At 59.5% G+C, this 111,206-nt stretch carries 115 protein-coding genes, 4 tRNA genes, 1 rRNA gene and 1 pseudogene (1 of these 121 running past the window's edge); 90 read left to right on the forward strand and 31 right to left on the reverse strand.

What is annotated here, in order from left to right; all coding sequences use genetic code 11:
* Positions 1-154 precede the first annotated feature (154 nt).
* Positions 155-270: ribosomal RNA gene (gene rrf / locus BUE38_RS16455) — 5S ribosomal RNA — on the forward strand.
* 308 nt (positions 271-578) lie between these two features.
* On the opposite strand, the gene BUE38_RS16460 is transcribed toward rrf, so the two are convergent.
* Positions 579-1,565, reverse strand: a complete 987-nt coding sequence (locus BUE38_RS16460; RefSeq protein ID WP_073436340.1) for a helix-turn-helix domain-containing protein — start codon at positions 1,563-1,565, stop codon at positions 579-581.
* Positions 1,566-1,726: 161 nt separating this feature from the next.
* Here BUE38_RS16460 and BUE38_RS16465 point away from each other — a divergent pair, with 161 nt between their 5' ends.
* The 49 genes from BUE38_RS16465 (at position 1,727) to rplQ (ending at position 40,030) form a co-directional block, all read left to right on the forward strand.
* Positions 1,727-3,877: a TonB-dependent siderophore receptor gene (locus BUE38_RS16465; protein WP_073436341.1), complete on the forward strand. Its 2,151-nt coding sequence runs from the start codon at positions 1,727-1,729 to the stop codon at positions 3,875-3,877.
* A 40-nt stretch (positions 3,878-3,917) separates the two neighbouring features.
* Entirely contained in the window at positions 3,918-4,832 is a 915-nt protein-coding gene (locus BUE38_RS16470) for an alpha/beta hydrolase (protein WP_159438905.1), read from the forward strand.
* Between the two features lie 222 nt (positions 4,833-5,054).
* Positions 5,055-6,527, forward strand: coding sequence for a carbon starvation CstA family protein (locus BUE38_RS16475; RefSeq protein ID WP_073436343.1), 1,473 nt, complete (start codon positions 5,055-5,057; stop codon positions 6,525-6,527).
* Positions 6,528-6,708: 181 nt separating this feature from the next.
* Positions 6,709-7,707 (forward strand): biotin--[acetyl-CoA-carboxylase] ligase, encoded by a 999-nt coding sequence (locus BUE38_RS16480; protein ID WP_073436344.1) that lies wholly within the window; start codon positions 6,709-6,711, stop codon positions 7,705-7,707.
* Entirely contained in the window at positions 7,704-8,543 is an 840-nt protein-coding gene (locus tag BUE38_RS16485) for a type III pantothenate kinase (RefSeq protein WP_073436345.1), read from the forward strand. The genes BUE38_RS16480 and BUE38_RS16485 overlap by 4 nt, the downstream gene beginning before the upstream one ends.
* A 151-nt stretch (positions 8,544-8,694) precedes the next feature.
* Positions 8,695-8,778, forward strand: a tRNA-Tyr gene (locus BUE38_RS16490).
* An 82-nt stretch (positions 8,779-8,860) separates the two neighbouring features.
* Positions 8,861-8,934: transfer RNA gene (locus BUE38_RS16495), tRNA-Gly, on the forward strand.
* A 35-nt stretch (positions 8,935-8,969) separates the two neighbouring features.
* A tRNA-Thr gene (locus tag BUE38_RS16500) sits at positions 8,970-9,044 on the forward strand.
* 171 nt (positions 9,045-9,215) lie between these two features.
* Positions 9,216-9,291, forward strand: a tRNA-Trp gene (locus BUE38_RS16505).
* Between the two features lie 72 nt (positions 9,292-9,363).
* Entirely contained in the window at positions 9,364-9,732 is a 369-nt protein-coding gene (gene secE, locus BUE38_RS16510; protein ID WP_073436346.1) for a preprotein translocase subunit SecE, read from the forward strand.
* 8 nt (positions 9,733-9,740) lie between these two features.
* On the forward strand, positions 9,741-10,274 hold the full coding sequence (gene nusG, locus BUE38_RS16515) for a transcription termination/antitermination protein NusG (RefSeq protein WP_073436347.1): 534 nt from the start codon (positions 9,741-9,743) through the stop codon (positions 10,272-10,274).
* Positions 10,275-10,444: 170 nt separating this feature from the next.
* Complete coding sequence (gene rplK / locus BUE38_RS16520; protein ID WP_073436348.1) at positions 10,445-10,876, forward strand: 50S ribosomal protein L11; 432 nt, start codon at positions 10,445-10,447, stop codon at positions 10,874-10,876.
* A gap of 2 nt (positions 10,877-10,878) precedes the next feature.
* Entirely contained in the window at positions 10,879-11,571 is a 693-nt protein-coding gene (rplA, locus tag BUE38_RS16525) for a 50S ribosomal protein L1 (RefSeq protein WP_073436349.1), read from the forward strand.
* Between the two features lie 331 nt (positions 11,572-11,902).
* Positions 11,903-12,406: a 50S ribosomal protein L10 gene (gene rplJ / locus BUE38_RS16530; RefSeq protein ID WP_073436552.1), complete on the forward strand. Its 504-nt coding sequence runs from the start codon at positions 11,903-11,905 to the stop codon at positions 12,404-12,406.
* Between the two features lie 84 nt (positions 12,407-12,490).
* Positions 12,491-12,862, forward strand: coding sequence for a 50S ribosomal protein L7/L12 (rplL, locus tag BUE38_RS16535; RefSeq protein WP_073436350.1), 372 nt, complete (start codon positions 12,491-12,493; stop codon positions 12,860-12,862).
* Positions 12,863-13,097: 235 nt separating this feature from the next.
* The gene (rpoB, locus tag BUE38_RS16540) at positions 13,098-17,177 is read left to right on the forward strand and encodes a DNA-directed RNA polymerase subunit beta (RefSeq protein ID WP_073436351.1); all 4,080 of its coding nucleotides are present in this window, start codon (positions 13,098-13,100) and stop codon (positions 17,175-17,177) included.
* Positions 17,178-17,263: 86 nt separating this feature from the next.
* Positions 17,264-21,481, forward strand: a complete 4,218-nt coding sequence (gene rpoC / locus BUE38_RS16545; RefSeq protein WP_073436352.1) for a DNA-directed RNA polymerase subunit beta' — start codon at positions 17,264-17,266, stop codon at positions 21,479-21,481.
* A 257-nt stretch (positions 21,482-21,738) separates the two neighbouring features.
* Positions 21,739-22,113, forward strand: a complete 375-nt coding sequence (gene rpsL, locus BUE38_RS16550; protein WP_021819598.1) for a 30S ribosomal protein S12 — start codon at positions 21,739-21,741, stop codon at positions 22,111-22,113.
* A 111-nt stretch (positions 22,114-22,224) separates the two neighbouring features.
* Positions 22,225-22,695 (forward strand): 30S ribosomal protein S7, encoded by a 471-nt coding sequence (rpsG, locus tag BUE38_RS16555; protein WP_073436353.1) that lies wholly within the window; start codon positions 22,225-22,227, stop codon positions 22,693-22,695.
* Positions 22,696-22,740: 45 nt separating this feature from the next.
* The gene (fusA, locus tag BUE38_RS16560) at positions 22,741-24,861 is read left to right on the forward strand and encodes an elongation factor G (protein ID WP_073436354.1); all 2,121 of its coding nucleotides are present in this window, start codon (positions 22,741-22,743) and stop codon (positions 24,859-24,861) included.
* A 29-nt stretch (positions 24,862-24,890) separates the two neighbouring features.
* Positions 24,891-26,084 carry an elongation factor Tu gene (gene tuf / locus BUE38_RS16565; RefSeq protein WP_073436355.1) on the forward strand — a complete coding sequence of 398 codons (1,194 nt, stop codon included), beginning with the start codon at positions 24,891-24,893 and terminating at the stop codon, positions 26,082-26,084.
* Positions 26,085-26,244: 160 nt separating this feature from the next.
* Complete coding sequence (gene rpsJ / locus BUE38_RS16570; RefSeq protein ID WP_010626466.1) at positions 26,245-26,556, forward strand: 30S ribosomal protein S10; 312 nt, start codon at positions 26,245-26,247, stop codon at positions 26,554-26,556.
* A 155-nt stretch (positions 26,557-26,711) separates the two neighbouring features.
* Entirely contained in the window at positions 26,712-27,350 is a 639-nt protein-coding gene (gene rplC / locus BUE38_RS16575) for a 50S ribosomal protein L3 (RefSeq protein WP_073436356.1), read from the forward strand.
* Positions 27,351-27,364: 14 nt separating this feature from the next.
* Complete coding sequence (rplD, locus tag BUE38_RS16580; protein WP_073436357.1) at positions 27,365-27,973, forward strand: 50S ribosomal protein L4; 609 nt, start codon at positions 27,365-27,367, stop codon at positions 27,971-27,973.
* Positions 27,970-28,266 (forward strand): 50S ribosomal protein L23, encoded by a 297-nt coding sequence (rplW, locus tag BUE38_RS16585; RefSeq protein ID WP_073436358.1) that lies wholly within the window; start codon positions 27,970-27,972, stop codon positions 28,264-28,266. Before rplD ends, rplW begins: the two co-directional genes overlap by 4 nt.
* A 17-nt stretch (positions 28,267-28,283) precedes the next feature.
* Complete coding sequence (rplB, locus tag BUE38_RS16590; protein WP_073436359.1) at positions 28,284-29,114, forward strand: 50S ribosomal protein L2; 831 nt, start codon at positions 28,284-28,286, stop codon at positions 29,112-29,114.
* A gap of 33 nt (positions 29,115-29,147) precedes the next feature.
* Positions 29,148-29,423 carry a 30S ribosomal protein S19 gene (gene rpsS, locus BUE38_RS16595; protein WP_073436360.1) on the forward strand — a complete coding sequence of 92 codons (276 nt, stop codon included), beginning with the start codon at positions 29,148-29,150 and terminating at the stop codon, positions 29,421-29,423.
* A gap of 18 nt (positions 29,424-29,441) precedes the next feature.
* Entirely contained in the window at positions 29,442-29,774 is a 333-nt protein-coding gene (rplV, locus tag BUE38_RS16600; RefSeq protein WP_073436361.1) for a 50S ribosomal protein L22, read from the forward strand.
* 11 nt (positions 29,775-29,785) lie between these two features.
* The gene (gene rpsC, locus BUE38_RS16605; protein ID WP_073436362.1) at positions 29,786-30,484 is read left to right on the forward strand and encodes a 30S ribosomal protein S3; all 699 of its coding nucleotides are present in this window, start codon (positions 29,786-29,788) and stop codon (positions 30,482-30,484) included.
* Positions 30,485-30,499: 15 nt separating this feature from the next.
* On the forward strand, positions 30,500-30,913 hold the full coding sequence (gene rplP / locus BUE38_RS16610; RefSeq protein WP_021819610.1) for a 50S ribosomal protein L16: 414 nt from the start codon (positions 30,500-30,502) through the stop codon (positions 30,911-30,913).
* Entirely contained in the window at positions 30,913-31,104 is a 192-nt protein-coding gene (gene rpmC, locus BUE38_RS16615; RefSeq protein WP_021819611.1) for a 50S ribosomal protein L29, read from the forward strand. The genes rplP and rpmC overlap by 1 nt, the downstream gene beginning before the upstream one ends.
* 1 nt (position 31,105) lies before the next feature.
* Positions 31,106-31,366, forward strand: a complete 261-nt coding sequence (rpsQ, locus tag BUE38_RS16620; protein WP_073436363.1) for a 30S ribosomal protein S17 — start codon at positions 31,106-31,108, stop codon at positions 31,364-31,366.
* Between the two features lie 52 nt (positions 31,367-31,418).
* Positions 31,419-31,790, forward strand: a complete 372-nt coding sequence (rplN, locus tag BUE38_RS16625) for a 50S ribosomal protein L14 (protein ID WP_073436364.1) — start codon at positions 31,419-31,421, stop codon at positions 31,788-31,790.
* A 14-nt stretch (positions 31,791-31,804) separates the two neighbouring features.
* Positions 31,805-32,122 (forward strand): 50S ribosomal protein L24, encoded by a 318-nt coding sequence (rplX, locus tag BUE38_RS16630; RefSeq protein ID WP_073436365.1) that lies wholly within the window; start codon positions 31,805-31,807, stop codon positions 32,120-32,122.
* An 18-nt stretch (positions 32,123-32,140) separates the two neighbouring features.
* Positions 32,141-32,680 (forward strand): 50S ribosomal protein L5, encoded by a 540-nt coding sequence (gene rplE, locus BUE38_RS16635; RefSeq protein ID WP_073436366.1) that lies wholly within the window; start codon positions 32,141-32,143, stop codon positions 32,678-32,680.
* Positions 32,681-32,690: 10 nt separating this feature from the next.
* A complete protein-coding gene (gene rpsN / locus BUE38_RS16640) occupies positions 32,691-32,996 on the forward strand; it encodes a 30S ribosomal protein S14 (protein WP_073436367.1) in 306 nt (101 codons plus the stop codon).
* A gap of 32 nt (positions 32,997-33,028) precedes the next feature.
* The gene (rpsH, locus tag BUE38_RS16645; protein ID WP_073436368.1) at positions 33,029-33,421 is read left to right on the forward strand and encodes a 30S ribosomal protein S8; all 393 of its coding nucleotides are present in this window, start codon (positions 33,029-33,031) and stop codon (positions 33,419-33,421) included.
* A gap of 9 nt (positions 33,422-33,430) precedes the next feature.
* Complete coding sequence (rplF, locus tag BUE38_RS16650; protein ID WP_073436369.1) at positions 33,431-33,961, forward strand: 50S ribosomal protein L6; 531 nt, start codon at positions 33,431-33,433, stop codon at positions 33,959-33,961.
* Between the two features lie 9 nt (positions 33,962-33,970).
* The gene (rplR, locus tag BUE38_RS16655; protein WP_073436370.1) at positions 33,971-34,321 is read left to right on the forward strand and encodes a 50S ribosomal protein L18; all 351 of its coding nucleotides are present in this window, start codon (positions 33,971-33,973) and stop codon (positions 34,319-34,321) included.
* Positions 34,322-34,332: 11 nt separating this feature from the next.
* Entirely contained in the window at positions 34,333-34,833 is a 501-nt protein-coding gene (gene rpsE, locus BUE38_RS16660; protein ID WP_073436371.1) for a 30S ribosomal protein S5, read from the forward strand.
* A 6-nt stretch (positions 34,834-34,839) separates the two neighbouring features.
* Positions 34,840-35,022, forward strand: coding sequence for a 50S ribosomal protein L30 (rpmD, locus tag BUE38_RS16665; RefSeq protein WP_073436372.1), 183 nt, complete (start codon positions 34,840-34,842; stop codon positions 35,020-35,022).
* A 3-nt stretch (positions 35,023-35,025) separates the two neighbouring features.
* Positions 35,026-35,460: a 50S ribosomal protein L15 gene (gene rplO, locus BUE38_RS16670; protein ID WP_073436373.1), complete on the forward strand. Its 435-nt coding sequence runs from the start codon at positions 35,026-35,028 to the stop codon at positions 35,458-35,460.
* On the forward strand, positions 35,461-36,792 hold the full coding sequence (gene secY, locus BUE38_RS16675) for a preprotein translocase subunit SecY (protein WP_073436374.1): 1,332 nt from the start codon (positions 35,461-35,463) through the stop codon (positions 36,790-36,792).
* Between the two features lie 80 nt (positions 36,793-36,872).
* Positions 36,873-36,986 carry a 50S ribosomal protein L36 gene (gene rpmJ / locus BUE38_RS16680; protein ID WP_008959154.1) on the forward strand — a complete coding sequence of 38 codons (114 nt, stop codon included), beginning with the start codon at positions 36,873-36,875 and terminating at the stop codon, positions 36,984-36,986.
* 123 nt (positions 36,987-37,109) lie between these two features.
* Positions 37,110-37,466, forward strand: coding sequence for a 30S ribosomal protein S13 (gene rpsM / locus BUE38_RS16685; protein ID WP_073436375.1), 357 nt, complete (start codon positions 37,110-37,112; stop codon positions 37,464-37,466).
* A 39-nt stretch (positions 37,467-37,505) separates the two neighbouring features.
* Positions 37,506-37,892, forward strand: coding sequence for a 30S ribosomal protein S11 (gene rpsK / locus BUE38_RS16690; RefSeq protein WP_013331014.1), 387 nt, complete (start codon positions 37,506-37,508; stop codon positions 37,890-37,892).
* A gap of 12 nt (positions 37,893-37,904) precedes the next feature.
* A complete protein-coding gene (rpsD, locus tag BUE38_RS16695) occupies positions 37,905-38,525 on the forward strand; it encodes a 30S ribosomal protein S4 (RefSeq protein ID WP_073436376.1) in 621 nt (206 codons plus the stop codon).
* A gap of 80 nt (positions 38,526-38,605) precedes the next feature.
* Positions 38,606-39,604: a DNA-directed RNA polymerase subunit alpha gene (locus BUE38_RS16700; protein WP_073436377.1), complete on the forward strand. Its 999-nt coding sequence runs from the start codon at positions 38,606-38,608 to the stop codon at positions 39,602-39,604.
* A 39-nt stretch (positions 39,605-39,643) separates the two neighbouring features.
* Entirely contained in the window at positions 39,644-40,030 is a 387-nt protein-coding gene (gene rplQ / locus BUE38_RS16705) for a 50S ribosomal protein L17 (protein ID WP_073436378.1), read from the forward strand.
* 96 nt (positions 40,031-40,126) lie between these two features.
* Here the strand turns inward: rplQ and BUE38_RS16710 are convergent, their stop codons facing one another.
* Positions 40,127-41,518, reverse strand: coding sequence for an aminotransferase-like domain-containing protein (locus BUE38_RS16710; RefSeq protein ID WP_073436379.1), 1,392 nt, complete (start codon positions 41,516-41,518; stop codon positions 40,127-40,129).
* 66 nt (positions 41,519-41,584) lie between these two features.
* Between BUE38_RS16710 and BUE38_RS16715 the strand changes: the two genes are divergently transcribed.
* On the forward strand, positions 41,585-42,907 hold the full coding sequence (locus BUE38_RS16715; protein ID WP_327077522.1) for an MFS transporter: 1,323 nt from the start codon (positions 41,585-41,587) through the stop codon (positions 42,905-42,907).
* Entirely contained in the window at positions 42,892-43,653 is a 762-nt protein-coding gene (locus tag BUE38_RS16720) for an SDR family oxidoreductase (RefSeq protein ID WP_073436380.1), read from the forward strand. The genes BUE38_RS16715 and BUE38_RS16720 overlap by 16 nt, the downstream gene beginning before the upstream one ends.
* A gap of 33 nt (positions 43,654-43,686) precedes the next feature.
* On the opposite strand, the gene uvrA is transcribed toward BUE38_RS16720, so the two are convergent.
* The 4 genes from uvrA to BUE38_RS16740 all read right to left on the reverse strand — a co-directional run bounded on the left by uvrA (position 43,687) and on the right by BUE38_RS16740 (position 50,710).
* Complete coding sequence (gene uvrA / locus BUE38_RS16725) at positions 43,687-46,587, reverse strand: excinuclease ABC subunit UvrA (RefSeq protein WP_073436381.1); 2,901 nt, start codon at positions 46,585-46,587, stop codon at positions 43,687-43,689.
* Between the two features lie 107 nt (positions 46,588-46,694).
* A complete protein-coding gene (locus tag BUE38_RS16730) occupies positions 46,695-47,954 on the reverse strand; it encodes a beta propeller repeat protein (protein WP_073436382.1) in 1,260 nt (419 codons plus the stop codon).
* Positions 47,955-47,956: 2 nt separating this feature from the next.
* The gene (locus tag BUE38_RS16735; protein WP_073436383.1) at positions 47,957-49,174 is read right to left on the reverse strand and encodes a hypothetical protein; all 1,218 of its coding nucleotides are present in this window, start codon (positions 49,172-49,174) and stop codon (positions 47,957-47,959) included.
* Between the two features lie 66 nt (positions 49,175-49,240).
* Positions 49,241-50,710, reverse strand: a complete 1,470-nt coding sequence (locus BUE38_RS16740) for a hypothetical protein (protein ID WP_073436384.1) — start codon at positions 50,708-50,710, stop codon at positions 49,241-49,243.
* 325 nt (positions 50,711-51,035) lie between these two features.
* Here BUE38_RS16740 and BUE38_RS16750 point away from each other — a divergent pair, with 325 nt between their 5' ends.
* Positions 51,036-52,409, forward strand: a complete 1,374-nt coding sequence (locus BUE38_RS16750; RefSeq protein WP_073436386.1) for an MFS transporter — start codon at positions 51,036-51,038, stop codon at positions 52,407-52,409.
* 300 nt (positions 52,410-52,709) lie between these two features.
* Entirely contained in the window at positions 52,710-53,288 is a 579-nt protein-coding gene (gene ssb / locus BUE38_RS16755; protein ID WP_073436387.1) for a single-stranded DNA-binding protein, read from the forward strand.
* A gap of 216 nt (positions 53,289-53,504) precedes the next feature.
* Here ssb and BUE38_RS16760 read toward each other — a convergent pair whose 3' ends face one another.
* Positions 53,505-54,413, reverse strand: a complete 909-nt coding sequence (locus BUE38_RS16760) for an alpha/beta fold hydrolase (RefSeq protein ID WP_073436388.1) — start codon at positions 54,411-54,413, stop codon at positions 53,505-53,507.
* A gap of 119 nt (positions 54,414-54,532) precedes the next feature.
* On the opposite strand from BUE38_RS16760, the gene BUE38_RS16765 reads away from it, so the two are divergent.
* The gene (locus BUE38_RS16765) at positions 54,533-54,892 is read left to right on the forward strand and encodes a MerR family transcriptional regulator (RefSeq protein ID WP_234987073.1); all 360 of its coding nucleotides are present in this window, start codon (positions 54,533-54,535) and stop codon (positions 54,890-54,892) included.
* A 168-nt stretch (positions 54,893-55,060) separates the two neighbouring features.
* Here the strand turns inward: BUE38_RS16765 and BUE38_RS16770 are convergent, their stop codons facing one another.
* Positions 55,061-56,008, reverse strand: coding sequence for an AraC family transcriptional regulator (locus BUE38_RS16770; protein ID WP_073436553.1), 948 nt, complete (start codon positions 56,006-56,008; stop codon positions 55,061-55,063).
* Between the two features lie 200 nt (positions 56,009-56,208).
* Here BUE38_RS16770 and BUE38_RS16775 point away from each other — a divergent pair, with 200 nt between their 5' ends.
* The 4 genes from BUE38_RS16775 (at position 56,209) to BUE38_RS16790 (ending at position 60,668) form a co-directional block, all read left to right on the forward strand.
* A complete protein-coding gene (locus BUE38_RS16775) occupies positions 56,209-57,006 on the forward strand; it encodes an SDR family oxidoreductase (RefSeq protein WP_073436554.1) in 798 nt (265 codons plus the stop codon).
* Entirely contained in the window at positions 57,003-57,452 is a 450-nt protein-coding gene (locus BUE38_RS16780; RefSeq protein ID WP_073436390.1) for a (2Fe-2S)-binding protein, read from the forward strand. Before BUE38_RS16775 ends, BUE38_RS16780 begins: the two co-directional genes overlap by 4 nt.
* Before the next feature lie 202 nt (positions 57,453-57,654).
* A complete protein-coding gene (locus BUE38_RS16785) occupies positions 57,655-59,697 on the forward strand; it encodes a xanthine dehydrogenase family protein molybdopterin-binding subunit (protein ID WP_159438906.1) in 2,043 nt (680 codons plus the stop codon).
* 32 nt (positions 59,698-59,729) lie between these two features.
* Positions 59,730-60,668, forward strand: a complete 939-nt coding sequence (locus BUE38_RS16790; RefSeq protein ID WP_073436555.1) for an XdhC family protein — start codon at positions 59,730-59,732, stop codon at positions 60,666-60,668.
* A 34-nt stretch (positions 60,669-60,702) separates the two neighbouring features.
* On the opposite strand, the gene BUE38_RS16795 is transcribed toward BUE38_RS16790, so the two are convergent.
* A complete protein-coding gene (locus BUE38_RS16795; RefSeq protein WP_073436392.1) occupies positions 60,703-61,617 on the reverse strand; it encodes a LysR family transcriptional regulator in 915 nt (304 codons plus the stop codon).
* Positions 61,618-61,727: 110 nt separating this feature from the next.
* On the opposite strand from BUE38_RS16795, the gene BUE38_RS16800 reads away from it, so the two are divergent.
* From BUE38_RS16800 to BUE38_RS23285, 3 genes and pseudogenes are all read left to right on the forward strand, one after another.
* Positions 61,728-62,504, forward strand: a complete 777-nt coding sequence (locus BUE38_RS16800; RefSeq protein ID WP_073436393.1) for an SDR family NAD(P)-dependent oxidoreductase — start codon at positions 61,728-61,730, stop codon at positions 62,502-62,504.
* Positions 62,473-62,835: pseudogene (locus tag BUE38_RS23530) on the forward strand (SDR family NAD(P)-dependent oxidoreductase); the annotation flags it as partial. The gene BUE38_RS16800 and the pseudogene BUE38_RS23530, both read left to right, overlap by 32 nt.
* Positions 62,836-62,844: 9 nt before the next feature.
* Positions 62,845-63,075 carry a Rossmann-fold NAD(P)-binding domain-containing protein gene (locus tag BUE38_RS23285; protein ID WP_234987074.1) on the forward strand — a complete coding sequence of 77 codons (231 nt, stop codon included), beginning with the start codon at positions 62,845-62,847 and terminating at the stop codon, positions 63,073-63,075.
* Positions 63,076-63,314: 239 nt separating this feature from the next.
* On the opposite strand, the gene BUE38_RS16810 is transcribed toward BUE38_RS23285, so the two are convergent.
* Positions 63,315-64,172, reverse strand: coding sequence for an alpha/beta hydrolase fold domain-containing protein (locus tag BUE38_RS16810; RefSeq protein ID WP_073436395.1), 858 nt, complete (start codon positions 64,170-64,172; stop codon positions 63,315-63,317).
* A gap of 252 nt (positions 64,173-64,424) precedes the next feature.
* Here BUE38_RS16810 and BUE38_RS16815 point away from each other — a divergent pair, with 252 nt between their 5' ends.
* From BUE38_RS16815 to BUE38_RS16840, 6 genes are all read left to right on the forward strand, one after another.
* On the forward strand, positions 64,425-65,324 hold the full coding sequence (locus BUE38_RS16815) for a glycine betaine ABC transporter substrate-binding protein (protein ID WP_073436396.1): 900 nt from the start codon (positions 64,425-64,427) through the stop codon (positions 65,322-65,324).
* A gap of 258 nt (positions 65,325-65,582) precedes the next feature.
* Positions 65,583-66,128 (forward strand): NADPH-dependent FMN reductase, encoded by a 546-nt coding sequence (locus BUE38_RS16820; protein ID WP_073436397.1) that lies wholly within the window; start codon positions 65,583-65,585, stop codon positions 66,126-66,128.
* Positions 66,125-66,991 carry an arylamine N-acetyltransferase family protein gene (locus tag BUE38_RS16825; protein WP_073436398.1) on the forward strand — a complete coding sequence of 289 codons (867 nt, stop codon included), beginning with the start codon at positions 66,125-66,127 and terminating at the stop codon, positions 66,989-66,991. Before BUE38_RS16820 ends, BUE38_RS16825 begins: the two co-directional genes overlap by 4 nt.
* Before the next feature lie 269 nt (positions 66,992-67,260).
* Complete coding sequence (locus BUE38_RS16830; protein WP_073436399.1) at positions 67,261-68,088, forward strand: sulfite exporter TauE/SafE family protein; 828 nt, start codon at positions 67,261-67,263, stop codon at positions 68,086-68,088.
* A gap of 189 nt (positions 68,089-68,277) precedes the next feature.
* Positions 68,278-69,168, forward strand: coding sequence for a sugar nucleotide-binding protein (locus tag BUE38_RS16835; protein ID WP_073436400.1), 891 nt, complete (start codon positions 68,278-68,280; stop codon positions 69,166-69,168).
* Positions 69,165-69,926, forward strand: coding sequence for a lysophospholipid acyltransferase family protein (locus BUE38_RS16840; protein WP_073436401.1), 762 nt, complete (start codon positions 69,165-69,167; stop codon positions 69,924-69,926). Before BUE38_RS16835 ends, BUE38_RS16840 begins: the two co-directional genes overlap by 4 nt.
* Positions 69,927-70,017: 91 nt before the next feature.
* On the opposite strand, the gene fabB is transcribed toward BUE38_RS16840, so the two are convergent.
* Positions 70,018-71,235, reverse strand: coding sequence for a beta-ketoacyl-ACP synthase I (gene fabB, locus BUE38_RS16845; protein ID WP_073436402.1), 1,218 nt, complete (start codon positions 71,233-71,235; stop codon positions 70,018-70,020).
* Between the two features lie 13 nt (positions 71,236-71,248).
* Entirely contained in the window at positions 71,249-71,764 is a 516-nt protein-coding gene (gene fabA / locus BUE38_RS16850) for a 3-hydroxyacyl-[acyl-carrier-protein] dehydratase FabA (RefSeq protein WP_073436403.1), read from the reverse strand.
* Positions 71,765-72,006: 242 nt separating this feature from the next.
* Between fabA and BUE38_RS16855 the strand changes: the two genes are divergently transcribed.
* Entirely contained in the window at positions 72,007-73,884 is a 1,878-nt protein-coding gene (locus BUE38_RS16855; RefSeq protein WP_073436404.1) for a putative bifunctional diguanylate cyclase/phosphodiesterase, read from the forward strand.
* Positions 73,885-74,345: 461 nt separating this feature from the next.
* The gene (locus tag BUE38_RS16860; RefSeq protein ID WP_084542004.1) at positions 74,346-74,741 is read left to right on the forward strand and encodes a hypothetical protein; all 396 of its coding nucleotides are present in this window, start codon (positions 74,346-74,348) and stop codon (positions 74,739-74,741) included.
* A 143-nt stretch (positions 74,742-74,884) separates the two neighbouring features.
* Here the strand turns inward: BUE38_RS16860 and phrB are convergent, their stop codons facing one another.
* Positions 74,885-76,306 (reverse strand): deoxyribodipyrimidine photo-lyase, encoded by a 1,422-nt coding sequence (gene phrB / locus BUE38_RS16865; RefSeq protein ID WP_073436405.1) that lies wholly within the window; start codon positions 76,304-76,306, stop codon positions 74,885-74,887.
* A gap of 82 nt (positions 76,307-76,388) precedes the next feature.
* Here phrB and BUE38_RS22690 point away from each other — a divergent pair, with 82 nt between their 5' ends.
* Positions 76,389-76,589, forward strand: a complete 201-nt coding sequence (locus BUE38_RS22690) for a hypothetical protein (protein ID WP_143166375.1) — start codon at positions 76,389-76,391, stop codon at positions 76,587-76,589.
* 36 nt (positions 76,590-76,625) lie between these two features.
* On the opposite strand, the gene BUE38_RS16870 is transcribed toward BUE38_RS22690, so the two are convergent.
* Positions 76,626-77,555 (reverse strand): MerR family transcriptional regulator, encoded by a 930-nt coding sequence (locus BUE38_RS16870; RefSeq protein ID WP_073436406.1) that lies wholly within the window; start codon positions 77,553-77,555, stop codon positions 76,626-76,628.
* Between the two features lie 258 nt (positions 77,556-77,813).
* Positions 77,814-78,200, reverse strand: coding sequence for a sirohydrochlorin chelatase (locus tag BUE38_RS16875; protein ID WP_073436407.1), 387 nt, complete (start codon positions 78,198-78,200; stop codon positions 77,814-77,816).
* A gap of 312 nt (positions 78,201-78,512) precedes the next feature.
* Here BUE38_RS16875 and BUE38_RS16880 point away from each other — a divergent pair, with 312 nt between their 5' ends.
* Positions 78,513-79,424: a TIGR01777 family oxidoreductase gene (locus BUE38_RS16880; RefSeq protein ID WP_073436408.1), complete on the forward strand. Its 912-nt coding sequence runs from the start codon at positions 78,513-78,515 to the stop codon at positions 79,422-79,424.
* A 148-nt stretch (positions 79,425-79,572) separates the two neighbouring features.
* Here BUE38_RS16880 and rapA read toward each other — a convergent pair whose 3' ends face one another.
* Complete coding sequence (rapA, locus tag BUE38_RS16885) at positions 79,573-82,506, reverse strand: RNA polymerase-associated protein RapA (RefSeq protein ID WP_073436409.1); 2,934 nt, start codon at positions 82,504-82,506, stop codon at positions 79,573-79,575.
* A gap of 232 nt (positions 82,507-82,738) precedes the next feature.
* Entirely contained in the window at positions 82,739-83,536 is a 798-nt protein-coding gene (locus tag BUE38_RS16890; protein ID WP_073436410.1) for a TlpA disulfide reductase family protein, read from the reverse strand.
* 169 nt (positions 83,537-83,705) lie between these two features.
* Here BUE38_RS16890 and BUE38_RS16895 point away from each other — a divergent pair, with 169 nt between their 5' ends.
* On the forward strand, positions 83,706-83,942 hold the full coding sequence (locus tag BUE38_RS16895) for a hypothetical protein (RefSeq protein ID WP_073436411.1): 237 nt from the start codon (positions 83,706-83,708) through the stop codon (positions 83,940-83,942).
* A 182-nt stretch (positions 83,943-84,124) separates the two neighbouring features.
* On the opposite strand, the gene BUE38_RS16900 is transcribed toward BUE38_RS16895, so the two are convergent.
* Positions 84,125-84,538 (reverse strand): hypothetical protein, encoded by a 414-nt coding sequence (locus tag BUE38_RS16900; protein ID WP_073436412.1) that lies wholly within the window; start codon positions 84,536-84,538, stop codon positions 84,125-84,127.
* A gap of 350 nt (positions 84,539-84,888) precedes the next feature.
* On the opposite strand from BUE38_RS16900, the gene phnC reads away from it, so the two are divergent.
* The 13 genes from phnC to phnP all read left to right on the forward strand — a co-directional run bounded on the left by phnC (position 84,889) and on the right by phnP (position 96,047).
* On the forward strand, positions 84,889-85,743 hold the full coding sequence (gene phnC, locus BUE38_RS16905; protein ID WP_073436413.1) for a phosphonate ABC transporter ATP-binding protein: 855 nt from the start codon (positions 84,889-84,891) through the stop codon (positions 85,741-85,743).
* An 85-nt stretch (positions 85,744-85,828) separates the two neighbouring features.
* A complete protein-coding gene (gene phnD / locus BUE38_RS16910; RefSeq protein ID WP_073436414.1) occupies positions 85,829-86,854 on the forward strand; it encodes a phosphonate ABC transporter substrate-binding protein in 1,026 nt (341 codons plus the stop codon).
* Between the two features lie 91 nt (positions 86,855-86,945).
* Entirely contained in the window at positions 86,946-87,740 is a 795-nt protein-coding gene (gene phnE, locus BUE38_RS16915; protein ID WP_073436415.1) for a phosphonate ABC transporter, permease protein PhnE, read from the forward strand.
* 106 nt (positions 87,741-87,846) lie between these two features.
* The gene (phnF, locus tag BUE38_RS16920) at positions 87,847-88,668 is read left to right on the forward strand and encodes a phosphonate metabolism transcriptional regulator PhnF (RefSeq protein ID WP_084542005.1); all 822 of its coding nucleotides are present in this window, start codon (positions 87,847-87,849) and stop codon (positions 88,666-88,668) included.
* Positions 88,665-89,096 carry a phosphonate C-P lyase system protein PhnG gene (gene phnG, locus BUE38_RS16925; protein WP_073436417.1) on the forward strand — a complete coding sequence of 144 codons (432 nt, stop codon included), beginning with the start codon at positions 88,665-88,667 and terminating at the stop codon, positions 89,094-89,096. Before phnF ends, phnG begins: the two co-directional genes overlap by 4 nt.
* A 2-nt stretch (positions 89,097-89,098) precedes the next feature.
* Positions 89,099-89,755 (forward strand): phosphonate C-P lyase system protein PhnH, encoded by a 657-nt coding sequence (gene phnH, locus BUE38_RS16930; RefSeq protein ID WP_073436418.1) that lies wholly within the window; start codon positions 89,099-89,101, stop codon positions 89,753-89,755.
* A complete protein-coding gene (locus tag BUE38_RS16935; protein ID WP_073436419.1) occupies positions 89,755-90,888 on the forward strand; it encodes a carbon-phosphorus lyase complex subunit in 1,134 nt (377 codons plus the stop codon). The genes phnH and BUE38_RS16935 overlap by 1 nt, the downstream gene beginning before the upstream one ends.
* Positions 90,885-91,808, forward strand: a complete 924-nt coding sequence (locus BUE38_RS16940) for an alpha-D-ribose 1-methylphosphonate 5-phosphate C-P-lyase PhnJ (protein WP_073436420.1) — start codon at positions 90,885-90,887, stop codon at positions 91,806-91,808. Before BUE38_RS16935 ends, BUE38_RS16940 begins: the two co-directional genes overlap by 4 nt.
* A complete protein-coding gene (gene phnK, locus BUE38_RS16945; protein WP_084542006.1) occupies positions 91,805-92,659 on the forward strand; it encodes a phosphonate C-P lyase system protein PhnK in 855 nt (284 codons plus the stop codon). Before BUE38_RS16940 ends, phnK begins: the two co-directional genes overlap by 4 nt.
* 17 nt (positions 92,660-92,676) lie before the next feature.
* Positions 92,677-93,462 (forward strand): phosphonate C-P lyase system protein PhnL, encoded by a 786-nt coding sequence (locus BUE38_RS16950; RefSeq protein WP_073436422.1) that lies wholly within the window; start codon positions 92,677-92,679, stop codon positions 93,460-93,462.
* Positions 93,462-94,625, forward strand: a complete 1,164-nt coding sequence (locus BUE38_RS16955) for an alpha-D-ribose 1-methylphosphonate 5-triphosphate diphosphatase (RefSeq protein ID WP_234987075.1) — start codon at positions 93,462-93,464, stop codon at positions 94,623-94,625. The genes BUE38_RS16950 and BUE38_RS16955 overlap by 1 nt, the downstream gene beginning before the upstream one ends.
* Positions 94,625-95,224 (forward strand): ribose 1,5-bisphosphokinase, encoded by a 600-nt coding sequence (phnN, locus tag BUE38_RS16960; protein WP_073436423.1) that lies wholly within the window; start codon positions 94,625-94,627, stop codon positions 95,222-95,224. Before BUE38_RS16955 ends, phnN begins: the two co-directional genes overlap by 1 nt.
* A 4-nt stretch (positions 95,225-95,228) precedes the next feature.
* Positions 95,229-96,047 carry a phosphonate metabolism protein PhnP gene (phnP, locus tag BUE38_RS16965; RefSeq protein WP_073436424.1) on the forward strand — a complete coding sequence of 273 codons (819 nt, stop codon included), beginning with the start codon at positions 95,229-95,231 and terminating at the stop codon, positions 96,045-96,047.
* Between the two features lie 119 nt (positions 96,048-96,166).
* Here phnP and lspA read toward each other — a convergent pair whose 3' ends face one another.
* Positions 96,167-96,670 (reverse strand): signal peptidase II, encoded by a 504-nt coding sequence (lspA, locus tag BUE38_RS16970; RefSeq protein ID WP_073436425.1) that lies wholly within the window; start codon positions 96,668-96,670, stop codon positions 96,167-96,169.
* Positions 96,671-96,929: 259 nt separating this feature from the next.
* Here lspA and BUE38_RS16975 point away from each other — a divergent pair, with 259 nt between their 5' ends.
* Positions 96,930-97,403, forward strand: coding sequence for a MerR family transcriptional regulator (locus BUE38_RS16975; RefSeq protein ID WP_073436426.1), 474 nt, complete (start codon positions 96,930-96,932; stop codon positions 97,401-97,403).
* 16 nt (positions 97,404-97,419) lie between these two features.
* On the opposite strand, the gene BUE38_RS16980 is transcribed toward BUE38_RS16975, so the two are convergent.
* Genes BUE38_RS16980 through BUE38_RS16990 form a run of 3 tightly spaced genes read right to left on the reverse strand, consistent with a single transcriptional unit; the run spans position 97,420 to position 99,980 of the window.
* Positions 97,420-98,202: a ZIP family metal transporter gene (locus BUE38_RS16980; RefSeq protein ID WP_073436427.1), complete on the reverse strand. Its 783-nt coding sequence runs from the start codon at positions 98,200-98,202 to the stop codon at positions 97,420-97,422.
* Between the two features lie 6 nt (positions 98,203-98,208).
* Positions 98,209-99,204: a M23 family metallopeptidase gene (locus tag BUE38_RS16985; protein ID WP_073436428.1), complete on the reverse strand. Its 996-nt coding sequence runs from the start codon at positions 99,202-99,204 to the stop codon at positions 98,209-98,211.
* Positions 99,201-99,980: a DsbA family protein gene (locus tag BUE38_RS16990; RefSeq protein ID WP_234987076.1), complete on the reverse strand. Its 780-nt coding sequence runs from the start codon at positions 99,978-99,980 to the stop codon at positions 99,201-99,203. The genes BUE38_RS16985 and BUE38_RS16990 overlap by 4 nt, the downstream gene beginning before the upstream one ends.
* A gap of 1,311 nt (positions 99,981-101,291) precedes the next feature.
* On the opposite strand from BUE38_RS16990, the gene BUE38_RS16995 reads away from it, so the two are divergent.
* Positions 101,292-102,812 (forward strand): Na+/H+ antiporter NhaC family protein, encoded by a 1,521-nt coding sequence (locus BUE38_RS16995; RefSeq protein WP_234987077.1) that lies wholly within the window; start codon positions 101,292-101,294, stop codon positions 102,810-102,812.
* A 222-nt stretch (positions 102,813-103,034) separates the two neighbouring features.
* Here BUE38_RS16995 and BUE38_RS17000 read toward each other — a convergent pair whose 3' ends face one another.
* The 4 genes from BUE38_RS17000 to BUE38_RS17015 form a co-directional block, all read right to left on the reverse strand.
* A complete protein-coding gene (locus BUE38_RS17000; protein WP_143166376.1) occupies positions 103,035-103,214 on the reverse strand; it encodes a hypothetical protein in 180 nt (59 codons plus the stop codon).
* Between the two features lie 136 nt (positions 103,215-103,350).
* Entirely contained in the window at positions 103,351-104,364 is a 1,014-nt protein-coding gene (locus tag BUE38_RS17005; RefSeq protein WP_073436430.1) for a lactonase family protein, read from the reverse strand.
* A 389-nt stretch (positions 104,365-104,753) separates the two neighbouring features.
* Complete coding sequence (dkgB, locus tag BUE38_RS17010; protein WP_073436431.1) at positions 104,754-105,566, reverse strand: 2,5-didehydrogluconate reductase DkgB; 813 nt, start codon at positions 105,564-105,566, stop codon at positions 104,754-104,756.
* 151 nt (positions 105,567-105,717) lie between these two features.
* Positions 105,718-106,899 carry an MFS transporter gene (locus tag BUE38_RS17015; RefSeq protein ID WP_073436432.1) on the reverse strand — a complete coding sequence of 394 codons (1,182 nt, stop codon included), beginning with the start codon at positions 106,897-106,899 and terminating at the stop codon, positions 105,718-105,720.
* Positions 106,900-107,035: 136 nt separating this feature from the next.
* On the opposite strand from BUE38_RS17015, the gene BUE38_RS17020 reads away from it, so the two are divergent.
* The gene (locus tag BUE38_RS17020; RefSeq protein WP_073436433.1) at positions 107,036-107,920 is read left to right on the forward strand and encodes a LysR family transcriptional regulator; all 885 of its coding nucleotides are present in this window, start codon (positions 107,036-107,038) and stop codon (positions 107,918-107,920) included.
* A gap of 32 nt (positions 107,921-107,952) precedes the next feature.
* On the opposite strand, the gene BUE38_RS17025 is transcribed toward BUE38_RS17020, so the two are convergent.
* The 3 genes from BUE38_RS17025 to BUE38_RS17035 all read right to left on the reverse strand — a co-directional run bounded on the left by BUE38_RS17025 (position 107,953) and on the right by BUE38_RS17035 (position 110,103).
* Entirely contained in the window at positions 107,953-108,639 is a 687-nt protein-coding gene (locus BUE38_RS17025) for an HAD family hydrolase (protein WP_073436434.1), read from the reverse strand.
* Between the two features lie 112 nt (positions 108,640-108,751).
* Positions 108,752-109,375 carry a 2-hydroxychromene-2-carboxylate isomerase gene (locus BUE38_RS17030; RefSeq protein WP_234987078.1) on the reverse strand — a complete coding sequence of 208 codons (624 nt, stop codon included), beginning with the start codon at positions 109,373-109,375 and terminating at the stop codon, positions 108,752-108,754.
* The gene (locus BUE38_RS17035; RefSeq protein WP_073436435.1) at positions 109,375-110,103 is read right to left on the reverse strand and encodes an SDR family oxidoreductase; all 729 of its coding nucleotides are present in this window, start codon (positions 110,101-110,103) and stop codon (positions 109,375-109,377) included. The genes BUE38_RS17030 and BUE38_RS17035 overlap by 1 nt, the downstream gene beginning before the upstream one ends.
* A 195-nt stretch (positions 110,104-110,298) precedes the next feature.
* On the opposite strand from BUE38_RS17035, the gene BUE38_RS17040 reads away from it, so the two are divergent.
* Complete coding sequence (locus BUE38_RS17040; RefSeq protein ID WP_073436436.1) at positions 110,299-110,778, forward strand: winged helix-turn-helix transcriptional regulator; 480 nt, start codon at positions 110,299-110,301, stop codon at positions 110,776-110,778.
* 120 nt (positions 110,779-110,898) lie between these two features.
* Here the strand turns inward: BUE38_RS17040 and BUE38_RS23010 are convergent, their stop codons facing one another.
* Both BUE38_RS23010 and BUE38_RS17045 read right to left on the reverse strand, forming a co-directional pair.
* Entirely contained in the window at positions 110,899-111,036 is a 138-nt protein-coding gene (locus BUE38_RS23010) for a hypothetical protein (protein ID WP_159438907.1), read from the reverse strand.
* A gap of 1 nt (position 111,037) precedes the next feature.
* Positions 111,038-111,206 carry the end of an NAD(P)-dependent oxidoreductase gene (locus tag BUE38_RS17045; RefSeq protein WP_073436437.1) on the reverse strand. It continues 746 nt past the right edge of the window, so 169 of the gene's 915 nt are visible here — the last part of the coding sequence; its start codon lies off the right edge, out of view — the gene reads right to left on this strand; the stop codon is at positions 111,038-111,040.

Raw genomic sequence — 111,206 nt, forward strand, 5'->3', positions numbered from 1 at the left:
TGTGGAAGCGCTGCAAGGCGTTGAGCTAACCGGTACTAATGGTCCGTGAGGCTTGACCATATAACACCCAAGTGGTTTTGGTCGATGACGCACGAAATTTACGATTGACCGGATACAGAGACGTATCACGTCGGCATGATCTACACCCTTTTCGCCTGACGACCATAGCGAGTGTGAACCACCTGATCCCTTGCCGAACTCAGTAGTGAAACCGCTCAGCGCCGATGGTAGTGTGGGGTCTCCCCATGTGAGAGTAGGTCATCGTCAGGCATTTATTCGAAAAAATCCCCCGGATACGTCCGGGGGATTTTTTTTGCTTCGAGCGCCGAGCACGCTGCGCTCGGGCCGCGAGCGGTTCCGTGCCACCATGCTGTTCACCGCTTGCCATATTCAGAGCAACCCCGGTCATCGAGCGATGGTCGGGGTTTTTCGCGTTATGGGGCAGGCCACGAGCCTCGAGCACGCCACGAGCCTCGAGCACGCTACGCTCGGGCTGCGAGCAGTGCCGTGGCACCATGCTGCTCGAAGCTCGAAGCTCGAAGCTCGAAGCTCGAAGCTCGAAGCTCGAAGCTCGAAGCTCACACCTTCCCCTGTTTTCGACAGGCGCTGGGGGTCATGCCGTAGACCTTGCGAAAGGCGGTGGCAAAGTTGGCGGCGCTGTTGTAGCCGGCAATGGCGGCGGCGCTTTCGATGCTGATGGGTTCGTGGGCGAGGGCATCATGGGCGCGCTGGAGCCTTCTTTGTCTCAGGTGCTCTCCCAGTGGGGCGCCGAATTCTCGATGATATCGGCGCTGTAGCTGACGCAGGCTCATGCCCAGGCGTTGGGCCAACTGCGACTGGCTCAGTTGCCCGGCTTCTCCGCTGTTGATCAAGCCTTCCAGTCTCTGGGTCCAGTCGTGTGGATGTGAACTGCAGTGGATGGCGGGGGAGTCGATGGCGTCCAGGGACTCACTGATCAGGTTGAGCGCTACAGCCTCGAGATCCAGAAGTCGCAGAGAAGTGGTTGTGGACGAGATATCAAGGGATTCGAGCCTGTGGACAAGATTCCGGGACGGTTGCCAGTACTCTATTCTGGGCGGCTGCACAGGAGGCTGCTGGTCTGCTGAAGCATCGAAGAGCCTGAGTGCCGAGCTGTGGCCGAGGCGGCGCAACAGCCAGGCTGGGGTCGCGGTCAGTACCACGCTGTATTCGACTCCGCCCTTGATGCCCTTGCGCTGGAAGACCGCAGGCTGATCCATGGCCGCGATCATAGCTTTGAAGCGGCGACTCTGGCCCAGCACCAGGGACCGGTCCGCCAGGCTGATGCGCGCCTCCCCCTTCCATACCACCGCTACCTTCAGGCCAGGTGACAGCATGGCTTCGCTATGTAGGCCGACACGGTCACGTATACGGTTGATGCGCAGGAAGAGCCCCGGTTGCACCTCGTGCTGGTACATGTGCCCCAGTAGAGGGGCCTGGCCGAGAGGCTTCATTGTGGTGGAGCAGCGATGATCCAGGGTAAGCACGCTGGCCAGTGAACGAATGTCACCGAGGCCCACCAGAGGTGAATTGTTGAAGACTCCCACTTTTGCATGTCCTGATTGAGCAGGATCGGCATTTCTGCCGTATCCGCAAATATGACTGGTTGCCGTGCAAAGGAAATGCCGGTTTCAGGATGTAACAATGCCCATCACACAAAATAAATGCAACTCGTTATCATTAAGCTTATTAACGGGAAAGGGGCATCATGAAGCAGAACAAGGGGTGGGTACTTCAATCGCTGTGCGCTGGAGGCGTACTGACGCTCTCTGCGGGAGTGGCGGCGCAGGACGGCGTGACAGCCGACGTGGATCTTGGCACCGAGCGCGTCATTGGCGTGCGCCTCTATGACATGCTGTCCAGTGAGGCTACGGGAGGCTATTCCGTTGATGCGGTTACGGTAGGCACCAAGGTGCCGGCGGCGCTGCGGGATATTCCCCAGTCGGTCAGTGTGGTGACCCATGAGGCCATCAAGGACCAGAACTTCAGTACTCTTGATCAGCTGGCTCGCCATACGCCGGGAGTGCGCACGCTCAGCAACGACAGTGGGCGTTCATCGATCTTCGCGCGCGGCTACGAATACGATGCCTACAGCATTGATGGCCTGCCGGCACCGATGGCCAGTATCAATGGCACCTTGCCCTCACTGGCGGCCTTTGATCGAGTCGAGATCATGCGTGGCCCCTCGGGGCTGTTCAACAGCACCAGTGAGATGGGCGGTATCGTCAACCTGGTCCGCAAACGCCCCACGGACAGCTTTCAGGGCGAGCTGACCGGTAGTGTTGGTACCGAACATGACTACCGTGCCGGAGTTGATGTTTCCGGCCCCCTCGACAGTCAGGGGCGCATACGCGGTCGACTGGTCGCTGAGCAGACACAGCAGCCGGAGTGGGTCGACAGCAACGAGAATCAGCAGACTGACCTCTATGCGGCGTTGGATATTGTCCTCTCCGATGCCACCGAGCTGTCGCTTGGGTTCATTCACAATGCTCGGGACATCGTCGTCAATAATGGGCAGCCGCTGGGCAGTGACGGCAACCTGCTCTACGGACACCGAGAGGATTTCTACGGTGCAGACTGGAACGACTTCGACAGCGAGTCGTACGACGTCATTGCCGAGCTGACCCATCGCTTCACCAATGGTGGTTATGGACGCCTTGCGGCACGTTACAGTGACCGTGACGCCGACATGAACTACGCCTTCGGTGGCAGTGCCCTGGATGAGGAAGGCCGGCTTGGTGCTGCCGGGTTCGGCAGTGTAGTTGATGAGCAGGCGTTGTCATTGGATGCGAGTTATACCCAGGCTTTCGATGCCTTCGGCAATGCCAACGAGTTTGTCGTGGGGGTCGACTACAAGGACTACGACACCGATAGTCAGCAGGGACGTACACGTGGATTGACCTCCGGCTCGGTGACGAAGGACGAGCTCAACGACCTGAGCTATGTGGACATTCTCTCTTCTGCGGAAGCAGGGACGCCGGGCTTCCGTTTCAGTGATTATCAGTCACAGCTTGAGGAAACCGGCGCCTATGGCAAGGTGGTGGTGCGTCCGCTCGAGTCGCTGGCCTTGATTGCCGGTGCCCGTGTCAGTCATTTCGATGTTCACTACAACGATCGGGCTGGCGACAGTCAGGCGTCCATGGATGATACGGCCATCACTCCCTATGCAGGACTGGTCTATGACCTGGACTGGAATCACTCGCTGTATGGCAGCTACTCCAGAGTGTTCAAGCCTCAGACTCGGATCAATGCCAGCGACGATCTGATCGATCCGCGTGAAGGTGATCAGTATGAGCTGGGCATCAAGGGAAGCTACCTTGACGGAGACCTGAATGCCCGCATCAGTGCCTTCAGTCTGACCGATAGTCATCGCGCCGCAGCGTCCTCGGACCCCGGGGCCGATTACTACATCGATAGCGGTGAGGTTGAGGTCACCGGTGCGGAGTTGGAAGTGGTCGGCAGCATCACGCCACAATGGGACTTGATCTTCGGTTACACCTACATGGATATCGAGGTGAAGGAAGAGACGCCGGATGACTTCACCTTCCCGCTGATGCCGGAGAACCAGGTCAACCTGTGGAGTAAGTACTCCTTCGAAGGAGGTGCTCTGGATGGCCTGAATGTTGGTGGTGGCATGACAGCGGTCAGTGACTTCAGTACCAGCAGCGGTATAGAAGCGCCGGGTTATGCAGTGTTCGATGCCATGCTCGGCTACGACTTCACTCGCCAGTTGAGTGGCCAGCTCAATTTCTACAACATCTTCGATCGTGACTACTATACCCGTGTCGGTGCTGCCAACACCTTCAATTTCCCGGGGGCACCCGCCAGTGCCGTCGCTACATTGCGTTATGATTTCTGATCGAAAATGCCTGGTATGGGCCGCAACAGGGATGTTACTGATGGCAATGATGCCAGCGGCGGGAAGGGGGAATTCATCTCCCTTCCCGGTCGAGGACTTTCTGGTTGAGAACAGTGTTCCCGTAGCAGTGGCGCTGCCCCGTAGCGAAGCCTTTGCAGTGGACACGAGTGATGCTGCCGGGGAGTACTGGATAGAAGTGGCTCTGCCCGCTCAGCCCGCACCTGCCGAGGGCTACCCGGTGCTCTATGTGCTGGATGGCAATGCGCGCCTACCGTTGCTCCGAGAGGCTCGGGAGACCCTGACGCGCCAGGGGCCGGAGGGCGATGGTAGTCCACTGCTGATCGTTGGTATCGGCTATCCGGGAGTGGAGCGTTTCGCCGTGGAGCGCCGCTCTGCTGATTTTACGCCACCCATGACGTTTCGTGATGATGGTGAGGCAGGGCGGGGCGGTGCTGAAGCCTTTCTCGACTTCATCGCGCAGCAATTGAAGCCCTTGATTGCCGAGCGTTACTCCATCAATGAGTCTCGCCAGGCGCTGTTCGGTCATTCCCTCGGAGGGTTGTTCACGCTGTATACCATGCAGCAGTGTCCACTGTGCTTTCGTGACTATATCGCCATCAGTCCCTCGCTATGGTGGCAAGGGGGCGAGTTCAAGCGTCAGCTGGTCGACCTCATGGGCGATACCGAGTGGTGCGAAACCCTGTCGGGACGCAGTCTGCTGCTGGGGGTCGGCGGGGATGAGCAGTCGCCGAGGCCCCGGGATCAGACGCCGGAGAGGGATGCCTTGCGGAGACAGCGGGCGATGGTCGATAACACCATCGAACTGGGGGAGCGGCTACAGGACCATTGTCCTGAGTTGGCTACCGAACTGGCGGTGTTTCCCGGAGAGGATCACGGCACTGTGCTGTGGCCGGCGGCGAGAAGGATCATTCAGCACCTCTCACAGCAGGATTGATGGTCTGTCAGGGCATGCGGTGAACGGTGCCATGTCATGAAGGCCCATCGATTTACCGGCCTGCATTATATGCATACCTAATTGATCTTGAACTAAAGTATAGATGTGCTCTGTTAGGTGCCTAAGTAGATTGCCCCTACTTGCTGACCGGATGCTATCCCGGCAGTCCCGTTCCTGATGGGTGCTTGCAGAGCGCCCGGGCTCTTCCTGGAGGTGTCCTGGATGATTACATTCATAGCGTCGATCCTGCTGTTGATAGTGGGTTACTTCACATATGGCAGATTCGTCGAGCGAGTTTTCGTCACCGACCGCAAGCGGCGTACTCCGGCCTTCACCATGCGCGATGATATCGACTACGTGCCGATGAACACCACGCGCAACTCATTGATCCAGCTGCTCAACATCGCTGGCGTCGGCCCCATTTTCGGTCCGATCCTCGGCGCTCTCTATGGTCCGGTGGCCTTTGTCTGGATCGTGGTCGGCTGCATCTTCGCGGGTGCGGTACATGACTATCTGACCGGGATGATCTCGATTCGCAATCATGGCGCCCACTTGCCGCAACTGGCTGGCAAGTTTCTCGGCAAGGTCATGAAGCATGTGGTCAACGGTTTTGCCATCCTGCTGCTGCTGCTGGTGGGAACGGTCTTCGTCACTTCGCCGGCGACCCTGCTGGCCAATATGACGTCCCTGACCCTGCCGCTGATCATTGGCTTGATCTTTGTCTATTACCTGGTGGCCACTCTGCTGCCGATCGACAAGGTAATTGGCCGCGTCTACCCCTACTTCGGTGCTCTGTTGCTGTTCAGTGCTGCAGGTATCGGCATTGGCCTGATCGTGACCGGAGCACCGATTCCCGAACTGACCTTCGACAACCTGCATCCGGAAGGTGCTCCCATCTTCCCGCTGTTGTTCCTGACCATCTCCTGCGGTGCCCTGTCCGGCTTCCATGCGACCCAGACACCTATCATCTCGCGCACTACCGAAAACGAGTCCAGTGGTCGCAAGATCTTCTACGGCATGATGATTACCGAAGGCGTGATCGCCATGATCTGGGCGGCGGCGGCAATGAGCCTGTTTCACGGCGAACAGAGCCTGGCGTCGGTGCTCGCCGCTGGTGGTCCCGCCGCGGTGGTCAGCGAGGTTTCCGTGTCCATGCTCGGCGCCATTGGTGGCACTCTGGCGGTGCTTGGTGTGATCGTGCTGCCGATCACGTCCGGAGATACAGCCTTCCGCAGTGCGCGCATGATCATTGCCGATTACCTGAAGGTCGATCAGAAGCCGATACTCAAGCGTTTGTTGGTAGCGGCACCCTTGTTCGTGTTGTCGGCGGCCCTGACCCAGATCGATTTCACACTGTTGTGGCGCTATTTTTCCTGGGCCAACCAGACCACCGCCGTAATCGCCCTGTGGGTAGCGACCATGTATCTGGTGCTGTCGCGCAAGCCGCATCTGATAACATCCCTGCCGGCCACCTTCATGACCATGGCGACCTTCACTTATATCGTCTGGGAGCCGAACATGGGCCTCGGTCAGTCAATGCCGATAAGCATGGCGGTGGCTGCTGTTGGTACGCTGTTGTGCATCGCCCTGTTCATGAAGCGGGTAAGACGTCTCAGCGGTGGTATCTTCGCAGTCGATGAGCCTGCCGAGGTGCTGGATTCCAGTGCCGCTGGTGAGCTCGCGGCGGCGAGATAGAGAAGGCGAAGCCTGCCGCCCACACCACTGGACGGGCCTCTGCCGATGGCAGAGGCCCGTCTTGCGTCAAGGATATGGCCAACTCGGTCGATGAAGTTCGACGATAAAATATGTCATGCAATTTCCGGCATCTGACGACTTTCGATAGACTATGCGCTTTTCCCGAATCAGGGCACGCGTAATGACCATTGGTGAGTTGATTCGCCTGTTGAGTGATGGTGAGTTCCATTCCGGCCAGCAATTGGGCGAGAAGCTCGGCGTATCACGCGCGGCGGTATGGAAACAGCTACGCAAGCTGGAGGATCTCGGCATTGCCATGGAGGCGGTCAAGGGACAGGGTTACCGGCTGGCTCAGCCGCTGGAGTTGCTGGACGGTCCCAGCATCGTGTCGGCGCTCGGCCCGGATGCGCGCCACCTTCTGACTCGCCTGTTCGTTGAGGATACCTTGCCATCGAGCAATGAGTTCCTGCGTGAGCGCTTCCGCCAGGGAGCCGGACATGGCGAAGTCTGCCTCGTTGAGCAGCAGAGCGCGGGGAGGGGGCGTCGTGGGCGCGTGTGGACAACGCCCTGGGGCCGTACCCTGATGTGTTCCATCGGCTGGCGCTTCGAATCAGGTGTGGTTGCCCTCGAGGGCCTGAGCCTGGCAATCGGAGTCGTGCTGGCACAGGTGCTGGAACGCCATGGTTTGCGGCCGGCGCTGAAATGGCCCAATGATGTGCTGCTGCCGAAGGATCCCCAGGGGAGTGCCAGCCAGGGGTATGGCAAGCTGGCCGGCATTCTGGTCGAGATCAGCGGGGATGCGGCGGGTCCCTGTGAAGTCGTGCTGGGAATGGGGATCAATGTGGACTTGCCCGAGGAGTTCCGCGCCACCATCGACCAGCCGGTTGCCTGTGTGCATGATCATGCGCAGGGTCTGACGCGCAATCGACTGGCGGCGGAACTGCTGGACGGCCTGCTGGCGATGCTGGCAGGCTTTGAAGAGCAGCGCTTTGCGGCCTGGCAATACGCCTGGAATAGGTTGCATGCCTTTGCCGGGTGTGAAGTGGAGGTCATTCGCGGCGAGCGTCATGACATCATGGTGGCAGGAGAGGTTGATGACAGTGGGAACCTTTGGGTGCGTGGTGACGGTGGCCATGAACGCCTCGTGGGAGGTGAGATCAGTGTACGTGGCCGCCCATGATTCTCGATCTTGATATCGGTAACACTCTATCGAAGTGGCGGCTGAAGGATTCGGTCAGCAGCGAGATTCGCTCACGTGGTGCGGTCTGGACTCGCGAGGAATGGCGGCCGGGGGCTGATATCCCTGACCTCGATATCGTCGATACCGTGCGGATCTCCAGTGTCGCCAGGCGCTCCGTGCTGGCGCAGACCGAACAGCTGCTGAAGGATCGGGTGGGTGCCGTGCATGTGGCACGTTCGACTCGTGAGGCGCTGGGTGTCACCAATGGCTATGTCGAGCCCGGGCGGTTGGGTGTGGACCGTTGGATGGGGGCTCTGGCCGGCTACCAGTTGGCGGGGGCCAGCTGCACTGTCGACTGCGGTAGCGCCATCACTATTGACTTTGTCCTGCCCGGCGGACGCCATCTCGGCGGGTATATCCTGCCTGGGCTGCGCCTGATGAAGGAGAGCCTCAAGCTGGGTACGCGCAACGTTGCCATCGACCCGGACAGCGAGGCCGATGAATTACTGGCGCCTGGCAGGCGTACTGTGGAGGCTGTCAATCACGGTATCTACATGGCGGCAGTCAGTGCCGTCAATCGCATCTACAGCGAAGTCTGTGACCGGGAAGGTGTCGCCTTGCCGATGCTGGTTACCGGTGGCGATGCGAGGGTGGTGTCGAGAGGGATACGGGTTCCACATGCCATCTGGCCGGATATGGTGTATGCCGGGCTGGAGGCCTGTTTTCCGCTGACGGCGGCGGAACGTGCTGGCCGAATGGCGGGGGCGCCGGTGCCTCCGCGTCCGGTTGCACTGGAAAAGATACGTGCAGCTCTTGCGTTCTCCATGTTGCTCTGACAGAATACGCCGCGTTCCGAGATAGACCGGTTGTTTTTGGACGTCGGTCAGCGGAACAGGTCAGTGATGGTTCAGGTTGTTTTCGACAAACAACTTTTTGGAAACAATCACTTGACATTGCGAAGCGACCAGGTAGAATGCTTCGCCAGTTGGAGGGGTTCCCGAGTGGCCAAAGGGAGCAGACTGTAAATCTGCCGCGAAAGCTTCGAAGGTTCGAATCCTTCCCCCTCCACCAGATTAAAGCCGGATGTCCCGGATGGCTTGTGGTCGTCAAGCGGGGCATGCGGGCCTGGCAGGTGGTGAGTCAGGCATGGTTTGCGGGCATGGTTCAATGGTAGAACCTCAGCCTTCCAAGCTGATGATGCGGGTTCGATTCCCGCTGCCCGCTCCAGCATTACATGCAGTTTAGGCTGCAATGCAGAGTGCGCTCATGTAGCTCAGGGGTAGAGCACACCCTTGGTAAGGGTGAGGTCGACGGTTCAAATCCGTCCATGAGCTCCATATCGAGAAAGCGAGCCAAGGCTCGCTTTTTCTTTGCTCCGCTGCAGGGTGTGTGGCGGATGGGGTGCGCAGGGGTTGTCAATCTGGATTGGCTCCGCTATCATTGCGCCCGCTGTTGCAAAGGCTGTCCGCAAAGGACGGTCACTGCAAGAAATAGTCAGCATCGAGTACAGGCCAGTAGCTCAATTGGCAGAGCAGCGGTCTCCAAAACCGCAGGTTGGGGGTTCGATTCCCTCCTGGCCTGCCAGTCTTCCCCAGGCTGGCAGTTTTTTATATACTATCTTGTTTCGATTGCCGCGCCCTGAGGAGTCTCGTTTTCATGAAGCATAACGCCGAGGTGCAGGAGTCGCGCCACGACGGGCTCAAGTGGGCGGTTGTCGTCATTCTGCTGGTGCTGGCCGTGGTCGGCAACACCTATTTTGCCGATCAGCCGCTCCTGTACCGTGTGCTGGGTGTTGTTGCCCTGGCTGTTGTTGCGGCTGCTGTCGCCCTGATGACGACCAAGGGGCGTGAGCTTGTCGAGTTGGCGCGCAGCGCCAGGAAGGAAATTCAGCGTGTCGTATGGCCGACCCGGCCAGAAACCATTCAGACCACGGCTATTGTACTGGCTGCGGTGCTGGTGGTGGGTCTGCTGTTGTGGTTGATCGACACGTTGCTCAGCTGGGCAATGTCCGGCGTTATCGGTTAGGAGTTTCCATGTCCAAGCGTTGGTATGTCGTTCACGCCTACTCCGGCTTCGAGAAGCACGTCATGCGCTCTCTTATCGAGCGGGTGAAGATGCACGGCATGGAAGATCTCTTTGGTGAGATTCTGGTGCCGGTTGAAGAAGTTGTCGAGATGCGTGACGGCAAGCGCCGCAAGAGTGAGCGCAAGTTCTATCCCGGCTATGTGCTGGTCGAGATGGAAATGGAAGACGCGACATGGCACCTCGTCAATGAGACACCGCGTGTGATGGGGTTCATTGGCGGAACCAAGGAGAAGCCTGCGCCGATTACCCAGCGCGAGGCGGATGCCATCCTCAGTCGTGTGCGTGATGGTTCCGAGAAGCCCCGGCCCAAGACCATGTTTGAACCTGGTCAGTCGGTGCGTGTGGTTGACGGACCCTTTGCCGACTTCAATGGCGTGGTCGAAGAAGTCAACTATGACAAGAGCCGTCTGCAGGTCAGTGTTCTGATCTTCGGGCGCGCGACGCCAGTCGAGCTGGAATTCTCCCAGGTAGAGAAGGAATAGCGGAGAAGGACGGCGCTGGGGTTCAGGGCTTGTGGCCGATTGCCGCAAGCCCGCTGTGGTTGTTGAGTGGTATTGAATGTTGGTGACTGCCCTGTGTCCGTTGTTCGGCCTGAGGCAGTCGTTCAGTCCGGGGAGCCGTCAAGGCGTTTGTACCCAAATGGAGTCATATCATGGCCAAGAAAGTTCAGGCTTACATCAAGCTGCAGGTTGCAGCTGGTAAAGCCAACCCGAGCCCCCCCGTGGGCCCCGCTCTGGGTCAGCACGGTGTCAACATCATGGAGTTCTGCAAGGCGTTCAACGCTGAGACCCAGAACATCGAGCCGGGCCTCCCGACTCCCGTGGTTATCACCGTCTACTCTGACCGCAGCTTCACCTTCGTCACCAAGACTCCGCCTGCTGCGGTTCTGCTGAAGAAGGCAGCTGGTATCAAGTCCGGCTCTGGTGAGCCGAACAAGAAGAAGGTCGGTACCGTGACCCGCGAGCAGCTCGAAGAGATCGCCAGGACCAAGGAGCCGGATCTGACGGCTGCTGATCTCGACGCCGCTGTGCGTACCATTGCTGGTAGTGCCCGCAGCATGGGCCTCAACGTGGAGGGTCTCTGATCATGGCCAAGCTTACCAAGCGCGCCAAGCTGATTGGCGAGAAGGTCGACTCGACCAAGGCTTACTCTTTCGAAGAAGCCGTGGCTCTGCTCGCCGAGCTGTCCACCGTCAAGTTCAACGAGTCGCTGGACGTGGCCATCAACCTCGGTGTTGATCCGCGTAAATCCGACCAGGTTGTGCGCGGCGCGACTGTCATGCCGAACGGTACCGGCAAGGACGTCCGCGTTGCTGTCTTCACCCAGGGCGCCAATGCTGATGCAGCGAAGGAAGCCGGTGCTGACATCGTGGGCATGGACGACCTGGCTGAGCAGGTCAAGAAAGGCCAGCTCGATTTCGACGTCGTTATCGCCTCTCCGGACGCGATGCGTGTTGTCGGTCAGCTGGGCCAGATCCTTGGTCCGCGCGGCCTGATGCCGAACCCCAAGGTCGGCACCGTAACGCCTGACGTTGCGACTGCGGTCAAGAATGCCAAGGCGGGTCAGGTGCGTTTCCGTACCGACAAGAACGGCATCATCCACACGACTCTGGGCAAGGCCGATTTCGACGCCGCTGCCATCAAGGGCAACCTGGAGGCGCTGATCGCCGACCTGAAGAAGCTCAAGCCGAGCACTTCCAAGGGCGTGTACTTCAAGAAGATGACCCTGTCCACCACCATGGGCCCGGGTCTGACCGTCGATCACTCCGCACTGGTGTGATTGATGCGCTGGGTCGGCGGGGGAGAGGTTGCGTCCTCGCCGGCCTGGCGGAAGACCAGAATCTGAAAGAGGAGCGTTGCTGTCATGTCTCCGACGAGATTGATGCAAGGTTCCGATACTTTGCGGTACCCGTGCCGGGCACCGTCAAAGACCGCAGGCGCCGCCGGCTGGAGCCGGTAGCTTAATCGTCCCTCGGGACACCTGCGCAGATGGTGTTGCCGCCAGTTCTCTGGTGAGCACCATCATACAAGCCCCTCCTTCCGCGAGGTTGTGGAAGGGGGAGATGGTAACCACCGGAGCCTCCGGGTTCCGGCACGAAGGAGTGATCACAGTGGCACTAGCACTCGAAGGCAAGAAGGCAATTGTTGCCGAGGTCAGTGAAGTCGCCAGGGATGCACTCTCCGTCGTAGTTGCCGACTCTCGTGGTGTAGCGGTCGACAAGATGACCGAGCTGCGCAAGCAGGCCCGCGAGAATGGCGTCCAGGTTCGTGTTGTGCGCAACACTCTGGCTCGCCGCGCCCTGACAGGTACTCCCTGGGAGTGCCTGAACGAGACTTTCGTTGGTCCGTCTCTGTTGGCGTTCTCCCTCGAGCATCCGGGCGCTGCTGCCCGTCTGTTCAAGGAATTCGCCAAGACTGAGCAGAACTTCGAAGTCAAGGCGCTGGCCTACGAAGGCGAGTTGATTCCGGCCAAGGATCTCGACCGTCTGGCAACGCTGCCGACTTACGACGAGGCGATCGCCAAGCTGATGTCCGTCATGAAGGAAGCTTCTGCCGGCAAGCTGGTTCGTACTCTCGCTGCACTGCGCGATCAGAAGCAGGAAGCGGCCGCTTAAGGCGCCCTGCTGGTTCGCACAGGCTGCATGATCAACCCCGCGTACTCGCAAGGCGAGACGCCCGCAAAATCAGGAATCTAGACAATGGCACTGACCAAAGACGATATCATCAACGCCGTCTCCGACATGTCCGTGATGGAAGTTGTTGAACTGATCGAAGCAATGGAAGAGAAGTTCGGCGTTTCTGCCGCTGCCGCTGTTGTGGCTGGCCCGGCTGGCGACGGCGCTGCTGCTGCTGAAGAGCAGACTGAATTTGACCTGGTTCTGACCGCCGCTGGCGACAAGAAGGTCAACGTCATCAAGGCCGTTCGCGAAATCACTGGTCTCGGCCTGAAGGAAGCCAAAGGCGCTGTCGACGGTGCTCCGGCTACCCTGAAGGAAGCGATGAGCAAGGACGACGCCGAAGAGGCCAAGAAGAAGCTGGAAGAAGCTGGCGCTTCCGTGGAGCTCAAGTAATCCTTGTGCCCATGGCTTCACGCGCTGCGTAAGCTTCCACGGCTGGTGGCGGGACGCCCGCTACCGGCCTTTTTCTGTTGTCACTAGTTGCTTGATCATAAACGATTTTGCAACTTGCAGAATTCCGACGGCGAGCCCTCTCAAGGGGCTTGCCGTCAGCGCCTGACGGAGCCTGATCCGTCGGGTGGCGCCGACACGCATCGGTCACCCATGGTGAACAAGCTGGGGAATACAGATGGCTTACTCATACACTGAGAAAAAACGCATCCGCAAGGATTTCGGCAAACTGCCCCAAGTGATGGATGTGCCTTACCTGCTGGCCATCCAGCTTGATTCCTACTACGACTTTCTCCAGCAGGATCGTTCGCCCGAGGAGCGCATAGAAGCTGGCCTGCACGCCGCCTTCAAATCCGTGTTCCCGATCGAGAGCTTCTCTGGCAACGCAGCCCTCGAGTATGTCAGCTACCGTTTCGGTACTCCGGCCTTTGATGTCAAGGAGTGCCAGCTGCGTGGCGTCACCTATTCCGCTCCCTTGCGCGTCAAGGTTCGCCTGATCATCTACGATCGGGACTCCTCGAACAAGGCCATCAAGGACATCAAGGAGCAGGAAGTCTACATGGGGGAAATCCCCCTGATGACCGAGAACGGTACCTTCGTTGTCAATGGTACCGAGCGGGTCATCGTGTCCCAGCTCCACCGCAGCCCGGGTGTGTTCTTCGACCACGACAAGGGCAAGAGTCACTCTTCCGGTAAGCTGCTGTACTCCGCGCGGGTGATTCCCTACCGTGGCTCCTGGCTCGACTTCGAGTTCGATCCCAAGGACAACGTCTTCGTGCGTATCGACCGTCGCCGCAAGCTGCCGGCGAGCGTGTTGTTGCGTGCCCTCGGGATGAGCGCCGAGGAGATTCTCGACGAGTTCTTCGACACCAGTGTGTTCCACATCGAGAAGTCCGGCTTCTCTGTGGAGCTGGTGCCGTCTCGCCTGCGTGGCGAAACCGCGACCTTCGACATCAAGGACGGTGATGGCAATGTCATCGTCGAGGAAGGTCGCCGTATTACCCAGAAGCATATCCGTCAGCTGGAGAAAGCCGGCCTCGAGCGCCTCGAAGTGCCGATGGACTACCTGTTCGGCAAGACCCTGGCGAAGGATCAGATGAACACCGCCACTGGCGAGTTGATCTGTCCGTGCAACACCGAAATCACTCCGGAGTTGCTGGAAACCCTCGGTCAGGCGGGTATTACCACGCTCGAGACGCTGTACACCAACGACCTCGATTGTGGTCCGTTCGTCTCCGATACCCTCAAGCTGGATACCACCGGTTCCCAGCTCGAGGCGCTGGTCGAGATCTATCGCATGATGCGCCCCGGCGAGCCGCCCACCAAGGAAGCTGCCGAGACGCTGTTCAACAACCTGTTCTTCACCGAGGATCGTTACGATCTGTCCGGTGTTGGCCGCATGAAGTTCAACCGCCGTCTGCGTCGAGAGTCCGATACCGGCTCCGGCGTGCTGGACAAGGGGGATATCCTCGACGTACTGCGCGAGTTGATCAACATCCGTAACGGCTTCGGCGACGTCGATGACATCGACCACCTGGGCAACCGTCGTATCCGCTGTGTCGGTGAGATGGCCGAGAACCAGTTCCGTGTTGGCCTGGTGCGTGTCGAGCGCGCGGTCAAGGAACGTCTGTCCATGGCCGAGAGCGAAGGCTTGATGCCGCAGGACCTGATCAACGCCAAGCCGGTGGCTGCTGCGGTCAAGGAGTTCTTCGGTTCATCCCAGCTGTCGCAGTTCATGGACCAGAACAACCCGCTGTCCGAGGTTACCCACAAGCGTCGTGTGTCGGCCCTCGGTCCGGGCGGTCTGACCCGTGAGCGGGCTGGCTTCGAAGTGCGTGACGTTCACGCCACTCACTATGGCCGTCTGTGCCCGATCGAGACACCGGAAGGTCCGAACATCGGTCTGATCAACTCGCTGGCCACTTACAGCCACACCAACAGCTATGGCTTCCTCGAGACGCCGTACCGCAAGGTCGTGGACAGCCAGGTGACCGACGAGGTGGTCCACCTGTCGGCCATCGAGGAAGGTGACTTCGTCATCGCCCAGGCATCGGCCACCGTCAACGAACAGAACCAGCTGATCGACGATCTGGTGCAGGTACGTCACAAGGGTGAAACCACCTTCATGCGTCCCGAGCAGGTCACGCTGATGGACGTGTCACCGCGTCAGGTGGTGTCCGTGGCGGCAGCGTTGATTCCGTTCCTCGAGCACGATGACGCCAACCGCGCCCTGATGGGGGCAAACATGCAGCGCCAGGCGGTGCCGACCCTGCGTGCCGACAAGCCGCTGGTGGGTACCGGCATGGAGCGCTTTGTGGCGCGTGACTCCGGCGTCTGTGCCGTGGCGCGTCGTGGTGGTGTGATCGATTCGGTCGACGCCAAGCGTATCGTGGTACGTGTCAAGGAAGACGAGATCATCGGCGGTGAAGCCGGCGTTGATATCTACAACCTGACCAAGTATCTGCGTTCCAACCAGAACACCTGTCAGAACCAGCGCCCGATCGTGCGCCCGGGCGACAGTGTGGCGCGTGGCGACATCCTCGCTGATGGTCCCTCTGTCGACATGGGTGATCTGGCGCTGGGTCAGAACATGCGCATCGCCTTCATGCCGTGGAACGGCTACAACTTCGAGGATTCCATCCTGCTGTCCGAGCGGGTGGTCCAGGAAGATCGTTTCACCACTATCCACATTCAGGAACTGACCTGTGTGTCCCGTGACACCAAGCTGGGCCCGGAAGAAATTACTTCCGATATTCCCAACGTTGGTGAGTCGGCACTGGGTAAGCTGGATGAGGCTGGTGTGGTCTACATCGGTGCCGAAGTCGGTCCGGGTGACATTCTGGTCGGTAAGGTCACGCCCAAGGGTGAGACCCAGCTGACGCCGGAAGAGAAGCTGCTGCGTGCGATCTTTGGTGAGAAGGCGTCCGACGTCAAGGACACCTCGCTGCGCGCGCCGACCGGCATGAAGGGTACTGTCATCGACGTCCAGGTATTTACCCGTGACGGCGTCGAGAAGGACTCGCGTGCTCTGTCCATTGAGCAGATGCAGCTCGACGAGGTGCGCAAGGACCTGCAGGAAACCTACCGCATCGCGGAAGACGCTACCTTCGAACGTCTCCAGCGCACTCTGTCCGGCCAGCCGGTCAATGGTGGTCCGCAGCTGAAGAAGGGCGACGTGCTGTCCGACGAGTACCTCGAGGAGTTGCCGCGTCAGCAGTGGTTCAAGCTGCGCATGCAGGACGAGGCGTTCAACGAGCTGCTGGCTCAGGCCGACGAGCAGCTGGAAAATCGTCGCAAGGAGATGGACGAGCGTTTCGAGGACAAGAAGCGCAAGCTCACTCAGGGCGACGACCTGGCACCGGGCGTACTCAAGATCGTCAAGGTCTACCTGGCAATCAAGCGTCGTCTGCAGCCGGGTGACAAGATGGCCGGCCGTCACGGTAACAAGGGTGTCATTTCCGCGATCATGCCGATCGAGGACATGCCATTCGATGACCAGGGTGAGTCCATCGATGTGGTACTCAACCCGCTGGGCGTACCGTCGCGCATGAACGTTGGTCAGATCCTCGAGACTCACCTCGGCATGGCCGCGCGTGGCCTCGGTGTGAAGATCGAGCACATGCTGCGTGATGCACGCGAACAGCAGGTGGCCGAGATTCGTGAGTTCCTGACCCAGGTGTACAACTCCACCGATGGAACCCGAGTCGAGGATCTGTCGCTGTTGAGCGATGACGAAGTCATCGCGCTGGCGAAGAACCTCAAGAAAGGCGTACCGATGGCAACGCCGGTGTTCGACGGTGCTCGTGAGCATGAGATCAAGCACCTGCTGAAGCTGGCTGATCTGCCGGATTCCGGCCAGATGACGCTCTATGATGGTCGTACCGGTGAGTCCTTCGACCGCCCGGTGACGGTGGGCTACATGTATATGTTGAAGCTCAACCACCTGGTCGATGACAAGATGCACGCGCGTTCCACCGGCTCCTACTCGCTTGTTACTCAGCAGCCGCTGGGTGGTAAGGCGCAGTTCGGTGGTCAGCGCTTTGGTGAGATGGAGGTCTGGGCCCTGGAGGCCTATGGCGCCGCTTACACTCTGCAGGAAATGCTCACGGTCAAGTCCGATGACGTGGAGGGTCGTACCAAGATGTACAAGAGCATCGTGGATGGCGACCACACCATGCAAGCGGGCATGCCGGAATCCTTCAACGTATTGGTGAAGGAAATCCGCTCGCTGGGCATCGATATCGAACTGGAGGGTTGAGGCGGCCGTTCACGGCGCTTCAAAGAATGACGGTCCGCGGGGGCTTCGGCCCCCGCCCATGACAACTCCGCAACGGAGCCGACCCAATGAAAGATTTGGTGAAAGTCCTCAAATCGCAGTCGCAGTCAGACGAGTTCGATGCGATCAAGATCACGCTCGCCTCGCCCGACATGATCCGTTCCTGGTCCTTCGGTGAGGTCAAGAAGCCGGAGACCATCAACTATCGTACCTTCAAGCCGGAGCGCGATGGCCTGTTCTGCGCCAAGATCTTCGGCCCGGTGAAGGACTACGAGTGCTTGTGCGGCAAGTACAAGCGCATGAAGCATCGCGGCATCATCTGTGAAAAGTGTGGCGTTGAGGTCACCAAGGCCGCCGTGCGCCGCGAGCGCATGGGCCACATCGAGCTGGCCAGCCCGGTCGCTCATATCTGGTTCCTGAAGTCGCTGCCGTCTCGTATCGGCATGCTGATGGACATGACCCTGCGTGACATCGAGCGTGTGCTCTATTTCGAGAGCTTCATGGTCGTCGATCCGGGCATGACCACTCTCGAGCGTGGCCAGCTGCTCAATGATGAGCAGTACTTCGAGGCCCTCGAGGAATTCGGCGACGACTTCGATGCCCGTATGGGTGCCGAGGCCGTTCAGGCGATGCTCAAGGATATCGATCTCGACGAGGAGGTCGATCGTCTGCGTGAGGAAATCCCGCAGACCAATTCCGAAACCAAGATCAAGAAGCTGTCCAAGCGCCTCAAGCTGCTCGAAGCCTTCCAGGGCTCCGGCAACGATCCGGCCTGGATGGTGATGGAAGTGCTGCCCGTGCTGCCGCCGGACCTGCGTCCGCTGGTACCGCTGGATGGCGGCCGCTTCGCGACCTCGGATCTCAACGATCTGTACCGTCGTGTGATCAACCGCAACAACCGCCTCAAGCGCCTGCTTGACCTCAATGCGCCGGATATCATCGTGCGCAACGAGAAGCGGATGCTGCAGGAATCCGTGGATGCGCTGCTCGACAACGGTCGTCGTGGTCGCGCCATCACCGGTTCCAACAAGCGTCCGCTCAAGTCGCTGGCCGACATGATCAAGGGCAAGCAGGGTCGTTTCCGTCAGAACCTGCTGGGTAAGCGTGTTGACTACTCCGGTCGTTCGGTCATCACCGTGGGCCCGACCCTGCGTCTGCACCAGTGCGGCCTGCCCAAGAAGATGGCGCTTGAGCTGTTCAAGCCGTTCATCTATTCCAAGCTGCAGGCCAGTGGCCAGGCGTCGACCATCAAGGCTGCCAAGAAGATGGTCGAGCGTGAGCTGCCCGAGGTGTGGGACATCCTTGCCGATGTCATCCGCGAGCACCCGGTACTGCTCAACCGTGCGCCGACCCTGCACCGTCTGGGTATCCAGGCGTTCGAGCCGCTGCTGATCGAAGGCAAGGCCATCCAGCTGCACCCGCTGGTCTGTGCTGCCTACAACGCCGACTTCGACGGTGACCAGATGGCGGTACACGTACCGCTGACTCTGGAAGCCCAGCTCGAAGCTCGTGCGCTGATGATGGCCACCAACAACGTGCTGTCTCCGGCCAACGGCGAACCGATCATTGTACCGTCTCAGGACGTGGTACTGGGTCTGTACTACATGACCCGTGAGCGGATCAATGCCAAGGGCGAGGGCATGGTGTTCTCCGGCCTCAACGAGGTCGAGCGAGCCTTTGGTACCCAGCATGTCTCGCTGCACGCACGTGTCAAGGTGCGTCTCGACGAGGTTGACGTCGACGAGGAAAGCGGCGAACGCTCCGAGCATCGTCGCCTGCGCGAAACGACTGTCGGTCGTGCGCTGCTGTTCCGCATTCTGCCGGAAGGTGTGCCTTTCGATCTCGTCGATCAGGCGATGAAGAAGAAGGCCATCTCCAAGCTGATCAATGAGGTGTACCGTCGCGCCGGTCTGAAGGCTGCGGTCATCTTTGCTGACCAGCTGATGTACACCGGCTTCCGTCTGGCCACCTGGTCCGGCGCCTCCATCGGCGTCAACGACTTCGTTATCCCGGAGGCCAAGGCCCAGATCGTCGAGGCGGCGGAAGACGAGGTCAAGGAAATCGAGGACCAGTTCTCCTCCGGTCTGGTGACTGCGGGCGAGAAGTACAACAAGGTCATCGATATCTGGGCACGTGCCAACGACCAGGTCGCCAAGGCGATGATGGCCGGTATCTCCAAGGAGAGTGTGATCGATCGTGATGGCAACGAGGTTGAACAGGACTCGTTCAACAGCGTCTTCATCATGGCCGACTCCGGCGCTCGTGGTAGTGCCGCTCAGATTCGTCAGTTGGCCGGTATGCGTGGCCTGATGGCCAAGCCGGATGGCTCGATCATCGAGACGCCGATCGTTGCCAACTTCCGTGAAGGTCTGAACGTACTGCAGTACTTCATCTCGACCCACGGTGCTCGTAAGGGTTTGGCGGATACGGCACTCAAGACAGCCAACTCCGGTTACCTGACCCGTCGTCTGGTCGACGTGGCCCAGGACATGGTCATCACGGAAGTCGATTGCGGCACCGAAAGGGGCATGACGCTGCACCCGGTCATCGAGGGTGGCGATATCATCGTATCGCTGGCGCAGCGTGTGCTGGGTCGCGTGGTGGCACAGGATGTCATCGATCCGGCTACCGATGAAGTGCTGATTCCGCGTGGCACCCTGCTTGACGAAGCCTGGTGTGAGCAGCTCGACACCATGGGCGTCGACGAGATCATCGTACGCAGCACCATTACCTGTGAAACCAGTCACGGCGTGTGTGCTTCCTGCTACGGTCGTGATCTGGCGCGTGGCCACCAGGTCAACATCGGTGAGGCGGTCGGTGTTATCGCTGCCCAGTCCATCGGTGAGCCGGGTACCCAGCTGACCATGCGTACCTTCCACATCGGTGGTGCGGCATCGCGGTCTTCCGCGGTGGACAGCGTTCAGGTCAAGCACGGCGGCAAGGTGCGTCTGCACAACATCAAGTTCGTGGAGCGCTCCGATGGCAAGCTGGTGGTGGTATCCCGCTCCAGTGCGTTGGCGGTGGCCGACGAGCATGGCCGTGAGCGCGAGTACTACAAGCTGCCCTACGGTGCCGAGCTGTCGGTTCGTGACGGTGACGCGGTGGATGCTGGCCAGTCCGTGGCCAAGTGGGATCCGCACACCCACCCGATCGTTGCTGAGGCCGAGGGTCAGGTGCACTATGTCGATATGGACGAGGGCCTGACCATGCACCGTAGCGTCGATGAGATGACGGGGCTGTCGTCCATCGAGATCATCGAAGCCGCTGCGCGTCCGATGGCCGGTCGTGACAAGCGTCCGATGATCATGCTCAACAATGCCGCCGGCAAGCCGGTAACGGTGTCCGGTTCCGATACGCCAGTGCAGTACCTGCTGCCGGGCAACGCGATCGTCACCGTGGACAACGGTTCAAGCATCGGTGTGGGTGAAATCGTTGCACGTATCCCGGTTGAAGCGTCCGGTAACAAGGACATCACCGGTGGTCTGCCGCGGGTTGCCGACCTGTTCGAGGCGCGTAAGCCGAAAGAGCCGGCGATCCTCGCCGAAATCAGCGGTGTGATCAGCTTCGGCAAGGAAACCAAGGGCAAGCGTCGTCTGACCATCACGCCGAGCGAAGGTGATGTCTTCGAGATGCTGATTCCGAAGTGGCGTCAGATCGCGGTATTTGAAGGTGAGTCGGTGGAGAAGGGCGAGGTCATCTCGGACGGTCCGAGCAACCCGCACGACATCCTGCGCCTGCTGGGTATCTCCGAGCTGGCCAAGTACATCGTCGCCGAAGTCCAGGACGTTTACCGCCTGCAGGGCGTGGGCATCAATGACAAGCACATCGAAGTCATCGTGCGTCAGATGCTGCGCAAGGTCGAAATCGCCGACGCTGGTGATTCCGACTTCATCCCGGGTGATCAGGTCGAGCTGGTGCGTGTGCTGGAGCAGAATGTTGCGCTCCAGGCGCAGGAAAAGTTCCCGGCCAAGTACCAGCGTCTGCTGCTGGGTATCACCAAGGCCAGCCTGGCAACCGAGTCGTTCATCTCCGCGGCCTCCTTCCAGGAGACCACTCGCGTGTTGACCGAAGCGGCTGTCACCGGCAAGCGCGATTACCTGCGTGGCTTGAAGGAAAACGTAGTGGTGGGACGTCTGATCCCGGCTGGTACCGGCTTGACCCATCACGCGGAACGTCGCCGTCGGCGCGAGGACGTCGATCGTCAACTCCAGCCGTCGGCCTACGACGTCGAGCAGGAGCTGGGTGCTCAGTTGACCGCCCTCGATTCGGACGACGACGAAATCTGATCCGGAACTGGTCAGCCCGGGGCGTATAACGCTCCGGGCTTGACTACACCTGGTATCAGCCAGTAGAATGCGCAGCCTTTAACAGTGGGGTGGGTACGCCCGCGGCACTGTGAAGGCGATGCAAGTTACGGGGAAGAGTGGATTGGAACGCCCTTTCCCGGAAGGCTCAGAGTCTTGTATACCTCGCGGTATCTCCGACCTGGGTCTTTTCGGAAGCATCAGTTGTGCTTCCTCAAAGGCAACCCATTGGAGTCATCATGGCAACAATCAATCAGCTCGTGCGTAAGCCGCGCAAGCGTCAGGCCGCCAAGACCGACGTGCCTGCGCTTCAGGCTTGCCCACAAAGGCGCGGCGTTTGCACCCGCGTTTACACTACTACCCCGAAGAAGCCGAACTCCGCTCTGCGGAAGGTCTGCCGTGTGCGCCTGACCAACGGCTACGAAGTGTCTTCGTACATCGGCGGTGAAGGTCACAACCTGCAGGAGCACTCTGTGGTCCTGATCCGTGGTGGTCGTGTAAAGGATCTTCCGGGTGTGCGTTATCACACCGTTCGCGGCGCTCTCGACACCTCTGGTGTCCAGAACCGTAAGCAGGGTCGTTCCAAGTACGGTACCAAGCGTCCGAAGTCCTGAGTGTCTTCGCCGCTTTCATAGACAGTTTGTTTCGGTCTGATAAGAGTAAGGTCGAGCGGCCCCAGGCCAGTCTCGGGTTTACCTGAAGGACCCTTCAATTGAGGGCTTATCATGCCTAGAAGAAGAGTTGCCGCCAAGCGCGATATACTGCCGGATCCCAAGTTCGGAAGTGAGCGCCTGGCCAAGTTCATGAACCACCTGATGATCAGCGGCAAGAAGTCCGTTGCCGAGCGTATCGTTTACGGTGCGCTGGACCGGGTTGCCGAGCGTTCCAATGAAGAGCCGCTGGAAATCTTTGACAAGGCGCTGGAAAGCATCCAGCCGATGGTCGAGGTGAAGTCACGCCGTGTTGGTGGTGCGACTTATCAGGTGCCGGTCGAAGTCCGTCCGTCTCGCCGTCAGGCGCTGGCCATGCGTTGGTTGGTAGATGCCGCCCGTCGTCGCGGTGAGAAGACCATGGAGCAGCGTCTGGCTGGCGAGATGCTTGATGCCTCCGAAGGTAAGGGAGCGGCCGTCAAGAAGCGTGAAGACGTGCACCGTATGGCAGAAGCCAACAAGGCTTTCTCCCACTACCGTTTCTAAGTGCAGTGCTTCTAAACGCATCGCCAATCAACGGAGAGCTTCATCGTGGCCCGCAAGACTCCACTTAATCGCTACCGCAATATCGGAATCGTTGCCCACGTCGATGCCGGCAAGACCACCACGACCGAGCGCGTGCTGTTCTATACCGGGATCAACCACAAGTTGGGCGAGACCCACGAGGGTGCTTCTACCACCGACTGGATGGAGCAGGAGCAGGAGCGTGGCATTACGATCACCTCTGCTGCCGTGACCACCTTTTGGAAAGGCATGAACCACCAGTTCGATGAACATCGCATCAACATCATCGATACACCTGGGCACGTTGACTTCACCATCGAAGTCGAGCGTTCCCTGCGTGTACTCGATGGTGCTGTTGTCGTGCTGTGCGGTTCCTCCGGTGTGCAGCCGCAGACCGAGACCGTCTGGCGTCAGGCCAACAAGTACGAAGTCCCGCGCATGGTGTTCGTCAACAAGATGGACCGTACCGGCGCTGACTTCTTCATGGTGGTCGACCAGTTGAAGGATCGCTTGGGTGCCAACACGGTGCCGATCCAGATCAACTGGGGCACTGAGGAAGACTTCAAGGGTGTCATCGACCTGCTCGAGATGAAGGCCATTCTGTGGAATGAGGCGGACTTCGGTGCCACCTATGACCTGGTCGACATCCCGGCTGAGCTTCAGGAAACAGCGGACAAGTACCGCGAAGAGATGATCGAGGCTGCCGCCGAGGCATCCGAGGAACTGATGGACAAGTACCTCGAAGAAGGCGAGCTGACCAAGGAAGAGATCAAGGCCGGCCTGCGTCGTCGTACCCTCGACAACGAGATCGTGCTGGTCACCTGCGGCTCCGCGTTCAAGAACAAGGGTGTGCAGGCGGTGCTGGATGCCGTCGTCGAATACCTGCCGTCGCCCACCGAGGTCAAGGCCATCGAAGGTGAGCTGGACGACAAGGACGGCACTATCGCGACCCGTGAGGCCGACGATAAAGCCCCCTTCGCCGCGCTGGCGTTCAAGATCGCTACCGACCCGTTCGTCGGTACGCTGACCTTCATCCGCGTCTACTCGGGTGTGCTGAATTCTGGTGACAGCGTCTACAACTCTGTCAAGCAGAAGAAGGAGCGCGTTGGCCGTATCGTGCAGATGCACGCCAACTCCCGCGAAGAGATCAAGGAAGTTCTGGCTGGCGATATCGCCGCCTGTATCGGCCTGAAGGACGTCACTACTGGTGACACGCTGTGCGACTTGAACGACAAGATTGTTCTCGAGCGCATGGAGTTCCCGGATCCGGTTATTTCCGTGGCCGTGGAGCCCAAGTCCAAGGCTGACCAGGAAAAGATGGGTGTCGCACTGGGCAAGTTGGCCCAGGAAGACCCGTCCTTCCGCGTCAAGACCGATGAAGAAACCGGCCAGACCATCATTTCTGGTATGGGCGAGCTGCACCTGGACATCATCGTTGACCGCATGCGTCGCGAGTTCAAGGTGGAAGCCAACATCGGCAAGCCTCAGGTTGCCTACCGCGAAACCATTCGCGGCAGCGTCGAGCAGGAAGGCAAGTTCGTCCGTCAGTCTGGTGGTCGTGGTCAGTTCGGTCACGTCTGGCTGCGCATCGAGCCGCTCACCGAAGCGGACAAGGGCGACGACGAAGAAATGCACTTCAAGTTCGCTTCTGAAATCGTCGGTGGTGTAGTTCCCAAGGAATACGTGCCGGCGGTCGAAAAGGGCGCGTACGAGCAGCTCCAGAATGGTGTCATCGCGGGCTACCCGATGATCGACGTCAAGGTTACTCTGTACGATGGTTCCTATCACGACGTGGACTCCAACGAGACCGCGTTCAAGGTGGCCTCTTCCATGGCCATCAAGGAAGGCGCCAAGAAGGCCAAGGCCGTCCTGCTGGAGCCGATGATGCAGGTCGAGGTCGTGACCCCTGAAGACTTCATGGGTGACGTCATGGGCGACCTGAACCGTCGTCGCGGTCTGGTGCAGGGTATGGATGACTCCTCTTCAGGCAAGGTCATCCGCGCAGTGGTGCCGCTGGGTGAGATGTTCGGTTATGCAACCGATCTGCGCTCACAGACCCAGGGCCGTGCGAGCTACTCCATGGAGTTCGCGAAGTACGACGAGGCTCCCTCAAGCGTCGTTGAAGCCGTCATCAACCAGAACGGTTAACCGTTAGCTAACGTAAAGAGGTCATAGCAGTGGCTAAGGAAAAATTCGAACGTTCCAAACCGCACGTCAACGTCGGCACCATCGGTCACGTTGACCACGGCAAGACTACTCTGACTGCGGCCCTGACCCGCGTGTCTGCTGAAGTTTTCGGTGGCGACTGGCGTGAATTTGACACTATCGACAATGCTCCGGAAGAGCGTGAGCGTGGTATCACCATCGCTACCTCTCACGTTGAGTATCAGTCCGAAGACCGTCACTACGCTCACGTTGACTGCCCGGGACACGCTGACTACGTCAAGAACATGATCACCGGTGCTGCCCAGATGGACGGCGCGATCCTGGTCTGCTCCGCAGCTGACGGTCCCATGCCGCAGACTCGCGAGCACATCCTGCTGTCTCGTCAGGTTGGCGTTCCGTTCATCGTCGTGTTCCTGAACAAGGCCGACATGGTCGACGACGAAGAGCTGCTCGAGCTGGTCGAGATGGAAGTGCGTGAACTCCTGAGCGAGTACGACTTCCCGGGTGACGACACTCCGATCATCACCGGTTCTGCCCTGATGGCTCTGGAAGGCAAGGACGACAACGGCATGGGTACTACCGCCGTTGCCAACCTGATCAAGGCTCTGGATGCCTACATCCCTGAGCCGGAGCGTGCCATCGATCAGCCGTTCCTGATGCCGATCGAGGACGTGTTCTCCATCTCCGGTCGCGGTACCGTTGTTACCGGTCGTATCGAGCGCGGCATCGTCAAGCCGGGCGAAGAGATCGAGATCGTCGGTATCAAGGACACCACCAAGACTACCGTTACCGGTGTCGAGATGTTCCGTAAGCTGCTCGACGAAGGTCGTGCCGGTGAGAACGTCGGCGCGCTGCTGCGCGGCACCAAGCGTGACGACGTCGAGCGTGGTCAGGTTCTGGCCAAGCCGGGCACCATCACTCCGCACACCAAGTTCGAAGCGGAAGTGTATGTTCTGTCCAAGGACGAAGGTGGTCGTCACACTCCGTTCTTCAAGGGCTACCGTCCGCAGTTCTACTTCCGTACCACTGACATCACTGGTACCTGTGAACTGCCGGAAGGCGTCGAGATGGTCATGCCGGGCGACAACGTTCAGATGGTTGTCAACCTGATCGCTCCGATCGCCATGGACGAAGGTCTGCGCTTCGCTATTCGCGAAGGCGGTCGTACCGTCGGCGCTGGCGTCGTGGCCAAGATCGTCGAGTAAGCCATAGGCTTACGATAGAAGGGGGCTTCCAAAAGAAGCCCCCTTTTCTGCGCGTCGATATTGAGGGTTTGACTCTCGATGTCGGCGCGCATATAATGCGCATCCTTTGAATGCGTGGGTTGACGGCTCGCGCCGTCAAGATCCATTGGAGTTAGGGCAAATGCAGAACCAGAAGATTCGCATTCGGTTGAAGGCTTTCGACCATCGCCTGATCGATCAGTCCGCCGCGGAAATCGTTGATACCGCCAAGCGTACTGGCGCCCAGGTTCGTGGTCCGATTCCTCTGCCGACCAATCGCGAGCGCTACACTGTGCTGATTTCTCCGCACGTGAACAAGGACGCCCGTGATCAGTACGAGATTCGTACCCACAAGCGTGTGCTCGACATTGTTGAGCCGACCGAAAAGACCGTTGATGCGCTGATGAAGCTCGACCTCGCTGCTGGCGTGGACGTGCAGATCAAGCTCGACTGATACCACACTAGACACTCGCGGCCCAGCGTCCCTCGTTTGTGATTTGAGGTTCAGCAGCCGCCGCGCCGGGATGGCGCCATACAACGTGCTAGTGGAATGCTCTGGAAAGGGCAGCCATAGCGGGTGATAGCCCCGTACACTATAGGAGATAGAGAATGACTATCGGTTTGGTCGGTAGGAAGGCGGGTATGACCCGTGTCTTCACCGAAGATGGCGCATCCGTGCCCGTGACCGTTATTGAGGTTGAGCCTAACCGCGTAACCTGCGTCAAGTCTGTCGAGACTGACGGTTATGCCGCGGTTCAGGTGACAACTGGCTCCCGCAAGGCCAAGCATCTGTCGAAAGCCCGCGCTGGGCAATTCGCCAAGGCAGGTGTCGAGGCCGGTCGTTCGCTGATGGAGTTTCGCCTGACTGAAGGCGATGAGGCTCCGGAAGTGGGCGGCGAACTCACCGTATCCCTCTTCGAAGCTGGTCAGAACGTCGACGTGACCGGTACTTCCAAAGGTAAGGGCTTCCAGGGTGCTGTAAAGCGCTGGAACTTCCGTACCCAGGATAACAGCCACGGTAACTCCCTGTCCCACCGTGCACCGGGCTCCATCGGCATGTGCCAGACCCCGGGTCGCGTATTCAAGGGCAAGAAGATGGCCGGCCAGATGGGCAACGTGCGTTGCACCGTTCAGAGCCTGGAAATCGTCCGTGTCGATGCCGAGCGCAATCTGCTGCTGATCAAGGGCGCCGTTCCTGGTGCTACTGGCAGTGATGTCATTGTGCGCAGCGCCGTCAAAGCTCGCTGAAGGGGAAATTTCCAATGAATCTGAATCTTGCAGGTGCAAGCGCCGGGACTGTTGAACTGTCCGACGCTACCTTTGGCAAAGAATTCAACGAGGCGCTGGTTCACCAGGTTGTCACTGCCTATCTGGCAGGTGGCCGTCAGGGTACCCGTGCACAGAAGAACCGTTCCGATGTCCGTGGCGGCGGCAAGAAGCCGTGGCGCCAGAAGGGAACTGGCCGTGCTCGTGCCGGTACTATCCGTTCGCCGATCTGGCGCAGCGGTGGTGTGACCTTCGCAGCTCGTCCGCAGGACCACTCCCAGAAGGTCAACCGCAAGATGTACCGTGCGGCCATGCGCTCGATTCTTTCCGAGCTGGTCCGTCAGGAACGTCTGGTTGCGGTCGAGAACTTCACTGTCGAGTCGCCGAAAACCAAGCAGCTGGTCGCCAAGCTCAAGGAACTCAGCCTTGAGAAGGTTCTGATCGTGACTGAAGAAGTCGACGAGAACCTGTATCTGGCCGCCCGCAACATCCCCAATGTGGATGTGGTGGACGTTGCCGCCGCCGACCCGGTTAGCCTGGTCGCCTTTGACAAGGTCCTGGCTACCGTCTCCGCTCTGCGCAAATTCGAGGAGAAGCTGGCATGAACCAGGAGCGTGTATTCAAGGTTCTGCTTGGTCCACACGTGACCGAGAAGGCCGCCATGGCTGCCGAGCGTAACCAGTACGTGTTCAAGGTGGCAGGCGACGCAACCAAGCCCGAGATCAAGGCCGCTGTTCAGCAGTTGTTCGGCAAGAAGGTCGATCGCGTTCAGGTTCTGAACGTCAAGGGCAAGACCAAGCGCACTGCGCACGGTATTGGTCAGCGCAAGGGTTATCGCAAGGCGTACGTGACACTGGCCGCCGGCGAGACGCTTGAAGACTTCTCTGGCGCCGAGTAAAGGCAGGAGTACGGATCATGGCAATCGTCAAGACTAAACCCACATCTGCCGGTCGTCGCCACGTCGTCAAAGTCGTTGGTGAGAATCTGCACAAGGGCCGCGCATACGCGCCGTTGCTCGAGAAGCAGTCGAAGTCCGGTGGTCGTAACAACTACGGTCGCATCACTACCCGCCACGTGGGCGGTGGTCACCGTCATCACTATCGTATCGTCGATTTCAAGCGCACCAAGGATGGCATTCCGGCCATCGTTGAGCGTCTTGAGCACGATCCGAACCGTAGCGCACACATCGCGCTGCTGAAGTATCTCGATGGCGAGCGTCGCTACATCATCGCGCCGAAGGGCGTGAGTGCTGGTGACCGTCTCGAGTCCGGCGTCAACGCGCCGATCAAGAAGGGCAACGCTCTGCCGCTGCGTAACATCCCGCTGGGTTCCACAGTTCATTGCATCGAACTGAAGCCGGGCAAGGGTGCGCAGATGGCTCGCAGCGCCGGTACCAGCGCCCAGCTGGTAGCACGTGAAGGCAACTACGCCACCCTGCGTCTGCGCTCCGGCGAGATGCGCAAGGTGCTGGCCGAGTGCCGTGCCACCCTGGGTGAAGTGAGCAATTCCGAGCACAGCCTGCGTCAACTTGGCAAGGCCGGTGCAAAGCGCTGGAGAGGTGTGCGTCCTACCGTTCGCGGTGTTGCGATGAACCCGGTGGATCACCCGCACGGTGGTGGTGAAGGCCGCACCAGCGGTGGTCGTCATCCGGTGTCCCCGTGGGGTATGCCCACCAAGGGCCACAAGACCCGCAAGAACAAGCGCACCGACAAGCTGATCGTCCGCCGCCGCAAGGCTCGCGGTTAAGATCCCACGCCAAGATATCAAGAGGTAACGGCTGTGCCACGTTCACTGAAGAAAGGTCCTTTCATTGACCTTCATCTGCTGAAAAAGGTTGAGACTGCAGCGGAGAAGAACGATCGCAAACCGATCAAGACCTGGTCGCGTCGTTCAATGATCCTGCCCAATATGGTCGGGCTCACCATTGCAGTCCATAACGGTCGCCAACATGTCCCGGTGCACGTCTCCGAGGAAATGGTTGGCCACAAGCTGGGCGAATTCGCTGCTACCCGCACCTATCGCGGCCACGTGGCGGACAAGAAAGCCAAACGGTAAGCCAGAGAGGATTGAGAGATGGAAGTCACAGCAAAGCTGCGTGGCGCTGCTTTATCCGCACAGAAGGCCCGTTTGGTGGCTGACCAGGTGCGCGGTAAGCCGGTCGCCGAGGCGCTCGACCTGCTGACCTTCTCCCCGAAGAAGGCAGCGAAATTGGTCAAGAAGGTGCTTCAGTCCGCCATCGCGAATGCGGAAGAAAACAACGGCATGGACATTGACGAGCTACGTGTCTCGACCATCTGTGTCGATGAGGGTACGACGCTCAAGCGCATCCGTCCGCGTGCCAAAGGCCGTGCGGATCGCATTCTGAAGCGTACCTGCCACATCACCGTCAAGGTAGCCGAGAAGTAGGAGTCGACCAGATGGGTCAGAAAGTCAATCCAACAGGCATCCGACTGGGTATCGTCAAAGACCATACCTCAGTCTGGTACGCCGAGCGCGGCGCCTATGCCGACAAGCTGAACAACGACCTCGCGGTGCGTAGTTTTCTGCTGGAGCGTCTGAAGAACGCTTCGGTCAGCAAAATCACCATCGAGCGTCCGGCGAACAACGCCCGTATTACCATTCACACTGCCCGTCCGGGCATCGTGATCGGCAAGAAGGGTGAAGACGTTGATCGTCTGCGTCGCGACGTCACCGAGATGATGGGCGTGCCTGTTCACGTCAACATCGAGGAAGTTCGCAAGCCCGAGCTGGACGCTCAGCTCGTCGCTCAGAACATTGCCGGCCAGCTCGAGCGCCGTGTGATGTTCCGTCGTGCCATGAAGCGCTCTGTCCAGAACGCTATGCGTCTGGGCGCCGGCGGCATCAAGGTGCAGCTCTCCGGTCGCCTTGGCGGCGCGGAAATTGCCCGCACCGAGTGGTACCGCGAAGGTCGTGTTCCGCTGCACACTCTGCGTGCGGACATCGATTACGCCACCTTCGAAGCAAAGACCACCTACGGCATCATTGGTGTCAAGGTCTGGATCTTCAAGGGTGAAATCCTCGGGGGCATCGAAGAGGTCCGTGCGAAGGCTAAGCAGCCTGCGTCCGCGCCCTCCAAGAAGAAAGGTTCCAGGTAAGGGGAGAGCGAATCGATGTTACAACCCAAGCGTATGAAATTCCGCAAGATGCAGAAAGGCCGTAACCGTGGCCTGGCGCATCGCGGAAGCAAGGTAAGCTTCGGCGAATATGGCCTCAAGGCCACTGGTCGTGGTCGCGTTACCGCCCGTCAGATCGAAGCTGGCCGTCGTGCCATCACCCGTCACGTCAAGCGTGGCGGCAAGATCTGGATCCGTGTCTTCCCGGACAAGCCGATTTCCAAGAAGCCTCTGGAAGTCCGGATGGGTAAAGGTAAGGGCTCCGTCGAGTACTGGGTCGCTCAGATCCAGCCAGGACGTGTCCTGTACGAGATCGAAGGCGTTTCCGAGGAGCTGGCTCGCGAAGCATTCGCACTGGCCGCCCAGAAGTTCCCGGTCTCCACCACCTTTGTGAAACGGACGGTGATGTGATGAAAGCCCAGGAAATTCGTGAAAAGTCAGTAGAACAGCTCCAGGAGCAGCTTCTCGAACTCCTCCGCGAGCAGTTCAACCTGCGCATGCAGAAGGCCACCGGCCAGTTGAGCCAGACTCATCTGCTCAAGCAGGTTCGTCGGGACATTGCCCGCGTGAAGACTGTGCTCAACGAGAAGGCAGGTGTCTGAGATGGCCGAAGAGAAAAAAGCCCGTAAGCTCACCGGTAAGGTGGTGAGCGACAAGATGGACAAGTCCATCGTCGTCATGATCGAGCGTCGTGAGCGCCACCCGATCTACGGCAAATATGTCAAGCGCTCCACCAAGCTGCACGCCCACGACGAGACCAACCAGGCGAAAGCCGGTGACACGGTTTCCATTGAGGAATGCCGTCCGCTGTCCAGAAAGAAAGCCTGGACGCTGGTTGAAGTCGTCGAACAGGCCAAGGGTTGATTGGCTTCGTGCCATCAACTCCGTGCAGTCAGATTAGGTTTGGAGAAAACCGATGATTCAGACTCAGACTATGCTGGATGTCGCTGACAACAGCGGAGCGCGCCGGGTGCAGTGCATCAAGGTGCTCGGTGGTTCACACCGCCGCTATGCTCGCGTTGGTGACATCATCAAGGTCACGGTGAAGGAAGCCATTCCGCGCGGCAAGGTCAAGAAAGGCCAGGTGCTGAAGGCGGTGGTTGTCCGCACCCGCAGTGGCGTCCGTCGTTCCGACGGCTCGCTGATCCGCTTCGATGGAAATGCGGCTGTTCTGTTGAACAACACCAACGATCAGCCGATCGGTACCCGTATCTTCGGACCGGTGACGCGTGAGCTTCGTAACGAGAAGTTCATGAAGATCATTTCCTTGGCGCCTGAAGTGCTGTAAGGAGCGAGGCGGATATGCAAAAGATCAAACGTGATGATGAAGTAGTCGTCATCGCCGGTAAGGACAAGGGCAAGCGTGGTACCGTGAAGCGCGTTCTCAAGAACGAACGCTTTGTGGTATCCGGTGTGAACATGATCAAGCGTCACACCAAGCCCAACCCCATGGCCGGCAATCAGGGCGGTATCGTCGAGCGTGAGGCTCCGATTCACGCGTCCAACGTAGCCATCTTCAATCAGGAGACCGGTAAGGCGGATCGCGTCGGCTTCCAGATCAAGGAAGACGGTACCAAGGTACGTATCTACAAGTCGACGCAAGCGCAGATCGACGCCTAACGCGAGTCGGGTAGCAAAATGGCGAACTTGAAAGAACGTTATCAAAACGAGGTGGTGGCTCAACTCAAAGAGCAGTTCAGCTACGCCAACGTTATGCAGGTACCCCGGATCACCAAGGTGACTCTGAATATGGGTATCGGCGAAGCGACCAGCGACAAGAAGCTGATCGACAACGCTATCGGTGACATGGAGAAGCTTTCCGGTCAGAAGCCGATGGTCACCAAGGCACGCAAGTCCATCGCGGGCTTCAAGGTGCGTGAAGGCTGGCCGATCGGGATCAAGGTAACACTGCGCGCTGAGCGCATGTGGGACTTCCTGGATCGCCTGGTGAATATCGCGATCCCCCGCGTTCGTGACTTCCGTGGTCTCAACCCGAAGTCCTTCGACGGTCGTGGCAATTATTCCATGGGGGTGCGTGAGCAGATCATCTTCCCGGAGCTCGAGTATGATAAGATCGACCGGGTTCGTGGTCTGGATGTCACCATCACCACCACTGCCAACACCGATGAAGAAGGTCGTGCGCTGCTTAGCGCGCTGAACTTCCCGTTCAAGAAATAGGGGTGGGATCATGGCAAAGAAGAGCATGATTGAGCGCGAACTCAAGCGCACAAAGCTGGTGGACAAGTACGCCGCCAAGCGCGTTGCGCTCAAGGCGATCATCCAGGACGTGAACTCCTCCGATGAGGAGCGCTTCGATGCGCAGCTCAAGTTGCAGTCGCTGCCGCGTGACTCCAGCCCGGTGCGCCAGCGTAATCGCTGCCGCGTCACTGGCCGTCCGCACGGCTACTACAACAAGTTTGGCCTCGGCCGTAACAAGCTGCGTGAAGCCGCCATGCGTGGCGACGTGCCCGGACTCAAGAAGTCCAGCTGGTAACGCCACGTAGAATCATCAGGAGCGCAACGTAAATGAGCATGCAAGACACTCTGGCGGATATGTGTACTCGTATCCGCAATGCGCAGCAGGCCACCAAGGAGACGGTCACCATGCCGTCTTCCAAGATCAAGGTTGAAGTGGCCCGCGTGCTGAAAGAAGAGGGTTTCATCACTGACTTCGCAATCAGCGAATCAGCCAAGCCCGAACTGACCGTGAGCCTCAAGTACTTTGAAGGCAAGCCGGTTATCGAGCACCTGCAGCGGGTTTCCAAGCCTTCCCTGCGCCAGTACAAGGGTAAGGATGCGCTGCCGAAGGTCGCCGATGGCCTGGGTATCGCTATCGTCACCACCTCCAAGGGTGTGATGACGGATCGTGCGGCCCGCCAGGCTGGTGTCGGCGGCGAAGTCCTCTGCACCGTATTCTAGGAGTCTGGAATGTCCCGCGTAGCCAAATATCCGGTCAAAGTGCCTGCCGGCGTCGACATCAAACTCGACGGCGCGACACTGACTGTCAAGGGCGGTCAGGGCACCCTTTCCATGTCCGTTCACAAGGATGTTGTGATCGGTCAGGAAGACGGTCAACTGACCTTTACACCCAGTGAATCTGCAAAGAGCTGGGCCATGGTTGGCACAACTCGTGCCCTGGTCCAGAACCTTGTCACTGGTGTGTCTGAGGGGTTCAGCAAGACCCTCGAAATCGTCGGCGTCGGTTATCGCGCTCAAGCGAAAGGCCAGACGCTCAATCTGTCACTGGGCTTCTCACACCCGGTCGATTACCAACTGCCTGAAGGTGTCGTGGCGGAAACGCCCAAGAACACCACTATCGTGCTGAAAAGCGCGGACAAGCAGAAGCTCGGCCAGGTCGCCGCGGAAATCCGCGCATTCCGTCCGCCTGAGCCCTATAAGGGCAAGGGTGTGCGCTATGCCGACGAGCATGTCCGTCGTAAAGAAGCCAAGAAGAAGTAAGGCAGGGTTATGAACGCGAAGAAAGAATCTCGTCTCCGTCGTGCCCGCCGCGCTCGCGCCAAGATCCGCGAGCTGGGCGTGTTTCGCCTGTGCGTAAACCGTACTCCACGTCACATCTATGCGCAGATTATCTCGCCGGATGGTGGCAAGGTCCTGGCCAGCGCTTCCACGCTGGACAAGAGCCTTCGTGAGGGTGCGACCGGCAACACTGACGCCGCCGCCAAGGTTGGTGCTCTGATTGCTGAACGCGCCAAGGAAGCAGGCATCACCCAGGTAGCCTTCGACCGCGCTGGCTTCAAGTATCACGGTCGTGTGAAGGCCCTGGCCGACGCCGCTCGTGAAGGCGGCCTGGAATTCTAAAGGGTTTTACGATGGCGAAGAACGAACAGAACAACGGCGATCTGCAGGAAAAGCTCGTGCAGGTCAACCGTGTCGCCAAGGTGGTCAAGGGTGGCCGTATCTTCGGTTTCACCGCTCTGACTGTCGTGGGCGACGGCAATGGTCGTGTCGGCTTTGGCCGCGGCAAGGCACGTGAAGTGCCGGTCGCGATCCAGAAGGCGATGGATCAAGCACGCCGCAACATGGTCAAGGTCAACCTGGTCAACGGTACTCTGCAGTACCCGGTCAAGGCTCGTCACGGCGCCTCCAAGGTGTACATGCAGCCGGCATCCGACGGTACCGGTATCATTGCCGGCGGCGCCATGCGCTCCGTGCTTGAGCTGGCTGGCGTCCATAACGTACTGGCCAAGTGCTACGGCTCCACCAATCCGGTGAACGTGGTACGTGCGACCGTCAAGGGTCTGTCTGCAATGCAGTCGCCGGAAGACGTGGCCGCCAAGCGCGGTCTCTCAGTCGAAGCGATTACGGGGTAAGACACCATGGCAGCTACCATCAAGGTTACCCAGACCCGCAGCACGATTGGAATCCTTGCCAAGCACAAGGCAACCATGAAGGGCCTCGGTCTGCGTCGCATCGGTCATACCGTCGAACTGGAAGACACCCCTGCCGTTCGCGGCATGATCCACAAGGTCAATTACCTTGTGCGGGTTGAGGGAGAGTAATCCATGAAACTTAACAGCCTGAGCCCGGCACCGGGCTCCAAGCACGCCGAAAAGCGCGTCGGTCGTGGCATTGGCTCCGGTCTGGGCAAGACCGGTGGCCGTGGTCACAAAGGCCAGAAGTCGCGCAGCGGCGGCAGCGTCAAGCCGGGCTTCGAAGGCGGACAGATGCCATTGCAGCGTCGTCTGCCGAAGTTTGGCTTCACTTCTGCCAAGTCTCTGGTTTCCGAAGAAGTGCGTCTTGGTGAACTCGCCAAGGTCGCCGGTGACGAGGTTACCCTCGACACCCTGAAGGAAGCCAATGTGCTGAAGGACGCCACGCAGTACGCCAAGGTGATCCTTTCCGGCGATTTGAACAAGGCGGTTACGGTTCGCGGTCTGCGTGTCACCAAAGGTGCACGTGCCGCAATCGAAGCCGCTGGTGGCAAGGTAGAGGACTAAATGGCCAAGTCAGGAAAAATGCCGGCGATGGGCAGCGGTCTGAGTGAACTGTGGGCGCGTCTGCGCTTCGTGCTCCTCGCCATTGTGGTCTACCGAATCGGTGCCCACATTCCCGTTCCCGGTATCAATCCTGACCAGCTTGCTGCCTTGTTCAGGGAGCAGCAGGGCACCATCCTGGGCATGTTCAACATGTTCTCGGGTGGCGCCCTGGAGCGCATGAGTATCCTCGCCCTGGGCATCATGCCCTACATCTCGGCGTCGATCATCATGCAGCTCCTGACCGCCGTCTCTCCCCAACTGGAACAGTTGAAGAAGGAAGGGGAGAGCGGACGCCGCAAGATCAATCAGTACACGCGCTATGGAACAGTGCTCCTGGCCTTCGTTCAGGCCGCCGGCATGTCGGTCGGTCTGGCGAGTCAGGGCATTGCCTATACAGTCGATTTCAGTTTCTATTTCACCGCTATCACTACCTTTGTGTGTGGTGCGGTATTCCTGATGTGGCTGGGTGAGCAGATCACCGAGAAGGGCATCGGCAATGGTATCTCGCTGCTGATCTTCTCCGGTATCGTCGCCGGACTGCCAAGCGCTGTGGCCCAGGCTTTCGAGCTGGCCCGCAACGAAGGCGCGTGGAACGTGTTGCCGCTGTTGGCGCTTTCCCTGCTGGGTATTGCCACCGTGGCGTTTGTCGTGTTCATCGAGCGCGGCCAGCGTCGTATTACGGTGAACTACCCGCGTCGCCAGGTCGGCAACAAGATGTACGCCGGACAAAGCAGCTATCTACCGCTCAAGGTCAACATGGCGGGGGTTATCCCGGCCATCTTTGCTTCGAGCATCCTGCTGTTCCCCGCCTCCCTCGGTCAGTGGGTAGGTGCGGGTGATGGTATGGAGTGGCTGCAGCGAGCATCACAGTCGTTGGCCCCCGGTCAACCGCTGTACATCTTGCTTTTCTCGGCGGCGGTGGTATTCTTCTGCTTCTTTTACACAGCGCTGGTCTTCAACCCCAAGGATGTTGCCGACAACCTCAAGAAGTCGGGAGCCTTCCTTCCGGGGATTCGTCCCGGTGAGCAGACCGCTCGCTATGTCGACAAGGTCATGACTCGTTTGACCCTGTTCGGCGCTCTCTACATCACTGCGGTTTCCCTGATGCCCCAGTTCCTGATCGTGGCCTGGAACGTACCGTTCTTCTTTGGCGGTACCTCGTTGCTGATCGTGGTAGTGGTCATCATGGACTTCATGGCTCAGGTGCAGTCGCACCTCATGTCGCACCAGTATGAGTCGGTGATGAAGAAGTCCAACCTGAAAGGCTATGGTAGCGGCGGCATCATGCGCTAGAAGCGCCGCACGCCGAATCTGGAGCGCGCCGCGAGCCGCGTGTCAATACGCGCCGCGAGCCGACCATTGGAGATGGAACGATGAAAGTTCGTGCTTCCGTGAAGAAAATGTGCCGCAACTGCAAGATCATTCGTCGCAATGGCGCCGTACGTGTCATCTGCAGCGAGCCGCGGCACAAGCAGCGCCAGGGTTGATTCCTGCGCTGAACTGAACCGGTGCTGGCATTCCCCCTTGCCCTTTATGTGGGAAGGGGGTATGCTATTGCGCCTTTTGTAGTTGATTAACCGAGCAAGCCGCTCAAATTTCGGAGTAAGCTGATGGCCCGTATTGCAGGCGTCAATATCCCGGACAACAAGCATGCGGCGATCTCGCTGACTTACATCTTCGGGATTGGCCGTACCCGCGCAGAGCAGATCTGTGCAGCGTCCGGCATCGCGCCGACCGCCAAGATTCAGGACCTGTCATCTGAAGAGATCGACACCCTGCGTGGCGAAGTCGGCAAGTACACCGTAGAAGGCGATCTTCGTCGTGATGTGACGCTGAACATCAAGCGTCTCATGGACCTGGGTTGCTATCGTGGTCTGCGTCATCGTCGTGGTCTTCCGCTGCGTGGTCAGCGTACCAAGACCAATGCGCGTACCCGTAAGGGCCCGCGCAAGCCGATCCGCAAATAACACGCACGTTCTGGCGTAAAGACAGGAATAGACATCAACATGGCTAACCCGCGTAGCAACCGTAAAAAGGTTAAAAAGCAGGTGGTGGATGCCGTAGCGCATATCCACGCCTCTTTTAACAACACGATCATTACGATCACAGACCGCCAGGGCAATGCTCTTTCCTGGGCAACTGCCGGTGGTTCGGGTTTTCGTGGTTCTCGCAAGAGCACCCCGTTCGCTGCTCAAGTAGCAAGCGAGCGTGCAGCGACTGCTGCAGCCGAGTATGGTGTGAAAAACGTCGACGTGCTGGTCAAGGGCCCCGGTCCTGGCCGTGAATCCGCCGTGCGTGCTCTGAACGCCGCCGGCTTCCGCGTGCAAAGCATCACCGACGCGACGCCCATCCCCCATAATGGCTGCCGTCCGCCGAAGAAACGCCGCGTTTAAGGAGACAGATTCATGGCTCGTTACATTGGACCAAAGTGCAAACTGTCTCGCCGGGAAGGTACCGACCTCTTCCTCAAGAGCGGTGTCACTCCCTTCGAGAAGAAGTGCAAATCCGAGCAGATCCCGGGTGTGCACGGCCAGCGCCGTCAGCGTCTTTCCGACTACGGCTTGCAGCTTCGCGAGAAGCAGAAAGTACGTCGTATGTATGGCGTACTTGAAAAGCAGTTCCGCAACTACTACAAGGAAGCAGCCCGTCTGAAGGGTGCGACCGGTGAGTTGTTGCTGCAGCTGCTTGAATCCCGACTGGATAACGTCGTCTACCGCATGGGCTTTGGATCTACTCGCTCCGAGGCTCGTCAGCTGGTAAGCCACAAGGCAATTGCCGTCAACGGCAAGACTGTCAACGTGGCTTCCTACAAGGTCAAGCCCGGCGACGTAGTATCTATCCGTGAAAAGGCTAAAAATCAGGCGCGTATCCAGAGCGCTCTGAGCATTGCTGCCAACCGTGGCGATGTAGCCTGGATCGAGATTGATGCCAAGAAGATGGAAGGCACCTTCAAGGCTCTGCCTGAGCGCGGTGACCTGACTGCCGACATCAACGAACAACTGATCGTCGAGCTGTACTCGAAGTAAGCGGCCTGTCCGCGCCGCCTTCCGCGAGGGAGGCGGCGGTTTTCACCGAGTATCCGTTTGGCAGCCTGAAAGGTGTTCATATGCAGCGTTCAGTGACAGAGTTTCTCCGTCCTCGCGACATCAAGGTCGAAGAGATCAGCGCACACCACGCAAAGATCGTGCTCGAACCGTTCGAGCGTGGCTTCGGCCACACGCTGGGTAATGCTCTGCGTCGTATCCTGCTTTCTTCCATGCCCGGCTGTGCCGTGGTTGAGGCAGAAATCGCAGGTGTGGATCATGAGTACAGCGCGATCGAGGGCGTCCAGGAAGATGTCATCGAAATCCTCCTGAACCTCAAGGACGTGGCGGCCAGGATGCACAGCCGCGACGAGGCGGTGCTCTCGCTGAACAAGCAGGGCCCGGCCGTCGTCACCGCTGGTGACATCGCCGTCGATCATGATGTCGAGATCGTCAACCCCGAGCACATCATCGCCCATGTCAATGAGGGTGCAGAGCTGAAGATGCAGCTCAAGGTGGCCCGCGGTCGTGGCTATGAGCCTGCGGATGTCCGCAGCGAAGGCGACGACGAATCTCGTGCCATCGGCCGTCTGCAGCTGGATGCAACCTTCAGCCCCGTGCGTCGTGTTTCCTACTCGGTTGAGGCTGCGCGTGTTGAACAGCGCACTGACCTCGACAAGTTGATCATTGATCTGGAAACCGATGGCACCCTGGATCCAGAAGAGGCAATCCGTCGCAGCGCCACCATCCTGCAGGAGCAGCTGGCAGCGTTTGTTGACCTGGAAGCCGACAAGGAACAGGAAGTGGTGGAGGAAGAGGATCATATCGATCCCATCCTGCTGCGCCCCGTAGACGATCTTGAGTTGACCGTTCGTAGCGCCAACTGCCTCAAGGCCGAGAATATCTACTACATCGGCGATCTGATTCAGCGCACTGAAGTTGAGCTGTTGAAGACCCCGAATCTCGGCAAGAAGTCCTTGAATGAAATCAAGGATGTGTTGGCAGCACGTGGTCTGTCCCTCGGCATGCGGCTGGAAAACTGGCCGCCGGCGAGCCTGAAGGACGACAAGGCCACGGCCTGAGCGTCGGCTCGAGTCCCAGTTTGGTAAGGAATCACAACCATGCGTCATCGTAAGAGTGGTCGTCACCTGAATCGCACGAGCTCGCACCGTCAGGCCATGTTCAAGAACATGAGCGTGTCGCTGATCGAGCACGAAGTGATCAAGACAACCCTGCCCAAGGCCAAAGAGCTGCGTCGTCATATCGAGCCGCTCATCACTCTGGCCAAGCAGGACAGCGTCGCTAACCGTCGTCTGGCCTTCAGCCGCACTCGCTCCAAAGAAGCAGTCGGCAAGCTCTTCAACGAGCTGGGTCCGCGTTACGTCGAGCGTCCGGGCGGTTACGTCCGTATTCTCAAGTGCGGTTTCCGCACCGGCGACAACGCCCCCATGGCCTTCGTCGAATTGGTCGATCGCCCCGTCGTGGAAGAGGTTGCTGGCGAGGAGTAATCCTCCTCACAGTATCTGTCCCGACGCCAAGCCGGCTTCTCCCTTCGGGGGAAGCCGGTTTTTTTATGCGCGGGTGACTGGTTCTGAAGGGGACGCCTAGTCCCCGAGAGGATTGGTCAGGAAGTCGATGGCTCGCTGGTCATCGGCGTAGGCCACATTGATGCGCAGCCAGGGGCTATCGCTGTTGTCCGGCATGAAGACCTGGCCAGGTGACAGACGTATGCCGGCCTTGTGTGCGTTGCTGACCAGCTGATGGGATGAGGCTGCACCAGGAAAGCGAGCCCAGATGAACATGCCGCCAGCCGGTTCAGCGAAGATCTCCCAGCCGGCATGGCGCAACAGGACCAGGGTGGCGGCCATCTGGTTGGCGAGACGCACCCTCAAGCGCTCGACCAGCTTTCGATAGCTGCCGTTCTGCAGCATGGTGGCCAGTACCTGCTCGGCAAAGCGCGGTGATGAAATGCTGGTCAGCATTTTGATATCGACCAGTGACCGCAATAGATCGGGCCGGGCGGCAATGAAGCCGACTCGCAGTGAGCAGGACAGGCTCTTGGAAAAGCTGCCGATATAGATGACGCGCTGCAGCCCATCAAGCGCGGCGAGCCGTGGGGTCGGGGTGTGCTGGAAGTCGGCGTAGATATCATCCTCGACAACCTGCACGTCATGGCGTTCGGCCAGTTGCAGGACCCTATGGGCGACAGAAGCTGTCAAGGTGGTCCCGGTAGGGTTCTGGAACACCGTGTTGATGAAAAGGAGTCTGGGCCGGTGGCGTTGCAGCAGGACTTCCAGCTGCTCTACATCCGGCCCGCCGGCTAGACGAGGTACGCCGATGATGTTGGCGCGTTGCAGTCGTAGCAGGCCTATCAGGTTGTAGTAGCCGGGGGACTCGACCAGCACGGTATCGCCAGGTTGCACCAACAGTCGAACAAGCAGGTCCAGAGCATGGCTGCCACCGCCAGTGAGCAGAATCTGGTTGGCATCCGCCTCGACGCCGAGAATTCGAATGCGTTCCTGAATGAGTCCTCGGAGCAGCGGCGTCCCCATCGGAGAGCTGTAATCGAGAATATCGGCGCGACTGCGGCGGGTAACGGAGCGAATGGCGTAGGCCAGGTCGTCCATTTCCCGCCAGCTGTCCGGTAGCCAGCCGCACCCCAGCTTGAGACCTTGATCGTCCTGTTCGAACAGCCGCCAGCTATCGCTGGTGACCTCCGCCAGACTGACCGGCGAGGTCTCGCGTGCCAGCTGGGCGGGGTTGTCGGCGACGAAGAAGCCGGAGCCCGGCCTGGAGCGCACCAGGCCCTGAGCGACCAGCTGCTCGTAGGCCTCGATGACCGCATTGCGTCCTACATTGAGTTGCCGGGTCAGTTGGCGTATCGAGGGCAGGCGACTGCCTCCACCGGCGCCATTGCCGATGATCCATTCGTGCAGGTGCTCGGCCACCTGGCTTGCCTGAGGCCTGGCAGAAGGAACATCGAATCTGTTTGACATGAATGGGCTCCGGTTGGGGACGGCGCTGGTGCGACGAGGGTGCCGTCTCGGGTTCATTCTGCGGTGGTGAGGCCGCTCAGGCAATTCAAGGCAACTGTTCTGGAGGATGCCTGTACAGTTGCGGGGCATTACCGTCCACTGTGTCTTACACGGGATTCGGCCAGACGCGATGCTGATGGACCTCATCAGTTCAATGTATCAAGGTCCGTCATGAATCGTCCTGCTGCCCTCAGGCTTGCCCTCGCTCTCTGCATGATCACCACTGCCGTCAACCTTCAGGCGCCACTCTATGATGCACTGGCCGCCAGGGATGGCGTCGGTGCCGGAGCCACCAGTGTCGCCTTTGCCTGTTACGTACTGGGGGTGTTCCCGGTATTGCTGGCGCTGAATGGTCTGGCTGACCGTGTTGGACGCAAGCCGATGATCATCGCCGCGCTTTGCCTGGCCTTGATGGCAACGCTGCTGACCATGATCTTTCCGGGGCTGATCAGCCTTGCTGTTGCCCGCCTGCTGATGGGGGTGGGGACTGCGATGACCTCCGCCGTCGCGCCGGGCTGGATGCTCGAATTATTCCCGCACCAGCAGCGGCGTCGTGCTGCCAATTGGGTCACGGCGGCGACCTCGCTGGGCTTCGGCCTGGGGGCAGCGGTTACCGGCATCTTCGTGATGCAGACCTCGCCGCTCCAGCAGACGGAGCTGGTACCCCCCAGCCTGTGGCTGTATCTCGGTGGAGGAAGCCTGGCGCTGATACTGGTGCTGGGCCTTGAGGACAATTCATCACGTCAGCGGAGTGCCAGTATGCTGCGCCTGCCGGTCTGGCCGCCCGGCTCGCTGCCTTTCGGCCTGGCGATTATGCTCGCCTGGGCGATGGTGGGGTTGGTCATCACGCTGTTGCCGACCGTGCTGGCCCAACATGGGCTATCGGGCTGGTCAGGCTTTGCGGTTTTCGGTATCTGTAGTTGTGGTGTGTTGTTTCAGCCGCTGGCGCGCCAATTGTCACCGCAGGCCGCGACGCGACTGGGGCTGCTGATCCTGCCTCCGGCGTATGCCCTGATCAGTTGGGGGGCTCTGGAAGGCGTACTGGCGGCAATACTGATCGGCACTGTGGCGGCGAGCAGCGCCTGCTACGGGTTCATCTATCTGGGCGGCATGAGCGGCGCGCTGGAGGCAGCGGGTGAGCGTGCCTCCGGGGCCAGTGCGGGGTTCTTTCTGATGGCCTATATCGGCTTCAGTCTGCCGGTGGTGTTTACCGGTATGCTGATGGACCGCTTCGGACACAGTGCGGCCCTGCAGATATTCGGTGTGGTGCTGGTGTTGGGTGTGATGCTGGTCAGCGTGGGGCTGATGCGAATCAATCAGGCGGAGAAGTCGAGATGGCAGGCAGACTGAAGGGCAAGGTAGCCATTATCACCGGCGCTGGGCAGGGGATCGGCGAGGCCATCGCCGAGGCCTTTGTCAGGGAAGCGGCTGTCGTGGTGGTCGCGGATCGCAATGAGGTCTCGGGGCGTCATGTGGCAGAACGGCTGCAATGCTCCTTCATCAAGACAGACGTAACGGATCAGCTTGATATCGACCATGTGGTTGGCGAGACCATCGGACAGTTCGGCCATGTCGATATTCTGGTCAATAATGCCGGCGCCAATGTCTTTCATGTACCGCATGAAATGCCGCGTAGTGCATGGGCCAGGTGCATGGCACTGGATCTGGAAGCTTGCTGGGCGATGGCCGAAGCCGTGTTGCCGGATATGCGTCGGCGAGGCTCCGGTGCCATCATCAATATTGCCAGCACGCATGGATTTCAGGTGATACCGCACACCTTCCCCTATCCGGTTGCCAAGCATGGGCTGATCGGCCTGACACGCTCACTGGGAGTGGAATATGCCGCCGAGGGAATCCGTGTCAATGCCATTTCGCCGGGTTATATCGATACCGAGATAGCACGTGATTACTGGGCGGGTTTTGATGACCCAGTGGCGGAGCGCCGCAAGGCAGAAGCGCTCCATCCGCCACAGCGGATCGGCCGGCCCGAGGAAGTGGCCATGACGGCGGTATTTCTGGCGTCTGACGAGGCCCCCTTCATCAATGGCGAAAACATCGTGATCGATGGAGGGCGCTCCTGTGTCTATCACCAGTGACAGCACCATGCATTGATGGTGCCGGACGGGGCGTCAGGCGGTGGCCTTTTCCTTGCCGCCTTTCCCTTTCTTTCGATCACCTCTGGCTTCGGTATCGGCACGGTCGGCCTGGCGCTCGAGCAAGGGTTTGAGGAAGCGCCCGGTATGCGAGACTTCCATTCTTGCCACCTGCTCTGGCGTACCCTCCGCAATGATCTGGCCGCCACCGGAGCCGCCTTCGGGGCCCAGGTCGATGATCCAGTCGGCGGTCTTGATCACGTCCAGATTGTGCTCGATGACCACAATGGTGTTGCCATGGTCGCGCAGACGGTGGAGTACGGTCAGTAACTGACGAATGTCCTCGAAGTGCAGGCCGGTGGTCGGCTCGTCGAGAATATACAGCGTCTGACCGGTATCACGCTTGGCCAGCTCGCGGGCCAGTTTGACACGCTGCGCCTCACCGCCGGACAGGGTAGTAGCGCTCTGGCCGAGGCGAATGTAGGTCAGACCGACGTCGACCAGCGTTTGCAGACGACGGGCAATGGCCGGTACCGGACTGAAGAATTCCAGCGCTTCCTCGACCGTCATCGCGAGAACCTCGTCGATGGTCTTGCCCTTGTATTGGATGTCCAGGGTTTCGCGATTGTAGCGTTTGCCCTTGCACACATCGCAGGGCACGTAGATGTCGGGCAGGAAGTGCATCTCGACCTTGATCATGCCTTCGCCCTGGCAGGCCTCGCAGCGACCTCCCTTGACGTTGAACGAGAAGCGGCCCGGCTTGTATCCCCTTGAACGCGCCTCTTGAGTACCGGCAAACAGCTCACGAATCGGCGTGAAGATACCGGTGTAGGTGGCCGGGTTCGAACGGGGAGTCCGACCGATCGGGCTCTGGTCGATATCGATGACCTTGTCGAGCTGATCCAGGCCCTCGATGCTGGTGTAGGGGGAGGGGGTCAGAGTCGTGGCCCGGTTCAATTCCCGGGCGGCAATCGGCATCAGAGTGGTGTTGATCAGAGTCGACTTGCCTGAGCCCGAGACTCCGGTCACGCATACCAGCAGTCCCAGAGGAAGCTCCAGGGTGACGTTCTGCAGGTTGTTGCCGGTGGCGCCGACCAGTCGCAGCACCTTCTCGGGGTTGCCCGGAATCCGCCAGGGCGGCACGGCGATTTCCCGTGTGCCGGACAGGTATTGTCCGGTGAGGGAATTCTTGTTGGCCATGATCTGCTCGGGCGTGCCCTGGGCGACGATCTGACCGCCATGGACACCGGCACCGGGGCCGATATCCAGTACATGGTCAGCAGCTCTGATCGCATCCTCATCGTGCTCGACCACGATCACGGTGTTGCCGAGATCGCGCAGACGAACCAGGGTCTGCAGCAGGCGGTCGTTGTCGCGCTGATGCAGGCCGATGGAGGGTTCGTCGAGGATATACATGACTCCGACCAGGCCCGCACCGACCTGGCTGGCGAGGCGGATGCGCTGGGCCTCGCCGCCGGACAGGGTCTCGGCGCTGCGTTCCAGATTGAGGTAGTCGAGGCCGACATTGACCAGAAACTCGAGGCGCGCCGAGATCTCGTTGATGATCTTCAGGGCAATCTCGCCCTTGCGCCCCGGTAGCTGGAGTGCGGCGAAGTAACTCTGTGCCTCGCCGATCGGCAGGCGGACGACATCGGGCAGGGTGGTGCCATCGACGAATACGTGACGGGCTTCCTTGCGTAGACGCGAGCCCTCGCAGGTCTTGCAGGGCTGTACCGCGATGTAGCGTGACAGCTCCTCGCGCACCGTGCTCGACTCCGTCTCGCGGTAGCGGCGGCGCATATTGGGCAGCACTCCCTCGAAGGGGTGTTCCCGGGTCACCTTCTTGCCGCGGTCATTGACGTAGGTGAAGGCGATGTCGTCCCCGCCGCTGCCCTGGAGCACGATGTCACGCTCGTGTCGGGCCAGGTCCTGCCACGGGGTTTCCAGGGTAAAGCGGTAATGCTCGGCCACCGCCTTGAGCTGGTTGAAGTAGTAGACGCTACGGCGGTCCCAGCCCTTGATCACGCCCTCGGCCAGCGACAGCTCCGGGTGGCTGATCAGCTTGTCGGGATCAAAGAACTGCTCCACGCCCAGACCATCGCAGGTCGGGCAAGCCCCCGCCGGGTTGTTGAACGAGAACATGCGCGGCTCGAGTTCGGGAATCGAGTAGCCGCAGACCGGGCAGGCGAAGCGTGCCGAGAAGGCGATGTCATCCCGGTCGCCATCCATGAAGTGGACCATTGCCACCCCATCGGCCAGACCCAGCGCGGTTTCGAAGGATTCCGCCAGGCGCTGCTCCAGCCCGTCGCGCACCTTGATGCGATCGACCACCACACTGATGTCGTGCTTGCGGTTCTTGTCCAGCGGACGGACGTCGTCCAACTCGATGACCTGGCCGTCGATCATGGCGCGGACAAAACCCTGAGCGCGCAGTTCGGCCAGCAACTGAAGATGCTCGCCCTTGCGGCCGCTGACCACTGGCGCCAACAGCATCAGCTTGCTGCCTTCCGGTAGGGCCATGACCTGATCCACCATCTGCGAGATGGTCTGCGCCTCGAGATCCTCGCCGTGCTCTGGACAGCGTGGCGTCCCGGCGCGAGCAAACAGCAGGCGCAGGTAGTCGTAGATCTCGGTGATGGTGCCGACGGTGGAACGTGGGTTGTGGGAAGTGGACTTCTGTTCGATGGAGATCGCCGGAGACAGCCCCTCGATGTGATCCACATCGGGCTTTTCCATCATCGACAGGAACTGACGGGCATAAGTCGACAGCGACTCGACGTAACGGCGCTGACCCTCGGCATACAGCGTATCGAACGCCAGCGAGGATTTGCCGGAGCCGGATAGACCCGTTACCACGATCAGCTTGTCACGGGGCAACTCGACATCGATCTGCTTGAGGTTGTGGGTGCGCGCACCCCTGACCAGTATCTTGTCCATTCCCACCTCGCGGACCGGGCAAAAGGACAATTATACGGGCCGCCAGGCGGTGGCGGCAAAGTGAAGCAGGGATTGGCGTTTGATAAAGGAGCGGCCCATGGGCATTCTCATGGTCGAATCCAGCGATAACGATAGTATCCAGCATCATTCAGGTAGCGAAACTCCAGGATCCCTGCTCCCGTCGGGTCGAACACCCGGCGTTCACCATAGGGGATGGTTTCCATTGCCACCCAGCTCTTGCCACCATCTCGACTGAGTTCCATATGTCTGCCGTCCCCTCTGCCAGCGTTTATCAGCAGCAGATTGTCGTTACCGCGCAGACTGCTCTGAGGCGAGCGCCCGCTGGCCTTCAACGGCAGCCACTCGCCGGCGGACAGGCGATACAGTGTATAGCGCTCGAGTTCGGCTGCCCGGTGAATCGCGTACAGCTGGTCTCCGGCACCGTTGACCAGTTCCTGCAATTGGCCGGGGCGCTGTTCGATGTCGATTAGTTCGCCGGTTTGGGCATTCAGTTGCAGTAGTAGCACGGAGTCGGTGTCGCTGCCTCGGTTCTCCACCATGGCATAGACCCGGCCAGTTTCATCCATGCCCCAGCGGAACCGTGCCAGAGAGTCGTCTCGCAGGGTTGCACTGCCCAGCTGCGATGAACCGGTCAACAGTTGGTGGGCATCGGCCAGTTCCCGCCAGTCCTGTCCGCCATTTTCGGAGAGATAGAGTGAACCGGAATCGGCGAGCCAGATGCGCTGCTTGTCGACATGCAGTAGCTGGATCATGCCGATGCCATCGAGGACACTCTGCGCCGCCAGTCTCCAATGCACGCCGTTGTCGTCGGAGGCGAATACTGTCTGGTCGGGAACTCCTGTCAGCTCGGCGAACAGATAGCAGTGCCCTCTGGTATCGCAGTGCATGCCGGAAACTTCGCCCCCCAGGCGACCGACAACATCGACTCGTTTGCCATCGGCGCGCATCAGGTAGGTCAGGTTCAGGGGTTCGAAATCAAACCCAAGGCTTGTGCGATACACTTCCTCCGCCTGTGATGCCACCAGGCAATTGAGGGTCGGCAGATCTTCACCGGTTGCCACTTCGCCCTGAGTGAGGCAGGTCGCACGACATTCACCGGCTTCGGAACAGGCTTCTACCTCGCCGTCACGGCCACGTGACGCCACACTCCATAGGCTGTCGCCATTGGCGGCCGTAGTCTGGAGAGTATCCCACTCGACAGGGGCCTGTAGTGCCACCGTCAGTGCCTGTTCGGGTTCCTCATGCCATGGTCTGGCATAACCAACCATCAGATACCAGGCAAACACAAACACGCCATAACACAGCAGAGCGGCATACAGGCAGGGGCGAATCCAACGAGGCAACATTGTCAGGAAATCTCGATGAGTACAGGAGAACGGCCGTGGTGCAGGCGCCACTGGTACGCCAGGGCGACCACCTTTTCCACCTCCGAACCGTTCGGCAGGAGCCTGGTCGGGAAACGCCATCCCACAAATGTGAGGACCAAACCGCCAATACCAAACAGCATCAGGGACACTAGCCCCATGAAGCTGCCAAATTCCATCAGCTGTAACCAGTCCCAGTAATCCGGCCCAATGCCTCGTGAGATCCAGTCGTGCAGAGTGATGCCCAACAGGCATAACGTCATGAACAGTCCCATAAATGCCAGAATGCTCAGCAGCACGCGGCGTGACTGTGGCGAATGAGAGCAACCACTGTAGCTGATGTAGGCGAGGCCATCGGTGAGGTTGAGCAGGCCATGTACCTCGCCATCGCTGATCAGGGTAAGTAGAGCGATAGGGTCCTTTTCCCCAATGAATAATGGTGCTCGCCGCCGAAAGACAAAACCACCCTGTATGAGCATGCTGGATGGCGTCGTCAGCGTGAACTGCACACTGCCACAGCGCAGCTGATAGCGCCTGACAACCTGCTGGGATCGTCCCGATCCTGTTGACCACTGAGTAATCTCGACCTCACTGGCGGTTCCCTGGACGATACCGACATCGCCATGGATACCGTCAGCGAGTGGCAAGGCAGCAGCCGATGGCAGCGGCGTTGTATCGCTCAAGGTAGGCAGGCCGCTGGTCTGTAGAGTATTCAGCTCACTCCGTAGGCGCCTCCCTGCGGGGTGCAACCTGACGACTAGCTTCGCCAATGTCCAGCAAGTGACGAACACGCAGCCGAGACCTGTCACGATTTTCGCCAGGATCAGCGCCGTTGCGCTGCCGGGTATCCAGAAGACGGCAACGGTCAGAGCGAACACCAGGGCTAGGGTCAGAAGAAGGCCGCGTAGAGGACGGTATTGTGGTGCCCAGATTTCACCATCGGCACGTTGGAACCAGTGCAGCCAGGCGCTACCATCGGCCAAGCGATGGGCACCGATGATCAGCGGCTCTCCGTTGCCTGGTGCCGGATCCGGTAGGGCGCGCTCGAACTGTTCGCGATAGAAGAAGAATACGCCTTTGTCGGTGCGCAGCCGACACAGAGTAGTGGACTCATCAGTGGTCTGCTGCGTCATTTCACGACATCGGGCGCTGACACAGAAAGTCGCACCAGCACGGGGGGACTGGGGAGTGGACACATTCATTGACGGGCCTCCCTGTCGCTGAAGTCTGGCGTATTGACCATCAGGGGAGGAGCCAGCTCGCGCAGATCATTCATCGGCGGCTCCATCCTCGAACTGTCGTGTTGAGAAGCGAGAAACGGTTACGCCCTGTTGGCGATAGTAAGTTTCCAACGCCTGGACGACACGGTTGAACTCATCGCTGCTCACGCCGTGATATTCCGATGTCGCCACCACCAGGCGGGGCGGCGGGGTCATCTGCAGCGAACGGTCGATGATGGCCATCGGCAGCTTGCCGTTCCCCTGGGCGATACGGTCGGGAAGTTCGGTGCTGTCGTGATAGCTGATATGCCATGCCAGAACCTGCCGTGGCACATTGCTGACGCCTCCGGGAGAGAGAGCCTCGGGCGAAAGCAGAAAGAAGAACAACACCTTCTCACCAGGTATCGGTTGCATCGAGACACGGGTTGGCTTGACCACATCCAACTGATCGTTATGCAGCAGTCCGATGCGATACCCCTCGGCTTCACCATTGCGCAGAAACCTGGAAATGGCGCCTGATGCGTTCATGGTGTCGATGGCTGCGACGCCGATGCTGGTATTGAAGGTGATATTCGGCATCAATAACGGTTTGATGTTGCCATCGATACCGGCTCCCCATAGGTAGAGAGGTCCCCTCTGCGCAACTGTTCGCTGGAGGCTGTTGGCGCTGCGCTCGAACGCCTGTGGCGCTTGTTGCTGGATGCTGGCAAATGGGCCGGGGTCGATCACTGCCTTGATTTCCGGGCCACAGGCTCGGATCAGATAGGAAAGCGACAGCAGTGCAATTCCCCAAGATGCGAATTTGCTGTTGCGGATCAGTTGTTGGTGCCGACGACCTTCTGCCTGACGATTGGCCTCTCCCAGGCGCCTGGCAACGGAAGCACCCAACTGCGGCCTTGGGTCTGTTGTCTGTTCGGGCGACTGCGACCTGGCGGGTGATCGTGTTCTCGATGGGGGCTGATGGAGTTTGCCTGCGACTTCATCGAAAACTGGACGTTGTGCAATGGAGAGGGATGAGGATGTGACTTTTGAGCCTGCACTGAACAGAGCCTGCCGACTGGGCAGACCATCGCTGAAGAAGCTCTGGATCTGTCCGCGTACGCCGGCGAGTACGGCGGCGTTGAAGGCGAGATAGTCCAGTAGATCTTCGGCATAGTGTCGGGAGTCGAGATGAAAGGACAGCTGCCGACCGCCTGTCAGGCGCAGGCGTAACGAGGGCGCAGTGATCTCCCCGCGCCGCAGTGACCTGTCTCGCCCCTCTGTGTGGCTGACAATGTCGCTGAACTCCACCCGACCGAACAAGCGCGAGTTGAAGCCGGACTGATCGAGTTCGACTACCTCGTTGGCGCCCCTCGATCTTCGCTCACGCCACCAATAGGTGAACAGCGCTGTAAGCCAGAGACTAATTGCAGCCAGCTTGAGTGGCCAGTGCCATGAGGCGGGCAGCGACGAACCGTTGATCACCGGAATGGCTATGGATAGCACGACGAGGCCTACACCGGCGATCGCCACAATCATGCCTCTCAGATCATTTCGAGCATGGTGGTATTGCAGGGTTATCGACTGTTCCATCGTCTTGAGTTCGATCCATCGAATACATGGCAGGAAGCGTTATCTGCAGTGAGAAAAAATATCAATCACTATAATCCCAGTCTTATCGACTGTCACTGGCCGACTCTTGAGGAATGCCTCGTTCGTGTCTTGCAGAATAACAGATAGGCAATTGAAGGTTTCCACCGAAGATATGCAGGAACGGTCGATGCTCGCCGACGCTTCGTACATGGCATAGAATATGCGGTTCATCTCAGGGCGCCACGCCCACATCCAGGTTGTCGGAAGTTCTATGTCCAAGGGCTCAATGTTGTTGGTCTCCGAGCGGCGAGCCATCGTCGGTCTGGCGGGGCTCTATGCCACGCGTATGCTCGGGTTGTTCATGGTGTTGCCCGTGCTGGCGCTCAATGCCGATCATCTGGCAGGTGCGACGCCGCTGCTGGTTGGCCTTGCCCTGGGGGTCTATGGCCTGACTCAGGCGGTACTGCAGATTCCCTTTGGCATGCTGTCGGATCGCCTCGGACGTAAGCCGGTGATTGCCGCCGGCCTGTGTCTCTTCTTGATCGGAAGCATCGTTGCCGCGGAGTCGGACTCCATCGCCATGCTGATCCTTGGCCGCTGTCTCCAGGGCAGTGGCGCAGTGGCGGCAGCGATCATGGCCCTGCTGGCCGATCAGACCCGTGAGCAGGTCCGCACGGCAGCGATGGCGACCATTGGTCTGTCGATCGGTGTGGCGTTCGGTGTCGCCATGGTGATTGGCCCGTTGGTCACCACTCACTTCGGGTTATCCGGAGTGTTCTGGCTGACAGCGTTGCTGGCGGTACTGGGGTTGCTGGTGCTGTGGAAACTGGTGCCTCCCGCTCCCCAACTGCGTGGGCACCATGATGTCGGTATGGATCGCGGGCAGCTGGCCAGCATCATCGGGCGGATCGACCTGTGGCGCATGGATACCTCAATCTTCAGCCTCCATCTGATCCTGATGGCGATCTTCACCGCCGTGCCGTTCAAGCTGGTCGACGCCGGTATCATCGAGGCTCGCCATGGACTGGTGTATCTCGGTGTCATGGGGCTGTCGTTTGTGGCCATGGTGCCGTTGGTGATCATTGCCGAAAAGCGCCGCAAGATGAAGCTGATGTGCCTGGGTGCGATCGGCACCATCGTTCTCAGTCTGCTGGGGCTGGGCCTGAGCGGTGCCCATCTGGTATTGCTGCTGGCCTGGTTGTTCGCCTTCTTTACGGCCTTCAATCTGCTCGAGGCGACGCTACCATCAATGATCAGCAAGCTGGCGCCGGCCGGCGCCAAGGGCACGGCGATGGGCATCTATTCGACCAGCCAGTTTCTGGGTGCCTTCACGGGCGGGGTGATGGGGGGCTTCCTGGCCGACCGCTTCGGTCTGTCTGCGGTGTTCCTCGGTGCGGCAATCGTCGCCGGGGCATGGTGGCTGTTGATGCTGGGAATGCGCGCCCCTCGTCACCTTTCCAGCGAGATTGTGGTGCTTTCCGACGAGCAGCAGGACACTCCGCTGGAGACATTGATGGAACGCTTCGCGGCGGTAACCGGTGTCGAGGATGTGATGGTGGTGCCGGAGGAGCGGTTGGCCTATCTCAAGGTCGACCGTGCCCAGCTCGATAATGAGGCGTTGGCACGCCTGACCGCGTCGGGGTGAAATTCTGCCTTGAGGGCTTATTGCTGCCGGATTCGTGCTCAGACGCGTGCAGATTGATCCCGAGGCGAGGGCTTCTCGCGTAGACGAGGGCTTCTCGCGTATAGTAGCGGTAATGGTTTTTCTTACGGGAACGGTCTTCGCCAGGAGTGGTTGCGTACCATCTCCTGGCCTCATTGGCGGCTGTTATGGACAGTCGTGAAGGACAGTTCTGAGATACATTGAGTGCTTGCAGCGGTACCCATGAGTAAGTGATTGCTTATCGGCTGTTGCAGGCTCGTTGCCAAGTTCAAGGAGTCAAATATGGCCCGTGGTATCAACAAGGTCATCCTGATCGGTAACCTGGGGCAGGACCCTGAAGTTCGCTTCACCCCTTCCGGCACTGCGGTGGCCAACCTCAACCTGGCGACCACCGATACCTGGATGGACCGCCAGAGTGGCCAGCGCCAGGAGCGTACAGAATGGCACCGCATCGTGCTGTTCAACAAGCTGGCCGAGATCGCCCAGCAGTACGTCAAGAAGGGCTCCAAGCTGTACATCGAAGGTCGCCTGCAGACGCGCAAGTGGCAGGATCAGAACGGCCAGGACCGTTACTCCACCGAGATCGTTGCCAACGACATGCAGATGCTTGATGGCCGTGGCGATGGTGGCCAGGGCGGAGGCTTCGGAGGCCAGCAGGGTGGTAACTTCGGTGGCGCCCAGGGCGGCGCTCAGCAGAACTATGGCACTCCCCAGCAGGGCGGTAACTATGGTGGCGCACCGCAGCCCCCACAGAATGCTCCGGCCCCCAATCAGGGCGGTGGCCAGGGTGGCCAGAAAGGCAACTTTGGTGCGCCGGACCCGGGCAGCTTCGACGATTTCGACGACGAGATCCCGTTCTAGCGAGATCCGGTTCTAGAAAGTACCTCTGAACAATGTAGATAACATGAAAGGCAAGCCACTGATTTTCAGTAGGCTTGCTTTTTTGTGTTGACTGCCGTGGTCAATGATCCCCGACTACTCTTGCTGACGGCTATATGCAGAGCCGAGGCTTCAGTTGGCAGAACAGCTTGCACTGATCCCTCATGGCGAACCGGCAGTGAGGTAACCTTATATGGCTCAGGGCTGTGTCACTTCGTCAACGAAGACGGATAGGTCGCGGTTGAATCGGTCAACTTCCTCAAGGAATGGAGCATGACCGGATTCAGAGTACATCCTGCTGCGAATGTGAGAGTTCAAGACTTCCGCTCGTGCAACGGACGGCTCGGGCTGCACGAGTGCATCCTGTGCACCGTAAAGGAGCAGCATCGGTTTGCGTGCCGCGCCCAGGCCCTCTGCGATGGAGATGGTCATTGAAGGCACGGCGTCCTGCATTGTCGGCGAAGCCAGGGCCGCGTTGGCAAGCAGGCGCTGGAAGGTGGCGGCGTCGGGCTGAGTCTGAAAGCACAGTGCAAGAAAGGCTCGCTCAGCGTCCAGGTGTGTTCGCAGGTCTGGTGAACCAAGGCCTTGATACACTTCCGGATGTGCCACAATCTGATCCGGTTGCAGCTCGATCACACCGCCAACGTATAGTGCACCAGCGATGCGGTCGTCGCCGTATGCGGCCAGGTAGTTCGTGATGACGGCGGCACCCAGAGACCATCCGACCAGTACTGGGTTGTGGGCATTCGAGGCCGAGATCACCGCTGCCAGCTCATCTGCCCACCGGCGCCCGTCGGTGTATGCTTCAGCTTCCCCGGGTTTGCCAGACAGTCCATGACCGCGGAGGTCGTAGGTGATCAAACGGTAGCCCTGGAGCTCCGGGCTTCTCACCTGCGCTTCCCAACTCAGGTGGCTGCCAAGGAGGCCATGAATGAGGATGACTGGCTGACCATCCGGATCGCCTGATTCTTGAACGGCGATGGTGACTCCATCCGGCGCGGTGATGGTGTAGTCTTTCGTTTCAGCCAATGAGGCCGTTGATACCACAAGCAGAAGGCTGAGCAGAGCCAGCCTGTGAAGTGCGATCAGTACTATGGAGTGACGCATGACAGAAGCTCCTGAAGAGGGGATGCGGACAGTGTGAACCCTCACGCTGGTGTCAGGGTCAAGGGCCCGTGCTATGCTTCTGAGCCATGAGCCAGACTACCTCACTGTCAGGAGACTCCTTGTCGATTGGCGCTCTCGCCCGGGAGACGGGGGCGAGCGTACGGTCGATTCGCCATTATGACGAGCATGGCTTGCTCACATCGGCTCGTGCCAGCAATGGTTACCGGATCTTCCCTCCCACGGCGATACAACAGGTCAAACAGATCCAGCGCCTGATTGCGACGGGCTTTAGCATGACTGAAATCCGACGCTTTCCTGATTGCATGCGTTTGATCGAAGGGGCAGTGTCATGTCCGGAAACATCCGAGATCCAGCGAAAGCGGCTTGCATCCATAGAACGCCAGATAGCCGACCTCGAGCGCCGTCGTGCGCGTCTGTGCCAGATGCTGGCTGAAGGAACTGCCCCTCCATTGGACTGAAGGGTGTTGTGTCATTCTCGATCAGTTGACGGTAGGTCCGGTGGGCCAACGCCTCGATCAACCCCTACCAGGATTCCAGAGCCACGCCGGGTAAAGAGTCGCATGCTCATCGCCCTGACTCGATGATGGCAGGATAGCCCGCTGCCAGGCAGCTACGGTGGGGGGGGGCTATGCAGTGTGTCCCTGGGCCAGTGCGCTTGTCCTGGCCTTCGCATCCTCTTTGGTGAAGGTCGATTTTCCCCGTAGGCGCAGGGCATCGCGTTTCGGCGGTGCCTGGAACAGTCGTCCGTACTCGCGCGTAAATTGCGAGACACTCTCGTAACCCACCTCGAAGGCAGCATTGCTCGCTGAGAAACCTTCGTCGAGCATCAGGCGGCGCGCCTCGATCAGGCGAAGCCGCTTCTGGTATTGCCCCGGCGCCAGCGAGGTCATGTGCTTGAAGTGTTTGTGAAACGAGGTGAGGCTCATTCCAGCTTCTGCCGCCAGTCGTTCCACGGGCACGCGCGACCGGTACTCGGCTCTGAGGATGGCAATGGCGGCAGCGAGGCGACTTGCGTAACTGTCTGGATCTGCCAGTACCCGCAAGGCGGTACCGTGAGGCCCCGACAGCAGCCAGTAATGCAACTCCCGCATGATTCCCGGGTGCAGTAGCGGTATCGCCTCGGAGTGATCCAGCAGGTGCATCAGCCGTGATGCGCAATTGATCACAGCGGCTTCGGTGTCTTCGGCGAATAGCGTCGTCATCTCGGATGGGCGCCCAGCAGGGAGGCTCCCCATGTGAGCGGCGAGTTCGCGCAAGACCGCCATATCCAGTTCGACGGCTATCGCCAGATAAGGCTCGTTCTGGCTCGCTTGCACAATCCGCCCAACCACTGGCATGTCTGCGCCCACGATGACCGACTGACCGGCAGAGAAGATCTGTATCTCCTTCCCGACGGTCAAGCGCTTCGCACCCTGCAGAACCAGGCAAATCAGCGGCCTGTAAACCGAATGCAGGTCGCCGGCCGGCGCTTCGAGGCACATCATCCGTAGACCCGACACTGGTGTTAGCGCCAGGCCATCACCATTGGCGTGGCGGCTGGCATAAGCTCGGACAGCCTGCTTGAGCGAGTTCATATACATCCCTCCCACATGTTGTCTCGAACTTAGCATGGTGGTGAGAGCCGTTCACCACCACTGCAGGATAAGGCAAGTCTTGCGCAAGTATAGGCAAGCCCTGTTGCTCGCCGAATCGTGACAATGGCAATGCCAGCGCAGGCGACTGCGCGGTGGCCGAATTGATTACGTTGGGCCATGAGCCGATAGAGGACGAAACAGTGAAGACATCGGAAAACACTATTCTCATCACCGGGGGCGGTTCCGGGATTGGTCGAGAACTCGCTCGGCGCTTCAATGAGCTTGGCAACACCGTGATTGTTGCGGGGCGTCACCAGGAGACGCTGGAGGAAACCATCGCCGACCGACAGGACATGCATGCGATGGTCGTTGATATCGAGGATCCGGAGGCCATCATGGCCTTTGTCGACCGTGTCGTCGTCGAGCATCCCAGCCTCAACGTCCTGATCAACAATGCTGGCATCATGCGGCGCGAGGACTTGTCCAGGCCCCGTGACCTGAGTGACTCAGAGCAGACGGTCATTACCAATCTGCTCGGGCCGATCCGGCTGACGAACGCATTGACCGACCATCTGGTGAACCAGCCCGATGCGGCGATCGTGAATGTAACGTCCGGCCTGGCCTTCGTGCCGATGAGCGGCACACCAACCTACAACGCGACCAAGGCAGCGCTTCATTCCTACACGGTGTCCCTGCGCGAACAACTCAAGGGCAAGGTCGAGCTCATCGAACTTGCCCCTCCCGCGGTACAGACTGAACTCACTCCTGGCCAGTCGACCCGAGAGGGCTATATGCCGCTTGCTGACTTCATCGACGAGGTCATGATGCTGTTCCGCGAACAGCCAACACCCAGGGAAATCCTGGTGGAACGAGTGAACTTCCTGCGCTGGGCGGAGCGTGACGGACACTTCGATCACGCGGTCGAGATGCTGAGTGCTTTGAGTGCAGGCACATCCCGGCATGAGACCACAGGTCAGGTCGAGGAGTCGCATTCATGACAGCATTCACGATCAACGGGCGTGCGGTGGAAGTTACCGCTGAAACGGATACACCGCTGCTCTGGGTGATCCGGGAGCAACTGAAGCTCACCGGCACCAGGTTCGGCTGTGGCGTCGCGCAGTGTGGGGCGTGCACGGTACACCTGGATGGTGAGCCGGTGCGTTCCTGTTCCTTCCCGTTATCCGGGGTTGAGGGAAGATCCGTCACTACCATCGAAGGGTTGTCCGAGGATGGTTCGCACCCTGTCCAGTGCGCCTGGGCCGAGCTTGACGTGCCTCAGTGTGGCTACTGCCAGTCGGGGCAGATCATGAGCGCGGCGGCACTTCTGGCACGAAACCCGAATCCCTCTGATGAGGACATCAATGCAGCGATGCACGGCAATCTGTGCCGCTGCGGCACCTATGTGCGTATCCGGGCGGCCATTCACCGAGCCTCCGAAAACTGATCCTTGCAAGCTGAGCGCCGAAAGCAACGCGCTCCGCTCTACATCAACGCTTACTCAAAGGGCAGGCAGAACGATGAAACCGCATCATTTCTCCCTCAGCCGTAGATCCTTTCTGGGCAGCACTCTAGCCGTGGCTGGAGCCGCCCTCGTTGTTCCCCTTCGTCTACCAATGGCCTGGGCACAGCAGGAGGAAGGGTCTGGCATGTCGCTAGCCTTCGTCCGCATTGATACGAGTGGTCAGGTGACCTTCCTGCTCCCCACCTGCGAAATGGGCCAGGGCACCCACACTGGCCAGGCCCAGATTCTTGCTGAGGAGCTTGGCACCGACTGGTCCAGCATCATTGTCGACATGCCGAAGCAACCGGTGGCCGCCTACAGGGTTCCGGTGATGGGGCAGATGCGCTCCGTGGGCTCGTACGGCATCCGGTATTGGCATGAACCGTTGCGTCTCGCAGCCGCCCAGGCGCGGGAGATGTTGACGCAGGCGGCGGCCGAGCGTCTCGGAGTAATGCCCGCAGCCTTGCATACCGAGGACGGTTTTGTCATTCATGCCGACAGTGGCCAGCGGATTCCCTTCGGTGAGCTGGTGGAAGACGCCATGGCGCTGCCGGTGCCGGAGGAACCGACCCTGCGTCCCGACAGCGAACGAACGTTGACTGGACGCTCGATACCACGCCTCGATACACCGGCGAAGGTGACAGGAAAGGCTGTCTACGGGATTGACGTTGAACGCGACGGGATGCTGTATGGCGCCGTCCGACTCGCCCCGGTCTTTTCTGCCGATGTTGAGTCGATCGACGAGAGTAGTGTCTCTGGCATGCCAGGAGTGATCGAGGTAGTGCGAGTGCCGCGCGGTGCGGTGGTCATCGCTGACTCCTGGTGGCAGGCCAGGCAAGCTGCCGACGCCCTGGACATCACCTTTACCCAGACACCGGCAGACCATCTTTCCACGGATGAGATAGACAGAATGCTTCGCGAGGCGTTGGACCGGCCCGATGTCCCCGTCTCTACCTTGCGCGGCGATTCGGAGGCAGCGCTGTCGACCGATGGCCAGGTCGTCGAGGCCGAGTACTCGGTACCGCTACTCGCCCATGCGTGCATGGAGCCGATCAATTGCACCGCCGAATCCACCAGGGAGCGGACAGAACTGTGGATCGGCACGCAGGGGCACGACGTGCTCAGAATGACACTGGAGAATGCCCTGCAGGTACCGGCAGACCGCCTCTTCATCAACACTACCTGGCTGGGCGGCGGTTTCGGCCGCAAGACCCATGGCGAGATCGCGCTGCAGGCGACTCTTGCCAGCCGCGCCGTCGACGGGCGACCGGTCAAGGTCCTCTGGGCCCGCGAGGACGACGTTCAGCAGGGCCAGTACCGCCAGACGATGAGGTGCCGCTTCCAGGCAACCCTGGACGAAGCCGGTAACATCACCGGCATGGGTATCCGACTCGCCGGACCGCAGATGGGCCTTGAATATGGCTTCGATCCGGAGCAGATGGCGCAGGCGACCGGCAACCTCGCGAACTTCGATCCCTTCTCGCTTGCTGGCCTGTCGGACATGCGCTACGTCATTCCGAACTTTGCCGTGGAACACGCCGTGGTCGATCTGCCGATCCCGCTTTGCCCCTGGCGTTCGATCGCTCATTCCTTCAACGGCTTCTTCTTCGAAAGCTTCATGGACGAATGCGCTGCGGCAGCGGGTCGCGACCCACTGGAATTTCGCAGAAGCCACTGTGCGGGGCAGGAGCGGATGCTCGCTGTCCTTGACCGAGTGGCCGAGATGTCACGATGGAGCGAGCCAGCTCCCGAGGGCGTCGCGCGCGGCCTGGCAGTGGTCGAGAGCTACGGCTCCTATGTGGCCCAGGTAGTGGAGGCGCAGGCTGATGACGAAGGAATTCACGTCGAGCGGGTCCATGCGGCCATTGACTGCGGACACGCCATCAATCCGGATCACGTGGAGGCGCAGATCCAGGGCGCCGTCATCGATGCTCTCAGCGCGGCGCTGAGGCAGAAGGTCACGATCAGCGATGGCCGTGCCGAACAGTCGAACTTCCACGACTATCCGCTACTACGCATCGGGGAAGCGCCGTTGGTGGAGGTGAGCATCGTGGAGATTGGTTCTCCGCTGGGTGGTGTGGGTGAGCCGGGCATCCCCCCGCTCGCGCCTGCGCTGGCCAACGCGCTGTTCGCCACCTCGCGGCAGCGGATCCGCCACCTGCCGTTGACCGATCACGTCCAGGGTTAGCGCAGGCGAAGACAGACCATCGAGGGCTCATGATGTATCTGGAGCATGCACAGGATGTCCTTGGCCAATGGCTCGCCTGGCGCAAGGCGGGGGCGGTGGCTCTCGTCGTTGTGACGGCAACGGAGGGCGGCGCCGTACGAGCGCCGGGCGCCCTGATGGCCGTGTCCACTACTGGCGAGAGTTGTGGTTACGTCTCCGGCGGATGTATCGACACGGATGTGGCACATCATGCTCGGCAAGCGCTTCGCTCGGGTCGGTTCGAGTGTCTGAGATACGGCAATGGCTCGTCTTTCATCGACTTGCCGTTACCCTGCGGCGGTGCGATCGAGGTTTGTGTACTGCCCGATGCAGAAGCCGGTGTCCTTCGGGCGTGCCATGACCGCCTTGCTGCGCGCCAGCCGGTGACGCTCACGCTTTTGCCATCCGGCGATCTCGGGTTGGGACATATGGCAGTAACAAACGCGTTGTCCTTCCAATATACGCCCAGGCTTCGCCTGCGCATTGCCGGGCGCGGGGCCGACAGCCTGGCACTTGCCCGACTTGCGATGGCGAGCGATATCGAGACTGAGCTGCAACTCTGCGATAGCGTCGAAACCCAGAGTGCCCAGCGCCTGGGAGTCGACCAGATCACGCAGCTGACGGTTCCATCGACGCTCCCAGCGATGGGCGATGATCCATGGACGGCCTTTCTCCTCGCTTTCCATGATGTCGGTTGGGAGGAACCACTCCTTGCTCAGGCTCTCACAGGTCCAGCCTTCTATATCGGTGCCGTTGGCAGCAAGACAACTCATGCCCGGCGTTGCGAGACGCTTCGTGCGTCCGGTATCGCCGAGAGCCAGATTGGACGAATCCGTGGCCCCGTTGGCTTGATTCCCTCGATGCGTGAAGCGTCGATGCTTGCCGTGTCCATACTCGCGGAGATCGTGGAAGCCTATCAGTGCAAGGTGCGATCTCCCTTCGCCTCGAGGTGATTATGGCCTTGCATCGTTCAGATGATTTCACTGCTCACGCGTTACGGGCGTTTGCCTTGAGTGCATCCACAACCGCCCGAGTGGCCGGTGCTAGTGCAACACCCGAGGCGTAGCAAAGGTGGAAGCCCGGATAGCTTGGTGACCAATCAGCCAGTACGCGGATCAGTCGACCGTCGGCGATGGTTTGTCGTGCCAGTTCTTCGACGCCGTGCCATAGCCCGGTACCGGCCAGGGCCGCAGACAGCATCAGATCGGGGTCGTCGGTCGACAGCGACCCTGTCACGTCCATCACGACGGCCACTCCATCCTTTTCAAACTCCCATCGATAGAGACTTCCGCTTGGACCGCTATGACAGCCGATGCATCGGTGCCTTGCGAGATCGTGCGGTGTGATGGGAGGTAGATGGTCCTCGAAATAGCCTGGCGAGCCAACGACTGCGGTCGTGAAGCGGGGCATCAGCGGCACCGACACCATATCGCGCTCTATTGTCTCACCCAGTTTGATCGCCAGGTCGAAACCGGCCCGGACGATATCGCCAGGCTGTTCATCCGTAGTCACATCGAGCGTTACATGCGGGTAGTTGCGCGCAAGACTGTCGATAATGGGAGCGATCAGCGTACGAATGGCCAGACGCGGCGCGACAAGGCGAACCGTGCCGGACGGCATGCCCCCTGGCGCCAAGGCGTCCTCAAGCGCACTCTCCAGTGACGACAATGCGGGCGACAACCTGCCAAGAAGACGTGCGCCAGCCTCTGTCGGGGCGACGGAACGGGTTGTCCTATGTAACAAGCGCGTGCCGAGACGGTCTTCCAGCGCGCGGACCGCATGACTGAGCGTAGAAGGATCAAGCCCCAACTCCGAGGCAGCCCGGCGAAAGCTTCGTGCTTCTGCCACAGAAGCAAAGGCCCGGAGTTCTGCGAACTCTCCAGCACGTATATTTCGAGGCATTGCTGAATCTCACACATCAGTCTATTGAAAGGGACCTGACTTGTTCCGGCTCTTATTGAGGAATAAGTTTGAGTGACATTGTGTCAGCAAGCAATAAATGGAGATGTCCCATGAATAACAGTGGCAATCCACGTCTTGAGGGTAAGGTCACCATCGTGACGGGAGCGGGAAGTGGTATAGGTGAGGTGGCAGCACGCACCTTTGCCAGGGAGGGTGCCTGGGTCGTGTTGGTAGGGCGCCGGGAAGCCCCATTGCGGTCCAACGCTGAGGTAATTTCTCAGGCCGGTGGCAAGGCCATCATGTGCTCTGCCGACGTGTCCTCGTCCGATGATGTCAATCGGGTGGTAGCCGAAACCCTGGACCACTTCGGACAGATCGACTGCGTCTTCAATAATGCCGGGATTCAGGGCAATGGCGGCCCGACTGTCGAGATGGAGGAGTCGAGCTTCGACGAGTTGATTGCCATCAACCTGAAAGGGCCCTGGCTCATGACCCGGGCTGTGCTGCGTTCCATGCTTGATGGCGGACAAGGTGGCGCCATCGTCAACACTTCGTCCTTCCTGTCTACTGGAGCAACCGCCGGCACATCTGCGTACTCGGCAAGCAAGGCCGGTCTGGACGCCATGATCCGGGCGATCGCGCTTGAGGTTGGAGACAAGGGCGTCCGCATCAATAACGTCAATCCTGGCGTCATCGATACCCCCATGCTTCGCGCCCACGGTGAGGAGATCATTCCACCGCTGGCGGCGCGCGCTGCCCTGGGGCGAATCGGCACCCCTCAGGACATTGCGGACGTTGCGGTGTGGCTCTGCACGGACGAGGCGAGATTCATTACTGGCCAATCGGTCCTGGTGGATGGCGGTTTCACGATACCCGGCCCGCGTTAACGCCCGAAGGCCCGAGCAAGGTGGCCTGTGTGTCGGGCTCCTTCAGCAGATCGATAAAGGCGCGCAACGCTGCGGGTACGTGGCGGTTTCCGGGATAGTACAGCATCAAACTGGAGAAAGGCGGGCACCAGTCTTATCTGCGGGCGCAGGGGGGAGGACGGGTTCTGCAGGTTTCGAGCGAGGGGGGCAGATCGCCTATCCAGGCTTCAGTCTCTATCACGCGACCAAGTGGGGCATAGAGGGGTTTGTCGAGGCGCTGGCCAAGGAATTGGTATCGTTCGCTATCCAGTTCACTCTTGTTGAGCCGGGGCCGGCGCGCACCAACTTCGGGAGTAGTCTTGTGCAACCGGAACCCATAACAGTCTATGACGACACGCCCGCCCACCAGACACGTGACGCCGTGAACACCGGGAGTTGGGTCATCACCGGGGATCCCGAACGCATGGCCGATGCAATGACAGTGGTTGCCGACCAACCGGATCCGCCGCTGCGCCTGGTACTTGGCGGCTCGTCTTACCATGCGGTTCGAGACGCGCTTTCCTCTCGACTCGGTGAACTCGAGGCCCAGTGAGACATTGCCTTCTCCACCGACTATCCCGAAGAGGAACTGGTCGGACGATAGGGCGGCAGGAGGGCGTGCCATCTACCTGTTGCTCGGTATGTCGTACCTTCCGTCTGGAAGCATTGAAGGGGCGGCCAACCGACCGCCCCTTTCGTTGTGGTTGCCGTCGATGAGACTCCGGCATGACAGGCCCTGTGTGGGTGAGGCTTCGGCCTGGTTCCTGCTCCTTCACTTCTCGGTGAATGGCCTCAGGGCTGGAGTGGCGACTGCTGCCCTTGAGCATCGAGAGCTCGGCAGAAGCGTTGCCAGGCAAGGGCCATGGACGTGAGCTGTGTCCGCGCCTGTAGTGCGCTGTGCACCATGCCGGGCGCCATGTGCTCTCCTACTCGAGCCCCCTGGCTTCGCCATCGTGATGCCGCCCTGGCAATCATCGGTGACAGAGGGTCCTGTTCAACACTGAGTATTTCGATGCGTGACGCCGGTGGTTCCAGTTGGCTCTGGGCCGGCGCCTGATCGGCAATGAGTTGCCAGGCTGACATGACGTCAGCTCTGGAGAACAGTGGGGCATCCGCTCCCAGTAAATCGAGGTGAGGCACATCCACCACCGGATAGATCAGACCGAGCAGGATGTCCGAACCTGTCTTTCGATACCTGAAAGCCGTATCGATGGCGAGGCGGCCACCGGCACTGTCTCCGGCAAGCACTGCCGGGGCACATCGTGACACGACATCCAGACAATCCTGCAGTGCCTGGGGGTAGTTGGCCTCGGGCATCAATCGGTAGTCCACGCTGATCACTTCCCGCCCTAGCTCCAGTGCCAGGCCTTCCGCCGCGGCGTGGTGACTGGCAGGTGAACCGAGTGTCCAGCCACCTCCATGCAGGTACACAATCGGCGCCAGATACCGGGAGGTCGGGGACTGATGACATATGAAGAAGCGCCTGACGGCAACTCCTGCCACGCGGTCATCACGCCAGCCAATCCGCTGATCCTCCTTGTGGAAACTCGCCGCCAACCGCTCATAGGCACGCAACGACTGTTGTCGAGGCATCAGGTTGATTTCCTCCAATCCTGCGCCATAACGAGCAATGAATTCATCGATGGTCATCTCGGGGCTCCTGTAGCACTAGAGCAAACACGGATCCAAATACCCTCTATTGCGAATACGCGTAGTTCCCACATTGCTTTGCTGGCCTTCCGACATAGACTTGAGGCAGTTGACGGATTTCTACAGTGTTCTCACAAACCGGGATTCCACAAAGCCTGGTCTTTGCAGGTGAGGTGCGGGCGTTTGCCGAGTGCCACCTACCACTTGCAGTGCCCAACCAACTAACCACAACAGTGACAGGAAATCAGACCCATGAAACAGATGACTTTGGCTCTACTGGCATCACTGAGTCTTGCCGGCACAGTAGTACCAACAGCGGCGGCGCAGGAGAATGAGCTGGTCGTCGGTGGCAAGAACTTTACCGAACAGCAGCTGATTTCCAGCATTACCACCCAATATCTTGACCACCTGGGGTATGACGTGGATCGTCGCGCCGGGATGGGGTCTTCAGTGTTGCGCCAGGCGCAGGAGAATGGCCAGGTCGACCTGTATTGGGAATACACCGGCACGTCACTGATCGTCTACAACGATGTCGAGGAGAAACTCGGCCCTGATGAGGCCTATGCGCGGGTCAAGGAACTGGACGCCGAGAAGGGGCTGGTATGGCTGGAGCCGTCCGGCGTCAACAACACCTACGCGTTGGCGATGCGTGCCGAGGACGCTGAAGAGCGCGGTATCGCAACGATTTCGGATCTGGCCACCGTGGTCAATGACGGCGCGGAACTGGTCTTCGCCTCCAATGCGGAGTTCTACGCCCGTGACGATGGCCTGCGCCCCATGCAGGAAATCTATGGCTTCAGCTTCGGGCGTGCCAATATCAAGCGGATGGATACTGGTCTGACCTACTCGGCCCTGCGTGATGAACAGGTCGATGTGGCCATCGCCACGACCACGGATGGCCGTCTGTCGGCCTTCAATCTGACGGTGCTCGAGGACGACAAGGGGTTCTTCCCGCCCTATGCCATGACACCCGTCGTGAATCAGCAGGCGCTGGACGACAATCCCGACCTCGAAGCCCAGTTGAATGAGTTGTCTGCGCGCCTGGACGACGACAGCATGCGTCAGCTCAACGAGCGGGTGGATGTCGACCGCCAGACCGTGGAGGACGTTGCTGAAGACTTCCTCATCAACGAAGGTCTGATCGACGCCTGATGGGCCGGGGCTATCCGAGGCAATATCATCGGGTTTGCGGTGTCCAGTAACAGGCAGCCACTGCCTTGGTTCGAATGCCATTCGCGAAATATAAAAGCAGCGGTTGGTCATGGCCAACCGCCGCTTTTCCATATTCCAACCTCGAGGCTCACGGGAAGGAAGACGCCCGACAAGATGATCTATCTCCGGGGTCTTGACCTAAACCTTGGTTCAGGTCTCATGCTGTCGCTGTCAACCGTTGGATCAACCGGAGGCGATATGCATAACCCCACCAATCTCTGCCTTGTCTACGGCAGTGCCCGTGATGGCCGACTCTGCGATACGGTAGCTGACTGGGCCCATCGTCAACTCCTTCGATATGAACACCTGCGGGTCAGCGTCGTCGATCCTCTCGATGGCCGTACCAGCAGCGAACGCAATGCGACCCTGGCCGAGGCCGACGCCTTTCTGGTCATTACCCCGGAGTACAACCACTCTTTCCCGGCGCCGTTGAAGGCGATCATTGATGGGGCCAGACAGGAGTGGGAAGCCAAGCCGGTAGCATTCCTTTCCTATGGTGGCATATCCGGCGGGCTGCGTGCGGTAGAGCAGTTGCGAGGCGTATTTGCTGAACTGCATGCCGTCAGTGTGCGCGATCAGGTGAGTATTGCCTCCGCCTACAGGGCCTTTAACGAGGACGGGAGCCTCCGGAACGAAGAGGAAGTACGCCAGGCGTTCGACCTGATGCTGGCCAGGCTTGGCTGGTGGGCTGATGCTCTGAGCGAAGCGCGTGCCAGACGCCCTTTCAGGGAGGTGAGCCAATGACATCTCGTGAACGATTTGAAGCATGTGGTGAGTCAGGTGAGCGGGAAGAGGGGCTGGACCTGCAGGCATATCTGTCACGTCTGGAATATACAGGACCACTGACACCGACCGTCGAGCTGCTCGAGACGCTGGTGGCCAGACATATGGCCACAATACCGTTCGAGGCCATTGATGTGATGCTGGGGCAGGGAGTCGCGCTGAACCCGGCGATCATGGATCGCAAGATGCTGGATGAAGGTCGCGGTGGCTATTGCTTCGAGCATGCCAGTCTGTTCGGGCGCACGTTGCGTCGGTTGGGCTATCGAGTCGAGCCGTTGCTGGCGCGGGTCTGGGTTCATCGTGATCCGAAGGATGGCGTCCCGGCGGCCAGCCATGCGGCACTCAATGTGCAGGCGGGAGACCGTCTGTGGCTTGTCGATGTGGGATTCGGTGGCATGATGCCGAACGTGCCATTGGCATGGCGATTGGATGAGCCACAGCAAACCGTATTTGGCGATTTTCGCCTGGTCAGGAGTGATGACGGCTACATGGTGGAAACGGCACGGGATGACCTCTGGATGCCACTGTACGAGATTCTCGATTTCCGCTGGAAGAGTGTCGATTTTGACGTGGCCAATCATTATGTCGCCGAACACCCTGACTCGCATTTTCGCCATGATCTGGTGGTCGCACGCACCGAAGAAGAGACGCGCTATACCTTGAGCGGCAACCGTTTCAGGATCACGCGTCGTGGCAACGTCATCGAGGAGCGTCTGCTGGATGCTCATGAACTCGGTGATGTATTGGGCCGACATTTTGGCCTGTCATTACGTGCCGAGTGGCAACCCATGCTTGAGCGTGTGGCGGCAAAAGGGGACCGATGAACCAGGCTCTCCATGCCCGCTCTGTCTGAACTTGCGGGACGCCACACTAGTGGGCGCCGCTCGACGGTAGCGGCATTTTCAGGGCATGATAGTAAGGCGGGTAACGATTGCTCTGATCCACGCAGAGCCATCGCCCGCCATCTTTCAGTGTTATCCAGTTCATGCGACGTCCGACGTCATGCCCCTGCATGGCGCCAGTTGGCCCATTGTTGTCACGATCACAGCAGACTCGATCGTCGCCAGCCAACCAGAGTACAAGAGGAGGCACCATGGCGGATCTGCTGTGGTATCAGTACGCCTTGATCGGTTTGATCTTCTGCTGGAGCGGGTTCGTGCGCTCGAGCCTGGGCTTCGGCGGGGCGGTGCTGGCGCTGCCATTTCTGTTGCTGGTGCATAACGAGCCGCTGGTCTTCCTTCCGTTGATCGCGGTGCACCTGATGATCTTTTCCAGCTGGATTGCCTGGCAGGGCCATCGTCAGTTGAAGGCCGCCGGTGCAGGCGTCAGTGGTGGCGGCATGGTCAGCGGGCAGCTGTCGGACCACCCTCCGGCCGACAGCAATATCGATTGGCGCTATCTGGGCAAGGCGCTGTCGATCATGATCGTGCCCAAGCTGATCGGCGTGGTGGGGCTGCTTACCCTACCTGCACAACTGATGACGGCGGTGATCTTTACCATCGTGATCGTCTATGGCATCAGCTATGCCCTCAATCGTCCCTTCAGGAGCAACAGTCGTGTTGTCGATGTGGTATTGCTGGCGCTGGGCGGCTATGTCAGCGGCACATCGCTGATCGGTGCCCCGCTGATCGTGGCGGTCTTCGCTTCTCACGTAGCGCGCCATCAATTGCGCGATACGTTGTTCGTGCTGTGGTTCATCCTGGTGGTGATCAAGATGGTGTCCTTCATCATCGCCGGAGTCGACCTGCAACTGATACACCACCTGTGGCTGCTGCCCTGTGCGTTGGTCGGCCATCTGCTCGGTGAAAAAGTGCACCAGTATCTGATCGACGGTCGCTCTGAAGTCTTCTTCCGTGTGCTTGGTGTCGTGCTGGTGCTGGTCAGCATCATGGGGCTGTTGATCATGCCCGATCTGACTTGACCATCTTCTGCATCAAACGACGACTTGGCGGGGCGCAGGCGAATGGTGATCTGGTGTAGAATATGGCGCTCTGGAGCTCCGCTGGATGGAGTTCCTGCCGTAGCTCGCGGGACGGTACAGGATATCGCCTGATGTGATGTCGCCAGGGTGATATCCGGAGCATACCGTCCCCAGAGACGAGGAGTCATCGTGAAGCTGCTGATTCTGGATGCCGGACATTGCCTGTCGCTGGCGCTGGCTCGCGCCTGCAGCCAACGCAGCGATACTGAACTGGTGACTGATCCCACTATCGGGGTCGAGCGCGACAGGCTTGAGTCATTGAAGCCTGATGCCCTGATCATTCCCCCTCTTTCGCGTCCCTTCAGTGTGACGCCAGCAGCGGTCATCGAGCATGCCGAGCTGGTAGAGGCCTGCATGGAGGCGTGTCAGGACGTCGGCATTCCGCTGGTCTGGTGTGTCTCCGATCAGCTCTATGAAGACGGCCATCCGACGCCCATCGATGAACATGTGATACCGGCGCCTCGCGATGATGGGCTGCGTCGACTGGTCAAGACAGGAGACCGCATCCGTGCCGAGTGCCCACAGCATCTGATTGTGCGTGTAGGTCCACTGTTTGCGCTCGAAGGTACCCATTCCTGGTTGGGGGAACTGCTCGATACCATGGTCATCGGCGAGAGCGTGCGGGCCGAATCGGACCTTACCCTGTGTCCGACATCCGCCGACGCAGTGGCCATGGCGCTGATCGGCATGCTGCAACAGCAGGTATGCGGTGCCGATGCCTGGGGAAGTTACCACCTTGCCGGTGTCGAGCCGGTGAGCGCCTATACCTTCGTGTGCATGGTACGCACGCAACTGAACACCCGTCTGGAAGGACGTGGCGAAGAGGTCAGTCTGGGCGAGGTCAAGGCGCTGAGCCATCACCACGATCAGCCATTGCGCCGGGTACTCAACTGTCGTCGTGTGCTGGAGGTATTCGGGGTACACCAGAAACCATGGCGACTGGAGGTGGGGCGAATGCTGGATGGCTGGTGTGAGGCCAGGGATGCCGATGCAGCATCTGAGCAGGGGAGCTCAACATGAACGTGGTACGCAGTATCGTCTTCTATATCGGCTACTTTGCCGCGATGCTGGTGTGTGGAGTGCTGTTTCTACCACCATCCCCCTTCGTCCCGTTGCGGTCACGCTATCTACTGCTCAACCTCTATAACCACTTCATCATGGCCTGGTTCCGAATTGCCTGTGGCGTACGTTATGAAATCAGCGGTCGTGAGAATCTCAGTGGTGAACCGGTGGTGATGCTTGCCAACCACCAGAGTGAGTGGGAGACGGTGTATCTGCAGCTGCTCAAGCCGCCGGTGTGTACAGTGCTGAAGAAGGAACTGTTGAGCATCCCGATCTTTGGCTGGGCCTTGCGCCTGCTGCATCCCATTGCTCTGGATCGCTCGAAGCCGGCTCGGGCCATGCGTCAGGTGCTGTCCCAGGGAACGGCGCGGCTCAAGGAGGGATTGACCGTACTGATCTTCCCGGAAGGTACTCGAGTTGAACCGGGCAAGCGCCGCCGTTACAACAAGAGTGGCACTGTGATTGCCTGCCGAGCGGGCGTGCCGGTGGTTCCTGTGGCTCATAACGCCGGGGAGTGCTGGCCGGGGCGCGATTGGGTCAAGCGGCCCGGTCGCATCAGCCTGGTGGTGGGAGAGCCCATCCCCACACTTGGTCGTACGCCGGAAGAGGTGCTGGTGGAAGTCGAGAGCTGGATTGAAGCTCGTCTGATGGAAATCTCCACAGTGCCACGTCCAGCACCGACACAGAGCGAAGCGCCTCAGACGCTACCTGAATAGGCTCGGATTTGAGTAGGTCCGGATCCGTGACGTATCGATAACAACAAACGGCGCCCGAAGGCGCCGTTTGTTGTTGCAGCAGTCTGACCAATCAGTCCTGGTAGCGTTGCAACACCAGACAGGCATTGGTACCACCAAAGCCAAAGCTGTTGGACAGCACCCGCTCGAGCTTCACGCCATCACGACGGTCGGTGACGATGTCGAAACCATCGGCCTGATCGTCGAGCTCATTGACGTTCGCCGAGGCCGCGATGAAGTCATTTTCCATCATCAGCAGGGAATAGATCGCTTCCTGCACGCCCGTTGCGCCCAGCGAATGGCCGGTCAGGGATTTGGTGGAACTCATCGCGGGGGTCGAGTTGCCGAACACTTCACGAATCGCCTTGAGCTCGGCGACATCACCCACCGGAGTTGAGGTGCCGTGGGTGTTGACGTAGTCGATGCCGCCATCAACGGTCGACAGCGCCTGACGCATGCAGCGCACAGCACCTTCGCCGGACGGTGCCACCATGTCCTTGCCGTCGGAGGTGGCGCCGTAGCCCACGACCTCAGCATAGATCTTCGCACCACGGGCCTTGGCATGTTCCAGCTCTTCAAGCACCAGCATGCCGCCACCGCCGGCGATGACAAAGCCGTCGCGGCTGGTGTCATAGGGGCGGGAGGCAGTTGCCGGAGCATCGTTGTAGCTGGTGGACAGCGCGCCCATGGCGTCGAAAAGGCAGGACAATGTCCAGTGCTCTTCCTCGCCACCACCGGCGAACACAATGTCCTGCTTGCCCAGCTGGATCTGCTCCATGGCACTGCCGATACAGTGAGCTGACGTTGCGCAGGCAGAAGAGATGGAGTAGTTGACGCCCTTGATCTGGAAAGGGGTGGCCAGACAGGCGGACACCGTGCTGCCCATGGTCCTTGTGACACGGTAGGGACCTACGCGACGCAGGCCCTTCTCGCGCATGACATCGGCGGCTTCGACCTGATTGGCACTGGATGCACCGCCGGAGCCGGCGATCAGCCCGGTACGCTCGTTGGATACCTGTTCCGGCGCGAGGCCGGAGTCCTCGATGGCCTGAGCCATGGAAACGTAGGCGTAAGCTGCAGCATCACCCATGAAGCGGCGCAGCTTGCGGTCGATCAGCGCATCGAGGTCGATGTCCACGACGCCGGCAACATGGCTGCGAAAGCCCAGGTCGGCGTACTCTTCCTTGAAACGAATGCCTGAACGGCCATTCTGGAGCGCCTCGAGGACCTGTTGCCGATCGTTTCCAAGACAGGACACGATGCCCAGGCCAGTGACTACCACTCGTCGCATGGAAGCCTCCTGTTCAGAAGTTCGCGGTGGAGGTGAACAGGCCGACGCGCAAATCGTTGGCCTGATAGATGTCGCGGCCATCGACGGAGACAGTCCCGTCCGCCATGCCCAGAATCAGGCGGCGGGTGATGACGCGCTTGATATTGATGCGGTACGTGACCTTCTTGGCCTCAGGCAGGATCTGGCCACTGAACTTGACCTCTCCACAGCCGAGGGCACGGCCACGTCCCGGATGGCCGAGCCAGCCGAGATAGAAGCCCACGAGCTGCCACATGGCATCAAGGCCGAGGCAGCCAGGCATCACGGGGTCGCCCGGGAAGTGACAATCAAAGAACCACAGGTCGGGGCGGATATCGAGCTCGGCGATCAGTTCGCCCTTTCCATATTCGCCACCCTCTTCGTGGATGCGGGTGATACGGTCCAGCATCAGCATGTTGGGGGCCGGCAGCTGGGCATTGCCCGGGCCGAACAGCTCACCGCGGCTGCACGCCAGCAATTGATCGCGATCGAAAGAGTGTTGCTTGGTCACTGAGTCGTTCCGAGTTCCGAAGAGATGTAAGCCGCTTGCGGCGATTGATGCCGCATGGCGGCCTGTCTAGTCTACTGTCCGTGCTGGCCGAATGCACGCCATGGCCTATGGAAGATGGTCGCAGGCGTGTGCGGAAGTCTTTTAGAGCGTGATCTAAAGAATGTCACGGACCCGCCGATAGAGCCTTCTGGTGACCGTAAGTTCCGCACAATACTCGTTCTTCATGGAGGCATGACATCGCCATGTGGCCATCGCTGTCCTTCAACAGGCCGCTTGTCTGGATGGGCCTGGTGGCCTTCTCTGCGAGTGCATGGTTGCCGAACCCAGGGCTGAGAATCGCTTGCCTGGGGCTGGTCCTGCTCGCGGCTCTCGACGCCTGGCGTCAGGTTCGTCTGGAATGTCTTCGCTCACGGCTTGCTCAGCAGGTGATGCTGCAGTCCGCTGACGCCGTGATGATTACCGACGCCGGGTTTCGCATCCTGGCAGTCAATCCCGCGTTTTCCGAGATCACTGGCTACGCCGCTGACGAAGTGCAGGGCTTGAATGCTGCCAATCTGGCGGCGAGTCGCCACGATACGGCCTTCTTCGCGCGTTTCCACCAGCGGCTGCAGAGCACCGGACGCTGGGAGGGCGAGATGTGGCAGCGTCGTCGCAGTGGCGAGGAGTTCCCCGAGTGGTTGTCGATCTGTGCCGTGACTGCAGCCAACGGCCGAGTGCAGCATCTGGTTGGAGTGTTCAGCGATATCTCGTTGCACAAGGCTCGGGAGCAGGATCTGCGACGTATCGGCCGAGAGGATCCCTTGACCGGACTACCCAATCGGCGTCGTCTCAATGAGCTGCTGGCATCTCGCCTGCGCCATATGCGGGCGGGAGAGAATCTGGATCTGGCACTGATCGATATCCGTGGTTTCAAGGACATCAACGATGCCATGGGGGTGGATGTTGGTGATCGCCTGCTGGCCCGGTTCGGCAAACGTCTGGCCTGTCATGTTGCGGGAGGTGTGGTCGGACGCATGGGAGGGGACGAGTTCATGGTGCTGCGTACCACCACATACGAGGATCATGAGAGCTGGGTCGAGGATGTGCGTCGTCACCTGCTGGAGCCCTTTAGCGTTGATGGTGTGCCGCTGCGCCTTGGCATCACTGTGGGTAGCTGTAGGGCTCCGGAGGATGGGAGCGACCATGGTGTGTTGTTCCAGCGCCTGGAATCGGCGCTTTGTTCGGCTCAACGGCTCGGTGGCAATCAGGGTCTACGCTTTCGTCCGGCGCTGAATGTCGAGTCGGTGCCTGATCTCGGGCTGCTCAATGACCTGCGGACAGCCCTGACCAGTGGCGATCAACTGGAGCTTCATTATCAACCACAGCATCGCCTTGGGGACGGTGAGCTGGTTGGCGCCGAGGCGCTGCTACGCTGGCGTCATCCGCAGCAGGGCATGATCCCGCCGGATGCTTTCATCGGTCTGGCCGAACGCCATGGCTTGATGGCGTCGCTCGGAAGTTGGGTGATCAGTCAGGCGGCGGCTCAGCTGGCACATTGGCATTCACCGGAGCTGACGGAGTTGCCGGTATGGATCAACATTTCGGCGATGCAGTTGTTTCAGGGAAACCTGGAGTCGACGTTGAGCAGTGCACTACATCGCCACGGCCTGCCTGCATATCGGTTGGGGGTCGAACTGACCGAGTCGGTGCTGCTGGATGAGCGTGCCGGCGATATCGTCGGGCGTCTCCAGGGCCTGCGGCGCTCGGGGCATCCGGTCGCACTGGATGACTTCGGTACTGGCTATTCATCGCTGGGCTATCTGAAGCATCTACCCGTCGACAAGCTCAAGCTGGATCGAGCCTTTGTTCAGGCCCTGCCCGAGGACCCTGCCGATGTGGCAATTGTCGACGCCGTCGTGTCCATGGCCAGTGGCCTGGGGTTGCAGGTGATCGCCGAGGGCGTTGAAAGCCGCGAGCAGCGTGATCACCTACTGCAGGCCGGGTGCCAGCTGGCACAGGGCTACTTCTATGCAGCCCCGATGCCGGCCGAGGAGTTCGAGCGCTATGGCGCGCAGTTGGTGGCGCACAAGCGCACAGACCTCAGTGGCTCCATGGCGATGTATGAAGCCTCTCCGAGCTGATCAGAAGACCCTTGTCAGCGACTCGAGAGCATCTTTATCACTGGATTGCTGGATGAGCTTTCTATGCAGGAATATGCGGATGGTGATCTGTTTTTTCGTCCAAGGATGTCTATGAAAATAAGCTAACGATTTTGTGCTGATTCGCTATTTTTCTTCCAGCTCTGTGCTGAAATATTCTTCGCCGTTCTGCCAGTGATGAAGATTGGCTTATGGGTATGCTTGATTATTGATCAAACTATGCTGGTTTTTTCTTATCTGGTAAGACCTTTCCTCTCACCACACACAAAGCGATTTCAGAGTTGTGGGTGAGGTCATGATGTTTCATGTTCCTCTCTCAATCAGAGGGTGTCTCCTCTGGGCTTGCGGCTCTTTCCGAAGCTGATGATATCCCTTGATATCCGCCATATATATCCGATATCCTGGCGATAGAGTCATGATTCCACCGACAAGGAGTGCTCCTCGTGAAACACATCATCCTGGCTATTCTGTTTTTTATCATGGTTTCTGGTTTGTCAGCGTGTACTACATCCCAGCCTATTCAAAATGTCGAGAAACAGGTCATCACATCGACAGCGAGCGATGAGGAAGTACGTCAAGCCATTACTGATGCCGCAACAAGCCTTGGCTGGGTGATTGTCGCTGACCACGGGAATGAAATAACTGCAGTCATTGATGTCCGCACCCATCAAGCGACAGTGAGCATTCCATACTCAAGCAGCAATTATTCCATTATTTATAAAAATTCAATCGACTTGAACCACTCCGGTGGAAAGATCCATCGCAACTATAATCGTTGGGTGGCTAATCTTGACCAGGAAATTCGCCGCAACCTCAACATTGCAAAGACGCACCACTGAGCGACACGGAGAAAGAGTGCGCCCTTGTCTGGCCTCTGCCCGAGGAGTTCGAGCACCATGGGGCGAACAGGGCGCGACTGGCGGCGCACAAGCGTACAGATTTCAGTGGCTCCATGGCGATGTATGAAGCCTCTCCGAGCTGATCAGGAGCCCTTTGTCAGCGACTTGAAGGCGTCGAGCGCACGCTGGCGTGCTACCTTGTGCTCGATGAGTGGTGCCGGATAACCGGTGTCACTCACCAGGTCGGTGGCTGGTGCATGGCGCATGCGAGGAGGAAGATCCGCGAGTTCCGGTAGCCATTCGGCAATGAAGTTGCCATCGGCATCAAAGCGCTGCGACTGGGTGGTGGGGTTGAAGATGCGAAACCAGGGCGCGGCATCGGTGCCGGTGGAGGCTGCCCACTGCCAGCCTCCGTTGTTCGAGGCAAAGTCGCCATCGATCAGGTGCTGCATGAAGAAGGCTTCGCCTTCGCGCCAGTCGATCAGCAAATGCTTGGACAGAAACATCGCCACGACCATGCGCAGGCGATTGTGCATCCAGCCGGTGTTGGTCAACTGGCGCATGGCAGCGTCGACGATTGGATAGCCGGTGCGACCTTCGCGCCAGGCGGCCAGGTCATTGGGCGCATCACGCCACGCCAGTGTCTCGGTATGCTGCTGAAAGGCGTGGCCCCGGCAGACTCGTGGAAAGCCCCAGCAGACATGCTGATAGAACTCACGCCAGATCAGCTCATTGATCCACGCCATCAGTCCCGCATCACCCTCACCGAGGCTCCCCTGGTTGGCCGACATGGCCGCCTGAAGGCATTGCCGCCAGGAAATCATGCCGAGACTGAGGTAGGGAGAGAGCTCGCTGGTACCAGGCTGTGCCGGATAGTCGCGGGCTTCGGCGTAGTGTCGGGCACGCTGCTCGAGAAAGCGTGACAGCCGGTTAGCGGCGTGTGTTTCACCGGCAGGCCACTGCTGTTCGATACACGAGGGCACTGTGGGGATCTCGGGGCTCGGATCGCTGGAGACTTCCAACGCCTGCTGGCGCTTCGGAGCATCCAGCAGTTCCAGGCGAGATGGCTCGATCTGGCGGTGCCAGGCTCGGGAAAAGGGAGTAAAGACACTGTAGAAGTCGCCCTTTCCCGTGAGCAGTTCGCCGGGGGTAAAGGCGACCGCGTCGCGGTGAGCATGAACTCTCAGATCTACCTGCTTGAAGCGCTCGATGACCGCCTCGTCACGTTGCCATTCGTTGAGCGGATACTCGCGGTTGAAGTGCAGTGCCTCGGCCCCCAGCTCTCGAGCCAGGCCAATCAATGCCTCCGGAACTTCGGAGAAGTGCCCGACATCGCGATACAGCAGTGGAATATCGAGCCTTGCCAGCGACTCGCCCAGATCAGCGACGCCGCGTAGCCAGAAATTGATCTTGTTGGCGCCGTGACCATGTTGTTTCCATTGCTCGCGACAGCCGAGAAATACACCAACGACCGGCCCGTTGCGGGCTGCTCTGTGCAATGCCGTATTGTCGTTGACCCGCAGGTCACTGCGGAACCACATCAGAGTGGGATTGTGTAAGCTCATGGTATTCCAGAACCGTCAGGCATCATTGTAAGGGCGAGATCATGGGCCGGAAGTTATTAACCCGGCATGCTTTCATGTTGGGTTGATTGCGGCACAGGGACGTGCCGCCGTCGGCCATCAGGCCGACGCGAGACCGCACCACACCAGCAGATCCACGCATCTGCGCCAGTGCGGTGCGGACGACAATCAAATCGATCAGGATGGGCTATTTGATTGCCATGTTAATAATAAGTACCGCACTGTCGGCATGTGGAGCTTCCCGCCGTGGCTGGTAGGCCGGTAGAGAACGAGAAAACGAGGATAATGCGTTAGGGATCGTTCAAGGGGCCAGAGGGGCGCCATTGCCCAACACCGGACGCAAACGATCCAGCGCCTGGGGAATATTGTCGCCGAGTAGTATGACGTTACTGCCCTTGAGGTCTGGTGCTCGGATACGTGCCACCGGGCCACACAGGGCTAGCGGTGTGTCGAGCTGTTCTGCCAGACGTGGCAACTGACGGCGGATCATGTCCGCACTCTCCGCCTGGCCGCTGCTCAGTACGATGGCGTCCAGTTGCAGACGCTGCCGGGCAAGAGGGAGATCACTAAAGGGCAGCGGAGCATCGAACAGATGCACGCAGTAGCCGCGATCACTGGCAGCAAGCGCCAGCATCATGGTCCACAGCGTCCCTTCATCGCCCGGCAGGGTATCGACCAGCAGGATCGGGCCCTGGCAGGTCTGGCTGGCATGGTAGAGGCGAATACCGAGGCGGGTCCTGAAGAAGGATTCCAGGCATCGTCTCTGCAGTGATGTCCCCGGCTGACCGTCCCACTGCTCCTCAAGCTGGATGATCAGCGGCTGCCACAGTTCACTGATGCAGGCCGTGACCGGATAGAGCGCCAGTGTCTGAAGGTACAGCCGTTCAAGGTGATTGAGGTCGAGAGTATCGACAGCCATCAACGCCTGGCGGTACAGGCTTGACCAGTCTCCCGTGCAGATCTCAGAGGATTGATGGCGTTCAGGCTGGTCGAGCAGATCGAGCACCTGGCTGACCGGAACGCCACGATTGAGCCATTGCAGAATGCGCTCGATGCGCTCGATATCGCTGCGCGCGTAAAGCCGGTGTCCCTTGGGAGTCCGGCGAGGCTTGATCAGGCCATAGCGTCGTTCCCAGGCACGCAGTGTCACCGAGTTGACCCCGGTAAGCCGTGACACCTCACGTATTGGATAAAGGGGAGCGTCGGTTGTCGGGGGCACCGTGTTGCTCATGAGAGCCTCGTTGGATGACGATCCTGGGCGGGAAGCGTCGATATCTCCGTGCCCCTCCCGGCCTGCGTCGATAATTGTATAGCTATTGTCCAGTCTACATTATCCCATCGGCCGGTAGCGTTGGTGGCGCGTTGGTCTTCTTGCTGTGGCACAGGGAAGCAAGCAGCCTCTCCAGCATGTGATGAAAGTCACGTGTCAGTCACATCATTTGCTCACCGTCACCGTCACCGTCACCGTCACCGTACCGGGCCAGGGTATTCAGCGCTGTGAGTGGAGTGACTCACCGACCTGGTCGGCGACAGCCGTAGCGAGGGCTGCGATGAAGTCGGGGTGCTCGCCAACCGGTGCCAGCAAGGTGATGTCGAGTCCTTCATGGCCACGGGCGATCTGCTCGATCTGTGCCGGAACATCGTTGCGCAGGTGGCGCCCTGCGGCAAAGAACAGCGGCAACACTTCAATCTGTGTTATTCCGGCGGATACCAGTTGGGCCACACTATCTTCCAGCGAGGGATCGCAGAGCTCCATGTAGGCCAGCCGAATCGGGGTATCCAGGCGTGGTACCAGAGCGTCACGAAAGTGTTCGAAAGGCGCACGCCAGCGAGAGTCACTGGATCCATGGGCGAGCAGTATCAGAGCATAGGACATGGTGAAATCCCTGAAGGGCGACGAGTGTCACCGGTGCGTGATGAGTCAGTGGTACGGATCAGCTATAGGCTAACAGCCGTCAGTGTGGCAAGCGATTCCACCGATCTCTGTACAGTTCTTGTATAGAAAATACTGTCGTCGGCTCGATGCCTGTAAAGACGATATGGCTATGCTTGACGCATGACCAGTAGGCTTGATCTATGGCCCATCGCGCAGTATTCCTGGGATTGGGTGGTATTCAAGAGGATACTGATGTCAGGTAATTGGGGTATACGACGGGCTTCGTCAGGGTGACCACAGAGGAGAGTGCCAATGCGAGTACTGATAACAGGTGGGAGCGGCTTCATCGGCCAGCGACTCTGCCGTGTCCTGGTCGAGACCGGGCACCGGGTTCTGGTGGTGTCTCGCGACCCGGAGCGGGCCCGTCAACGGTTACCGAAGCAAGTGGATATTCGTACCAGCGCCCTGGACTTCGTCGATAGCGCACCCACGGCACTGGTCAATCTCGCCGGTGAGCCGATAGCCGAGAAGCGCTGGACCGACTCCCACAAGGAAAAATTGCTCGACTCGCGTATCAATGCCACTCGTGAGCTGGTCATGCTGTGCGAGCAGCTGGCGCAGACAGGCACCCCACCAAAGGTGATGGTGTCCGGGTCGGCCATGGGCTTCTATGGCGACCAGGGCGGTGGTGTCGAGGCGCCGGAAGTGACCGAGGAGACGTTGCCGAACGACGAGTTTGTGCATCGCATGTGTCTGCGTTGGGAGCAGGCCGCTGAGGGCGTTACCGAGTATGGCGTACGCCTGGCCGTTGTACGGACCGGACTGGTGCTGGACAAGGATGGCGGCATGCTCAAGCGCATGCTGCCACCTTTCAAGATGGGGCTAGGCGGCCGCCTGGGGAGCGGTGAGCAATTCATGCCGTGGATCCACCGCGAGGATATGGTCCAGATCATCATCTGGCTGCTGGGCCGCGATGATCTGTCTGGTGCCTTCAATGCCTGTGCGCCGAATCCGGTGATGAATGCCGAGTTCACCAGGCGACTGGGCGAGCACCTGCACCGGCCGACCCTGCTGGCCATGCCGGAGCGGGTGCTGCAGACCATGCTTGGAGAGCTGTCGAGACTGTTGCTGACCGGCGCCAGGATGGTACCCCGACGCCTTGAGCAGGAAGGCTTCCCGTTTCGCTATCGGACCCTGGACGAGGCCCTGGAAGCTCTTCTTTAAATCGCTGTCTTGTAAAGCACCAGTTTGTAGAACATCAGTTTGTAGAACATGAGCTTATGAAGTGCCGGCTCATGAAGCGTGCCTTTATAAGCACGGCTTCATGAGCACAGCGATGGCGCTCTCCCTCGAGCTGTCGCTACTGGCTGGCCTATTGCTCAATGGTCACGATGACCCGAACCGCATCCAGCCGCAGGCGAGTGCTTTCGATGACGTTATCCAGCGCCTTGCGTTCATTGCGCAGGGCGTTGATCTCGTCTTCACGCACCGAGGGGTTGCGTCTGGCCAGCGCCTCGAGTCTGGTCAGCTCATTGTCGAGAGCTGCCCGCATACGGGTCTGGGCGGCTTCGACAATGCTCGGCAGCTCACGCTGGGCCTCGTTTTCGGCACGGTCGAGCAGATCCCGCAGCTGCTCATGACGGGACTTGATCAACTCCCTGGCGACGGCCTTCTTGACCTTCTGCAGGTTCTTCGACAGCCCGGTGAAGGACACCTTGTCGGTCAGGTTGGCGCCACTCTCGTCGAGCAACACGCGCACCGCTGTCGGTGGCAGGAAGCGGTTGAGGTGCAGGCGCTTGGGTGCCGGGCAGTGAGTCCGGAAGATCAGCTCGGCCATCAGGCGTCCGGCGGGAATGGCCGGGTGCTTGAGCAGCGCCAACGCAGTGTTGCCCATCGGTCCGTCGAGAATACGCCCCATCATCTCGCGTAGTAGCGGGTGCTCCCAGGAGAGGCGCTGGATGTCATCACGTCCCAGGGCACGCAGCCGCGAGGTGGTGGCGGTAAAGCCTTCCTCGCCCTTTACCAGGCCCGGCAGTCCATCCAGCATCTGGGGGCTGGGCACCAGGTGCTGCAGGCCGTTGCCGAGATCGCGGCTGTCGACGCCGAAGATGTCCAGTGCCTGATCGAGGTAGCGAGGCAGGGCGCGGTCTTCATCCAGCTCGCCAATCGACTCGATTACGCTGGTGGCCCGCTCGGGACGACAGGCATTGAGTTCCAGCAGACGGTTGCGTCCGGCGTCGCGTTCCTTCAGACGCGACTCGAACAGGGCGCGAGTCTCGCTGATCACCTCGCCCAGCGCCTCGTCGTCGAGCAGGCTCTCCGCCAGCTCGTCACCGAAGGCATCATGCAGCTCATTGCCGAGACCATGGGGTGCGTCGAAGGCATCCATGCCCTGCTGATACCAGCGCAGCAGCTTCTCGCCCGGGCTGTCCTCGAACACCGGAACATGAATCTCGATGGCATGGCGCTGGCCAATGCGATCGAGGCGCCCGATTCGCTGCTCCAGTTGATCCGGGTGCAGTGGCAGGTCGAACATCACCAGGTGGCGGCAGAATTGGAAGTTGCGGCCTTCTGAGCCGATCTCCGAGCACACCAGCACCTGGCAGCCATCCTCGTCATCGGCGAAGGCGGCAGCGGCTCTGTCACGCTCGACCAGCGACATGCCTTCATGGAAGACCGGTGCCTGAATGCCGCCGAGGACGCGCAAGGCCTCGGATAGACCCTGGGCGGTCTCACGATCATGAGCAATCACCAGCACCTTGTCGTCACCCAGCTCGGTCAACTGCTCCAGCAGCCAGGTTACGCGAGGGTCGATTTGCCACCAGGGCTCGGCATTGAGAGGGTCGTCCTCAAGGGCGCGGTACATGCCGTCGAGGTAGATCATCACCTCCGGGTGGTCGAGGCCAGTCTCGATCAGCAGCTCGTCGAGGTAGTCCTCATCGCGGGCCAGGCGGCGCAGCACTCGACGATACGAAGAGGGCAGCTCAAGCTGGCTGACATGCAGGCGGCGCTCGGGGAAGCCACCGACGTGGCGTCGACTGTTGCGGAACATCACGCGGCCGGTGCCGTGGCGGTCGAGCAGTTGATCGCGTAGCTGAGCGCGGGCCGCGGTGCGTTGTTCGTCGCTGCACTCCGGGTTGGAAAGCGTCTCGAGCAGTGCCTGACTATCGGTATCGTCGGCAACAGCACCAACGTGGTCACGTGCCGCAGCGTCCAGCGACTGATCCTCGGCGACCTCAAGCGCCTCGATGGCTTGGGCGACGGCCACATAACCACGCTCCTCGTCGCGGAAATCATCAAGGCTGGCGTAGCGATCCGGATCAAGCAGGCGCAGGCGAGCAAAATGGCTGGCCAGACCCATCTGTTCCGGCGTGGCGGTGAGCAACAGCACACCTTCAGTGGCCTGGGCGAGGCGCTCGACACAGTCATAGCCGGGGCCGACCTCGTCCCCGCTCCATTCGAGGTGGTGAGCCTCGTCGACGATCAGCAGGTCCCACTTGCAGGCATCCGCCTGCTGCTGGCGACGAGGGTTGGCAAACAGCCAGTCCTGACTGGCCAGCACCAGCTGACCCGCGTCGAAGGGATTGCTGTCACCGTAGGCCTGACATTGCTGTTCGTCGAGCAATGTCACCGACAGCGAGAAACGGCGCAGTAGCTCGACCAACCACTGGTGGGTCAGGCTGGCGGGCACCAGGATCAGGGCACGCTCGACACGGCCGGTCAACAGCAGGCGATGGAGCACCAGGCCCGCTTCGATGGTCTTGCCCAGGCCGACTTCATCGGCCAGCAGCACGCGTGGCGCCCTGCGTGATGATACTTCATCGGCGATGTACAGCTGATGCGGAATCAGGTCGATGCGTGGCCCACTCAGGCCGAGAGCCGGGTTCTGCTCGACGCGGTGGTGGTGGTGCAGGGTACGGAAACGCAGGTCGAACCAGTCATTGCGATCGACCTGTCCAGTCAGCAGGCGATCTCGAGCCTGGTCGAACTGCATGGTGTCGGCCAGTTGCGCCTCGGGAAGCTCACACAGCTCACCGTTGTCGTCCTCGCCGATGTAGACGATCAGGCCACCGACTTCCTTTGAGTCGTCGACGGTCATCTGCCAGCCTTCGGAGGACTGGATACGGTCGCCGCTGCCGAACGCAACGCGTGTCAGAGGTGCCTGGCGGGTGCTGTAGGTACGAGTTTCCTGGCTGGCGCCGAAGAGCACGGTGATGCTGCGCGCATCGCAGCTGAGAATAGTGCCCAGGCCGAGTTCGGCCTCACCGTCGCTGATCCAGCGCTGGCCGGGAGAGAAGTCGCTCATGATGCCTCGGAAGATGCGTCAATTCGGGTCGTAGCCGTCGAGGATGGGGAGAACCTCCGACAGCAGGGCGCGGTATCTTACAGTAATCCTGCGGCAGGCTTAAGAGATTGTACGAAAGGTCCGCGGCAGAAGTTGGGAGATCGGACCTGGTTGGGCCGAGGCCTGGGTGTCGGCCTCGGCCCTGAGACTGCTGGTGCGGTTCACCGGCAGCGTTTATCAGCCTGACACTGATTCAACGATTCAGCCAGTCCCTCATCAGAGGCAGAGTCAACTCCCCCACATGGCGATCAAGCAGCTTTCCCTCGGCGTCGAACAGCAGTGTAGTCGGTAGGCCCGGCGACTCACTGGCGGAGAGCAACTGCTGGCGAGGATCAAGCAGGGCGTAACGGAATTCGAGTGATTCAGTGTCGAGAAAGCGGGTGATGGTGGTCAGGTCTTCGCCTTGATTGGCGACCACCACGGTAACGTCATCGCGCTGATCGAACTCCGCCAGCAGCGGCATTTCACGCCGACAGGGTGGGCACCAGGTGGCCCAGAGATTGACGATCAGCGGTTTGCCGGTCAGCGTGCTCAGATCGATGGGGTTACCGTCGATATCCTCGAGTATCAGGGCCGGAACTTCCTGAGGTGAGGGCGCCGGGCCGATCGGTGCCAGGGTCACCACCGCCAGCCAGCCCAGTGAGGCGAGGATGGTCAGGGCACAGGCGCCGAGCATGGCTCCGATGTGTCGGCGCAGGGCCCAGAGCGTCCACAACAAGGCGGCCGCCAGACCCCAGATGCCACTGTAACCCGGCACCCATAGTTTAATGATATCCAGCGGCGTGGCCTGCCAGGCGTCCCAGTGCATCACCACATATCCCAACCTGGCGCCCAGCAACCAGCACAGCAGCAGTCCATTGAACCAGCGGCCATGAGTGCGGCGGGGCAGACCGAGGAGAAAGGCACTGGCCGCCAGTAGGACGAGAGTGGCAGCAAAGGCGTATAGACGCGGCAGGCTCAACAGCAGCGGGCCGATAGCGATGGCATCCATGTTTCGAGAGCGCTCCAGTGGCTTTGTGGACACTCGGGGTACTGAGTGTCTCACTTCATCGGCAAGCCTACTGGGCTGAGGGGGTGCTGTCATCCGGTTGCTGGTTGAGCCGACATCGCCCGGTGACGACTGGTATCATCGGGCCCTCGTCCACCAACCGGATACAGGCATGGCGCAGAAATCAGCCTTCGATCCCCTGCGTGTACTGGCCATCGGCAGCCAGGCGCTGGGTTTTATCCTGATCTTCCTGCTCGGAACTCGGCTCGAGTCACCCCGCCCCTGGCAGGGCCTGACGCTGGCGGTAATGCTGGTGATTGCCTTGTCGGTGGCGCTGGCCCGGCGTTATCGCAACAACCGTCTGCAGAAGGAGCGTGACCAGCGTCGCCAGCAGTTGGAGGAGGAATAGCGAGCGCCCTGGCGCTCGAGCTATAAGCTATAAGCTGTAAGTAACCCCAAACCCAATGTCATGTCTGTGATCCAGGGGGCAGTGGACGGTTCGTTGCTCAAGGCTCGATACTCGTCGGCTTACGGCTTACGGCTTACGGCTTACGGCTTACGGCTTACGGCTTACGGCTTACGGCTTGTTTCCTATCCCGGAGGCAACGCGCAGCGTCGCGGATCAATGGCGGCAAGGCGCAGATAGTGGCCTTCCGGTAACCGGCAGGTCGCGACTCGCCAGGCACACTGTCGGGACATGCTGTGGCCGGCGTCGTGAATTTGGACATCTTCCAGCAGGTGAGGGTAGGCCATGAGGCGCTGACTGAGTGGTATGAATTCGTCGCCGCTGACCTCGAGGTTGAGCATGCGCGGAACCACCGGAGCGCGGGTAGCCAGCAACATCAATACATGGGTGTGACCATTGGTATCGACACCCAGCTCGAAGGTCATGCCACTGGGCGTATGAACCAGTCGCCGCAGGCCGAGTATCTCGCTGAAGACTTCGTTCATGGCCGACAGGTTCTGGACTTCCAGTGCACTGGGCTCCAGTGACAGGTGTTGCATGGCATCCGCCTCGGGGCGAGCTGGTGCGTTAGCCGATTCGGCACAGTAAAGATCATGGATGAGTGTGGCTTACCTGGCATGACTGCGCCCTTGAATCCTGACTATCGACACCATTGACTGCTGCAATTCCCGAGAGCCTTCCTGTGATGCTGGTGACGATTCCATGTCATTGCTGGGTCATTAATATGACAGTCCTTGCGTAACCAACTGAATTGAAAGGATAGCCTCGTAATCCCGCTGCCGCGGTACGGTACTGCCAGCGGGTCAGATTTCACGAGACTGACATTGTCTAGACAACTGCGGTTCATCTGCCGTCGGCAGACTGATGCCATCCCTTGAGGAGAGGCATCATGTCCATTCCCACCATCATCGTTGAACAGCTCAACAAGTCGTTCGGTCATCGGCAGGTGCTCGATGACATCGGTTTCAAAGTTACGCCTGGTGAAATGGTGGCCCTGATCGGGCCTTCCGGATCGGGCAAATCAACCCTGCTGCGTCATCTGGTCGGTTTGACCTGTGGCAATCGTAGCCAGGGCGGTCGCGTGTCGATCATGGGGCGTGAGGTGCAGATGGGCGGGCGGCTGCGCCGTGCCAGCCGCAGTCAGCGCTGTCGCACCGGGTATATCTTCCAGCAGTTCAATCTGGTCGGCCGCCTGAGTGTCATGACCAATGTACTGATCGGCCGGCTCGGCAGTATGTCTCGTGGGCGAGCGTTACTGGGGCGGTTTTCTGCAGACGAGCGGGCGCGTGCTCGAGAGTGCCTGGCACGGGTCGGCCTGGAAGAACTTGCCGACCAGCGGGCCAACACCCTGTCCGGTGGTCAGCAGCAGCGCGTTGCCATCGCTCGAGTGTTGATGCAGGACGCTGAAATCATTCTCGCTGATGAGCCCATCGCTTCTCTTGACCCGCGTAGTGCGCGGGAAGTCATGGAAATCCTCGAACGTATCCATCGCGAGGATAGCCGCACTGTGGTGGTCACCCTGCATCAGGTCGAGGTGGCACGTCGCTATTGCAGACGAGCCATCGCGCTCAAGGAAGGGCGCCTGTATTTCGATGGTCCCATCGCCGAGCTGACCGACGGGCGCCTGCAGGCGTTGTACGAGAACGCCGGCCTCGATGAACTGCGCGCATCCGCCTCCACTGATAGCGCACCAGAACCTGTCCGGGTACCTGCCATGGCCAGGGTGCAGGTGGCACATACCTGACCGCTGCCTGTAACGATAAAAAGCTGTTTCCAAGCATCCCTATGACACACCTAGGCATCCCCATGACACACCAGGAGTAATTCTCATGGCATTCGCATCTCTGCATCGCCTGGCTCTGCCGCTGATTGCTGGCGTCAGTCTTGCCGCTGTCTCCCAGCTGGCAGCTGCCGATACGCTCAAGTTCGGCATCATTTCCACTGAATCGAGCCAGAATCAGGCTCCGCTCTGGGAGCCTTTCCTCGATGCCATGTCCGAGCAGATCGGCATGGAAGTCGAACCCTTCTTCGCCACCGACTATGCGGCGGTGATCCAGGCCATGCGCTTCGACCAGATTGATCTGGCCTGGTATGGCAACAAGTCAGCCATGGAGGCCGTTGATCGTGCCGGTGGCGAAGTCTTTGCCCAGACCGTGCCGGACAACGGGCAGCCGGGGTACTGGAGTCTGATGATCGCCAATCAGGACAGTGACCTGCAGAACATTGACGATGTGCTGGCCAACGCCTCTGAACTGGTGTTCGGTAACGGTGATCCCAACTCCACTTCCGGCTATCTGGTACCGGGTTACTACGTGTTCGCCCAGAACGACGTCGACCCTGGCACCGCCTTCAAACGCACCCTGAACTCCAGTCATGAGACCAACGCTTTGGCCGTGGCCAACAAGCAGGTCGATGTGGCGACCTTCAACACCGAAGGCATGGCTCGGCTGGAAATCACTGCCCCGGAAAAGGCCGAGCAGCTTCGAGTGATCTGGAAGTCGCCACTGATTCCTTCCGATCCGCTGGTCTGGCGTACCGACCTCGACGACGAGACCAAGCAGAAGCTGCGTGACTTCCTGTTCAGCTATGGCGACTCCGCGGAAGAACGCGAGGTTCTGGCACCGCTGCAGTGGGCACGCTTCGATGAGTCGAGCAATGATCAATTGCTGCCGATCCGCCAGTTGGCCCTGTTCCAGCAGCGCTCGAAGGTGGCTGCCGACGAGAGCCTGGACGATGGCGAGCGCGAGCAGCGGTTGGCCGAGCTCGATGCCCAGCTCGACGAGCTCGATACGCGCATGCAGCAGATCCAGTCCGCTGACGCCGACAGCGCAGCGGAAACGGTCAACGCCGGCTGATTTGACGGCTCATCAGGAGGGGGGAGTGCCGAGTGCGCTTCCCCATCCCTGGCCATTACCGGCCAAGTTGATGGGATCGCCAGGAGATATCATGACTACCCAGACTTCATCGCCCACCATCAGTCAGCCGTCGCGGCGTAGTTGGACAACGCTGCTGGGCTGGTTCGCTGTGATCAGCGTATTGAGCTGGTCATGGCAGGGCGTCGAGATGCAGCCCAGCCTGCTGATCACCAACGCCGGCAACATGGCCACCCTGACGGGAGACTTCTTCCCTCCGGCCTTCGGCAACATCGGCCATTACATCGATCAGATGCTGGTCACCATCCAGATTGCCATCTGGGGCACGCTGCTGGCGATCATTGTCGCCATACCCTGCAGCCTGCTGTCTTCCGAGAACCTTGTGCCCTGGTGGGTCTACCAGCCCATGCGGCGACTGATGGATGCCACTCGCGCCATCAACGAGCTGGTGTTTGCCATGCTGTTCGTGGTCGCCGTTGGTCTCGGGCCTTTCGCCGGGACCCTGGCGCTGTTCGTGCACACCACTGGTGTATTGGCCAAACTGTTTTCCGAGGCGGTGGAAGCGAGTGAAGCCGGCCCGATGGAAGGCATTCGCGTGACCGGTGCGGGTCGCATCGAGGAGATCATCTTCGGCCTGATTCCCCAGGTTCTTCCGTTGTGGATCTCGGTCAGTCTGTATCGCTTCGAATCCAACATCCGCTCGGCCACGGTACTGGGGATGGTTGGCGGTGGGGGGATCGGGGTGGCGCTGTGGGAAACCATGCGTGGTTTCCAGTACGCAGAAACGGCCACCATCATGCTGGTGATCATCGTTGCCGTGACGTTGCTGGATATGGCGTCGCAACGGGTTCGCAAGCGGTTCATCTAGAGTGGAGAGGGAGCATGCACTCGAGCAGGCCGATGAGAGAGCTGAAACTTCGCGCCGCCAGGAAGGCGTTGCCCGGTCAGCGATTGGGGTCTTTCAAGGAGCACACATGTCTAGACAACTGATGCGGCAGGACGTCGAGCCTCGCTATCGCCAACTGGCCGATATTCTCGCCAGAGAAGTACGTAGTGAGTATGCACCTGGTGACCTGTTGCCCAGTGAGTTGGTGTTGGCGAGGCGTTTTTCCGTCAATCGCCATACCGTGCGCCGGGCGCTCGACGAGTTGGTGGCTGCCGGCATGGTCACCCGCCATCAAGGACTGGGGACCCAGGTCGTGGACCGCCGCCTCGACTACAACGTCAGTGCCGCCAGTAAGGTGACCCATAATCTTGCGGAACTGGGCCTGCAGACAGAGAGCCGTTGTCTGGCGCAGGCGCTGGCTGTGCCACCGGAAGCCATTGCCCAGCGATTCGGGCTGGAGGATGGGCAGCCCCTGCTGTGTGTCGACACGCTCCGATTCGTTGATGGCGCTGCACTGCTGCGCCTACGCCACTGGTTTGACCCCGAGCGTGTCCCGGACTGGACCCGTCGCTATCGCGGAGGGTCTACCCGAGCGCTACTCGATCAGCATTACGGCCTGCGCCTGACCCGCTCTCAGGTGCGCGTCGAGGCCTGTCAGGCCGATGCCGAGGACTGTCGTCTACTGCAATGCTCACGCCATGCCCCATTGCTGGTGCTGACCAGTGACAACGTAGACGACCACGGACGTCTGGTTGAGGTGTCGGTCAGCCGAGCCCGTGCCGATCGGGTCGGCTACCACGTGGATTTCTCCAGCACAGATCACCCCAGCGCGGATATGGCAGCGGACCGCGGCTCGAATGGCCGCCAGCGCCGTGATCAGGATCACTACCAGAACGAGGTTTCCTCATGACTCCGACCCAACGTCATCGCGTGCTCGCGCTGACGCCCTATGCACGCTTGTTGAGTGTCTGGCAGACACTGGGTATTCACACCGACCACCGCTGTGTACGTGGCCCCGATACCGGCATGGCCATGGTTCGTGGTCGCATGGGCGGCTCCGGTAACGCCTTCAATCTCGGTGAGATGACCGTCACCCGTGCCAGCGTGGTGTTGGAGGACGGCAGCCTCGGGCATGGCTGGGTGGCCGGTCGCAACAAGCCTCAGGCCGAGTTGATCGCGCTGATCGATGCCTGCGCCCGCCAGCAAGCCTGGGCCCGGCGTATCGACAGCGAGCTGGTAGAGCCGTTGGCCGAGGCGCTTGAAGAGGAACGACAGCAGGCATCGCAGGCCGCTGCTGCGACACGCGTTGATTTCTTCACCATGGTACGGGGGGAGTAACCATGACGGGAACTGGAACCAGAGCAGCAAACGTTCGCCCCCGGGATTGGCCAATGCTGGACGATGGCGTGCACCACTCCCAGCAATTGTTTCGTCAGTTGCTCAGCGCCATGTCCGAGCCGGGTACGCAACAGACACTGGCGGTGGCCGAATTGCCCGCGGGTGCGCAACTATCACCGGCGGCCTGGGCCGCGGTGCTGACGCTTTGCGATCTCGATACCCGGCTGTGGGTCGAGCCGCGATTGGCAACGCCGGGCCTGTACGAAGCGGTAGCCTTCCACACTGGCGCCAGCATTACCGAATCGCCTGCTGATGCCGACTTTGCACTGGTGGTACCGCAGACACTCAGCGAGGTCACCTCCTTTGCCGAAGGCAGTGATGCCTGGCCGGACCGCAGCACCACGCTGATTGTGGTCACCGATTCGCTCGCCGAGGGCAACGACTGGGTGCTGTCAGGCCCCGGCATTGCCGACTGCCGCGGCCTGACACTCTCCGCGGAGGCTGTGCCACTGATGGCACGGTTATCTGCCAACCTTGCCACCTTCCCGCGTGGCCTGGATGCTTTCATCACCGCTGGCCACCAGTTGCTGGCGGTTGCCCGCAGCACTCGCGTGGAAGCTCGCACCGAGCATGCTGCCCGAATCGAGGAGGACGTCTGATGTACGTAGCCGTCAAGGGAGGCGAGAAAGCCATCGCCAACGCCCATCAATGGATGGCGGATCGACGCCGTGGTGATCGCGAGCAGCCCGAGCTCGACGTCGATCAGATCCAGCAGCAGTTGGGGCTGGCGGTGGACCGGGTCATGGCCGAAGCCTCGTTGCATGATCGGGAGCTTGCCGCATTGGCACTGAAACAGGCCAGTGGCGACCTGGTCGAGGCGGTGTTCCTGTTGCGCGCCTATCGCACAACCCTGCCGCGTCTGGCCGAGACCTGTCCGTTGGATACCGGCGCCATGCATATCGAGCGACGCATCAGCGCGACCTTCAAGGACGTGCCAGGTGGTCAAGTGCTGGGCCCGACCTATGACTACACCCACCGACTGCTCGACTTCATGCTACTTGCCGAAGGGGAGGTGCCGGAAGCCGACCGTGCCGAGGCCAGCCTCGAGCAGTGTCCGCAGATTCTCGATTGCCTCAACGCCGAAGGACTGATCGAGCAGGAAGTGGATGATGGCAGTGAGCCCTACGACATCACCCGTGATCCCCCTGATTTTCCGGTTGATCGCGCGACTCGTCTGCAGATGCTGGCGCGTGGCGATGAGGGTTACCTGCTGGCGCTCGGTTACTCGACCCAGCGTGGCTATGGCCGTAATCACCCCTTTGCCGGGGAGATTCGTCAGGGGGCGGTGGAAGTCGAAATCGAGGTGGAGGGATTTGATGGGCCACTGTGTATCGGCGAGATCATGGTCACCGAGTGCCAGATGATCAATCAGTTCGCCGGTAGCCGCGAGAAGGCCCCGCAGTTCACTCGCGGCTATGGCCTCGCCTTCGGTCGCAACGAACGCAAGACCATGGCCATGGCGCTGGTCGATCGAGCCCTGCGAGCCGAGGAACTGGGCGAGCCGATCCAGAGTCCGGCCCAGCAAGCTGAATTCGTGCTGGCCCATGCCGACAGTGTCGAGGCCTCGGGCTTCGTATCACACCTCAAACTGCCGCACTACGTTGACTTCCAGTCGGAGCTGGAGCTGTTGCGCCGGCTGCGCCGTGAACATGCCGCGCGCCAGACAGCGCCGACGACTGAGCAAGCGGCCGATCATCCCGAAACCGCTGGAACCGAGGAGGCCGCGCAATGAACGATTTCACCCATTCCGCACCCACCAGCGAAGACTGCAGCGCCTCGGGTAACAACGATTCTGGCCAAAACCGTTCTGGATATAACAATTCCGGATACAACTTCGCCTACCTCGACGAGCAGACCAAACGCATGATTCGTCGTGCGCTGCTCAAGGCGGTGGCGATCCCCGGCTATCAGGTGCCTTTCGGTGGTCGTGAAATGCCCATGCCCTACGGTTGGGGCACCGGAGGCATGCAGCTCACCGCCAGCATCCTTGGCGCCGATGATGTGCTCAAGGTCATCGACCAGGGTGCCGATGACACCACCAATGCGGTGAGTATCCGCTCCTTCTTCGAGCGGGTGGCGGGTGTCGAGACTACCACCGAGACCGCCAGAGCGAGTGTGATCCAGACACGCCACCGTATTCCGGAGAAGACGCTGAGCAACGATCAGATTCTGGTGTTCCAGGTGCCGATTCCCGAGCCGCTGCGCTTCATCGAGCCCAGCGAAGAGGAAACTCGGGTCATGCATGCGCTCGAGGAGTACGGTGTCATGCACGTCAAGCTCTACGAGGACATCGCCCGACATGGACATATCGCCACCACCTATGCCTACCCGGTCAAGGTCGATGGCCGCTATGTGATGGATCCCTCACCGATTCCCAAGTTCGACAACCCCAAGCTGCACATGAGCGAAGCGCTGATGCTGTTTGGTGCCGGACGCGAGAAGCGCCTCTATGCCATCCCACCCTGGACCCGGGTCGAGAGTCTCGACTTCGAGGACCACCCGTTCGAGATCCAGGCCTGGGACGAACCCTGTGCCATTTGCGGGGCCACTGACAGCTATCTCGATGAAGTCATCACCGACGATGCCGGTGGTCGCATGTTCGTATGCTCGGATACCGATTACTGCCAGTCACGTCGCGAGGAGGTGGCATGAACCGCCCAGTGAAAGCTTGTCCAGGACCCGTTCATCCAGCACCGACTCGTCCTGTATTGACCCGTCCCGCTCTGCTCGAGGCGCGTGACATTACGCGACTCTATGGCCCCGACAAGGGCTGTCAGCAGATCGACTTCACCCTGCATCAGGGCGAAGTGCTGGGCATTGTCGGTGAGTCCGGCTCCGGCAAATCGACACTGCTGCGGGTGCTGTCCGGGCTGGAGAAACCCGATGCCGGTCAGGTCGTCTATCACAGTGATATCGACAGCTCTGCGGGGCAGGCCGGGGCGCTGGATCTGTATGCCATCAGCGAGGCACGTCGTCGTGCTCTGCTGCGCATGGAGTGGGGGCTGGTTCATCAGAATCCGCGTGATGGCCTGCGCCTGGGGGTGTCCGCCGGGGCCAACGTCGGCGAGCGCCTGATGGCGTTGGGCCAGCGTCACTACGGTAGGTTGCGCGCGGCCGGTCAGGATTGGATGTCGCGTGTCGAGCTGGACCCCGAACGTATCGATGACGCTCCCCAGACATTCTCCGGCGGCATGCAACAGCGCCTGCAGATCGCCCGCACGCTGGTGACCCAGCCTCGCCTGGTGTTCATGGACGAGCCGACTGGTGGCCTGGATGTGTCGGTACAGGCCCGCCTGCTCGATATGTTGCGCACCCTGACCCGGGAGCTGGGGCTATCGGTGGTTCTGGTCACCCACGACCTGGCAGTGGCGCGCCTGCTGGCCCACCGCTTGATGGTGATGCGCCGTGGCCGCGTGGTAGAGGCCGGGCTCACCGACCAGATCCTCGATGATCCACAGCACCCCTACAGCCAACTGCTGGTGTCCTCTGTGCTGACACCCTGAGCCGCCTGGAGCCTGACATGACATCAATGAATCAACCCTTTCTCAGCGCCGTGGCGCTGGAAAAGACCTTTACCCTGCATGCCCAGGGCGGCCAGACCCTGGCGGTGATGCGTGGTCTCGACCTGAGTCTGGCCCGTGGCGAGTGTCTGGTGCTGGCCGGACCCAGTGGCATCGGCAAGAGCACGCTGCTGAAGATGGTCAACGGCAACTATCGGATCTCCGGGGGACGTCTGACGCTTCACTTTGGTTCTGAAGGGCAGGGGCGTGACGGGAGGACCGGTGATGGTCCCGATGGTGAAGAGCATGACAACGGCCGACTGGAGCTGGCCGACCTGCCGGCTCAGGCCTGGCATGTGCTGCGCCGTGATGTGATCGGCTATGTCAGTCAGTTCCTGCGTGTGGTGCCGCGGGTATCGGCGCGTGATGTGGTCATGGAGCCGCTGCTGGCGCGAGGGGCCGATGAACAGGAGTCGCGACAGCGTGCCGAGACATTGCTGGCCCGCCTCAACCTGCCCGAACGGCTGTGGAGTCTGGCACCGGGAACCTTTTCTGGGGGGGAGCAGCAGCGCGTCAATATCGCCCGTGGCTTCATCGCCGAACATCCTCTGTTGCTGCTCGACGAACCCACAGCCTCATTGGATGCCGCCAACCGTGATGTGGTGGTGAGCCTGATTCAGGAAGCCAAGGCCAGAGGGACGGCAATGCTGGGCATCTTCCATGACGAGGACGTACGTGATCGCGTCGCCGACCGCCTTCTGCCACTGGAAGGACATATGGGTACTGCAAGTGAGGAGAAGTTGTGATGAGCACCGACGTGATGAGCAGCAATGAGCAGATTCTGACCAATGCCCGTCTGGTTCTGGAAGACGAGGTTGTCAGCGGTACCCTGACGATTCGCGGCGACCGCATCCAGGCGGTCGATACCGGTCACTCTTCATTGCCGGGTGCCATCGACTGTGAAGGCGATTACGTCATTCCAGGCATGATCGAGCTGCATACCGACAACATGGAAAAGTATTTTCAGCCGCGACCCAAGGTCAGTTGGCCGGGGCGCCAGGCGGCGCTGGCTCACGATGCGCAGATGGCAGCCAGTGGTATCACCACCGTGTTCGATGCCGTTTCGATCGGCGATGTCGATGATCAGAGCATGCGTCATACGGCACTGCATGACATGGTCGAGGCCCTGAGTGCCATCACGCGCAACGGCATCTCAAGAGTCGACCATCGCCTGCACCTGCGCTGTGAAGTCTGTCACCCAGATACCCTGAAGCGTTTCCTGGCCCTGGCCGAGCTCCCGCAGCTCGGGCTGGTATCGTTGATGGATCACTCACCAGGGCAACGTCAGTTCGCCAGTCTTGACGCCTACCGCACCTACTATCAGGGCAAGCATGGTTTCGACGATGCCACCATGGATGCCTTCATCGAGCGCCAACTGGCCCACAGTGCCGAGTATTCCAGTGCGCATCGCCATGCCATTGCCGAAGCCTGCCGTCAACGTGATCTGGCGCTGGCCAGTCACGATGATGCGACCATTGAGCATGTGGCTGAGAGCCTGGAGTACGGCACCCGGATTGCCGAGTTCCCCACCACCCGCGAAGCTGCCGAGGCATCCCACCGGCATGGCATGGCGGTGATGATGGGGGCACCCAATGTGGTGCGGGGCGGTTCACACTCGGGCAATATCGCTGCCGCCGAGTTGGTGCGCCTGGGAGTGCTGGATGTGCTGTCCTCCGATTATTACCCGGCGGCTCTACTGGACTCGGTCTTCCGGATTGCCGAAATGGAGGGGGGATATTCGCTGGCAGACGCTGTGGCCTGCGCCACCCGGGCACCGGCGCTGGCGGTGGGGCTGGAGGATCGTGGCCGTATCGCCGAAGGACTGCGTGCCGACCTGGTGCGCGTACGTCAGCTGGATGATCATCCGCTGGTGCAGCGTGTCTGGAGCGGCGGGAGGCAGGTGCACTGATGGGCGTGCTCATTTACCTGATCGGTGCCAGTGGCGTCGGCAAGGACAGTCTGCTGGATGCAGCACGCGAGGCGCGCTGCGACTGGCTGGTGGCGCATCGATACATCACCCGTGCCAGTGGCAAGGGCGAGAACAGCATTGCATTGACCGAGGCCGAGTTCGAGGCTCGTCATGAGCGTCAACTGTTCTGCCTCACCTGGCAGGCTCATGGCCTGTGCTATGGCGTGGGTACTGAGGTTGAAACATGGTGCCGGGAGAGCGCTACGGTATTGCTCAACGGGAGCCGCCGGGCTCTGCCGCGAGCTCGCGAACGCTTTGGGGAGTCATTGGTTCCGGTGGTGGTCACGGCTCCATCGGATGTCTTGAGGCAGCGCCTCGAACGACGTGGCAGAGAGGGCAGCGAGGAAATTGCCCATCGCCTGGCTCGGCATGCGGAGGTCGAGGCTGAACTTGAGCGGGACTTTCCCGGATTGCCTCGTATCGATAATGGCGGAAGTCTCGAGGCCAGCCTGTCTTCGCTGGCTGCCATTGTTGATGGGCTGGAGAGCCGGCATCTCCGTGGTGGAGATGAATGCCGGCGCCACGGATCGGGAGTATAGCGCGATGGAATTTCGCTTCAGTGGTACCGGAGACAGCGCTCAGGTGCCGCGCTTTGGCTGCCATTGTCCGGCCTGCACCAGGGCCCGAGTATTCAGCAGTCATCAGCGCGGGCCCTGCTGTGCCGAGGTGTCGGTGAATGGTCGGCGCTATCTGCTGGACGCCGGGCGCATGGATCTTGCCCACAGTTGTGAACTGGAGCGACCCGCGGCGATTCTGCTGACCCATTATCACGCCGATCATGTACAGGGGTTGTTCCATCTGCGCTGGGGCACCGGCGAGCCGATTCCCGTCTTCGGCCCCAAGGACCCCAATGGCTGTGCCGACCTCTACCGCAATCCGGGAGTGCTGGATTTTCAGCCTGGCCTCAAGCCCTTTCGAGCACTGGATTTCGACAGCCTGAGTGTGACGCCAGTACCACTCAACCATAGCAAACCCACCCTGGGTTACTGCCTCGACGATGGCGGTACCCGCCTGGCCTACCTCACCGATACCCTGGGCCTGCCACTGGAGACCGAGCGCTTCCTGCGTGACTGGGGGCCGGATGTGGTGGTGCTCGATGCTACTCATCCGGCGTCCCATGAAAATCCACGCAACCACAACAACATTACCCAGGCGCTGGATATCATCACGCGCCTCGACCCGCCGCGAGCCTGGCTGACCCACATCAGCCACGAGCTGGATGCCGAGTGCCTGGCCAACGGTGTCGAATTGCCGCCCAAGGTGCGTATGGCCCGGGATGGGGAATCACTCAGCGACTGGGGACGTCACGCGGCCAGTGACTCCCTTCAGCGCGTGAGTCTTCCTGCGCATCGGCTTGTATAGGCGTAGCCATGAGTTCCCCGGTTTTCAGCCATCACCCAGTAGCCAAGGTCGCAGCGCTTCTCCACTGCAATCAGTGCGATGAGAGATGCGGCCGGTGCCATGTGCTCGATGCCATATCGTTACTCAGGCTGTTTGGCCGCCGGGACCTCACGCCAGGCCGCCATGGCGAAGACCAGTACGCCTGCAAACAGCGCGATATCGGCGAGGTTGAACGCAGGCCAGTGCCATTCTCTCCAATAGATATCCAGATAATCCACTACGTATCCTCGCGCCAGGCGGTCAATGGCATTGCCTATAGCACCTCCCATGAACAGGCTGTAGGAAAGTGACTCCAGGCGAGAGATGGGTTTACATAACTGCACCATTAATACGGCGACTACCACTAGAGCCAGGCCAATAAAGAGGTAACGCTGCCAACCACCTGCATCAGCGAGGAAGCTGAAGGCTGCTCCTGTATTGCCGACGTGAATCCAATTAAAAAACGGCGTTATCGGAATGACCTGGCCGAAAGGCATCAGACTGTGTACCAATTCCTTTATGATCTGATCCGACAGAACTATTGAACTGGCCACGGTAAACCATGGCCAGCGATGTGAAGATCTGCCTTTCTGCAGGACGCTCATGATGTTTTTTTCATCTGTTGAATACCCGTCGATGTGCGCTGAGGGAAAACGGTGGCCCGGCAATCGTCCGGCGCTCCGCAACGCGGCGTTATATCGCGCTCCCGGTTGCCGCCGTCCATGCTTCCACCACTAGTGATGAGATTGCGGGCATCGCCATGTGCGTTGAATTCCCCATGGTACCTACCCTTCAGCTGCGTTATTGTTCCAACTATAAACCTTGTAGTAACTACAGCTTCAAGACGATGGGAGGATTTCTGGTATGCCTTCAGCCAATCAAGTCATCAGCATTGGTGAGCTGGCACGGCGCACTAGCTGCAAGCCAGAAACCGTACGCTACTACGAGCGTATTGGGTTGCTGCGCGATGCCTCGCGTACAGAAGGGGGGCAGCGTCGCTATGGGCAGGATGCCGTTCGACGCTTGACCTTTATCCGCCATGCCCGGGATTTCGGATTTTCGGTGGATGCGGTACGCGAGCTATTGGCCATGACCGACCAGCCCGATATGCCCTGCCATGAAGTCAATACCATTGCCCTGCATCACCTGGAAAAAGTCGAATCCCGTATACAGCGGCTCAGTGCGTTGCGTGATGAGCTTCAACGCATGGTTACCCAGTGCGACGGAGGTAGCGTGGAGAGTTGCCGCATCATTGAGGTGTTAAGCGATCATGAGTTATGCATCAGTGATGCTGTTCATGGAGGCGCCAATGATTTGGCTTGGACGCGGGAGTGTTAGGCGTCTTGTGTACTCTCTAGCCCAGTGAAACATCCAGAAACAGCATAAGCACCAGCCCGATCGAGAGGCCAAGAGTCGCTTTTTTCTGATGTCCGCTCCTGTGAGTCTCGGGAATGATTTCGTGGCTGACGACGTAGAGCATTGCCCCGGCAGCGAACGCCAACCCCCAGGGGAGTAGCACCTGTGACGTGCTGACGATACCTGCACCCAACAGTCCTCCTGCAGGCTCCACCAGCCCCGTGAGAGCGGCAATCGACCATGATCTCCAACGTGAGTAGCCCACGCCAAGTAGCGACACTGCAACGGCCAGACCTTCCGGAGCATTCTGCAGACCGATGCCAATGGCAAGTGGCATTCCTCCTTCAACACCCCCTGCGCCGAATGCCACCCCAACCGCCAAGCCTTCCGGGAGGTTGTGTATCGTAATGGCAATGATAAATAACCAGATTCGGCGAATGGAAGCCGCCTCCGGGCCTTCTCGCCCCTGTTGAAAGTGTTCGTGGGGAAGCAACTCGTTCAACAGCGCCACCATACCGATACCCAAAAGTATCGCCGCGCAGGCAATGGCCGCAGGCAGGATATTACCGCCATAGCGCAGCCCCGAGGCTTCAAGGGAAGGTATGATTAATGAAAAGAAGGAAGCGGCAAGCATGACGCCAGCGGCAAACCCGAGCGCCAGGTCGCGGATGCCGCGATTGGGATTGCGGGTAAACAATACAGGCAGCGCACCGATGGCTGTCATCAAGCCCGCAGTAAGGCTGGCAACAAACCCCAATGTGAGTGGAGACATGCTGTCCATTAACCTTTACTCACTGAGTGCAGCCAGGCTGGGGTCGGTGGATGTTCCGATAATGCTCTGGAAACGTTCTCTTGCTTCATAAAGCACTTCCTGGTAATTCTGCTGTTGATAAATTGTGCCAGAAAGAATGCGCTTTCCTTCTGTAAGAGGATCGACAGGGCGATCATTTACTCTTGTTTCATAATGCAGGTTAGGGCCCGTTGTTACACCTGAAGTACCTACCTCTCCCAGAATATCGCCACTATTTATGGTATCTCCTACGGCAAGACCGGAAGCAGATCGACTGAGGTGAGTATAGCGACTGATGGTGTCGGCATCGTGCTCTATTTCTATCACCAGTCCGTAACCAGAGCGACGACCGATAAATGCGACTCGCCCAGGGGCAGTGGCCATGATAGGTGTTCCGAGAGGTGCGGCAAGGTCGATGCCATTATGGCGACGAGCTCCTCCATAAACAGGGTGACGTCGTATACCAAAGCGAGACGTTAGTTGCGCATCCATGATTGGTGGTTGAAAGGAGTCAATAAGCATTTCATCCTTGAATAGTAGGACAGCATTGTTTTTTCCTTCTGAAACAATGAGCTCTATGTCCTGATCCTGGTTTGATAGCTTGGCATAGGTTAGGCGAGGTTCCGGCGGCTCATTATCATTAAGGTCGATATCTTTCTTCCATGATATTTGTAAGTTGTCACTCTCTGAAAGGTCAAGTGGTGGATCCTGAAGCCACTCAAGAACGGTTTCGAATTCTTCGGTAACACTTGAAGGTACTCCCTCGTCTTCCATGGAAACATCCAGGGAGGACACCGTGGATATTTCACGTCCAAAATCCAGAGTGATGACTCGAGGGTTGAGTGGGTTGGGTGAGCTGGCGCTCTGCCCCTGCTCAACGCTCTGCATTCCCTTGACTTTCGATGGGGAAAGCAGCAGCCTTTCCTGCCAGCTTGCCTCCACTGTTAATGGTTGTAGGATGATGAATCCTGCGAGCAGAAATTTCCTGTTCACTGGGTAACTTCCTCTTCAGATATATCTTCTACCTCACGCTTTACTGCATCAAATAACTCCTGCATGCCAAAGGGGGAAAGAAGTTCGCCATTGATAAAAAAAGTAGGAGTCTGAAGAACTTTATTTTTTCTCACATCATCCATGTCCTGATTGATTGTCGCCTGAACCTCTGGTGAATCGAGAAATGCTTCAGCGGACGCCTGATCCAGTCCAGCTTGACTCGCAATATCCAGGATCGCCTGCTCATCAAAGCGACCATGAGATGCCCATTGCTCCTGGCGTGCAAGCAAGGTTTCCAGAACTGGCTCAAAAACATCCTGACGCCGAGCAGCCTCTAGTACGCGAATGGCAGTGTCAGAAATATCGCCGTGAAAAGATGTATAGCGCAGGACCAGTTGGACTTGTTCAGGGTAGGTGGCCAGAATTCTTTTGGTGAGAGGATAAAAGGCGCGGCAAGCTTCACAGGCCGGATCGAAAAATTCAACAATAGTCACCGGTGCATCTTCAGCACCCAGGATAGGGGAGTGTGGCCTTACGAGAGTGTTGTCGAATAGGCTTTCCATGTCAGCGAGTTGGTCCGGCTCCGTGTTGGAGAATGCAGGTGCTGCCGCAGTCATGGAAATAGCGGTTAGTGTTAACGTTCCTGCGAATACCAGGTTGGCTGCACCAGAGATGTTTTTCTTGCTTGATGTCTGGCTGAGAAGTTTGATCAGGAAATGGCATGCAATAGTTTTATATTTTCCTGGTCTTGCAGCAGTAGTGTTGAATTTTATCATGTGTAATTTCCTTGTCGACGTTGTGGACGATGCTTTCAAGCTGTAGGTTTGAATGTGAAATTCTGATGTTTTTATATTATTTATTGCTTGTTCAGATATTTAGGATATTGACTGTCAGTTTGCCGCCGCTATATTCTCACCATGTACTGGTGTGGAGCCCTTGAGCGTTCATCGTGTGTCCGAGCCATCAAGCGCCTTTAGGGTGCTTGGTCCAGCACCCTGGCGCGTACCAGGGTTGATGTCGATGAATGGACAAGAGGCTCAGGCCTCTTCTAGTTCTTTTATAGCTACCACTATAAAACCTCTACCAGCTATAGATTCAATCCCCTTTCAGACCATTCTGACCGTCCTGATATTTTTGCAGATCTCATTTCTGGAGACGTGGCGGGGCTTATGCTGAAGAGACTCTCATCTATAGTTGGAATGCGCTCAGCTGGCTTGAGTGCTGCCGTGGGAATGAAGTGTTTTTCTTGTATTTCATATGCCACAGCGAAGTAGCGAGGTGAGGCGAGATGCTATGACCGATCTAGCTACAGTGGATCGTCGGTCAGCGGTCACCGTATCTCAATCCGATGGGGATGGACGGTCAATGTGGAGTGCTAACGAAGCGTACCGGAGACTGGTATGTCGTCCAGAAGTCTCGAATTGGCACAGTTGAGGCGTTGGATATAAAGCCTGGGTAGGTTGTGGAAGACATTCCACTGAAGCCCTCTCGGTGAACGGGGTTCACGGCTGATTGCGTCGAACTCTCTGTGCTGGATATGAAATCGTCTTTATTCCTGCGTCCTGTGCACGTGCGGCTGGACGCCATTGCCTGTGTTGCTCTGTTCTCACTCCTGTCCCTGGACATCGGGGTGGGAGCATCATGGACCATGGACTGGGCTCGTAGTTTGTTGCGTTGCTTGGCGTCATCAAGGCTTTTCTGGTGGCACTGTGCTGTGTTCCCATGACAAGTAACCCCAGATGGTCACCTACTCCATCAACCCGGTGTTGGTGCTGCGCCCCTGCTGGTGGTGTTTATTTCCTGGAAGCAGATGCTGGCCATTTCGGGCACCGCGCTCGGCGTGTTCGCAGGCGCCATTTGTGCCATGGGGCTGCAGGGGCGTGATATGCGGCGGTGATGAACGTCGCCTTCCATGTCTCGTTCTGGAAGCTGACAGCTTAACCCCGGCGAGGCATGATTCAGTCTGCTGGCTGATTCGGCATCGCACTGCGCTCATTCCGGCGTGAGATGTTACAGGCGTTGACAGTCACTCCAGCTGAGTGTTGTATGCATCATTCAAAAAATCGATATTATCCGCTGGAGACTGAATGATGGAGCACATGGGGATCGTTTCGCTGGTTCCGCCATTATTGGCAATCATACTGGCGGTAGCCTTCAGGAACGTTATCCTGTCGCTGTTTCTGGGTCTGTTTGCCGGGCTGCTGATACTTTCCGGCGGTAATCCGATCAGTGCGACGACCGGTACCATCCGCGACTATCTCTCCCCCCAACTGACCGATAGCTACAATGCGGCAGTGATTGTATTACTGTTCTTCATAGGCGGTTTCGTGGCGCTGGTCGAGCACTCCGGTGGGGGAGCCGCACTGGCCTCGCGCACCATCAAGTACATCAACACTCGTGCCAAGACCCAGATTTCTGCCTGGGCGGGTGGTCTGTTGATCTTCTTCTCCGATATGGGCACGCCGCTGATCGTGGGGCCGGTGTTCGAGAAGCTGTTCGACAAGGTCAGGGTCTCGCGTGAGAAGCTGGCCTGGATTCTCGACTCGACCTCGTCACCGGTCGCGATCCTGATTCCGTTCATCGGCTGGGGTATCTATGTGATGGGCCTGATCCGTGAGGAACTGGATCGGCTCGGCAATAACCTTTCCGAGTTCGACGTCTTCGTTCAGGCGATTCCCTTCCAGTTCTACGCCATCCTCACGGTAGTCTCGATTCCGGTTGTCGCTCTGCTGGGTGTGGATTTCGGTGCCATGGCGAAAGCCGACCGGCGCGTGCGTGAAACCGGCGAACTCTACTGGGCGACCTCCCGGCCGCTGCGCAACATCGATCGTCATGCCGATGGTGCCGTCCCGGAAAGCCATCCGATGCTGATCTGGCTGCCGTTGCTGGTGCTGTTTGTCACCCTGTTCAGTCTGTTGGTGGCCAAGGGCTTTCCGGTCGAACCGGTGCCGGGGAGTGAGTTCCGGGTTGCGCTGAGTACGGCCTATCTATTTGCCGCGGTGGTGCTGGTTGGCCTGATGCTGATTCACCGGGTACAGAGCTTCAATGACATCTTCAACACCTATATGGGTGGCATGCGCAAGATGGTCGGCGTAGTGATGATCCTGGTGCTGGCCTGGGCGCTGGGCTCGTTGCTCAGCGAAATGGGGACCGCCAACTATATTGTCGAAGTGCTCAAGGGTAATATTCCCGGTTATATCGTACCGGCGATCATCTTCCTCTCTGCTGCTGGCATGTCATTTGCCACCGGCAGCTCCTGGGGAACCTTTGCCATCATGCTGCCATTGGCGATACCCATGGCCTTCGGTCTGGACGCTCCGCTGCTGGTCTGCGTCGGGGCAGTGCTGTCGGGAGGTATCTTCGGAGATCACTGTTCGCCGATTTCGGACTCGACGATCCTGGCCTCGACCGGCGCTGGTTGTGACCATATCGATCATGTTCGCACACAGCTTCCCTATGCCCTGACCAACGGCAGCATTGCGCTGGGATCCTTTGTGGTCGCTGGCATTACCCAGAGCGCATGGACCGTCGTCCTCAGTGCCCTGTGCATGATGGCGGTCTTTGCTGCGGCGGCACGGTTCACACCAGTACCGGCAACCGCACGCTGAACGTTGCGACTCTGCCGATCAGTACCTGCCGTGTTCGGCAGGCACTGATCGGCGCTATTAACATGGCAATCAAATAGCTCATCCTGATCGATTTGATTATCGTCCGCACCACACTGGCGCAGATGCGTGGATCTGCTGGTGTGGTGCGGTCTCGCGTCGGCCTGATGGCCGACGGCGGCACGTCCCTGTGCCGCCATTAACCCAACATGAAAGCATGCCGGGTTAATACTGGCCTTCGGGCGCCATCATTCCAATGCGCACCATCCATTCCTTGAACAGTTCCGGCCAGTAGCGCGCCGGGAGTTCCGGCTCCCTGGCGAGGGCGAAGCCATGTCCGCCACCGCGGAAGATGTGCAGCTCTGTCTTCACCCCAGCGGTGTGTAACGCGCTATAGAAGCGCATGGCATTCAACAGCGTGCGGCCGGCATGAAAGACTCTGATTCCTTGCCTGACCAGCACCTGAGCAGTGTTTCGGCCTTCCTTGTAGATAGCAATACTCCGGTAGCCGCCTCTGGGCCGGGGGACCACCAGCCTGTATTCAGCGTGGTTGCCGGAAGGTAATCCAGTCCGGGCTGTCACCGACCCTGAGCCGTGCAGTTTGTTGCAGCTCTCCATCCTGGAGGCGCCAGGCCGCGATATGGCCTGACTTCTGTCCGGCTGCTACCAGGAACTGTCCCGTGGGATCGGTGGCGAAGCCGCGTGGCTGCTGTTCGATCTCGTGCTCGGCGTGGTAGTTCAGCTCGCCTGTGGTGACGTTAATGCGGAAAGTCGTCAGCAGGGAGCTATTGCGTTCGCATGCATACAGGAAGTGACCACAGGGGCTGATATGGATGTCGGAAGCCCAGTAGCCGTCGTGATTGCCCTTGCTGATATGGACACGTTGGAGGGTGGCCATCGCAGCGCTGTCGGCATCGTAGCTCAGGGTAGTGATCGAGCCATCGAGCTCGCCGAGCACATAAAGTCTGTTGCCCTCGCTATTGAATACGTAATGCCTGGGCCCTGTGCCAGCGGGAAACTCGACGGTGGCAGGAGCACCGAGCGGAGTCGACTCGTTGCCCAGCGGGAAGACATAGAGTCGGTCGCCGCCGAGGCTGGAAGCAATGATATGGCCACCGCCAGGGGCTTCGAGGATGGCATGGGCGTGAGGCTCGGTGGCAATAGTCTGTAGATGCCGGGCCACCATGCCATCGTTATCAATGGCATGGGCGCTGACCAGGTTGTCGCCATAGGAGGCGGTGAACAGGTACCGGCCAAGGCTATCGGTGGACAGATAGGCCATGCTGGCGTCGAGCGGAGTATTGCCGCGATGGGTCAACTGACCATCGCCCCCTACATCCAGTGTTGCCACGAACAGCGGCTCACCACGAGAGGCTGCGTACAGCCGTTGGCCGGAGGGGGATAGTGCCAGTGGCAGAGACCCACCTTCACGAATCAGGCCAGGCAGACGAAGATTCTGACGTGGTACCAGTTCTCCATCGGTGAGGTTCAGCTCCACCGTCCATATTTCGCCACTGCCGGCGCAACCGACGTAGAGGGAGGTGTATTCACTCATGGCAGCAAGGGTCCTGTAATGCGGAATGACATTCTGTATCAGGATAGCCGTGGTTCCTCAGCGACCTGGGGAGCCTCAGTTCTCCGGCATCCTGCCGGGAATCGAGCGGGAATGACGTACATGTGGTGACCGCCAGTCCGTCTGTTCCACCTGTGAGTCGATGAAGCGCCATTGTTGTGGCCGTGATGGGCACAACAATGTAATACATATTATCTATATAGAATGATTCTTTGGTCGTAATCTGCTCGGATTGCTGTTCGCTTCCCGCAGCAGGAAACGCATGCCCGTATTACAACAGAGCTGATGGAGGTGCAGCAGAGCTGATTGAGGCAGGGGCCGCAGGTGAGCCTGCGGCCTCTTCGTTACGGTCTTTTCATTGCCACCGAACGCTACTGCTGATCCCACTCGGGCGCAAAGTCCGGGCTGGCAATGCGCTCGCCGCGATCCAGTTCGGAAATGGCTGCCATATCGTCGTCACCCAGTGTCAGCTGGAGGGCCTCGATGTTGCTCTGGATGTTGCGCTCCTTCGTCGAGGAAGGAATGGTGGCAATGCCCAACTGATTCAGCCAGGCAATGGTCACCTGGGCGGGAGTGGCACCGTGGCGCTCGGCAATCTGCTTCAGGGTCCCGTCCTGCATGACCTTGCCCACGGCCAGCGGCATGAAGGCAGTCACGGTAATACCCAGCTTTCGGCAATGCTCGACCAGGGCACGGTTCTGCAGGAAAGGGTGCACCTCGATCTGATTGGTGACGATCTCGTCATTGCCGAGAATTTCCACGGCCTCGCTGAGCTGTGCGATGGTGAAATTGGATACCCCGATGTTGCGAGCCTTGCCGGATACCTTCACGTCCTTGAGGGCGGTGAGATAGTCACGCATCGGCACTTCATCATTGGGTGATGGCCAGTGAATCAGCAGCAGGTCGACATGCTCGGTGGCGAGTCGGGACAGACTTTCATCGACACTGAGCTTCAACTCCTGTGGCTCGAGCCGGTCCCACCATACCTTGGTGGTCAGGAATATCTCAGAACGCGGCACCGAACTGGCCGCAATGGCGGCGCCCACGTCCTGTTCATTGCCATAGAACTGGGCGGTATCGAGGTGGCGATAGCCATGTTTCAGCGCACTGTCGATGGCAAGGCGCAGGGTGTCACCTTCCAGGCGATAGGTGCCGAGTCCGGGATTGGGAAAGGGATATGACATTGGTTCTCCAGGTTCGAGGGATCTCGATTGCCGAGCAAGCCATCCAGAGCTGTAACGATGCAGGCGAGATGGTGAGGCTGGTGATCATGTCGATGGTTCAGGCTGCGAGCCATCGACAATATTAGCGGATAAGCAATAAGCCTGCTGGCAATCAGGTCGAGGCCAGGCGGAGGGCGCGACGCTGGTCCAGCGCTGCCGAATAGCGTGTTGCCACCAGTGCACCGAGTACGATGAGGGCTCCGATCCAGGCGGTATCCGTCAGTTGCAGGTGTTCCACCACCTGGCCACCGATCACTGATCCCAGGGCGATTCCGATGTTGAAGGCGGCGATGTTGAGGCCTGAGGCGACATCGACAGCCTCGGGAACATAGCGTTCGGCGAGTTGCACCACATACACCTGCAGGCCCGGCACATTGCCGAAGGCAAAGGCGCCCCAGATCAGAATGGTGGCAACGGCGGCAATGGCATGCCCCGCGCTGAAGGTCAGCACCACCAGGATGGCGGCCAGGCCGGTGAATATCCAGCTCAAGGCGCCAGTGGCACCGAAGCGATCAGCCAGGCGGCCGCCATACAGGTTGCCTACCGCCACGGAGGCACCATAGACCAGCATGATCAAGGCCACCGCGCTGCTGTCGAAGCCACTCACCTGCTCGAGAATCGGAGCGAGAAAGGTGAAGGCTGTGAAAGTACCACCGTAACCGAGGATGGTGATGATGTAGACCAGCAGCAGGCGTGGGTGGGTCAGCACGCGCATCTGTTGGGCAAGACTGGCAGGAGCCGCGCGCTTGAGGTCGCGAGGAATCAGTAGCGCACTGCCGATCAGTGCCACGACGCCGAGCATCGAAACCACCAGAAACGTCGCGCGCCAACCCAGGTGTTGACCGATCCAGGTACCCAGAGGAACACCGGTGACCAGTGCCACGGTCAGACCTGTGAACATGATTGCGATGGCGCTGGCTTCACGATCCTTCGTCACCAGGCTGGTGGCAATGGTCGAGCCGATGGAGAAGAACACTCCGTGGGCGAGACCGGTCAGAATACGTGCGGCGATCAGTGAGCCATACCCTGGTGCCTGCCACGCCAGCAGGTTGCCGATAATGAACAGAGTCATCAGTGCCAGCAGGACCCACTTGCGGTTGAAGCGGGATGTGGCTGCGGTCAGCACTGGAGCACCCACGGCGACGCCGAGCGCATAGAGGCTGACCAGTAGCCCCGCAGAAGGCAGGCTGACGGCCAGGTCAGTGGCGATGGTGGGGACCAGTCCGACAATGACGAACTCGGTAGTGCCGATGGCAAAGGCGCTGAGGGTCAGCGCCAGCAGAGCAACAGGCATGGGGAACTCCCGTAGACGTTGTGACTGGAGCGTGATTCGCATCCATGGATGCCGCGCAGTTTGACGGGAGCTACCTTTTCGATAAATGTAGTATTTGTGGAAACACTTTTGTTGAAAACGAGATAAAGGCCTGGCGATGAAGACACGTTCCGATGATCTCGAGCTGCTGCTGGCGGTGGTTGATAGTGGTGGCTTCAGTGCTGCGGCCGAGCGCCTCGGTGTGCCGGTAGCGCGTGTATCGCGTGCCATCCAGCGTCTCGAGGAGCGTCTGCAGGTGCCGCTGCTCAACCGCACCACCCGCAGCGTGGCGCTGACAGCAGAAGGGCGCTGTTTCGTCGAGGAAGTTCGTGGTGGTCTGGAGCAGCTAAACGCTGCAGAGGAAAGCCTGGCGTTGACGCGTGGCGAGCCGCGCGGGCGACTGAGAGTTGATGCCGCCAGTCCCTTTGTTCTGCATCAACTGGTGCCGCTGGTGGCAGAGTTTCGCCGGCACTATCCGGCGATCGAGCTGGAATTGATTGCCAGTGACGACATCATCAATCTACTGGAGCAACGCACGGATGTTGCCATCCGCATTGGTGCGCTGAGTGACTCCTCATTGCATGCGCGCCTGCTGGGTCGGTCACGGCTGTACCTGGTGGCGAGCCCCGAGTATCTGGCAGCCGCCGGAGAGCCGACCTCCGTTGCTGAACTGCCTCAGCATCAGCGTATCGGATTCCTGGGGTCGAGTAATCTCAACCACTGGCCGGTGGAAGGGCTGGACAGCGAGGTCACTTCAACGATTGCTTCGTCCAGCGGTGAAGTGGTGCGCCAGCTATGCCTGGCCGGCCATGGCATAGCCTGTCTGTCGAACTTCATGATCTGCGAGGACCTCAAGGCAGGTCGCCTCAAGCGCGTGCTCGAAACACAGATGCTCCACGGGGGGGGCCGTGAACAGGTTCAGGCGGTGTACTACCGCAACACCGCCATGTCGGGGCGCATTCAGGCCTTTCTGGATGTGATAGCGCCGCGCCTGAGACTGTAGGGCTGAACCAGGGGGCTGATGCACCGCAGGGCTCAACGCCAGTCCGGCATGGTCCAGCCGCGCTCCGTAGCGATGGCTTCGAGCCTCGGGTCGGGGTGAATCGCCCAGGCATGGTCGACGGCTTCCAGCAGCGGAAGGTCATTATGGGAGTCGGAGTAGCCCCAGCTCTGGCGAGGCTTGCGGCCATCCAGCCAAGCCTCGAGAGCCTTGAGCTTGCCATCGCGGAAGGTGCGGATGCCACTGGCCTTGCCGGTATAGTACCGGTCGCTGTCGATCCCGGCTTCCTCGAGACCTGTGGCCAGTACATTGTCAGCGCCGATGCGTTGTGCCAACGGTGCCACCAGATGTGCGGTCGAGGCCGAGATCACCACAACCCGGTGCCCCTGCTGGCGATGCCAGTCAATGCGCTGCAGGCCGCCAGGGTAGAGTCGCGACATGACTCTGTCATTGAGGCAGGCCTCGACTTCGGCACTGACATCGCTGACCCGGCGGCCTTCCAGCGGCGACAGCAACAGATCGAGATGCTGCTCCATGTCCAGCTCACCCGCTGCATAGGCTCGTTCGTGGGCGGCAAAGCTGGCGCGGAAGGCATTGCCATCGGCAATCCAGCCACGCTCGATCAACCACTCCATCCACTGGAAGGTGATATCGCCCCCGAGCAGGGTGTCATCCAGATCGAACAGCGCCAGGTCGAGGGGAGTGGTGTGGTCAGTGGCCATTGGTGATCCATACTCTGGTGAAAGTGCGCCCCGATACTAACCAGCCTGGATGACCATTGCACGACATGAGGGGAAGACGACAAGCGTCGCGCTGGTCTCTTTCATTGGACGATCAGGTGGTGGCAGCCAGGGCCTCTTCGACAAACATCAGACGATCCTGACCAAAGAACATCTCGTCACCGACGAACATTGTGGGCGCTCCGAATACACCTCGTTGGACGGCTTCATCGGTGACCTGGCGGAGTCTTTCCTTGATTTTCGGAGAGCTGCAACGTTCCAGGACTTGCTCAGGTTCGAAACCGGCCTTGGCCAGCACGGTACTGATGACTTCGGGTTGCCGCATATCCTGTTCGTCGACCCATATGGCGGTGAATATGGCGGTCAGGTAGTCCTGGAAGTGTGGGGTGTCCTGGTACGCCACCGCGCCGCGCATCAGCAGCAAGGTGTTGATGGGGAAGAATGGGTTGAGCGTGAAGGGCACTTCGTAGTGGTGGGCGAAGCGTTGGAGGTCCTCAAGGAGATATTGTCTCTTGGCTTCGATGGTGACAGGTGAATGGTTGCCGGTGGCCTGAAATACGGCGCCCAGCAACATGGGTTTCCAGATGACCTGGCCTGAGTGTCGTGCCGCGATGGCCGGAAGTTGGGTCCAGGCAAGGTAACTGGCTGGGCTGCCGACATCGAAGAAGCATTCGATCTGTTGGCTCATGATGGTGTCTCGCTGTTGTTGGTTGGGCATCAGAAGGTTTCCAGCCAGGGGCGTAGATCCAGCTCGTGTGTCCAGCTATCGCGGGGTTGGCAATGCAATTGCCAGTACTGTTCGGCGATATGCTCGGGATTGAGAATGCCGTCCTGATCCTTCAGCGCGTAGCGCTCCGGGAAGTTGTCGCGGATGAAGTCAGTATCGATGGCGCCATCGATGATCGGGTGCGCAACATGAATGCCCTGAGGCCCCAGTTCACGAGCCATGCTCTGTGCCAGGGCACGCAGCGCAAACTTGGCCCCGGAAAACGCCGAGAAGCCACTACTGCCGCGCAGGGAGGCGGTGGCACCGGTGAAGATGATGGTCCCTCGGCCACGAGGCAGCATGACCCTCGCCGCTTCGCGCCCAGTCAGAAAGCCCGACATCGCAGCCATCTCCCAGACCTTTCGATATACCCGCGTAGTGGTTTCGGTGATCGAGAAGCGCACATTGGCACCGATATTGAAGACGACAACGGCAATCTCTCCAATATCACGCTCGATGTGGTCGAACAGCTCGGCCATCTGGGCTTCCTCGCGGGCATCACAGCCGAAGGGGTGTACCACCCCGCCTGCCTTCCGGATCTCATCCGTCAGTGGTTCCAGCGCCGCCTGCTGACGGCGGGTGACGCAAAGGGTCAAGCCTTCGCGGGCGAAGCGCCGGGCAATGGCGCCTCCAGTGGCATCACCGGCACCAATGATCACGGCAACCTGTGGGCTGGGCATGGTGTATCTCCTGTCTTGTTGGCCGTGTTGGTCTTGTTGTTCCTGTACGTAGTGGTACATCCTGGGTCTGGTGGAATGGGTTCTTTTATGGAACTTATGGGATAGTTGGTTCCTTTATGGAACTTGTCAAGCTAATCTGCACCTGGTCGAGGAATTCAGAAGGCCAAGAAATCAGAAATCCGGGGGAGATAACTCATGCGGTGGGAAGAACTGGATCAGCAGCCCTGTTCGCTGGCGCGCACACTGGCAGTGATCGGCGATCGCTGGAGTTTGTTGATACTGCGTGACTGCTTCCTTGGTATACGCCGTTTCGATCAGTTTGAAGATCGTCTGGGCATCACTCGGCACATCCTCGCCGATCGTCTGAAGAAGCTGGTCGAGCATGATGTGTTGCGTAAGGTGCCTTATCAGGAACGGCCAAGGCGTGAGGAATATCGACTTACCGACAAGGGACTGGAGCTGCATCCAGTGCTGATGGCCATGGTGCACTGGGGCGATCGGCATATGGCTGACGAGAGAGGTGCTCCGGTCAGGCACATACACAAGGGCTGTGGACAGGCCATGACACCGGTGACGGTGTGCTCTGAATGTGGTGAGCCGGTGAACGCCAGGGATATTCGCGTGGAAGCCGGGCCAGGCTGGGAGTCGGCAGGTGTCCTGCCGCATTCCTCCTGAGGACCGGCCCACACCAGCAGATCCGCGCACCTGCGCCAGTGTGGTGCGGACGACAATCAAATCGATCAGGATGAGTTATTTGATTGCCATGTTATTAACCCGGCATGCTTTCATGTTGGGTTAATGGCGGCACATGGACGTGCCGCCGTCGGCCATCAGGCCGACGCGAGACCGCCCCACACCAGCAGATCCATGCATCTGCGCCAGTGTGGTGCGGACGACAATCAAATCGATCAGGATGAGCTGTTTGATTACCATGTTAATAGTCGTCGAGCCCATTCCTGCGTCGGATCTCCAGCAGTAGAGCGCTGTGATCCAGATCTCCACCGTCGTGATCCACCAGGTCGGAGAAAAGCTGATCGGTCAGCTTGAGCAGGGGAAGCTCCAGCCCTAGCTCATTGGCCGCATCGCAGGCCGATCGGGTGTCC

This window comes from Halomonas cupida (assembly GCF_900142755.1).
GTDB classification, from domain to species: Bacteria; Pseudomonadota; Gammaproteobacteria; order Pseudomonadales; family Halomonadaceae; genus Halomonas; species Halomonas cupida.

What these genes read in the sequence shown, in the direction of transcription:
- BUE38_RS16465 (WP_073436341.1), top strand. Translation starts at nt 1,727, where the DNA reads ATGAAGCAGAACAAGGGGTGGGTACTTCAATCGCTGTGCGCTGGAGGC.
- BUE38_RS16470 (WP_159438905.1), top strand. Translation starts at nt 3,918, where the DNA reads ATGGCAATGATGCCAGCGGCGGGAAGGGGGAATTCATCTCCCTTCCCG.
- BUE38_RS16475 (WP_073436343.1), top strand. Translation starts at nt 5,055, where the DNA reads ATGATTACATTCATAGCGTCGATCCTGCTGTTGATAGTGGGTTACTTC.
- BUE38_RS16480 (WP_073436344.1), top strand. Translation starts at nt 6,709, where the DNA reads ATGACCATTGGTGAGTTGATTCGCCTGTTGAGTGATGGTGAGTTCCAT.
- BUE38_RS16485 (WP_073436345.1), top strand. Translation starts at nt 7,704, where the DNA reads ATGATTCTCGATCTTGATATCGGTAACACTCTATCGAAGTGGCGGCTG.
- secE (WP_073436346.1), top strand. Translation starts at nt 9,364, where the DNA reads ATGAAGCATAACGCCGAGGTGCAGGAGTCGCGCCACGACGGGCTCAAG.
- nusG (WP_073436347.1), top strand. Translation starts at nt 9,741, where the DNA reads ATGTCCAAGCGTTGGTATGTCGTTCACGCCTACTCCGGCTTCGAGAAG.
- rplK (WP_073436348.1), top strand. Translation starts at nt 10,445, where the DNA reads ATGGCCAAGAAAGTTCAGGCTTACATCAAGCTGCAGGTTGCAGCTGGT.
- rplA (WP_073436349.1), top strand. Translation starts at nt 10,879, where the DNA reads ATGGCCAAGCTTACCAAGCGCGCCAAGCTGATTGGCGAGAAGGTCGAC.
- rplL (WP_073436350.1), top strand. Translation starts at nt 12,491, where the DNA reads ATGGCACTGACCAAAGACGATATCATCAACGCCGTCTCCGACATGTCC.
- rpoB (WP_073436351.1), top strand. Translation starts at nt 13,098, where the DNA reads ATGGCTTACTCATACACTGAGAAAAAACGCATCCGCAAGGATTTCGGC.
- rpoC (WP_073436352.1), top strand. Translation starts at nt 17,264, where the DNA reads ATGAAAGATTTGGTGAAAGTCCTCAAATCGCAGTCGCAGTCAGACGAG.
- rpsL (WP_021819598.1), top strand. Translation starts at nt 21,739, where the DNA reads ATGGCAACAATCAATCAGCTCGTGCGTAAGCCGCGCAAGCGTCAGGCC.
- rpsG (WP_073436353.1), top strand. Translation starts at nt 22,225, where the DNA reads ATGCCTAGAAGAAGAGTTGCCGCCAAGCGCGATATACTGCCGGATCCC.
- rpsJ (WP_010626466.1), top strand. Translation starts at nt 26,245, where the DNA reads ATGCAGAACCAGAAGATTCGCATTCGGTTGAAGGCTTTCGACCATCGC.
- rplC (WP_073436356.1), top strand. Translation starts at nt 26,712, where the DNA reads ATGACTATCGGTTTGGTCGGTAGGAAGGCGGGTATGACCCGTGTCTTC.
- rplD (WP_073436357.1), top strand. Translation starts at nt 27,365, where the DNA reads ATGAATCTGAATCTTGCAGGTGCAAGCGCCGGGACTGTTGAACTGTCC.
- rplW (WP_073436358.1), top strand. Translation starts at nt 27,970, where the DNA reads ATGAACCAGGAGCGTGTATTCAAGGTTCTGCTTGGTCCACACGTGACC.
- rplB (WP_073436359.1), top strand. Translation starts at nt 28,284, where the DNA reads ATGGCAATCGTCAAGACTAAACCCACATCTGCCGGTCGTCGCCACGTC.
- rplV (WP_073436361.1), top strand. Translation starts at nt 29,442, where the DNA reads ATGGAAGTCACAGCAAAGCTGCGTGGCGCTGCTTTATCCGCACAGAAG.
- rpsC (WP_073436362.1), top strand. Translation starts at nt 29,786, where the DNA reads ATGGGTCAGAAAGTCAATCCAACAGGCATCCGACTGGGTATCGTCAAA.
- rplP (WP_021819610.1), top strand. Translation starts at nt 30,500, where the DNA reads ATGTTACAACCCAAGCGTATGAAATTCCGCAAGATGCAGAAAGGCCGT.
- rpmC (WP_021819611.1), top strand. Translation starts at nt 30,913, where the DNA reads ATGAAAGCCCAGGAAATTCGTGAAAAGTCAGTAGAACAGCTCCAGGAG.
- rpsQ (WP_073436363.1), top strand. Translation starts at nt 31,106, where the DNA reads ATGGCCGAAGAGAAAAAAGCCCGTAAGCTCACCGGTAAGGTGGTGAGC.
- rplN (WP_073436364.1), top strand. Translation starts at nt 31,419, where the DNA reads ATGATTCAGACTCAGACTATGCTGGATGTCGCTGACAACAGCGGAGCG.
- rplX (WP_073436365.1), top strand. Translation starts at nt 31,805, where the DNA reads ATGCAAAAGATCAAACGTGATGATGAAGTAGTCGTCATCGCCGGTAAG.
- rplE (WP_073436366.1), top strand. Translation starts at nt 32,141, where the DNA reads ATGGCGAACTTGAAAGAACGTTATCAAAACGAGGTGGTGGCTCAACTC.
- rpsN (WP_073436367.1), top strand. Translation starts at nt 32,691, where the DNA reads ATGGCAAAGAAGAGCATGATTGAGCGCGAACTCAAGCGCACAAAGCTG.
- rpsH (WP_073436368.1), top strand. Translation starts at nt 33,029, where the DNA reads ATGAGCATGCAAGACACTCTGGCGGATATGTGTACTCGTATCCGCAAT.
- rplF (WP_073436369.1), top strand. Translation starts at nt 33,431, where the DNA reads ATGTCCCGCGTAGCCAAATATCCGGTCAAAGTGCCTGCCGGCGTCGAC.
- rplR (WP_073436370.1), top strand. Translation starts at nt 33,971, where the DNA reads ATGAACGCGAAGAAAGAATCTCGTCTCCGTCGTGCCCGCCGCGCTCGC.
- rpsE (WP_073436371.1), top strand. Translation starts at nt 34,333, where the DNA reads ATGGCGAAGAACGAACAGAACAACGGCGATCTGCAGGAAAAGCTCGTG.
- rpmD (WP_073436372.1), top strand. Translation starts at nt 34,840, where the DNA reads ATGGCAGCTACCATCAAGGTTACCCAGACCCGCAGCACGATTGGAATC.
- rplO (WP_073436373.1), top strand. Translation starts at nt 35,026, where the DNA reads ATGAAACTTAACAGCCTGAGCCCGGCACCGGGCTCCAAGCACGCCGAA.
- secY (WP_073436374.1), top strand. Translation starts at nt 35,461, where the DNA reads ATGGCCAAGTCAGGAAAAATGCCGGCGATGGGCAGCGGTCTGAGTGAA.
- rpmJ (WP_008959154.1), top strand. Translation starts at nt 36,873, where the DNA reads ATGAAAGTTCGTGCTTCCGTGAAGAAAATGTGCCGCAACTGCAAGATC.
- rpsM (WP_073436375.1), top strand. Translation starts at nt 37,110, where the DNA reads ATGGCCCGTATTGCAGGCGTCAATATCCCGGACAACAAGCATGCGGCG.
- rpsK (WP_013331014.1), top strand. Translation starts at nt 37,506, where the DNA reads ATGGCTAACCCGCGTAGCAACCGTAAAAAGGTTAAAAAGCAGGTGGTG.
- rpsD (WP_073436376.1), top strand. Translation starts at nt 37,905, where the DNA reads ATGGCTCGTTACATTGGACCAAAGTGCAAACTGTCTCGCCGGGAAGGT.
- BUE38_RS16700 (WP_073436377.1), top strand. Translation starts at nt 38,606, where the DNA reads ATGCAGCGTTCAGTGACAGAGTTTCTCCGTCCTCGCGACATCAAGGTC.
- rplQ (WP_073436378.1), top strand. Translation starts at nt 39,644, where the DNA reads ATGCGTCATCGTAAGAGTGGTCGTCACCTGAATCGCACGAGCTCGCAC.
- BUE38_RS16710 (WP_073436379.1), bottom strand. Translation starts at nt 41,518, where the DNA reads ATGTCAAACAGATTCGATGTTCCTTCTGCCAGGCCTCAGGCAAGCCAG.
- BUE38_RS16720 (WP_073436380.1), top strand. Translation starts at nt 42,892, where the DNA reads ATGGCAGGCAGACTGAAGGGCAAGGTAGCCATTATCACCGGCGCTGGG.
- uvrA (WP_073436381.1), bottom strand. Translation starts at nt 46,587, where the DNA reads ATGGACAAGATACTGGTCAGGGGTGCGCGCACCCACAACCTCAAGCAG.
- BUE38_RS16730 (WP_073436382.1), bottom strand. Translation starts at nt 47,954, where the DNA reads ATGTTGCCTCGTTGGATTCGCCCCTGCCTGTATGCCGCTCTGCTGTGT.
- BUE38_RS16735 (WP_073436383.1), bottom strand. Translation starts at nt 49,174, where the DNA reads ATGAATGTGTCCACTCCCCAGTCCCCCCGTGCTGGTGCGACTTTCTGT.
- BUE38_RS16740 (WP_073436384.1), bottom strand. Translation starts at nt 50,710, where the DNA reads ATGATTGTGGCGATCGCCGGTGTAGGCCTCGTCGTGCTATCCATAGCC.
- BUE38_RS16750 (WP_073436386.1), top strand. Translation starts at nt 51,036, where the DNA reads ATGTCCAAGGGCTCAATGTTGTTGGTCTCCGAGCGGCGAGCCATCGTC.
- ssb (WP_073436387.1), top strand. Translation starts at nt 52,710, where the DNA reads ATGGCCCGTGGTATCAACAAGGTCATCCTGATCGGTAACCTGGGGCAG.
- BUE38_RS16760 (WP_073436388.1), bottom strand. Translation starts at nt 54,413, where the DNA reads ATGCGTCACTCCATAGTACTGATCGCACTTCACAGGCTGGCTCTGCTC.
- BUE38_RS16770 (WP_073436553.1), bottom strand. Translation starts at nt 56,008, where the DNA reads ATGAACTCGCTCAAGCAGGCTGTCCGAGCTTATGCCAGCCGCCACGCC.
- BUE38_RS16780 (WP_073436390.1), top strand. Translation starts at nt 57,003, where the DNA reads ATGACAGCATTCACGATCAACGGGCGTGCGGTGGAAGTTACCGCTGAA.
- BUE38_RS16785 (WP_159438906.1), top strand. Translation starts at nt 57,655, where the DNA reads ATGTCGCTAGCCTTCGTCCGCATTGATACGAGTGGTCAGGTGACCTTC.
- BUE38_RS16790 (WP_073436555.1), top strand. Translation starts at nt 59,730, where the DNA reads ATGTATCTGGAGCATGCACAGGATGTCCTTGGCCAATGGCTCGCCTGG.
- BUE38_RS16795 (WP_073436392.1), bottom strand. Translation starts at nt 61,617, where the DNA reads ATGCCTCGAAATATACGTGCTGGAGAGTTCGCAGAACTCCGGGCCTTT.
- BUE38_RS16800 (WP_073436393.1), top strand. Translation starts at nt 61,728, where the DNA reads ATGAATAACAGTGGCAATCCACGTCTTGAGGGTAAGGTCACCATCGTG.
- BUE38_RS16810 (WP_073436395.1), bottom strand. Translation starts at nt 64,172, where the DNA reads ATGACCATCGATGAATTCATTGCTCGTTATGGCGCAGGATTGGAGGAA.
- BUE38_RS16815 (WP_073436396.1), top strand. Translation starts at nt 64,425, where the DNA reads ATGAAACAGATGACTTTGGCTCTACTGGCATCACTGAGTCTTGCCGGC.
- BUE38_RS16820 (WP_073436397.1), top strand. Translation starts at nt 65,583, where the DNA reads ATGCATAACCCCACCAATCTCTGCCTTGTCTACGGCAGTGCCCGTGAT.
- BUE38_RS16825 (WP_073436398.1), top strand. Translation starts at nt 66,125, where the DNA reads ATGACATCTCGTGAACGATTTGAAGCATGTGGTGAGTCAGGTGAGCGG.
- BUE38_RS16830 (WP_073436399.1), top strand. Translation starts at nt 67,261, where the DNA reads ATGGCGGATCTGCTGTGGTATCAGTACGCCTTGATCGGTTTGATCTTC.
- BUE38_RS16840 (WP_073436401.1), top strand. Translation starts at nt 69,165, where the DNA reads ATGAACGTGGTACGCAGTATCGTCTTCTATATCGGCTACTTTGCCGCG.
- fabB (WP_073436402.1), bottom strand. Translation starts at nt 71,235, where the DNA reads ATGCGACGAGTGGTAGTCACTGGCCTGGGCATCGTGTCCTGTCTTGGA.
- BUE38_RS16855 (WP_073436404.1), top strand. Translation starts at nt 72,007, where the DNA reads ATGTGGCCATCGCTGTCCTTCAACAGGCCGCTTGTCTGGATGGGCCTG.
- phrB (WP_073436405.1), bottom strand. Translation starts at nt 76,306, where the DNA reads ATGAGCTTACACAATCCCACTCTGATGTGGTTCCGCAGTGACCTGCGG.
- BUE38_RS16870 (WP_073436406.1), bottom strand. Translation starts at nt 77,555, where the DNA reads ATGAGCAACACGGTGCCCCCGACAACCGACGCTCCCCTTTATCCAATA.
- BUE38_RS16875 (WP_073436407.1), bottom strand. Translation starts at nt 78,200, where the DNA reads ATGTCCTATGCTCTGATACTGCTCGCCCATGGATCCAGTGACTCTCGC.
- BUE38_RS16880 (WP_073436408.1), top strand. Translation starts at nt 78,513, where the DNA reads ATGCGAGTACTGATAACAGGTGGGAGCGGCTTCATCGGCCAGCGACTC.
- rapA (WP_073436409.1), bottom strand. Translation starts at nt 82,506, where the DNA reads ATGAGCGACTTCTCTCCCGGCCAGCGCTGGATCAGCGACGGTGAGGCC.
- BUE38_RS16890 (WP_073436410.1), bottom strand. Translation starts at nt 83,536, where the DNA reads ATGGATGCCATCGCTATCGGCCCGCTGCTGTTGAGCCTGCCGCGTCTA.
- BUE38_RS16895 (WP_073436411.1), top strand. Translation starts at nt 83,706, where the DNA reads ATGGCGCAGAAATCAGCCTTCGATCCCCTGCGTGTACTGGCCATCGGC.
- BUE38_RS16900 (WP_073436412.1), bottom strand. Translation starts at nt 84,538, where the DNA reads ATGCAACACCTGTCACTGGAGCCCAGTGCACTGGAAGTCCAGAACCTG.
- phnC (WP_073436413.1), top strand. Translation starts at nt 84,889, where the DNA reads ATGTCCATTCCCACCATCATCGTTGAACAGCTCAACAAGTCGTTCGGT.
- phnD (WP_073436414.1), top strand. Translation starts at nt 85,829, where the DNA reads ATGGCATTCGCATCTCTGCATCGCCTGGCTCTGCCGCTGATTGCTGGC.
- phnE (WP_073436415.1), top strand. Translation starts at nt 86,946, where the DNA reads ATGACTACCCAGACTTCATCGCCCACCATCAGTCAGCCGTCGCGGCGT.
- phnF (WP_084542005.1), top strand. Translation starts at nt 87,847, where the DNA reads ATGTCTAGACAACTGATGCGGCAGGACGTCGAGCCTCGCTATCGCCAA.
- phnG (WP_073436417.1), top strand. Translation starts at nt 88,665, where the DNA reads ATGACTCCGACCCAACGTCATCGCGTGCTCGCGCTGACGCCCTATGCA.
- phnH (WP_073436418.1), top strand. Translation starts at nt 89,099, where the DNA reads ATGACGGGAACTGGAACCAGAGCAGCAAACGTTCGCCCCCGGGATTGG.
- BUE38_RS16935 (WP_073436419.1), top strand. Translation starts at nt 89,755, where the DNA reads ATGTACGTAGCCGTCAAGGGAGGCGAGAAAGCCATCGCCAACGCCCAT.
- BUE38_RS16940 (WP_073436420.1), top strand. Translation starts at nt 90,885, where the DNA reads ATGAACGATTTCACCCATTCCGCACCCACCAGCGAAGACTGCAGCGCC.
- phnK (WP_084542006.1), top strand. Translation starts at nt 91,805, where the DNA reads ATGAACCGCCCAGTGAAAGCTTGTCCAGGACCCGTTCATCCAGCACCG.
- BUE38_RS16950 (WP_073436422.1), top strand. Translation starts at nt 92,677, where the DNA reads ATGACATCAATGAATCAACCCTTTCTCAGCGCCGTGGCGCTGGAAAAG.
- BUE38_RS16955 (WP_234987075.1), top strand. Translation starts at nt 93,462, where the DNA reads ATGAGCACCGACGTGATGAGCAGCAATGAGCAGATTCTGACCAATGCC.
- phnN (WP_073436423.1), top strand. Translation starts at nt 94,625, where the DNA reads ATGGGCGTGCTCATTTACCTGATCGGTGCCAGTGGCGTCGGCAAGGAC.
- phnP (WP_073436424.1), top strand. Translation starts at nt 95,229, where the DNA reads ATGGAATTTCGCTTCAGTGGTACCGGAGACAGCGCTCAGGTGCCGCGC.
- lspA (WP_073436425.1), bottom strand. Translation starts at nt 96,670, where the DNA reads ATGAGCGTCCTGCAGAAAGGCAGATCTTCACATCGCTGGCCATGGTTT.
- BUE38_RS16975 (WP_073436426.1), top strand. Translation starts at nt 96,930, where the DNA reads ATGCCTTCAGCCAATCAAGTCATCAGCATTGGTGAGCTGGCACGGCGC.
- BUE38_RS16980 (WP_073436427.1), bottom strand. Translation starts at nt 98,202, where the DNA reads ATGGACAGCATGTCTCCACTCACATTGGGGTTTGTTGCCAGCCTTACT.
- BUE38_RS16990 (WP_234987076.1), bottom strand. Translation starts at nt 99,980, where the DNA reads ATGATAAAATTCAACACTACTGCTGCAAGACCAGGAAAATATAAAACT.
- BUE38_RS16995 (WP_234987077.1), top strand. Translation starts at nt 101,292, where the DNA reads ATGATGGAGCACATGGGGATCGTTTCGCTGGTTCCGCCATTATTGGCA.
- BUE38_RS17000 (WP_143166376.1), bottom strand. Translation starts at nt 103,214, where the DNA reads ATGCGCTTCTATAGCGCGTTACACACCGCTGGGGTGAAGACAGAGCTG.
- BUE38_RS17005 (WP_073436430.1), bottom strand. Translation starts at nt 104,364, where the DNA reads ATGAGTGAATACACCTCCCTCTACGTCGGTTGCGCCGGCAGTGGCGAA.
- dkgB (WP_073436431.1), bottom strand. Translation starts at nt 105,566, where the DNA reads ATGTCATATCCCTTTCCCAATCCCGGACTCGGCACCTATCGCCTGGAA.
- BUE38_RS17015 (WP_073436432.1), bottom strand. Translation starts at nt 106,899, where the DNA reads ATGCCTGTTGCTCTGCTGGCGCTGACCCTCAGCGCCTTTGCCATCGGC.
- BUE38_RS17020 (WP_073436433.1), top strand. Translation starts at nt 107,036, where the DNA reads ATGAAGACACGTTCCGATGATCTCGAGCTGCTGCTGGCGGTGGTTGAT.
- BUE38_RS17025 (WP_073436434.1), bottom strand. Translation starts at nt 108,639, where the DNA reads ATGGCCACTGACCACACCACTCCCCTCGACCTGGCGCTGTTCGATCTG.
- BUE38_RS17030 (WP_234987078.1), bottom strand. Translation starts at nt 109,375, where the DNA reads ATGCCCAACCAACAACAGCGAGACACCATCATGAGCCAACAGATCGAA.
- BUE38_RS17035 (WP_073436435.1), bottom strand. Translation starts at nt 110,103, where the DNA reads ATGCCCAGCCCACAGGTTGCCGTGATCATTGGTGCCGGTGATGCCACT.
- BUE38_RS17040 (WP_073436436.1), top strand. Translation starts at nt 110,299, where the DNA reads ATGCGGTGGGAAGAACTGGATCAGCAGCCCTGTTCGCTGGCGCGCACA.
- BUE38_RS23010 (WP_159438907.1), bottom strand. Translation starts at nt 111,036, where the DNA reads ATGGTAATCAAACAGCTCATCCTGATCGATTTGATTGTCGTCCGCACC.